Source organism: Lentzea sp. NPDC051838 (assembly GCF_040681245.1).
Lineage (GTDB): Bacteria > Actinomycetota > Actinomycetes > Mycobacteriales > Pseudonocardiaceae > Lentzea.
Genome location: NZ_JBFAYI010000008.1, coordinates 1 through 110377 on the forward strand (window position 1 = coordinate 1; position 110377 = coordinate 110377).

At 68.9% G+C, this 110377-nt stretch carries 115 protein-coding genes and 1 riboswitch (1 of these 116 cut by a window edge); of the genes, 67 read left to right on the forward strand and 48 right to left on the reverse strand.

Annotated elements, in window-relative coordinates; all coding sequences use genetic code 11:
* Positions 1-239 precede the first annotated feature (239 nt).
* The gene (locus AB0M24_RS19845; RefSeq protein WP_363770233.1) at positions 240-1274 is read left to right on the forward strand and encodes an aldo/keto reductase; all 1035 of its coding nucleotides are present in this window, start codon (positions 240-242) and stop codon (positions 1272-1274) included.
* A 1-nt stretch (position 1275) separates the two neighbouring features.
* Here AB0M24_RS19845 and AB0M24_RS19850 read toward each other — a convergent pair whose 3' ends face one another.
* From AB0M24_RS19850 to AB0M24_RS19860, 3 genes are read right to left on the reverse strand one after another with little or no spacing between them, the layout of a single operon-like run.
* Positions 1276-2397: a hypothetical protein gene (locus AB0M24_RS19850; RefSeq protein WP_363769347.1), complete on the reverse strand. Its 1122-nt coding sequence runs from the start codon at positions 2395-2397 to the stop codon at positions 1276-1278.
* The gene (locus tag AB0M24_RS19855) at positions 2394-3908 is read right to left on the reverse strand and encodes an alkaline phosphatase D family protein (RefSeq protein ID WP_363769350.1); all 1515 of its coding nucleotides are present in this window, start codon (positions 3906-3908) and stop codon (positions 2394-2396) included. The genes AB0M24_RS19850 and AB0M24_RS19855 overlap by 4 nt, the downstream gene beginning before the upstream one ends.
* A gap of 11 nt (positions 3909-3919) precedes the next feature.
* Complete coding sequence (locus tag AB0M24_RS19860) at positions 3920-4438, reverse strand: FAD-dependent oxidoreductase (RefSeq protein WP_363769354.1); 519 nt, start codon at positions 4436-4438, stop codon at positions 3920-3922.
* Positions 4439-4504: 66 nt separating this feature from the next.
* Here AB0M24_RS19860 and AB0M24_RS19865 point away from each other — a divergent pair, with 66 nt between their 5' ends.
* Positions 4505-4975: a MarR family transcriptional regulator gene (locus AB0M24_RS19865; protein ID WP_363769357.1), complete on the forward strand. Its 471-nt coding sequence runs from the start codon at positions 4505-4507 to the stop codon at positions 4973-4975.
* On the opposite strand, the gene AB0M24_RS19870 is transcribed toward AB0M24_RS19865, so the two are convergent.
* A complete protein-coding gene (locus AB0M24_RS19870; RefSeq protein ID WP_363769360.1) occupies positions 4923-5462 on the reverse strand; it encodes a helix-turn-helix domain-containing protein in 540 nt (179 codons plus the stop codon). The two genes, AB0M24_RS19865 and AB0M24_RS19870, sit on opposite strands and share 53 nt — an antisense overlap.
* Before the next feature lie 111 nt (positions 5463-5573).
* Between AB0M24_RS19870 and AB0M24_RS19875 the strand changes: the two genes are divergently transcribed.
* The 3 genes from AB0M24_RS19875 to AB0M24_RS19885 all read left to right on the forward strand — a co-directional run bounded on the left by AB0M24_RS19875 (position 5574) and on the right by AB0M24_RS19885 (position 9222).
* Positions 5574-6527, forward strand: coding sequence for an SDR family NAD(P)-dependent oxidoreductase (locus AB0M24_RS19875; RefSeq protein ID WP_363769363.1), 954 nt, complete (start codon positions 5574-5576; stop codon positions 6525-6527).
* Positions 6524-7456 (forward strand): SDR family NAD(P)-dependent oxidoreductase, encoded by a 933-nt coding sequence (locus tag AB0M24_RS19880; RefSeq protein ID WP_363769366.1) that lies wholly within the window; start codon positions 6524-6526, stop codon positions 7454-7456. The genes AB0M24_RS19875 and AB0M24_RS19880 overlap by 4 nt, the downstream gene beginning before the upstream one ends.
* 722 nt (positions 7457-8178) lie before the next feature.
* Positions 8179-9222, forward strand: a complete 1044-nt coding sequence (locus AB0M24_RS19885) for a chitinase (RefSeq protein ID WP_363769369.1) — start codon at positions 8179-8181, stop codon at positions 9220-9222.
* Here the strand turns inward: AB0M24_RS19885 and AB0M24_RS19890 are convergent.
* The gene (locus AB0M24_RS19890; protein WP_363769372.1) at positions 9219-9596 is read right to left on the reverse strand and encodes an SgcJ/EcaC family oxidoreductase; all 378 of its coding nucleotides are present in this window, start codon (positions 9594-9596) and stop codon (positions 9219-9221) included. The two genes, AB0M24_RS19885 and AB0M24_RS19890, sit on opposite strands and share 4 nt — an antisense overlap.
* Positions 9597-9701: 105 nt before the next feature.
* Positions 9702-10976, reverse strand: coding sequence for a hypothetical protein (locus tag AB0M24_RS19895; protein ID WP_363769375.1), 1275 nt, complete (start codon positions 10974-10976; stop codon positions 9702-9704).
* Positions 10977-11059: 83 nt separating this feature from the next.
* Here AB0M24_RS19895 and AB0M24_RS19900 point away from each other — a divergent pair, with 83 nt between their 5' ends.
* The gene (locus AB0M24_RS19900; RefSeq protein ID WP_363769378.1) at positions 11060-11641 is read left to right on the forward strand and encodes an acetoacetate decarboxylase family protein; all 582 of its coding nucleotides are present in this window, start codon (positions 11060-11062) and stop codon (positions 11639-11641) included.
* On the opposite strand, the gene AB0M24_RS19905 is transcribed toward AB0M24_RS19900, so the two are convergent.
* From AB0M24_RS19905 to adh, 4 genes are all read right to left on the reverse strand, one after another.
* On the reverse strand, positions 11629-12444 hold the full coding sequence (locus AB0M24_RS19905) for a hypothetical protein (RefSeq protein ID WP_363769381.1): 816 nt from the start codon (positions 12442-12444) through the stop codon (positions 11629-11631). The genes AB0M24_RS19900 and AB0M24_RS19905 overlap by 13 nt on opposite strands.
* Entirely contained in the window at positions 12441-13298 is an 858-nt protein-coding gene (locus AB0M24_RS19910) for a hypothetical protein (protein ID WP_363769384.1), read from the reverse strand. The genes AB0M24_RS19905 and AB0M24_RS19910 overlap by 4 nt, the downstream gene beginning before the upstream one ends.
* A 172-nt stretch (positions 13299-13470) precedes the next feature.
* On the reverse strand, positions 13471-13824 hold the full coding sequence (locus AB0M24_RS19915) for a DUF779 domain-containing protein (RefSeq protein ID WP_363770236.1): 354 nt from the start codon (positions 13822-13824) through the stop codon (positions 13471-13473).
* Entirely contained in the window at positions 13821-15344 is a 1524-nt protein-coding gene (gene adh, locus AB0M24_RS19920; protein WP_363769387.1) for an aldehyde dehydrogenase, read from the reverse strand. The genes AB0M24_RS19915 and adh overlap by 4 nt, the downstream gene beginning before the upstream one ends.
* An 88-nt stretch (positions 15345-15432) precedes the next feature.
* Here adh and AB0M24_RS19925 point away from each other — a divergent pair, with 88 nt between their 5' ends.
* Both AB0M24_RS19925 and AB0M24_RS19930 read left to right on the forward strand, forming a co-directional pair.
* Positions 15433-16587, forward strand: coding sequence for a GAF domain-containing protein (locus AB0M24_RS19925; protein ID WP_363769390.1), 1155 nt, complete (start codon positions 15433-15435; stop codon positions 16585-16587).
* Between the two features lie 24 nt (positions 16588-16611).
* Positions 16612-17370, forward strand: a complete 759-nt coding sequence (locus AB0M24_RS19930; RefSeq protein WP_363769393.1) for a hypothetical protein — start codon at positions 16612-16614, stop codon at positions 17368-17370.
* Here the strand turns inward: AB0M24_RS19930 and AB0M24_RS19935 are convergent.
* The gene (locus AB0M24_RS19935; protein WP_363769396.1) at positions 17336-20059 is read right to left on the reverse strand and encodes a BTAD domain-containing putative transcriptional regulator; all 2724 of its coding nucleotides are present in this window, start codon (positions 20057-20059) and stop codon (positions 17336-17338) included. The two genes, AB0M24_RS19930 and AB0M24_RS19935, sit on opposite strands and share 35 nt — an antisense overlap.
* Before the next feature lie 217 nt (positions 20060-20276).
* Here AB0M24_RS19935 and AB0M24_RS19940 point away from each other — a divergent pair, with 217 nt between their 5' ends.
* The 5 genes from AB0M24_RS19940 (at position 20277) to AB0M24_RS19960 (ending at position 23901) form a co-directional block, all read left to right on the forward strand.
* Entirely contained in the window at positions 20277-20639 is a 363-nt protein-coding gene (locus AB0M24_RS19940; protein WP_363769399.1) for an RlpA-like double-psi beta-barrel domain-containing protein, read from the forward strand.
* 78 nt (positions 20640-20717) lie between these two features.
* Entirely contained in the window at positions 20718-21452 is a 735-nt protein-coding gene (locus AB0M24_RS19945) for a DUF4397 domain-containing protein (RefSeq protein ID WP_363769402.1), read from the forward strand.
* Positions 21452-21973 (forward strand): class F sortase, encoded by a 522-nt coding sequence (locus tag AB0M24_RS19950; RefSeq protein WP_363769405.1) that lies wholly within the window; start codon positions 21452-21454, stop codon positions 21971-21973. Before AB0M24_RS19945 ends, AB0M24_RS19950 begins: the two co-directional genes overlap by 1 nt.
* Before the next feature lie 58 nt (positions 21974-22031).
* Positions 22032-22217, forward strand: a complete 186-nt coding sequence (locus tag AB0M24_RS19955) for a zinc transporter Slc39a7 (RefSeq protein ID WP_363769408.1) — start codon at positions 22032-22034, stop codon at positions 22215-22217.
* Positions 22218-22326: 109 nt separating this feature from the next.
* Positions 22327-23901, forward strand: coding sequence for a hypothetical protein (locus AB0M24_RS19960; RefSeq protein WP_363769411.1), 1575 nt, complete (start codon positions 22327-22329; stop codon positions 23899-23901).
* Here the strand turns inward: AB0M24_RS19960 and AB0M24_RS19965 are convergent.
* The 3 genes from AB0M24_RS19965 to AB0M24_RS19975 form a co-directional block, all read right to left on the reverse strand.
* A complete protein-coding gene (locus AB0M24_RS19965) occupies positions 23882-25585 on the reverse strand; it encodes a dihydroxy-acid dehydratase (RefSeq protein WP_363769414.1) in 1704 nt (567 codons plus the stop codon). The two genes, AB0M24_RS19960 and AB0M24_RS19965, sit on opposite strands and share 20 nt — an antisense overlap.
* 498 nt (positions 25586-26083) lie before the next feature.
* Positions 26084-26521, reverse strand: coding sequence for a Rieske (2Fe-2S) protein (locus AB0M24_RS19970; protein ID WP_363769417.1), 438 nt, complete (start codon positions 26519-26521; stop codon positions 26084-26086).
* 94 nt (positions 26522-26615) lie between these two features.
* Positions 26616-27011 carry a MerR family transcriptional regulator gene (locus AB0M24_RS19975; RefSeq protein WP_363769420.1) on the reverse strand — a complete coding sequence of 132 codons (396 nt, stop codon included), beginning with the start codon at positions 27009-27011 and terminating at the stop codon, positions 26616-26618.
* A 108-nt stretch (positions 27012-27119) separates the two neighbouring features.
* Here AB0M24_RS19975 and AB0M24_RS19980 point away from each other — a divergent pair, with 108 nt between their 5' ends.
* From AB0M24_RS19980 to AB0M24_RS19990, 3 genes are read left to right on the forward strand one after another with little or no spacing between them, the layout of a single operon-like run.
* Positions 27120-28361, forward strand: coding sequence for a hemolysin family protein (locus AB0M24_RS19980; protein WP_363769423.1), 1242 nt, complete (start codon positions 27120-27122; stop codon positions 28359-28361).
* Positions 28358-29386 (forward strand): hemolysin family protein, encoded by a 1029-nt coding sequence (locus tag AB0M24_RS19985; RefSeq protein WP_363769426.1) that lies wholly within the window; start codon positions 28358-28360, stop codon positions 29384-29386. Before AB0M24_RS19980 ends, AB0M24_RS19985 begins: the two co-directional genes overlap by 4 nt.
* Positions 29387-30328: a sporulation protein gene (locus AB0M24_RS19990; protein ID WP_363769429.1), complete on the forward strand. Its 942-nt coding sequence runs from the start codon at positions 29387-29389 to the stop codon at positions 30326-30328.
* A 51-nt stretch (positions 30329-30379) separates the two neighbouring features.
* Here the strand turns inward: AB0M24_RS19990 and AB0M24_RS19995 are convergent, their stop codons facing one another.
* Genes AB0M24_RS19995 through AB0M24_RS20005 form a run of 3 tightly spaced genes read right to left on the reverse strand, consistent with a single transcriptional unit; the run spans position 30380 to position 33796 of the window.
* A complete protein-coding gene (locus tag AB0M24_RS19995; RefSeq protein ID WP_363769432.1) occupies positions 30380-31042 on the reverse strand; it encodes a hypothetical protein in 663 nt (220 codons plus the stop codon).
* Positions 31043-31088: 46 nt separating this feature from the next.
* The gene (locus AB0M24_RS20000; RefSeq protein WP_363769434.1) at positions 31089-33239 is read right to left on the reverse strand and encodes an MMPL family transporter; all 2151 of its coding nucleotides are present in this window, start codon (positions 33237-33239) and stop codon (positions 31089-31091) included.
* A 5-nt stretch (positions 33240-33244) separates the two neighbouring features.
* On the reverse strand, positions 33245-33796 hold the full coding sequence (locus AB0M24_RS20005; protein ID WP_363769437.1) for a helix-turn-helix domain-containing protein: 552 nt from the start codon (positions 33794-33796) through the stop codon (positions 33245-33247).
* Between the two features lie 85 nt (positions 33797-33881).
* Between AB0M24_RS20005 and AB0M24_RS20010 the strand changes: the two genes are divergently transcribed.
* Together AB0M24_RS20010 and AB0M24_RS20015 are read left to right on the forward strand one after the other, a co-directional pair.
* Complete coding sequence (locus AB0M24_RS20010; RefSeq protein WP_363769439.1) at positions 33882-34469, forward strand: hypothetical protein; 588 nt, start codon at positions 33882-33884, stop codon at positions 34467-34469.
* Positions 34470-34483: 14 nt separating this feature from the next.
* Positions 34484-34774: a DUF1905 domain-containing protein gene (locus AB0M24_RS20015; RefSeq protein WP_363769442.1), complete on the forward strand. Its 291-nt coding sequence runs from the start codon at positions 34484-34486 to the stop codon at positions 34772-34774.
* Here the strand turns inward: AB0M24_RS20015 and AB0M24_RS20020 are convergent.
* Positions 34771-35904, reverse strand: coding sequence for an endonuclease/exonuclease/phosphatase family protein (locus AB0M24_RS20020; protein ID WP_363769445.1), 1134 nt, complete (start codon positions 35902-35904; stop codon positions 34771-34773). The genes AB0M24_RS20015 and AB0M24_RS20020 overlap by 4 nt on opposite strands.
* Before the next feature lie 130 nt (positions 35905-36034).
* Positions 36035-36406 carry a hypothetical protein gene (locus tag AB0M24_RS20025; protein ID WP_363769448.1) on the reverse strand — a complete coding sequence of 124 codons (372 nt, stop codon included), beginning with the start codon at positions 36404-36406 and terminating at the stop codon, positions 36035-36037.
* Positions 36407-36525: 119 nt separating this feature from the next.
* Between AB0M24_RS20025 and AB0M24_RS20030 the strand changes: the two genes are divergently transcribed.
* Positions 36526-39138, forward strand: coding sequence for a BTAD domain-containing putative transcriptional regulator (locus tag AB0M24_RS20030; RefSeq protein ID WP_363769451.1), 2613 nt, complete (start codon positions 36526-36528; stop codon positions 39136-39138).
* Here the strand turns inward: AB0M24_RS20030 and AB0M24_RS20035 are convergent.
* Complete coding sequence (locus AB0M24_RS20035; RefSeq protein ID WP_363770239.1) at positions 39135-41099, reverse strand: MDR family MFS transporter; 1965 nt, start codon at positions 41097-41099, stop codon at positions 39135-39137. The genes AB0M24_RS20030 and AB0M24_RS20035 overlap by 4 nt on opposite strands.
* Positions 41100-41158: 59 nt before the next feature.
* On the opposite strand from AB0M24_RS20035, the gene AB0M24_RS20040 reads away from it, so the two are divergent.
* Positions 41159-41728, forward strand: coding sequence for a hypothetical protein (locus tag AB0M24_RS20040; protein ID WP_363769454.1), 570 nt, complete (start codon positions 41159-41161; stop codon positions 41726-41728).
* On the opposite strand, the gene AB0M24_RS20045 is transcribed toward AB0M24_RS20040, so the two are convergent.
* Positions 41725-41889 carry a hypothetical protein gene (locus tag AB0M24_RS20045; protein ID WP_363769457.1) on the reverse strand — a complete coding sequence of 55 codons (165 nt, stop codon included), beginning with the start codon at positions 41887-41889 and terminating at the stop codon, positions 41725-41727. The two genes, AB0M24_RS20040 and AB0M24_RS20045, sit on opposite strands and share 4 nt — an antisense overlap.
* Between AB0M24_RS20045 and AB0M24_RS20050 the strand changes: the two genes are divergently transcribed.
* Genes AB0M24_RS20050 through AB0M24_RS20060 form a run of 3 tightly spaced genes read left to right on the forward strand, consistent with a single transcriptional unit; the run spans position 41879 to position 44221 of the window.
* The gene (locus AB0M24_RS20050) at positions 41879-42211 is read left to right on the forward strand and encodes a putative quinol monooxygenase (protein ID WP_363769460.1); all 333 of its coding nucleotides are present in this window, start codon (positions 41879-41881) and stop codon (positions 42209-42211) included. The genes AB0M24_RS20045 and AB0M24_RS20050 overlap by 11 nt on opposite strands.
* Positions 42212-42263: 52 nt before the next feature.
* Positions 42264-42539, forward strand: coding sequence for a hypothetical protein (locus tag AB0M24_RS20055; RefSeq protein WP_363769463.1), 276 nt, complete (start codon positions 42264-42266; stop codon positions 42537-42539).
* Positions 42539-44221, forward strand: coding sequence for a GMC family oxidoreductase (locus AB0M24_RS20060; protein WP_363769466.1), 1683 nt, complete (start codon positions 42539-42541; stop codon positions 44219-44221). Before AB0M24_RS20055 ends, AB0M24_RS20060 begins: the two co-directional genes overlap by 1 nt.
* Here the strand turns inward: AB0M24_RS20060 and AB0M24_RS20065 are convergent.
* The 3 genes from AB0M24_RS20065 to AB0M24_RS20075 are packed head-to-tail and all read right to left on the reverse strand — an operon-like array spanning position 44171 to position 46160.
* Positions 44171-45235 carry an MAB_1171c family putative transporter gene (locus tag AB0M24_RS20065; RefSeq protein WP_363769469.1) on the reverse strand — a complete coding sequence of 355 codons (1065 nt, stop codon included), beginning with the start codon at positions 45233-45235 and terminating at the stop codon, positions 44171-44173. The two genes, AB0M24_RS20060 and AB0M24_RS20065, sit on opposite strands and share 51 nt — an antisense overlap.
* On the reverse strand, positions 45232-45705 hold the full coding sequence (locus AB0M24_RS20070) for a hypothetical protein (protein WP_363769472.1): 474 nt from the start codon (positions 45703-45705) through the stop codon (positions 45232-45234). Before AB0M24_RS20070 ends, AB0M24_RS20065 begins: the two co-directional genes overlap by 4 nt.
* Entirely contained in the window at positions 45705-46160 is a 456-nt protein-coding gene (locus AB0M24_RS20075; RefSeq protein WP_363770242.1) for an XRE family transcriptional regulator, read from the reverse strand. The genes AB0M24_RS20070 and AB0M24_RS20075 overlap by 1 nt, the downstream gene beginning before the upstream one ends.
* Positions 46161-46249: 89 nt before the next feature.
* Between AB0M24_RS20075 and AB0M24_RS20080 the strand changes: the two genes are divergently transcribed.
* Positions 46250-46462, forward strand: a complete 213-nt coding sequence (locus AB0M24_RS20080; protein ID WP_363769475.1) for a hypothetical protein — start codon at positions 46250-46252, stop codon at positions 46460-46462.
* Here AB0M24_RS20080 and AB0M24_RS20085 read toward each other — a convergent pair.
* Complete coding sequence (locus AB0M24_RS20085; RefSeq protein ID WP_363769478.1) at positions 46426-46845, reverse strand: hypothetical protein; 420 nt, start codon at positions 46843-46845, stop codon at positions 46426-46428. The genes AB0M24_RS20080 and AB0M24_RS20085 overlap by 37 nt on opposite strands.
* Before the next feature lie 97 nt (positions 46846-46942).
* Between AB0M24_RS20085 and AB0M24_RS20090 the strand changes: the two genes are divergently transcribed.
* Positions 46943-47317: a YciI family protein gene (locus tag AB0M24_RS20090; protein ID WP_363769481.1), complete on the forward strand. Its 375-nt coding sequence runs from the start codon at positions 46943-46945 to the stop codon at positions 47315-47317.
* Here AB0M24_RS20090 and AB0M24_RS20095 read toward each other — a convergent pair.
* Positions 47302-47832: a hypothetical protein gene (locus tag AB0M24_RS20095; protein ID WP_363769484.1), complete on the reverse strand. Its 531-nt coding sequence runs from the start codon at positions 47830-47832 to the stop codon at positions 47302-47304. The two genes, AB0M24_RS20090 and AB0M24_RS20095, sit on opposite strands and share 16 nt — an antisense overlap.
* 67 nt (positions 47833-47899) lie before the next feature.
* On the opposite strand from AB0M24_RS20095, the gene AB0M24_RS20100 reads away from it, so the two are divergent.
* The 3 genes from AB0M24_RS20100 to AB0M24_RS20110 are packed head-to-tail and all read left to right on the forward strand — an operon-like array spanning position 47900 to position 50329.
* Complete coding sequence (locus AB0M24_RS20100; RefSeq protein ID WP_363769487.1) at positions 47900-48880, forward strand: ABC transporter substrate-binding protein; 981 nt, start codon at positions 47900-47902, stop codon at positions 48878-48880.
* Between the two features lie 7 nt (positions 48881-48887).
* On the forward strand, positions 48888-49601 hold the full coding sequence (locus AB0M24_RS20105) for an ABC transporter ATP-binding protein (protein WP_363769490.1): 714 nt from the start codon (positions 48888-48890) through the stop codon (positions 49599-49601).
* A 5-nt stretch (positions 49602-49606) separates the two neighbouring features.
* Entirely contained in the window at positions 49607-50329 is a 723-nt protein-coding gene (locus AB0M24_RS20110; RefSeq protein WP_363769493.1) for an ABC transporter permease, read from the forward strand.
* Here AB0M24_RS20110 and AB0M24_RS20115 read toward each other — a convergent pair.
* The gene (locus tag AB0M24_RS20115) at positions 50320-50976 is read right to left on the reverse strand and encodes a TetR/AcrR family transcriptional regulator (RefSeq protein WP_363769496.1); all 657 of its coding nucleotides are present in this window, start codon (positions 50974-50976) and stop codon (positions 50320-50322) included. The two genes, AB0M24_RS20110 and AB0M24_RS20115, sit on opposite strands and share 10 nt — an antisense overlap.
* Before the next feature lie 58 nt (positions 50977-51034).
* Here AB0M24_RS20115 and AB0M24_RS20120 point away from each other — a divergent pair, with 58 nt between their 5' ends.
* Complete coding sequence (locus tag AB0M24_RS20120; RefSeq protein ID WP_363769499.1) at positions 51035-51865, forward strand: SDR family NAD(P)-dependent oxidoreductase; 831 nt, start codon at positions 51035-51037, stop codon at positions 51863-51865.
* Here AB0M24_RS20120 and AB0M24_RS20125 read toward each other — a convergent pair.
* From AB0M24_RS20125 to AB0M24_RS20135, 3 genes are read right to left on the reverse strand one after another with little or no spacing between them, the layout of a single operon-like run.
* Entirely contained in the window at positions 51862-52527 is a 666-nt protein-coding gene (locus AB0M24_RS20125; RefSeq protein ID WP_363769502.1) for a CE1759 family FMN reductase, read from the reverse strand. The two genes, AB0M24_RS20120 and AB0M24_RS20125, sit on opposite strands and share 4 nt — an antisense overlap.
* Entirely contained in the window at positions 52524-52949 is a 426-nt protein-coding gene (locus tag AB0M24_RS20130; RefSeq protein WP_363769505.1) for a MarR family transcriptional regulator, read from the reverse strand. The genes AB0M24_RS20125 and AB0M24_RS20130 overlap by 4 nt, the downstream gene beginning before the upstream one ends.
* Positions 52946-54103, reverse strand: coding sequence for an LLM class flavin-dependent oxidoreductase (locus AB0M24_RS20135; RefSeq protein ID WP_363769508.1), 1158 nt, complete (start codon positions 54101-54103; stop codon positions 52946-52948). The genes AB0M24_RS20130 and AB0M24_RS20135 overlap by 4 nt, the downstream gene beginning before the upstream one ends.
* 88 nt (positions 54104-54191) lie before the next feature.
* Here AB0M24_RS20135 and AB0M24_RS20140 point away from each other — a divergent pair, with 88 nt between their 5' ends.
* Genes AB0M24_RS20140 through AB0M24_RS20150 form a run of 3 tightly spaced genes read left to right on the forward strand, consistent with a single transcriptional unit; the run spans position 54192 to position 57459 of the window.
* On the forward strand, positions 54192-54797 hold the full coding sequence (locus AB0M24_RS20140; RefSeq protein ID WP_363769511.1) for an ABC transporter ATP-binding protein: 606 nt from the start codon (positions 54192-54194) through the stop codon (positions 54795-54797).
* The gene (locus AB0M24_RS20145) at positions 54776-55921 is read left to right on the forward strand and encodes a DUF6297 family protein (RefSeq protein WP_363769514.1); all 1146 of its coding nucleotides are present in this window, start codon (positions 54776-54778) and stop codon (positions 55919-55921) included. Before AB0M24_RS20140 ends, AB0M24_RS20145 begins: the two co-directional genes overlap by 22 nt.
* Positions 55922-55932: 11 nt before the next feature.
* Positions 55933-57459 (forward strand): nucleotidyl transferase AbiEii/AbiGii toxin family protein, encoded by a 1527-nt coding sequence (locus AB0M24_RS20150; RefSeq protein WP_363769517.1) that lies wholly within the window; start codon positions 55933-55935, stop codon positions 57457-57459.
* Here the strand turns inward: AB0M24_RS20150 and AB0M24_RS20155 are convergent.
* On the reverse strand, positions 57456-58112 hold the full coding sequence (locus AB0M24_RS20155; RefSeq protein WP_363769520.1) for a type 1 glutamine amidotransferase domain-containing protein: 657 nt from the start codon (positions 58110-58112) through the stop codon (positions 57456-57458). The genes AB0M24_RS20150 and AB0M24_RS20155 overlap by 4 nt on opposite strands.
* 62 nt (positions 58113-58174) lie before the next feature.
* On the opposite strand from AB0M24_RS20155, the gene AB0M24_RS20160 reads away from it, so the two are divergent.
* Positions 58175-59062, forward strand: coding sequence for a LysR family transcriptional regulator (locus AB0M24_RS20160; RefSeq protein WP_363769523.1), 888 nt, complete (start codon positions 58175-58177; stop codon positions 59060-59062).
* 8 nt (positions 59063-59070) lie between these two features.
* Here the strand turns inward: AB0M24_RS20160 and AB0M24_RS20165 are convergent, their stop codons facing one another.
* Both AB0M24_RS20165 and AB0M24_RS20170 read right to left on the reverse strand, forming a co-directional pair.
* Entirely contained in the window at positions 59071-60555 is a 1485-nt protein-coding gene (locus AB0M24_RS20165; RefSeq protein WP_363769526.1) for a HAMP domain-containing sensor histidine kinase, read from the reverse strand.
* Complete coding sequence (locus tag AB0M24_RS20170; RefSeq protein ID WP_363769529.1) at positions 60552-61229, reverse strand: response regulator transcription factor; 678 nt, start codon at positions 61227-61229, stop codon at positions 60552-60554. The genes AB0M24_RS20165 and AB0M24_RS20170 overlap by 4 nt, the downstream gene beginning before the upstream one ends.
* 132 nt (positions 61230-61361) lie before the next feature.
* Here AB0M24_RS20170 and AB0M24_RS20175 point away from each other — a divergent pair, with 132 nt between their 5' ends.
* Positions 61362-62141 (forward strand): hypothetical protein, encoded by a 780-nt coding sequence (locus AB0M24_RS20175; RefSeq protein WP_363769532.1) that lies wholly within the window; start codon positions 61362-61364, stop codon positions 62139-62141.
* Here AB0M24_RS20175 and lexA read toward each other — a convergent pair.
* Positions 62121-62774, reverse strand: a complete 654-nt coding sequence (gene lexA / locus AB0M24_RS20180; protein ID WP_363769535.1) for a transcriptional repressor LexA — start codon at positions 62772-62774, stop codon at positions 62121-62123. The genes AB0M24_RS20175 and lexA overlap by 21 nt on opposite strands.
* 58 nt (positions 62775-62832) lie before the next feature.
* Between lexA and AB0M24_RS20185 the strand changes: the two genes are divergently transcribed.
* Both AB0M24_RS20185 and AB0M24_RS20190 read left to right on the forward strand, forming a co-directional pair.
* Positions 62833-63399: a GNAT family protein gene (locus AB0M24_RS20185; RefSeq protein ID WP_363769538.1), complete on the forward strand. Its 567-nt coding sequence runs from the start codon at positions 62833-62835 to the stop codon at positions 63397-63399.
* A 79-nt stretch (positions 63400-63478) separates the two neighbouring features.
* Positions 63479-63907 (forward strand): SRPBCC domain-containing protein, encoded by a 429-nt coding sequence (locus AB0M24_RS20190; RefSeq protein WP_363769541.1) that lies wholly within the window; start codon positions 63479-63481, stop codon positions 63905-63907.
* Here the strand turns inward: AB0M24_RS20190 and AB0M24_RS20195 are convergent.
* Entirely contained in the window at positions 63841-64800 is a 960-nt protein-coding gene (locus AB0M24_RS20195) for a hypothetical protein (RefSeq protein WP_363769544.1), read from the reverse strand. The genes AB0M24_RS20190 and AB0M24_RS20195 overlap by 67 nt on opposite strands.
* A gap of 17 nt (positions 64801-64817) precedes the next feature.
* On the opposite strand from AB0M24_RS20195, the gene AB0M24_RS20200 reads away from it, so the two are divergent.
* Complete coding sequence (locus tag AB0M24_RS20200; RefSeq protein WP_363769547.1) at positions 64818-65375, forward strand: TetR/AcrR family transcriptional regulator; 558 nt, start codon at positions 64818-64820, stop codon at positions 65373-65375.
* Here the strand turns inward: AB0M24_RS20200 and AB0M24_RS20205 are convergent.
* Positions 65322-65810, reverse strand: coding sequence for a MarR family transcriptional regulator (locus AB0M24_RS20205; RefSeq protein WP_363769551.1), 489 nt, complete (start codon positions 65808-65810; stop codon positions 65322-65324). The two genes, AB0M24_RS20200 and AB0M24_RS20205, sit on opposite strands and share 54 nt — an antisense overlap.
* Positions 65811-65863: 53 nt before the next feature.
* Between AB0M24_RS20205 and AB0M24_RS20210 the strand changes: the two genes are divergently transcribed.
* Together AB0M24_RS20210 and AB0M24_RS20215 are read left to right on the forward strand one after the other, a co-directional pair.
* Positions 65864-66670 (forward strand): DUF4142 domain-containing protein, encoded by an 807-nt coding sequence (locus tag AB0M24_RS20210; RefSeq protein WP_363769554.1) that lies wholly within the window; start codon positions 65864-65866, stop codon positions 66668-66670.
* Positions 66671-66685: 15 nt separating this feature from the next.
* On the forward strand, positions 66686-67807 hold the full coding sequence (locus AB0M24_RS20215; protein ID WP_363769557.1) for an FAD-dependent oxidoreductase: 1122 nt from the start codon (positions 66686-66688) through the stop codon (positions 67805-67807).
* Here AB0M24_RS20215 and AB0M24_RS20220 read toward each other — a convergent pair.
* Positions 67773-68318, reverse strand: coding sequence for a helix-turn-helix domain-containing protein (locus tag AB0M24_RS20220; protein ID WP_363769560.1), 546 nt, complete (start codon positions 68316-68318; stop codon positions 67773-67775). The genes AB0M24_RS20215 and AB0M24_RS20220 overlap by 35 nt on opposite strands.
* A 58-nt stretch (positions 68319-68376) precedes the next feature.
* Here AB0M24_RS20220 and AB0M24_RS20225 point away from each other — a divergent pair, with 58 nt between their 5' ends.
* On the forward strand, positions 68377-69282 hold the full coding sequence (locus AB0M24_RS20225) for an NAD-dependent epimerase/dehydratase family protein (RefSeq protein ID WP_363769563.1): 906 nt from the start codon (positions 68377-68379) through the stop codon (positions 69280-69282).
* Here AB0M24_RS20225 and AB0M24_RS20230 read toward each other — a convergent pair.
* Complete coding sequence (locus AB0M24_RS20230; RefSeq protein WP_363769566.1) at positions 69279-69647, reverse strand: helix-turn-helix domain-containing protein; 369 nt, start codon at positions 69645-69647, stop codon at positions 69279-69281. The genes AB0M24_RS20225 and AB0M24_RS20230 overlap by 4 nt on opposite strands.
* 83 nt (positions 69648-69730) lie before the next feature.
* On the opposite strand from AB0M24_RS20230, the gene AB0M24_RS20235 reads away from it, so the two are divergent.
* Genes AB0M24_RS20235 through AB0M24_RS20260 form a run of 6 tightly spaced genes read left to right on the forward strand, consistent with a single transcriptional unit; the run spans position 69731 to position 75125 of the window.
* The gene (locus AB0M24_RS20235) at positions 69731-70126 is read left to right on the forward strand and encodes a nuclear transport factor 2 family protein (RefSeq protein WP_363769569.1); all 396 of its coding nucleotides are present in this window, start codon (positions 69731-69733) and stop codon (positions 70124-70126) included.
* 35 nt (positions 70127-70161) lie between these two features.
* Positions 70162-72264, forward strand: a complete 2103-nt coding sequence (locus AB0M24_RS20240) for a P-loop NTPase fold protein (protein ID WP_363769572.1) — start codon at positions 70162-70164, stop codon at positions 72262-72264.
* 20 nt (positions 72265-72284) lie between these two features.
* On the forward strand, positions 72285-73424 hold the full coding sequence (locus AB0M24_RS20245) for an AI-2E family transporter (RefSeq protein WP_363769575.1): 1140 nt from the start codon (positions 72285-72287) through the stop codon (positions 73422-73424).
* A gap of 23 nt (positions 73425-73447) precedes the next feature.
* Positions 73448-73945: a peptide-methionine (S)-S-oxide reductase MsrA gene (gene msrA / locus AB0M24_RS20250; RefSeq protein ID WP_363769578.1), complete on the forward strand. Its 498-nt coding sequence runs from the start codon at positions 73448-73450 to the stop codon at positions 73943-73945.
* Positions 73924-74409, forward strand: coding sequence for an MOSC domain-containing protein (locus tag AB0M24_RS20255; RefSeq protein WP_363769581.1), 486 nt, complete (start codon positions 73924-73926; stop codon positions 74407-74409). Before msrA ends, AB0M24_RS20255 begins: the two co-directional genes overlap by 22 nt.
* Complete coding sequence (locus tag AB0M24_RS20260; protein ID WP_363769584.1) at positions 74406-75125, forward strand: polysaccharide deacetylase family protein; 720 nt, start codon at positions 74406-74408, stop codon at positions 75123-75125. Before AB0M24_RS20255 ends, AB0M24_RS20260 begins: the two co-directional genes overlap by 4 nt.
* A 3-nt stretch (positions 75126-75128) precedes the next feature.
* Here AB0M24_RS20260 and AB0M24_RS20265 read toward each other — a convergent pair whose 3' ends face one another.
* Together AB0M24_RS20265 and AB0M24_RS20270 are read right to left on the reverse strand one after the other, a co-directional pair.
* Positions 75129-76001 carry an SDR family NAD(P)-dependent oxidoreductase gene (locus AB0M24_RS20265; RefSeq protein ID WP_363769587.1) on the reverse strand — a complete coding sequence of 291 codons (873 nt, stop codon included), beginning with the start codon at positions 75999-76001 and terminating at the stop codon, positions 75129-75131.
* A complete protein-coding gene (locus AB0M24_RS20270) occupies positions 76001-76726 on the reverse strand; it encodes an SDR family oxidoreductase (RefSeq protein ID WP_363769590.1) in 726 nt (241 codons plus the stop codon). Before AB0M24_RS20270 ends, AB0M24_RS20265 begins: the two co-directional genes overlap by 1 nt.
* A 94-nt stretch (positions 76727-76820) precedes the next feature.
* Here AB0M24_RS20270 and AB0M24_RS20275 point away from each other — a divergent pair, with 94 nt between their 5' ends.
* From AB0M24_RS20275 to AB0M24_RS20285, 3 genes are all read left to right on the forward strand, one after another.
* Positions 76821-77492, forward strand: coding sequence for a helix-turn-helix domain-containing protein (locus tag AB0M24_RS20275; protein WP_363769593.1), 672 nt, complete (start codon positions 76821-76823; stop codon positions 77490-77492).
* A 329-nt stretch (positions 77493-77821) separates the two neighbouring features.
* On the forward strand, positions 77822-78805 hold the full coding sequence (locus AB0M24_RS20280) for a hypothetical protein (protein WP_363769596.1): 984 nt from the start codon (positions 77822-77824) through the stop codon (positions 78803-78805).
* Positions 78783-78980 carry a hypothetical protein gene (locus AB0M24_RS20285; RefSeq protein WP_363769599.1) on the forward strand — a complete coding sequence of 66 codons (198 nt, stop codon included), beginning with the start codon at positions 78783-78785 and terminating at the stop codon, positions 78978-78980. Before AB0M24_RS20280 ends, AB0M24_RS20285 begins: the two co-directional genes overlap by 23 nt.
* Before the next feature lie 66 nt (positions 78981-79046).
* On the opposite strand, the gene AB0M24_RS20290 is transcribed toward AB0M24_RS20285, so the two are convergent.
* The 3 genes from AB0M24_RS20290 to AB0M24_RS20300 all read right to left on the reverse strand — a co-directional run bounded on the left by AB0M24_RS20290 (position 79047) and on the right by AB0M24_RS20300 (position 83042).
* Complete coding sequence (locus AB0M24_RS20290) at positions 79047-79733, reverse strand: NPP1 family protein (protein ID WP_363770245.1); 687 nt, start codon at positions 79731-79733, stop codon at positions 79047-79049.
* A gap of 225 nt (positions 79734-79958) precedes the next feature.
* Positions 79959-82181 carry a 5-methyltetrahydropteroyltriglutamate--homocysteine S-methyltransferase gene (gene metE / locus AB0M24_RS20295; RefSeq protein ID WP_363769601.1) on the reverse strand — a complete coding sequence of 741 codons (2223 nt, stop codon included), beginning with the start codon at positions 82179-82181 and terminating at the stop codon, positions 79959-79961.
* 102 nt (positions 82182-82283) lie between these two features.
* Positions 82284-82483: riboswitch (cobalamin riboswitch) on the reverse strand.
* Complete coding sequence (locus AB0M24_RS20300; protein ID WP_363769604.1) at positions 82482-83042, reverse strand: TetR/AcrR family transcriptional regulator; 561 nt, start codon at positions 83040-83042, stop codon at positions 82482-82484. It overlaps the preceding riboswitch by 2 nt.
* A gap of 76 nt (positions 83043-83118) precedes the next feature.
* Here AB0M24_RS20300 and AB0M24_RS20305 point away from each other — a divergent pair, with 76 nt between their 5' ends.
* From AB0M24_RS20305 to AB0M24_RS20325, 5 genes are read left to right on the forward strand one after another with little or no spacing between them, the layout of a single operon-like run.
* Positions 83119-83853 (forward strand): enoyl-CoA hydratase/isomerase family protein, encoded by a 735-nt coding sequence (locus AB0M24_RS20305; protein ID WP_363769607.1) that lies wholly within the window; start codon positions 83119-83121, stop codon positions 83851-83853.
* Between the two features lie 5 nt (positions 83854-83858).
* Positions 83859-85217 carry an AMP-binding protein gene (locus AB0M24_RS20310; protein ID WP_363770248.1) on the forward strand — a complete coding sequence of 453 codons (1359 nt, stop codon included), beginning with the start codon at positions 83859-83861 and terminating at the stop codon, positions 85215-85217.
* Positions 85214-85603, forward strand: coding sequence for a hypothetical protein (locus AB0M24_RS20315; RefSeq protein WP_363769609.1), 390 nt, complete (start codon positions 85214-85216; stop codon positions 85601-85603). Before AB0M24_RS20310 ends, AB0M24_RS20315 begins: the two co-directional genes overlap by 4 nt.
* A complete protein-coding gene (locus AB0M24_RS20320; protein ID WP_363769612.1) occupies positions 85600-87156 on the forward strand; it encodes an amidohydrolase in 1557 nt (518 codons plus the stop codon). The genes AB0M24_RS20315 and AB0M24_RS20320 overlap by 4 nt, the downstream gene beginning before the upstream one ends.
* On the forward strand, positions 87153-87755 hold the full coding sequence (locus AB0M24_RS20325; protein ID WP_363769615.1) for a GNAT family N-acetyltransferase: 603 nt from the start codon (positions 87153-87155) through the stop codon (positions 87753-87755). The genes AB0M24_RS20320 and AB0M24_RS20325 overlap by 4 nt, the downstream gene beginning before the upstream one ends.
* Here the strand turns inward: AB0M24_RS20325 and AB0M24_RS20330 are convergent.
* Complete coding sequence (locus tag AB0M24_RS20330) at positions 87741-88562, reverse strand: siderophore-interacting protein (RefSeq protein ID WP_363769618.1); 822 nt, start codon at positions 88560-88562, stop codon at positions 87741-87743. The two genes, AB0M24_RS20325 and AB0M24_RS20330, sit on opposite strands and share 15 nt — an antisense overlap.
* Before the next feature lie 79 nt (positions 88563-88641).
* Here AB0M24_RS20330 and AB0M24_RS20335 point away from each other — a divergent pair, with 79 nt between their 5' ends.
* Positions 88642-89136: a hypothetical protein gene (locus tag AB0M24_RS20335; protein WP_363769621.1), complete on the forward strand. Its 495-nt coding sequence runs from the start codon at positions 88642-88644 to the stop codon at positions 89134-89136.
* Here the strand turns inward: AB0M24_RS20335 and AB0M24_RS20340 are convergent.
* Positions 89125-90081 (reverse strand): hypothetical protein, encoded by a 957-nt coding sequence (locus tag AB0M24_RS20340; RefSeq protein WP_363769624.1) that lies wholly within the window; start codon positions 90079-90081, stop codon positions 89125-89127. The genes AB0M24_RS20335 and AB0M24_RS20340 overlap by 12 nt on opposite strands.
* Positions 90082-90388: 307 nt before the next feature.
* Here AB0M24_RS20340 and AB0M24_RS20345 point away from each other — a divergent pair, with 307 nt between their 5' ends.
* Complete coding sequence (locus AB0M24_RS20345; protein ID WP_363769627.1) at positions 90389-92575, forward strand: tetratricopeptide repeat protein; 2187 nt, start codon at positions 90389-90391, stop codon at positions 92573-92575.
* 17 nt (positions 92576-92592) lie between these two features.
* Here AB0M24_RS20345 and AB0M24_RS20350 read toward each other — a convergent pair whose 3' ends face one another.
* Positions 92593-93516: a helix-turn-helix transcriptional regulator gene (locus AB0M24_RS20350; RefSeq protein WP_363769630.1), complete on the reverse strand. Its 924-nt coding sequence runs from the start codon at positions 93514-93516 to the stop codon at positions 92593-92595.
* 570 nt (positions 93517-94086) lie between these two features.
* On the opposite strand from AB0M24_RS20350, the gene grpE reads away from it, so the two are divergent.
* The 11 genes from grpE to AB0M24_RS20405 are packed head-to-tail and all read left to right on the forward strand — an operon-like array spanning position 94087 to position 107572.
* Positions 94087-94707 (forward strand): nucleotide exchange factor GrpE, encoded by a 621-nt coding sequence (gene grpE / locus AB0M24_RS20355; protein WP_363769632.1) that lies wholly within the window; start codon positions 94087-94089, stop codon positions 94705-94707.
* Positions 94697-96334: an Hsp70 family protein gene (locus tag AB0M24_RS20360; protein WP_363769635.1), complete on the forward strand. Its 1638-nt coding sequence runs from the start codon at positions 94697-94699 to the stop codon at positions 96332-96334. The genes grpE and AB0M24_RS20360 overlap by 11 nt, the downstream gene beginning before the upstream one ends.
* On the forward strand, positions 96334-98991 hold the full coding sequence (locus tag AB0M24_RS20365) for a hypothetical protein (RefSeq protein WP_363769638.1): 2658 nt from the start codon (positions 96334-96336) through the stop codon (positions 98989-98991). Before AB0M24_RS20360 ends, AB0M24_RS20365 begins: the two co-directional genes overlap by 1 nt.
* Positions 98991-100190 carry a zinc ribbon domain-containing protein gene (locus AB0M24_RS20370; RefSeq protein ID WP_363769641.1) on the forward strand — a complete coding sequence of 400 codons (1200 nt, stop codon included), beginning with the start codon at positions 98991-98993 and terminating at the stop codon, positions 100188-100190. Before AB0M24_RS20365 ends, AB0M24_RS20370 begins: the two co-directional genes overlap by 1 nt.
* The gene (locus tag AB0M24_RS20375) at positions 100187-102580 is read left to right on the forward strand and encodes a hypothetical protein (RefSeq protein ID WP_363769644.1); all 2394 of its coding nucleotides are present in this window, start codon (positions 100187-100189) and stop codon (positions 102578-102580) included. Before AB0M24_RS20370 ends, AB0M24_RS20375 begins: the two co-directional genes overlap by 4 nt.
* 3 nt (positions 102581-102583) lie before the next feature.
* The gene (locus AB0M24_RS20380) at positions 102584-104185 is read left to right on the forward strand and encodes a hypothetical protein (protein WP_363769647.1); all 1602 of its coding nucleotides are present in this window, start codon (positions 102584-102586) and stop codon (positions 104183-104185) included.
* Positions 104182-104352, forward strand: a complete 171-nt coding sequence (locus AB0M24_RS20385) for a hypothetical protein (protein WP_363769650.1) — start codon at positions 104182-104184, stop codon at positions 104350-104352. Before AB0M24_RS20380 ends, AB0M24_RS20385 begins: the two co-directional genes overlap by 4 nt.
* Entirely contained in the window at positions 104337-105878 is a 1542-nt protein-coding gene (locus AB0M24_RS20390; RefSeq protein WP_363769653.1) for an Hsp70 family protein, read from the forward strand. Before AB0M24_RS20385 ends, AB0M24_RS20390 begins: the two co-directional genes overlap by 16 nt.
* The gene (locus tag AB0M24_RS20395; RefSeq protein WP_363769656.1) at positions 105875-106498 is read left to right on the forward strand and encodes a vWA domain-containing protein; all 624 of its coding nucleotides are present in this window, start codon (positions 105875-105877) and stop codon (positions 106496-106498) included. Before AB0M24_RS20390 ends, AB0M24_RS20395 begins: the two co-directional genes overlap by 4 nt.
* Before the next feature lie 2 nt (positions 106499-106500).
* Positions 106501-106674: a hypothetical protein gene (locus tag AB0M24_RS20400; RefSeq protein WP_363769659.1), complete on the forward strand. Its 174-nt coding sequence runs from the start codon at positions 106501-106503 to the stop codon at positions 106672-106674.
* 4 nt (positions 106675-106678) lie between these two features.
* A complete protein-coding gene (locus AB0M24_RS20405) occupies positions 106679-107572 on the forward strand; it encodes a hypothetical protein (protein WP_363769662.1) in 894 nt (297 codons plus the stop codon).
* Between the two features lie 3 nt (positions 107573-107575).
* Here the strand turns inward: AB0M24_RS20405 and AB0M24_RS20410 are convergent, their stop codons facing one another.
* Positions 107576-109156, reverse strand: a complete 1581-nt coding sequence (locus AB0M24_RS20410; RefSeq protein ID WP_363769665.1) for an Hsp70 family protein — start codon at positions 109154-109156, stop codon at positions 107576-107578.
* 1 nt (position 109157) lies between these two features.
* Positions 109158-110377, reverse strand: the 3' end of a protein-coding gene (locus AB0M24_RS20415) for a CHAT domain-containing protein (RefSeq protein WP_363769668.1). The gene runs 2146 nt beyond the window's last position; only the last 1220 of its 3366 coding nucleotides appear in the window; its start codon lies off the right edge, out of view — the gene reads right to left on this strand; its stop codon occupies positions 109158-109160.

The following is a 110377-nucleotide window of genomic DNA, read 5'->3' on the forward strand; positions in this document are numbered from 1 at the left end:
GGGGTGTCAACTCGACGAAAAGCGTGTCGAGTTGACACCCCGGCTCTGGCGCGGCCAACGATCAGGCACGACTCGTGACGGGGCCCGCCGGAGCGCACGGAAAAGCAAGCTCGCCTTCGGCATCGCCCAAGCAGCCTCGGCTTCGCCTTCGGGTCGCCTCGCCTTCGGACTCGGGCTTGATCTTGCCGTGGCGGGGTTGACCTAGAGCTGGGTCTAGTTCATAGGTTGCTGCTATGACGATGCGTTATCGCGTACTTGGGGGAACCGGTATCGAGGTCAGTCACCACTGCCTCGGCGCCATGATGTTCGGCGATGTCGCCAACAAAGACCACGACGAAGGGGTGCGGATCATCCACCGCGCGCTCGACGCGGGTATCAACTTCGTCGACACCGCCGACATGTACTCGGCGGGAGAGTCGGAAGAGATCGTCGGCAAGGCGTTGAAGGATCGTCGTGACGACGTCGTGCTGGCTACGAAGGTGCACTTCCCGCTTACAGAAGGTCGTAACCGCAGCGGTAACTCGCGGCGGTACGTCGTGCGTGCTGTCGAGGACAGCCTGCGCCGTCTGCAGACCAACTGGATCGACGTTTACCAGGTGCACCGGCCGGATTACTCGACGGACGTCGAGGAAACGCTCTCGGTGCTCACGGATCTGGTGCGGGAAGGGAAGATCCGCGCGTTCGGGTGTTCGACCTACCCGGCCGAGGAGATCAACGAGGCCTACCACGTGGCGATGAACCGTGGCCTGATGCGGTTCCGCACTGAGCAGCCGCCCTACTCGTTGCTGGCGCGCGGGATTGAGCGGGCGGTGCTGCCGACGGCACAACGGCTTGGCATGGGCGTGCTGGTCTGGAGTCCGTTGGCCAGCGGGTTCCTGTCGGGCAAGCATCGGCGGGGTGCGGCGGTCGAGGCGTTCCGGGCGACGTTGACGCCGGACCGGTTCGACGAGTCGTTGGCCAAGAACGCGGCGAAGTTCGACGCGGTGGAGGAGTTCGCGAAGCTCGCCGATGAGATGGGGGTGTCGTTGCCCGCGTTGGCGATCGCGTTCGTGACTACGCATCCGGCGGTGACGTCCGCGATCACCGGGCCGCGCACTATGGAGCAGCTGGAGTCGTTGCTCGAGGGCGCTGACCTGGTGCTGACCGATGACGTGCTGGACCGGATCGACGAGATCGTGCCGCCTGGTACGGATACCTACGACGTGCACGGGTTCTGGAAGCCCGCGTCGCTGCTGGACGTCCACCAGCGACGCAGGCCCGTCGATCAGCGGTAGTTCACCAGGCTTGGGTCGACAACCCCGTGCCCAGGTAGATCTGGTCGAAGCCGTTGCCGTCGTTGTCGTCCGTGTAGACGACGGTGATCTGGCCCCACGGGTCCACGCCGACGGTGGGTTCGTCCTGCCTGCCGTCGGCGTTGGAGACCGTGAGCTGGCGGGGCGGGCGGCCCGTTGTGGTGCCGTCCGGGTTGTAGACGCTGGTGTAGATGTCCTGGGCTTCTGCGGTGGTGACGGCGACGCCCAGTTGGTCGTCTATGCCGATTTGCGGGTCGGTGCCGGTGGTGCTGGCTACGGCGCCGCGTGAGGTGCCGGTGGCGGTGAAGGACTGGGTCTTCACGCCGGACTGTTCCCAGGTGATCGCGAAGTCGCCGTTGAAGTTGGCTGCCACGGCGGGGTGTTTTCCTTGCCCCGTCGTGGTTTGCGCCTGCTTCACGCCGCCGGACGGGGTGAGGATCTTGCGGGCTACGTTGGCGTCCGCCTCCCAGGCCACGATCGCGTTGCCTGCCGCGCCCATCGCTACCTGGGGCTTGGCGTGGGTGCCGCCCGCGTTGTTGACCTGGGCCTCGTAGGTCTTGGACGAGATGGAGGCGAACCCGCTGACGCGCACGGTGGGTGCGGCGGTGCCCTGTTGGTCTTCCCAGGCGACCGCGAAGCCGCCGGTGTCCGGATCCGCTGCGACGCTGGGGAAGTGCTGCTGGCCGTCGGCGCTCGCGTTGGCCGTGCCGGAGCCGGAGACCGTGCCTGCTGTGCTCACGGAACGGACCGCGATGTTGTAGAAGCCGTTGCCGTCCGGATCTTCCGACCAGACGACCACGGCGGTGCCGTTCTCGTGCAGGGCGACGTCGGGCTGCCAGTGGCGCCAGTTGCCGGTGCCGCCGGTGCTCAGCTTCTTTTCGTAGACGGAGGTGCCGTCGCGGTAGAGGCGGATCCAGACGTCGGAGTGGATCGGGTCCGTCGGGGCTGTGGTGTCGCGGTCGTCCTCCCACACGACGGCCGTGTAGCCGTTGCGGGTGGTGGAGACGGACGCGTTGTCCTGGTCGCCGGTCGAGTCTGTGTTGACCGTGGACCACGTCATCGGGGCGGGGGCGAGGAGGAGGCTCGCGATCAGGAGGGTCTTCACGGCGCCTGCAATCCGGGGTTGGTGGACTCGACGACGTAGCTGCCGACGGTTTTCACCGGGTAGTCGCGGACGGTGACCTTGTCGACGGCGCGGAAGTCGACGCGCATCTCGGTGGCGTTGGTGCGGGTTCTGACGTAGCCGCGCAGGTTCTTGAAGTACTTGACGTGCGGGTTCAGCGTCGGGTTGAGGCTGTTGTCGGCCGCGTTGCCGTCGCCGCCGGACGTGATCGACGTGGTGACGAGCTCGGTGCCGATGATGCGGTTCTGGGTGCCGTAGTTCTGCATGAGGTTCGCGGCCCAGCTGCGGTGCACGTCGCCGGTGAGCACGACGGTGCCCTTGTTGCCGCTGGTGTCCCAGGCGTTCTGGATGCGGGTGCGGTTGGCGGTGTAGCCGTCCCAGGCATCCATGCTCTTCGAGCCGTCCGCGGCGGCGAGGCGCTGGGCGAAGAACACCTGCTGGCCGAGGAAGTCCCAGGTGCCGAGCTTCTGCCTGAGCCCGTCGATCAGCCAGGTTTCCTGGGAGGTGCCGGTGAGCGTGCGGGCCGCGTCGTCGGCGGCCGGGCAGACCTTCGTGCCGTCGCCGCACGCCTGGTCGTCGCGGTACTGGCGGGTGTCGAGCATGTGGAACGTGGCGAGGCTGCCCCAGCGGATCCGGCGGTGCAGCAACATGTTCTCGGCGGTCGGGGCTTGGGCTGACCGCAGTGGCATGTGCTCGTAGTACGCCTTGTACGCGGCGGCGCGGCGGGCCTTGAAGTCACCGGCCGGGCTGCTGTCGTTGCGCACGAGGTCGGCGTAGTTGTTCTCCACCTCGTGGTCGTCCCAGACGACGAGCCAGGGCGCGGTGGCGTGCGCGGCCTGCAGGTCCGGGTCGGTCTTGTACTGGGCGTGGCGGACGCGGTAGTTGGCGAGCGTGCTGATCTCGGTGGAGGGCGCGAACGTGCGGACCTTCGTGGTGGTCGCGGCGCCTTCGTAGATGTAGTCGCCGAGGTGCAGGATCAGGTCCGGGTGTTCCTCGGCCATCCGGCGGTAGGCCGTGAAGTAGCCCTCCTCGAAGTGCGAGCACGAGGCGAAGAGCATGGAGAGCTCGGGTTGCGTGCCGACGGCCGGTGCGGTCAGGGCGCGGCCGGCGGGGGAGATGTGGCCGCCGGTGCGGAAGCGGTACCAGTACTCGCGGCCCGGTTCGAGGCCGGTGAGTGTGACGTGCACGGAGTGAGCGCTTGCCTGCTGCGTCGTGAAGGTGCCGGTGCGGGCGAGGGACGTGAAGCGCTCGTCGGTGGCGACCTGCCACTCGACGGCCTGGTTGGTGTTCGGCATGCCGCCGAGGCCGTCGGCGCCTAGGGGGTTGGGGGCGAGGCGGGTCCAGATCACGAATCCGTCGGCCGCCGGTTCGCCGGACGCGACGCCGAGGGTGAACGGGTAGCCGATCGCGTTGGCCAGCTTGGGGATCGCCAGTCCGGCGCTCGCTCCCGCGAGGCCGCCCACGATGAAGGTGCGTCTCCGTAACGTGGTCATGACCAGCAGGCTTACCGAACGCGGGTAAAGGCCCGCCTAACGCTGTGCGGCTTCAACGTGGTTTCCCACCAAGAGAATGCCGCGTAGTCGTCCGAGTGGATGTCGAACGCGTCCGCGAGGAGCTCGGCGGCGCACAGTGGGATCTCGGTGTCCTGCACGGCTTTGTAGAGCAGGGCGATGTGGTCGCGGGACCAGGATTCGAGCCGGAGACCGGGTAATCGGTCGGCCTCGCAGCAGGGCTGGGCGCACACGACGATGTCGAACCACTCGTCCTCGTGGTCGTTGAAGGCGACCGTGACGCCGAAGCGGTCGGGCTGGAGCGCTGTGACGGTGCTGTGGCGGGTCTCGTAGTGGAGCGGGTAGGGGAGGGCTTCGAGGCGCTTGGCGGCGTGCAGGTCAGGGCCTCTGAGCGGTACCGGGTCGTGGTGTTTGCCGTGGTCGAGCACGACGACGTCCCACGCGCTGCGGGTCAGTCTGAGCGCGGTCGCGAGTCCGGCGATCCCCGTGCCTACGACGAGTGCTGTGGCCATGTCCAGCCCCTTCCCCCTAGGATAGAGGCTAGCGAATGTTCAGAAATTTCTGAAGACAGGGTTGCTGTGACGGGCGAGACAGCACGCAGAGAGGCTGCCGAGCAGTTGGCGCTGACGCTGGTCGGCGCCGGGATGCAGCGGATGGGGGCGCGCGCGTTGGCGGCGTTCCTGTTCTCCGACAAGGAGTCGCTGACCGCGGGGGATCTCGCCGACGAGCTGGGTGTGAGTGCCGGATCGGTGTCCGGTGCGGTCAAGATGGTCGCGCAGATGGGGCTGATCGAGCGGATCTACGTGGCGGGCAGCCGGCGTGAGCACTTCCGGATGCGCGACAACGCCTGGACCACGCTGTACTCGCGGCAGCACACCGTCGTCGACGAAATCCTGGTCGCTGTGCAGAACGGCGTCGAGGTGGTCGGGTCCGGGCCTGCTTTTGAACGGCTCGCCTACATGCGCGACTTCTACACGTTCCTGCTCGACGAGGCTCCTATGCTGGTGGAGCGCTTCGAGCAGCAGCGCCGTGACGGATCCCGTCCATGATCAGGTCGAGCATGCGTTTGGCCTGAGCCGGGTCGCCGTTCTGGGCGACGCCGATCAGGAGCGTCATCACGTCCATCGGCTCGGCCTGTGCGCCCATGGCGTGGAGCAGCGTTTCCACCGCGGCCGTCATCTTGGCGCGGCTGTGCTCGAACGGGTTGATGCCCAGCGCGATCACGGCCTGGAGCGCGTCCTTGAGGTCCTGCTTCGTCGCGATGTACGCGATGAAGAGGTCCATCCACTCTCGTAGCGCGGCTTCCGGCTCGTTGGTCTCCAGGAGCTCGGGGGCGGCGGCGCAGAGCTTGTCCAGCTCGGTGCGGTAGACGGCCTCGATCAGGGCCTCGCGGGTGGGGAAGTGCCGGTAGAGCGTGCCGATGCCGACGCCCGCCTTCTTGGCGATGGCGCCCAGCGTCACGTCCTTCTCGTGGGTGAACGCGTCGAGCGCCACCTCGAGCAGCAACCCGCGGTTGCGGACAGCGTCAGCACGCACTTCTTCATCACTCCATCAGGTCACTTGCTAAACGGAGGACCCTCCGGTTACTGTGGAACCCGAACCGGAGGAACCTCCGTTTCAGTGTACGACACAGGTTGGGGATTTCAGATGAGTGAGCGCATCACCACCCCGTTCGGCTTCGAGACGACTGCTCTCGAGGTCGTCGAGGGCGTCGACCTCTCGGGCCGTCGCGCCGTGGTCACCGGTGGAGCGTCGGGCATCGGCGTCGAGACCGTGCGGGCGCTGGCCGCCGCGGGCGCCGAGGTCACCATCGCGGCGCGGAACGTCGAGGCGGGCCAGAAGGTGGCCGCTGAGCTGTCCGCCGCCACGGGCAACAAGCAGATCTTCGTCGCTCCGCTGGAGCTGACCTCGCAGGACTCGGTGAAGGCCTTCGTCGCCTCGTGGGACGGCCCGCTGCACCTGCTGATCAACAACGCGGGCGTCATGGCCACGCCGCTGACCCGCACGCCGGAGGGCTGGGAGCTCCAGTTCGCCACGAACCACTTCGGCCACTTCACGCTGACCGTCGGCCTCTTCGGCTCGTTGCGCGCCGAGGGTGCCCGCGTGGTCAACGTCAGCTCGGCCGGCCACCTCTCGAGCCCCGTGGTGTTCGAGGACATCCACTTCGAGCGCCGCGAGTACGACCGCTGGCAGGCTTACGGCCAGTCCAAGACGGCGAACGTCCTGTTCGGCGTCGAGGCGGGTCAGCGCTGGGCGTCCGAGGGCATCACGATGAACGCCCTGATGCCCGGCGGCATCCTCACGGCGCTGCAGCGCCACATCACGCCCGAGGAGCTGCAGGAGCGCATCAAGCTGCGCGGTGGCGACGCGGGCCCGTTGCGGCTCAAGACCCCGGAACAGGGCGCCTCGACCACCCTGGTGCTCGCCGTCTCGCCGCTCGTCGAAGGCCGCTCGGGCTTGTACTTCGAAGACTGCGACGAGGCCCTGCCGCACGAGCCCGGCATGACCAACGGCCTCGCCGCCTACGCACACGACCCGGAAGCCGCCGCCCAGCTGTGGAAGGTCTCCGAGGAAACCCTCAAGATCGGGGAACAGGCATGATCACCACCGGCTACGGCTTCGACACCACCGCGATGGAGGTGGCCCAGGTCGCCGACCTGGCCGGCCGCCGAGCCATCGTCACCGGCGGCGCCTCGGGCATCGGCGTGGAAACCGTCCGCGCCCTCGCCACCGCAGGCGCCGAGGTCACCATCGCGGCCCGCGACGTCGACGCGGCCCAACGCGTCGCCACCTCCCTCATCAAGGCCACCGGCAACAAGCGGATCTCGGTCGGCAAGCTCGACCTGTCCTCCCAGACCTCGGTGAAAGCCTTCGCGCGCAACTGGGACGGCCCCCTCCACCTGCTCATCAACAACGCAGGCGTCATGGCCACCCCGCTCACCCGCACCCCGGAGGGCTGGGAGCTCCAGTTCGCCACCAACCACTTCGGCCACTTCACCCTGACCCTGGGCCTCTTCAACTCCCTGCGAGCCGAAGGCGCCCGCGTGGTCAACGTCAGCTCCTCGGCCCACCTCATGGGCGCCGTCGAGTTCGACGACATCCACTACGACCACCGCCCCTACGACCGCTGGCAGGCCTACGGCCAATCCAAAACGGCCAACATCCTCTTCGGCCTGGAAGCCGGCACCCGCTGGGCCTCCGAAGGCATCACGATGAACGCCCTGATGCCAGGCAGCATCGCCACCAACCTCCAACGCCACCTGACCCAAGCCGAACTCCAAGAGCGCATCCGCCAAAGCGGCGCCGCCACCACCCGCCGAGTCAAAACCCCAGAACAAGGCGCAGCCACCACCCTCGTAGTAGCCACCACCCCGCTCCTCGCAGGCATCTCCGGCAAGTACTTCGAAGACTGCAACGAAGCCGCCCCCGCTACAGGCGACACCCACCTCCGAGGCGTAGCCCCCTACGCCCAAGACCCAGAAGCGGCCGCCCAACTCTGGAAAGTCTCAGAAGCAACCCTGGGCTTCTAACCCCCCGCCGCGGAAGCGCCGCGGGGCCACCACGAAGGCCCCGCGGCAACCTGACCCGCCCCGGCCCAGCCCACCTCAGCCGTGGCGCGCTCCCCAGAGCCTCCGCCTGTCCAACCCGCCGAACGTGGCCCCGCCACACCTGCGCCTAAGTTGCTCCACCTCCCTGTCTCCGCGCTGCCCGAGCACGCCTAGCTGCACCCATCTGCGCAAGCCCGACCACCTATGCGAGCCCGCACTTACCTGCCCACGCGAGCCCGCGCCCACCTCTCAAGCCCGCGCTCGTCTGCGCACGCCCGCACCTACTCCCGCAAACCCACATCGGCACGCGTGAGCCCACATCCGCCCGCGCGAGCCCGGAGTCACCTGCGCAAGCCCGTCCGCCCGCGCGAGCCCGCACTTACCTGCCCACGCAAGCCCGCGCTCCACCCCTCAAGCCCGCGCTCACCCCCTCAAGCCCGCGCTCGTCTGCGCGCGCCCGCACTCACCCGCGCAAGCCCGCACCTGCCGTCCTCTCACCCCACCCGCGCCGCACTTCCGTCCACTTCACACGCCCCGGAACCCCCTCCGGCCATGCCCCACCTCCGAGCCGGACCTCACCCCAGCCACCGTCTCCCACCCCCAACCCCGCGCCACCACCTCCACCCCCACTCCACCCGTAGAGGTCTGGACCATTTCGTGCTTCAATGACAAAGGGTCGCCGCCTGCATGCGAAAGGTGAGCGAATGTCTGCCCGCTTGGTAATGAAGGCGCTGACAGCCCTGCTTCTGCTCATGAGCGCCGTGCTGGTCCCGTCCACCGCGCAGGCGGCCGACACCTGTGCGCTCAAACCCCGCCCGGCCGGCAAGGTTCTGCACGGCTACTGGGAGAACTGGGACGGCGCGTCGAACGGGGTGCATCCGCCGTTCGGCTGGACGCCCATCACCGACGCCCGCATCAAGCAGCACGGCTACAACGTCATCAACGCGGCGTTCCCCGTGATCCGCTCCGACGGCACGGTGCTGTGGGAGGACGGGATGGACGCGGGCGTCAAGGTTGCGACGCCTGCCGAGATGTGTGCGGCCAAAGCAGCCGGGGCGACGATTCTGCTGTCGATCGGTGGTGCGGCGGCGGGCATCGACCTGAGTTCTACCGCGGTGGCCAACCGGTTCGTCGCCACGGTGGTGCCGATTCTCAAGAAGTTCAACTTCGACGGCATCGACATCGACATCGAGACCGGGCTGGTCGGCAGCGGCAACATCAACCAGCTCTCGCCCTCGCAGGCCAACCTCATCCGCATCATCGACGGCGTGCTCGCGGCGATGCCGAGTGGCTTCGGCCTGACGATGGCTCCCGAGACGGCATACGTGACGGGTGGCAGCATCGTCTACGGGTCGATCTGGGGTGCGTACCTGCCGATCATCAAGAAGTACGCGGACAACGGGCGTCTGTGGTGGCTGAACATGCAGTACTACAACGGGTCGATGTACGGGTGCTCCGGTGACAGCTACCAGGCTGGGACGGTGCAAGGGTTCGTGGCGCAGACCCAGTGCCTCAACAAGGGGCTGGTCGTGCAGGGCACCACGATCAAGGTGCCGTACGACAAGCAGGTGCCGGGCCTGCCCGCTCAGCCGGGTGCCGGTGGCGGCTACATGAGCCCGAGTCTGGTCGGGCAGGCGTGGAACAGCTTCAACGGTCAGCTCAAGGGCCTCATGACCTGGTCGATCAACTGGGACGGCTCGAAGAACTGGACGTTCGGCGACAAGGTGAAGTCGCTGCAGAACCGCTAGAGCACGATGGTGTTCTGGCCGGCGGCGATCTTCCACGAGCCGTCCTCTTTGGACAGGACGTACAAGGGTGAGCCCTCGGCCACGTCCAGGTACGTGCCGTCCGGTGAGACTCGGCGCTGACGGATCTTCACGGCGGCCACGTCGGGCCGGATGAACAGCACGTGCGACACCTCGTAGGTCGCGAGCGCCTCCTTTCCCGCGCCGGGTAGCACCTGGCGGGTGAAGGAGGCGATCTCGTCACGGCCCAGCAACCGCTTGCCGTGCGCGGTCGTCCAGATCGCGTCGTCGCGGAAGAGCTCGATGAACTCTTCCGGCAGCTCGTTCTGCTGGGCGTGCTGGACGGTGGCGACGAGGTTCTCGATCTCAGTGGTCATGCCCAAGATCGTCGTACCTCGACCATGGTAGAGGTCAAGAGCGCGAAGCCCGGCGGCACAGCGTGTCCTGGAGGCACTGTGCGGCCGGGCTTCGCTTTCAGCGGGTCACTTGCGGGGCGCGACCCGAGACTCGTAGGAGTTCGGCTTGTAGCTCGGGTTGAAGAAGCAGCCCGTGCCGTACTTCTTGTCGTGGCTGGGGCAGCTGTACGCGATCAGGTAGGGGTTGGACCGCACCCCGAACTTCTCCCACGCCGCCAGCGACTGCATGGCCGCCGCGTACTCGGAGTCGCTGAACGCGCTGTGCGTCGCCTCGGTGGTGAAGGTCTGCACGAGGTTGTACCAGCGGCCGGCCTTCAGGACCTGGTCCCGGTAGGCCGACTCGTGCTCCACGAACGCCGTGGGGTCGCCGATCGCGTGCACCGACAGCACCGGGATGTCGATCTTGCCGGTGAGGTCGCTGTCGTAGGCCAGGTCGGCGCGGGCGGCGGGGTCCGCGGAGAAGCGCTCGACGCCTGCGTTCAGGGCCTTGTCGTCGTGCGAGCCCTTGTAGACGACACCCGCGTTGCTCCACGGGTTCCGGTCACCCAGGCGGTTGTGCACGATGTCGCGGAACGTGAACGTCGCGAAGTTCAGGTGCGACTGCAGCGTCTCCTCGGGGATCTTGGTCACGGCGAGGATGTCGGTGAGCTTCTGCTGCTGCTCGGGCGTGCGACTTCCTGCCACGCCAAGACATTCCTCGACGCGGGACCGCAGACCGGCCGTCGTCATCGTGGAACCGGGACGCAGACCCTGCCACAGCGGGTACTGCACCTCGGACGGGCGCGGGTGGTTGCCGCAGTAGTACTGGTAGACCACGCGCAGGTCGACGCGGTAGTCGTAGCCGCGCGAGCCGCCGGCCATCACGCCGCTGGTGAGCAGCGCCGCGTCGTAGCCCTTGTACAGCTCGATGGTCTTGGCCGCGACGTTGCCGCCCCACGACTGGCCGTGGATGTACACCTTGTGCGGCTTGAGCATGGCGCTGACCATCTTGCGCAGGTTGTCCGTGTCCTCCGCGGCCATGCGCGTGCCGTAGCCGCCACGCCGGTACGAGGTGCCGGCCCAGGCGTAGCCCTCCTTGACCATGACCGCCCAGCGGTTCAGGTCGTCACGGGTGCGGTCGGGCGTGGGGTCGCCCAGGTCCGGGCCGCCGTGCGAGTGGACGACCAGCGTCTTGTTCCACTTCTTCGGCACGGCGATCGTGTAGTACGCGCCGTTGGGGTCCCGGCCCTCGTAGCAAGTGGCGTCGGCGGGGACGTTCTCCGGGCACGGTGCCGTGGGCGGCAGCGGCGGCGCGGGCGTCACGACGCTCGCGGCGAGTGCGAATGCCAGCAGGACGTTCATGGCGGGAATCGTGAGCCCGCCTCTACAAGTGGTCCAGCTCACGCGGGCAAACTTGGGATTTCCCTGACGTTACGATCGTGGGCGTGCGTTATCCAGCCGAGCCGTGGCACATGCGGGGCTCCTTCGTGATCTCCGTCTTCCGGGTGCCGCGCGACCAGGTGCCGCACGCCGACCTCCCCGCTGGCGCGCGAATGATCACGCTGGCGGGCAACGCTTTCGTGGCCGTCGCGTTCGTGAAGTACGAGGAAGGCAGCGAGCTCACCTACGACGAGCTGCTCGCCGCCACGCCGGTACTCGACCAAGGCCGGATAGCCGTGTCCGTGCCGCAGATCTGGGTCGACAGCGAGGCGTCGCGAGACGGCGGCCGCGAGATGTGGGCGATCCCGAAGCAGCTCGCGAAGTTCGGCGAAGGCTCGTCGATCGCGGGCGTGGCGGTCAGCCCAGGCGTCGGGCTGCCCGGCGAGTGGGTCACGACGGGCTGGACCGCGCAACGACTGGACGGCCGCGACGTCCGCACGAAACTGCGCCTGTCCGGACGGTTCCGGCTCATCAAGGCAGCCTGGCTGTTCCCGCTCGACGGCCCGCTGGGCTACCTCACCGGCCGCACACCACTGGTCAGCCTCGCCGGCAAGAACATGCGGCTCACGTTCGGTCAGGCCCCGTAACGCACGCTGTTCAGCACGTGGCGCGCCCACGCGTGGTCGGCGGGGTCGTCGTGGATGCACGTCACGATGAGCATGTCACCCGGTCGGGCGACGTGCCCGAAGAACTCGTGCTGCGGCACGCCTTCAGGGCTGGTCGTGAGCCACAGGGCGTGGCGCGCCTCGATTCCGTTGGACGTGCGGAGCGTCTGTTCCGCGGGCACGGACGGCGCACCCGCGAGCGCCATGTCGAGGAACAGGTCCGCTGCCACACCGGGCGCGCGGCGGATGTCGAGGATCACCGTGCGGCCGGGCCCGACGAACCGCAGCCCGTCAGGATCGAGGAGTGGTGTCAGGCCGGCCGTGCGCTCGATGCTCCACTTGCCGAGCAGCTTCTGCTGGACCGACACCGGCAGCTCCGCGAAGAACGCGCTCAGCACCTCGTCCCGGTCCCACACCGTGCCCAGCAACGGGTGCTCGACGTAGAACGGCAGGTGGTCCGGTTCGACGGGCTCGCAGCCGACCTCGGCGTCCAGCAGTCCCTGCCAGGGCTTGATGTCGTGCGCGAACGTGCCGCGCAGCCCCACGACGGGCCACACCTCGGCAGCACGCCGGGCGTCCTCCACGCTCACCCGGATCCACGCGCCCAGCCACAGCTCCAGGTCGCCGGTCAGCTCCAGCCGCAGCACAGCGCGCACGTACCCGAAGCCGTCCGCGAGCACGATGTCGTCCGCCAACGACATCTCTGGCTCGACCGGCAGGCCCATGTCCACCGTGACGATGCCGGTCTCGTCGATCTCGGCACCACAGCACGAGCACGAAGTCATGACTCCCCGATGTACTGGACGCTGTTCAGCACGTGCTGCGCCCACGCCCTGTCAGCGGGGAAGCGGTGCACCACGCGCACGGACAGCATGGTGCCAGGGCGCACGACGTGCCCGTGGAACACCTGCTCCTCGTTGCCGTCGATGACCTCGCTGAGCCAGAACGCGTGCCGCAGCTCCGGTCCGATGTGCTCGACGGAGTGATCCTCCGACGGGTAGCCGTCGATCACGGCCGCGAGGAAGTCGCTGGGCGTGCGTTGCGCCTTGTCGTTGTAGACGTCGAGCCCCACCCAGCGGCCGGGGCTCGAGAACCACACCGTGCGGTCCTCCACCACGCAGCGCATGCCCGCGGTCCGCTCGACGCTCCAGACCTCGCCCAGCGTCTCCCGGATCGAGATCGGCAACGGGTGCCGGATGCAGCTGAGCACCTCGTCGCGGTCCCATTCCCGGTCCAGCAACGGGTGCGAGGTGTAGTACGGCAGCTCGTCGGCGTTCAGCACGGCCGCCTCGACCGGGACGCCGAGCAGGTCCCACGGCAGGATGAAGTTCGCGAACGTGCCGGACACGCGGAAGTTCGCGTACTCGGAGTCGTTGTCCCAGACCGCATGGGCGTACATCGCGTCGACCTTGCTGATCTTCATCCACGCGCCGAAGACCAGCTCCACTCCGCCGGTCAGCCGAACCGGCAGGAGACAACGGAGGTACGACTGGCCGTCCGGTCCGACGAGCAGGCCGCCTGTCGGGGCGCCGAGCTGCTCCGAGGGCAGGCCGATCAACGGCTCCGGGCGGTTCAGCCGGTAGTCGATGCGGTCCGTAGACGTGATCTCGGCTCCGCAGCATCCGCATTGGACGGTCATGGGCAGATGCTAGTGCCGCGACCATCGGCCTTCACCGCGTATCCGGCGCTCAGCAGGGCACCTCACGGTTCCGGCCCCACGCCCACAGCCAACCAGGATGAGGACGTGGGGCCGGAACCGTGATGCACCCGTCTGAGCACCGAATCCGGGGCAAAGGCCGACGGCCACGGCACTAGAGCTCCTCCTCGCTAAGCAAACGTGAACGCACCAGGAAACGCATTCCGAGTGGCGCTTCCAGCGAGAACCCGCTCCCACGGCCGGGCACCACGTCGATAGTCAGGTGCGTATGGCTCCAGTACTCGAACTGCGCCGCGGACATCCACACCGGGACCGAGAACGAGTCGACGGCGAGGTCGCCGAGGTGCACGTCGGACGCGCCGGTGCGGAACTCCCCGGCGGGGTAGCACATGGGCGCGGAGCCGTCGCAGCAGCCGCCGGACTGGTGGAACATCAGGTCGCCGTGGGACGCCCGGAGGCGGCGGAGCAGATCCGCCGCCTCCGGGGTGAGTGCGACGCGCGGCATCAGAAGAAGCCCAGCGCGTTCTGGGAGTAGCTGACGAGCAGGTTCTTGGTCTGCTGGTAGTGGTCGAGCATCACGCGGTGGTTCTCGCGGCCGATGCCGGACTGCTTGTAGCCGCCGAACGCCGCGTGCGCCGGGTAGGCGTGGTAGTTGTTCACCCACACGCGGCCCGCCTGGATGTCGCGGCCCGCGCGGTAGGCGACCGAGCCGTCGCGCGACCACACGCCGGCGCCCAGGCCGTACAGAGTGTCGTTGGCGGTCTTCATGGCGTCGTCGTAGGAGTCGAAGGACGTCACGGCGACGACCGGGCCGAAGATCTCCTCCTGGAAGATCCTCATCTTGTTGTCGCCCTCGAAGACGGTGGGCTGCACGTAGTAGCCACCGGACAGCTCGCCGCCGAGGTCCGCGCGCTCGCCGCCGGTGAGCACGCGGGCGCCCTCCTGCTTGCCGATGTCGATGTACGACAGGATTTTCTCGAGCTGGTCGTTGGACGCCTGCGCGCCGATCATCGTCTCGGTGTCGAGCGGGTGACTCTGTTTGACGGCCTGAGTGCGCGAGACCGCGTCGCCCAGGAAGTCCGAGTAGATCGACGACTGGATCAGGGCGCGCGACGGGCACGTGCAGACCTCGCCCTGGTTCAGCGCGAACATCGTGAAGCCTTCAAGAGCCTTGTCGTAGAAGGCATCCCGCTCCGACGCCACGTCGGCGAAGAACACGTTCGGCGACTTCCCGCCGAGCTCCAGGGTGACCGGGATGATGTTCTCGCTGGCGTACTGCATGATCAACCGGCCGGTGGTCGTCTCGCCCGTGAACGCCACCTTCGCCACCCGCCGCGACGACGCCAGCGGCTTGCCCGCCTCGACGCCGAAACCGTTGACCACGTTCACGACGCCCGGCGGCAGCAGGTCCGCGATGAGCTCCATCAGCACGTGGATCGACGCGGGCGTCTGCTCGGCCGGCTTCAGGACCACCGCGTTGCCCGCCGCCAGTGCCGGTGCGAGCTTCCAGACCGCCATCAGCAGAGGGAAGTTCCACGGGATGATCTGGCCGACGACGCCGAGCGGCTCCTGGAAGTGGTACGCGACCAGGTCCTCGTCGATCTGCGAGATGCCGCCTTCCTGCGCGCGGATCACGCCCGCGAAGTAGCGGAAGTGGTCGACCGCGAGCGGCAGGTCGGCGGCCAGCGTCTCGCGGATCGGCTTGCCGTTCTCCCACGTCTCCGCCACCGCGAGCATTTCCAGGTTGGCTTCGATGCGATCCGCGATCTTGTTGAGCACGTTCGCCCGGTCGGCCACCGACGTCTTGCCCCACGCGCGGGCGGCGCCGTGGGCCGCGTCCAGGGCGCGTTCGACGTCCTCGGCGGTGCCGCGGGCGATCTCGGTGAACTCCTCGCCGGTCACCGGGGTGGGGTTGGCGAAGTACTCACCCTTGGCGGGCGGCACGTACTCGCCTCCGATGAAGTGGTCGTACCGGTCGCGGTACGTGACCACGCTGTCCGGCTGTCCCGGAGACGCGTACTTCGTCATCGCCCTACCTCCCGCATCGTTGCGCTGCTGACGGCGACGCTAAGTAGTGCAACGTTTCACGCGCGTTGCATCCGAAAGGAGTAACGAAATGCGTCAGGAGGCCCTTCATCCTGGACAGGTGATGGACCTCGGCGAGGCAACACGGCCGGTGATCGCTGCGTCGTGGCAGCGGTCCCTCGCCGCGCGCGTCGACCCGGACCGGCACGAGGCGCCGGTCGTCTACGCCCCCGACGAGATCGCGGACCTGCGCGGCGCGCACCCGTTGGCGACCGCCGTGCCGCTGCTCAGGCACACGCTGTCGATGGACGACACGATCATGATCGTCACCGACACGTCCGGGCACATCCTGTGGTGCGAGGGCGACAACGGGGTGCGGCACAGCGCCGAACGCGTCCACCTCACCGAAGGCTCGCGCTGGAGCGAGGACGCCATCGGCACCAACGCGATGGGCACCGCGCTGGCGACCGGCAAACCCGTCACCGTCCACTCGCGCGAGCACCTCGTGCGGACTTATCACGGCTGGACGTGCGCGGCGAGCCCGATTCACGACCCCCACAGCGGGCTGCTGCTGGGCGTGGTCGACGTGAGCGGGCCGTTGAAGACCATGCACCCGGCCGTCGCGCAGCTCGTGTCGGCCGCAGCTCAGCTCGCCGAACACCATCTGCAGCAGCATTTCGTGCCACGAGGTCACGTGCTGACGTTGAACTTCCTCGGCGGTCCGCACGCGGATCTCGACGGCCGGTCGCTCGCGCTGACGTTGCGCAACGCGGAGGTGCTGACCGCGCTCGCGTTGCACCCCAAGGGCCTCACCGCCGAACAGCTTGCATTGCTGCTCTATGGTGATCGAGGGAACCCGACCACGGTCCGGGCTGAGCTGCACAGGTTGCGGGCTCAGCTCGGTGGAGTGCTGCTCACCAGGCCGTATCGACTGGATGCGGTGGTGCAGGGCGACTTCCTGGACGTGCGCACGGCGCTGCGGACGGGGGACGCCCGCCGAGCCACCCGCCACTACAGCGGCGAGCTCTTACCCCGTTCGGACGCACCCGTTGTGCGGGAAGAACGAGCGGACCTCGCCGCCGCGGTGCGCAGGCGGGTGCTCGACACCGGAGACGTCGACTCGCTGCTGGAGTTCGCGGACAGCGGGGAGGACGCCGAGGTGCTCGAACGGCTGCACCTGCTGCTTCCGGCCACAGATCCTCGTCACGCTCTTGTCTCCTCGCGCCTGCGAAGGGCGCTGGAATAGGCTTCCCCGCCGGGGAGGGCGAAAGTGAAGCAGTGCATCAACTGCATGACCCGGTTGCCGCGCAAAGAGGTCACCGAGGTCGCGTGGTGTGCCTTGTGCACGCCGTGCCTGCAGGTCGTGTCCGATCAGATGAAGCTCCTGCACGACCGGCCGGGAGGCGCGGACGTGCAGATCTACCAGTGCGGCTGGTGCGGTGTCGCGCGCTCTTGTGGCGTCGGCGCGCGCACGAGGTGCCTGGTGTGCCTGGACGACAGGTCGGTTCCGGACCCGGCCGTGCAGAAGATCGCACGGCAGCTGGAGCTGGACGGCACCTGGCGCGAGAACTCGGAGCTGATCGCCGCGACGACCGTGAAGATCCGGCTGGCGAAGTACTTCCAGCCGGGCTGGACCGTGCTCGCGACCGACCTGCACGGGTTGCCGTGGACGGCTTTCCGGTGGCTGACGAAGTCGCACGGGACGTGGGGCCGCAACGCCGAGACCGGTGAGGTGGCGCCGCTCAAGCACTCCCGCGGCGAGGAGAACCTGCTTTACCTGGTGCGGTACGGGAAAGTGCTGAAGTTCGGGCGCGGCAACGTGCACCGCGTGGGCGGGCACATCGCGCTGGGCGCTGTTCCGGTACTGGTGCTGCGGGCGTCCAGCCAGGAGGTCTCCGTGGCTCGGGACAAGCTGAAACGCTTGCACCGCACGGAGATGGTGTCGTCCCGCACGCCGGTCGACCTGTTCGCGGTGCTGCCGGACGGGCAGGACGTCACGGATCACACCGGCGACACCGCCGCCCCGTGAGCACTCCCGCCGGTGCATGGCCCGGATCCCCGGTGAACCGCGCGAAGATCGCTCCTGCCTCCTCGTCCTCGCCCAACGCGAGCAGCGCCTCCGCCTGGCCGAGCAGGTAGCCCGATTCCTGTTGCAGCTCAAGCGCTTGAGCCGCGAGCTGCCGTGAACCCAGGTGCGCGAGGGTGACGAGGGCGCGGCCCTGCTGGGCGAGGAGGTCGTGGTCTGACGCGAGGTCCAGGGCACGGGTGGCGTGGTCGTGGGCGGTGTCGAGCGCGCCGAGACCGAGGTGGGCGTGGGCCAGGTCGACCAGGATTCCCGGTGTCAGATGGGAGTACTGCTGGGAGTCGGCGTGCTCGCGCGCTTTCTGGAGCGTGGCGAGGGCGAGCGAGTGCCGGCCGGTGTGGGACTGAAGCCGTCCCGAGGCCGTGTAGGCGGCGGGAGTGAACGGCAGTGCGAAAGGACCGGCCTCGGCACTCAGGAGGTCGTCGAGCAGCGCCCTGGCGGAGGCGGTTTCGCCGGTGTCGCACGCCAGGGCGGCGCGGATGGCCAGGACGTGCAGGCGCCACGCCGGCGCACCGGTGCCGGACACGAGGTCCTCCAGGCGGGCGAGCGTGGTGAAGGTCCGGTCCAGTCGTCCCAGCTGACGGGTCACGAAGCAGATCGACACCATCGTCGCCGGGGGAAGGGCGGTGTTGGCGCGGTAGTGCAGCTCTTCCTCGTGATAGCGGAACGCTTCGCGCAGCCTGCCCGCGTTCCCGAGGGCGATCGCCATGCCGCCACGCAGATCGGCGTGCTGGTCCGCGGTCGTGGCCAGGGACACGGCCGAGCGCAACACGGCCAGCGTCTCCTGGACGCGCCCGCACAGGCTGGTGCAGCGGGCGACGTTCTGCAGTGCGTAGAGGCGGCTCACCGAGTCGCCCGCCTCGCCGAAGAGATCGGCCGCCGTCCTGAACTCGGTGGCCGCGCGGGACGCGTCGTCGGCCATGTGCGCGGTGCCGATGGCGGAGTGCATGGTGGCCTGGCCGAGCACGTCCTGCTCGGAGATCGCGGCTGTCAGGCCCACGTCGAACAGCCGCAGGGCCTGCGTGGAGCGCGCCATCAGCCAGAGGTGGCGGCGCAGGGCGTCGGCCAGTTGCCACGTGCGTCCCGGCGGGCTCGCCAGGGCGGCGGCCAGCACGTTCGGGTACTCGTCGTCCAGCCACTCGGCGGCGTCGGTGACTGACTCGAACGTAACGGAGGTCGGCCGCGCTTGACGTTTCATCTGCGGTGCCACCAGATCGCTCGCGGCGTCCGTGCTCTGCAGGTAGTGGTCGAGCAACCGGGCGAGGGCTTCTTCGTCCGTCACGAGGTCGCGCGCGTAGGCGTGCAGCAGGTCGTGCATGCGGTAGCGATGACGGCGGTGGCGTTCGACGAGGCTGGCGCGTTCGAGCTCGTTCAGGGCTGGGCGGGCGTCGTCGCCGAGCAGTGCCGTGGCCGCCTGGAGGGTGAACGACGGCCGCGGCACCAGGCCGAGCAGCCGGAACAGCCGGGCGGCCTCGTCGGGCAACGCGCGGTAGGAGAAGTCGAACGCGGCGGTCACGAGCGGCGCGTGGGCCAGCGCGGTCACGGCGTCGCTGACCGAGGCCCGGCTCGTCGCCGCCACCCGCAGCGCCAGCGGCAGGTAGCCGCACAACTTCGCGAGCTCCGCTGCGTTGTCCGCGCTGCCCGTCAGCGACTCCACCAGCGTGCGGGCGTCGTCGGGGCACAGCACGTCGAGCGCCAGCCGGTGCGCGTCGTCCAGCGCGACGAGGCCGCGCAGGTCGGTGCGGCTGGTCACCAGCGCGGCACAACCGGGATCGGCGGGCAGCAGCGGCCGGACCTGCTCCTCGTTGGAAGCGTTGTCCAGCAGCACGAGGATCTTCTTGCCCGCCAGCAGACTGCGGTACAGCGCGACCTGGTCGTCGAGCGATCGCGGTGCCTGCTGCACGCCGAGAGCCCGCAGCAAGGTGCGCAGGGCGTCGTCCGGCGACACCGGGGCCCTGGTGTCGAAGCCGTGCAGGTTCACGTAGAGCTTGCCGTCCGGGAAGTCCGCGCTGTGTGCCCACCTCAGCGCCAGCGCCGTCTTCCCGACCCCGGGCGGGCCGGTGATCAGCGACAACCGTGCCGTCAGCTCCGCCAGCTCGTCAGTGCGCCCGACGAACGCGCGCGGGTCGGGCGGCAGGGCGGTCCGGCTCGGGACGGCGAGCTCCTGGTGTTCGGACGTCGCCTGCCCGCGCAGGTCGTCGAGCCGCGCGGCCAGCTCGGGCAGCCGCTTCAGCCCGTCCAGCGCGGGTCCGCGCCACAGCGTGAGAGCCGAGCGGTAGGCGTCGGCGGCCTCGGCGTGGTCCTGGTCGGCTCGCAGCGCGCGGGCGTGGGCGAGCAGGTGGGTGAACTCGTGCAGGTCGGTCGGGCAGGCCAGCCGATAGCCGTCGTCGCTGGTCAGCACCGTCTGGGCGCCTAACAGGGACCGGAGCAGGTGCACCCGTTTCTGCACCTGCTGGCGATGTCGCGACGGCAGCCGCGTGCCCCACAGGGCGGAGGCGATCTCGTCGGTCGACGTGGGCGTTTCGGTGCACGCGAGAATCGCCAGAAGTGCCTGTTGCGTCGGGCCGCAGACATCGACGGTGGTGTCGCCGATCCGGACTTCCAACGCGCCCAGGACGCGAATGCAGACGCGCACCCGGCGAAGCCTAGTCGACGCCGCCAGATGAGACGTGCGCGCATTTCTTGGCGTCAATTGTGCGGTTCTTATTCGATCGTGGTTATGGCTGGTAGATGGCCTATGTATCTTTGTGAGCAACACTCGTGAGCATTCCTCGAATAGCGCTCTGCTTGGAACTGATGCAGGATATTTCGCCCTCACCGAATGTATAGATCTCCGATCGAGGAGGTACCTCATGCGTGGGAAGAAAATTCTGGGTGCGGCCCTGGCGGCGGTTTTCACCGTGTCCGTCGCGTCGCCGGCGTCCGCCGTCACCATCGGCACGGCCGGGCTCTTCCTCCCGGTGCTGACCACCTGCAACCTGCTGCCGCCGCTGTTCCAGGAGACCGCCAGGGTGCCCGCCGAGGCGTTCGACGAGCACGGGTGCGGCGCCGAGATCGAAGTGGAGGCGGCGGGCGGCCAGAAGGTGACCGCGAAGGTCACCGACCGATGCGGCGTCTGCGCTCGCGGCGACATCGACCTCAGCCCGGCCGCGTTCGACAGGATCGGCAGGCGGGACGAGGGGCGCGTCAAGGTGACGTGGAACTTCATCGACTGATCGTCCGCTGATGCAAGACCCTCACCGGACGCTGATCAGGCGAGTTATCGTTGTCGCGTCCGGTGAGGGGAGGTCCGCGTGCGCGTGCTGGCTGTCGTGTTGCTCTTGTTGCTCTCGGCTGCGCCCGCACAAGCGGCGACCGGCACGTACCTGCGCCTCGGACACTTCTCGATGGACCAGGCCCGCGTCGAGGCCACCCTCGACGGCGTCAAGCTCGGCACCCTCGACTACGCCCAGCTCTACGACTACCGCCGCGTCGACCCTGGCGACCACGTCGTCGAGTTCCGCACCGATCCGGCCGCGCCCGTGCTGAGGTCCGTGCTGGTGAAAGCGGGCGAGGGCAAGGCGTACACGGTCGTCGACATGGCGTCGTCGATGAAGGTGATCGACGACGACGTCAGCCTGCCGCCCAACGGCCAGGCGCGGCTGCGCGTGCTCAACGCCGGTGACGCCGAGATGGACCTCCTGCGCGGCAGCGTGTTCGTGCACCGCAACGTCCCGGCGAACTCCACGACCGGCTACGCGGTGATGCTGCCCAGCTCGGACGCCCTGCAGATCGCCCAGCGCGGCAAGGACTCCACCCGGCTGGAGGCCACGCTCGAGTCCGGCGCCGTCTACACGTTGCTCGTGAGCGCGCGCCGCATCGAGCTGCGCACGGACGCGAAGGGCGCGCAGGTCGTGCCCGGCGGCGGCACGGAGACCGGCTTCGGCGGCATGGCCGGCGGCTGGGACTGGCTCACCGCGCTGGTCATCGCCCTGATCGTGGGCGTCGCGATGTTCGCCGTGCGCGGCAGGCTCTTCCGGTTCGGCTGATGAAGGGCAAGCTCGTGATGGGCGCGGCGATCCTGGTCGCGCTGATCTACATCGTGAAGGATCCGGACGCGGAGCAGGTGCCCGAGCCCGTGACCGTGCGGATCCCGTCGATCGGCGTGGAGTCCTCGCTCGAAGCCCTGAAGGTGGACTCCGCGGGCGTGCTGGAACCGCCGACCCGCGCGGACAAGGCCGGCTGGTACGCCAAGGGGATCGCGCCGGGCGACGCCGGACCCGCCGTGATCGCGGGCCACGTCGACTCGAAGACCGGGCCTGGCGTGTTCTACCGGCTGCCCGAACTGCAGCCCGGTGCCGAGGTCCAGGTGGAGCGCAAGGACGGCAGCAAGCTCACGTTCGTCGTGAACCACACCTACAAGACCGAGAAGACCGCGTTCCCGACCGCCATCGTCTACGGGCCGACACCGCTGTCCGAGCTGCGGCTGGTGACGTGCGGCGGCGAGTTCGACCGGGTGGCGGGCAGCTACCGCGACAACGTGATCGTCGAAGCGGTCCTGAAGGCCTGAAACGGCAAGAAGGTTGCAACAACTGCAGGTCGTCGCGCCTCGTGCCAGCATCCGTCGCATGACCAACGGAGTTCACTCCCACGAGCACAGCCACGGCGGTATCACTCACTCGCATCCGCACGAGTCGCACGCGCACGACCACGTCGAACACTCGCACGCCCACTCCCACGGCGGCGAAACGCACTCGCACGCCCACGTGCACGACGCGGCGCACACGGACGAACACGAGCACTCCCACGCCTGAGGAGCGGAACGGGAACGTTCTGGGCCGCTGAACGGGAGCACTGACCCGCTACGCTTGCGCCACCTGCCGCCATCCACGTTGAGGCGGCAGGAGCAGTGCAGTGTCTCGAATGGCGAAAGTCCTTGCCACACTGGTGGTTCTGGGCGGCTTGGCACCGGCGGCGCACGCGGCACCGGCGTGCTGGCAGGAGTTCTGCGGCAAGTACCCACCCGCGTCCCAGCCCGGCCAGTGGTCGTCGGCGCACGTCTCGTACGGAACCGACGGCAAGCTGAAGTACGCGTCCGACAAGGACCGCAACCGCGTGCCGGACTTCAGCTACGTCGGCTACCACTACGGCGAGAAGCCGCTGCCTTCGGTGCCGGACGTCGTCACGATCAGTCCGGTCTCCGGCGACAACACCGCGCACATCCAGCAGGCCCTCGACCAGGTCGGTGCGCGCACGCCCGACTTGAACGGGCATCGCGGCGCGGTGAAGCTCGCGGCCGGCAAGTACGAGATCCGCGGCACCGTGCGGATCAAACAGAGCGGCGTGGTGCTGCGCGGATCCGGCGACGCCACCACGTTGTTCGGCCGCGGCGACACACCGCACCAGCGCACGGTCGTCGTGCTCGGCAGCGACGCCAAGACGCCGTGGACGGTCGGCGCGGCCACCGAGGTCACGACGCCGTTCGTGCAGGTCGGGTCGGTGAGCCTGGAGGTCGCCGACGCCACGCGGTTCAAGGTCGGCACCGAGGTGATGGTCAAGCACCCGTCGTCGCAGAAGTGGATCGACGCGGTCGGCGGCGGTGGCACCGTGAACTCTCCCAAGTGGACCGCGGGGTCGATGGATCTCAACTGGGTGCGCCGGATCAAGGCGATCGACGGGCGGAAGCTCACGTTCGACGCGCCGATCTACAACCACCTCGACCGGTCGTTGACGGTCTCCACGGTCGCGCCGGTCACCGCGCGGAACCTCGTCAGCGAGTCCGGTGTGGAGAGTCTGCGGGTCGACGTCGAGACTCGCGGCGGTGAAGACGAGAACCACGCCTGGAACGCCATCGGGGTGTTCGGCGCGGACAACAGCTGGGTGCGCGGCGTCAAGACCCGCTACTTCGGTTATGCGGGCGTCGTCACCGAACGGTCGGTGCGCATCACGGTGAAGGACTCGCAGGCCACTGACCCGGTCGCGATCCGCACCGGCGGCCGCATGTACAACTTCGCCGCGAACACCAACTCCCACCTGATCCTGTTCACCGGCTTGCACGCGTCGAAGGCCCGGCACGCGTTCGTGAGCAACGGTGCGAACTCCGTCGCGGGCGTGGTGTGGACGCGCTCCACTGTGGACGGTGGTGACGCCGAAGCGCACCGGCGGTGGAGCCAGGGTCTGCTGTTCGACAACATCCGCGAGGTCAGTGGCAGCAACCAGGCCAAGCTGATGAACCGCGGCGACTACGGCACGTCGCACGGCTGGGGTGCCGCGCACTCGGTGGTCTGGGACTACAACAAGGAGATGGTGATCCAGAAGCCGCCGACCGCGCAGAACTACGCCGTGTCCAACGAGGGCACGCGGCGCTCGCAGCCGTACTTCCCCGGGCCGTGGGGGAGCATCGAGATCAAGACCGGGCCGCTCGTGCCCGAGTCGCTGTACGAGGCCCAGGTCGTCGACAGGCTCGGTTCCGGCAGGCTCAGTGGGACTCGCGGGTGACCTCGCTGCCGCTGGAGCCGACCAGGAAATCCAGGTCGGCTCCGGTGTCGGCGCCCAGGACGTGGTCGATGTAGAGCCGTTCCCAGCCTCGTTTCGGTGACGCGAACGCCTTCGACATCGCCTCGCTCGGCGTACGGCTGGCGAAATCTGGTGCCTCGACGTCGATCCGGCGGTTCTCCACGTCCAGCACGACGACGTCGCCGGTGCGCACGAGCCCGAGCGGCCCGCCCGCCGCGGCTTCCGGTGCCACGTGCAGGACGACCGTGCCGTACGCGGTGCCGCTCATGCGTCCGTCGCAGATCCGGACCATGTCGCGCACGCCCTGCTCCAGGAGCTTCTTGGGCAGCGGCATGTTCGACACCTCCGGCATGCCCGGATAACCGCGCGGACCGCACCCGCGCAGCACGAGTACCGAGTCCGCGTCGACGTCGAGATCGGGGTCGTCGATGCGGGCGTGGAAGTCCTCGATGCTGTCGAACACCACTGCTTTTCCGCGGTGCTGCAACAGGTTCGGCGACGCGGCGGCGGGTTTGATCAGGGCGCCGTTCGGCGCGAGGTTGCCGCGCAGCACCGCGATCCCGCCCTCGGCGATGATCGGCTCGGTGCGGCTGCGGATCACCTCGGGGTCCCAGATCGGCGCGTCGTCGAGGTAGTCGACGAGCGGGTTTCCCGTGACGCTCAACGCTTTCGGGTCGAGCAGGTCGCGGACTTCCCTTAATACGGCCAGGAGCCCGCCCGCGCGGTGGAAGTCCTCCATCAGGAACCGGCCCGCCGGCTGGAGGTCGACCAGCAGCGGCACGCCCGACCCGATGTGGTCGAAGTCGTCCAGCGTCAGGTCGATGCCGAGCCGTCCGGCGATCGCGAGCAGGTGCACCACGGCGTTCGTCGAGCCACCGATCGCGGCGAGCGCCACGATCGCGTTGTGGAAGTTGGCCTTCGTGAGGAACGTGCTGGGCCTGCGGTCCTTCTCGATCAGCTCGACGATGAGCCTCCCGGTGCCGTGCGAGGCTTCCAGCAGCCTGCTGTCCGGCGCCGGAGTGCCCGCGACGCCGGGAACGACGGTGCCGAGCGCTTCAGCCACGAGGGCCATCGTCGAGGCCGTGCCCATGGTGTTGCAGTGGCCGCGGCTGCGGATCATCGCCGACTCGGAGCGTACGAACGCCTCCTGACTGAGCGTTCCGGCGCGCACCTCCTCAGACAGCCGCCACACGTCCGTGCCGCAGCCCAGGGGAGTGCCGCGGAACGTGCCGGTCAGCATCGGCCCGCCCGGCATCACGACCGCCGGGACGTCGACGGACGCGGCGGCCATCAGCAGCGCGGGAATGGTCTTGTCGCAGCCGCCGAGCAGCACCACGCCATCAACGGGGTTGGCGCGCAACATCTCCTCGGCGGCCATCGCGGCCATGTTGCGCCACAGCATCGCGGTCGGGCGCACGTTCGTCTCGCCCAGCGACACCACGGGCAGGTTCAGCGGAACCCCGCCCGCCTCGTGCACCCCGTTCGACACCGACGCGGCGACCTCGTTCAGGTGCGCGTTGCACGGCGTGAGGTCCGAGGCGGTGTTGGCGATCGCGATCTGCGGTCTGGAGAAGGCGTCGGAGGGGGCGCCGCGCCGCATCCAGGCGCGGTGGATGTAGGCGTTGCGGTCGTCGCCGGCGTACCACTGCTCGCTGCGTAGTCCCACGGCATCTCCCTGCCCGACGATCCCGACGGTGTCCGAGGTGATCCCGACGGTGTCCGAGCTGCGTGCCCACCGCCCCCCGCGCGCTTCCTCCTGGCGCAACGCGCGGACCCCGGTTTTGGTTCCCGCTCTGTCCACAGACTAGCCGAGATCGCATCACCGCAGGTCAGCCGCGTTGACTCACAGAAAATGCCCGCGTAGCGGCTTCGTTGCCTCATGAAGAAATGCCCGCGAAGCCATGTCGGCGCATCGTTGGCGATGGGGTTGAGCATGGGTGAGCGCAAGGCGGTGACCTGTCAGCTCGCCCGCCGCCATCCGCCGCGAGATCCACGCCCTCACCGACGCCCTCGCCACTGAAGTGACCAGGAGATACTTCCCCGGTCAAGCCCTACCGAGGCCTGTCCGTCACGGGCATTTCCCATGAGGCCACGAAGCCACCTACGCGGGCATCTTGACGTGAGGCAACGGGCAGAGCTCAGCCAACCTGTGGACAACTCGCGATCATGCCACGACGATGTCGTCCCCCTTGGTCTTCGTCTTGATCAGCGGCAACGGCTTCTTGGCCGGGCCGGACTTGCGCTTGCCGTCCACCGAGCTGAACCGGCTGTCGTGGCACCAGCAGATGATCAGGTTCTTGTCGACCTCGCTGCACATGCAGCCCTGGTGCGTGCACTTGGCGTCGAACGCCGTGTACGTGCCCTTCTTCGGCTGCGCGACCACGACGGACGTCTCGTCGTCGAAGTAGACGACCACGCCGCCGTTGAGTGGCACGTCGGCCTTCTTGGCGAGGACGGTGCCGGGCGGGAGCTTGCCGCACGGCTGGACGTCCGGGGTGGCCGCGGCGGTGCCGGTGGTGATCACGGTTGCCGCAGCGGCGCAGCCACCGATGAAGCAGCGGCGGGTGACCTGGGGCGTGGTGGGGGTGTTCGGGAACTCCATGCGCTCACTTCCTGCCGGACGTCGGGCGCGGCGGAGGCGGCTTTCTCACCTTGGCGTGCGAACGGAGTGCGGGCGAGCCCCGAATTTTCGCGGACTAAAGCGGCAGATCGGGCGGTAGCTGCAGGGCGATGGTGATCAGCGAATGCACTCGGTTCGCGATCACGGTCAGCAGGCCGTGCATCGCGGGAGACGCGGCGTCGCAGGCTTCCTGCAGCGTGCGCAGGTCGGTGTCGATCTGGCCGAGCACGGCGGCGGTGTCGGCGGGCGCCGCGGTGAACGCCCGCGCGATGTCCTCCAGCGGCAGGCCGTGGACCTCCAGGCGCTGCACGAGGTGGATGCGGTCCACGTCGTCGGCGCGGTAGAGGCGGTAGTTGCTCGCGGTGCGCTGGGCGGGGGAGATCAGGCCGAGCGTCGTGTAGTAGTCGACTGTGCGGATGCTGACTCCGGCACGGGCGGCGAGCTCGCCGATCTTCAACAGTGATTCGGACAAAACCGGCGACCTCCGCTCTCTCAAACCGTACAGTGCTACGTGCTACTGTTGAAGTATGCCTGATGAAGCCGACATAGACGGCTGTAGTACGTGGCCGGGTGCGTCTTGTTGATCGCATCCGGCTTGCTCGCCATCGTGGTGCTCACTGTCGCCACGGGGTATTTCGTCGCTCAGGAGTTCGCGTACATGGCGGTCGATCGCGGCCGTCTGCAGCAGCTGGCCGAGGCCGGATCCCAGCCCGCCGAGCGTGCGCTGCGCGTGACTTCGAAGCTCTCGTTCATGCTGTCCGGTGCCCAGTTCGGCATCACGGTGACGGCGCTGCTCGTCGGTTACGTGGCCGAGCCGTTGCTCGGCCAGGGCCTGGGCGTGCCGGGCTCGATGGTGATCGCGCTGGTGTTCGCGACGTTCGTGCAGATGGTGCTCGGTGAGCTGCTGCCGAAGAACCTCGCGATCGCGCGTCCCGAACGGCTGGCACTCGCGTTGAGCGCGTCGACCTTGGTGTACCTCAAGATCGCGGGACCGGTGATCCGGCTGTTCGACGCGGCCGCGAACCGGCTGCTGCGCGCGGTCGGCATCGAGCCGGTCGAGGAGCTGCCGCAGGGCGCGACGCCGGAGGACCTCAAGCAGATCGTGGAGGACGCGGGGGAGCAGGGGCACCTGGATCCCGAGCTCACGCGGTTGCTGGAGCACGGCATCGGGTTCCGCGAGCTCGTCGCGGAACAGGCGATGACTCCGCGCGTGAACGTCCACACCGTACGGTTCGACGAGCCCGCCGCGCGCGTGGTCTCGTTGCTGGACACCGGAAACTCGCGTTTCCCGGTCGTCGGTGAGGATCTCGACGACCTGCGCGGCGTCGTCGGGCTCGCTGAGGTGCTGACGTTGACGCCGGAAGAGCGTTCGTCGGTCGCCATCGAGAAGATCGCGTCGCCTGCTCTGGTGGTGCCCACGACGTTGCCGCTGCCTGCGGTTCTGGAGAGGCTGCGGACCGAACGCCGTCAGCTCGCGTGCGTGGTCGACGAGTTCGGCGGGTTCGCGGGCGTGGTCTCGCTGGAGGACCTGGCCGAGGAGCTCGTCGGCGAGATCCACGACGAGGACGACCTGGTCGCGGAGCTGGTCGAGAAGGTCGGCGACGACTGGCGCGTGTCCGGGCGGATGAGGCTGGACGAGGTCGAGGACGCCACCGGCGTGGAGCTGCCGGAGGACGACGCCTACGACACGGTCTCCGGGCTCGTGCTGCACCAACTGGGGCGCGTGCCCGAGGCCGGCGACGAGGTGGTGCTGGACGGCGTGACGCTGCGGGTGGCCGCGGTCGCGCGCAACGTGCCGGACACGGTGGTGCTGTCGCGATGAGCATCGTGATCTCGGTAGTTCTGCTGGCGTTGAACGGCTTCTTCGTGGCCGCCGAGTTCGCGTTGATCGCGGCGAAGCGGCACCGGCTGGAGCAGGCGGCCTCGACCTCACGGGCGGCGCGGGCTGCCGTGGCGGGCGTTCGGGAGCTGTCGTTGATGCTCGCGGGTGCCCAGCTCGGCATCACGCTGTGCACGTTGGGCCTCGGCGCTCTGGCGAAGCCTGCTGTCGCCGACCTGCTTTCGCCCTCGCTGGCGTGGACCGGTCTGCCGGATGCCGTCGCCTACGGTGTGGCGTTCGCGATCAGCCTGGTGCTGGTGGTGTTCCTGCACATGGTCGTGGGCGAGATGGCGCCGAAGTCGTGGGCCATCGCGCATCCCGAGCGGTCCGCGCTGATCCTGGCGCTGCCGTTTCGCGCGTTCGCCCGGTCGGTTCGCTGGATCCTCAGTGGACTGAACTCGACGACGAACTCGGTGCTGCGCTTGATGAAGGTCGAGCCGCAGGACGAGTTGGCGCAGGCCCACCGGCCGGACGACCTGCGGATGCTGCTGCGCCAGTCCGCCGAGCACGGTCTGATTCCCGAGGGCCAGCAACGGCTGCTGACCCGGATGCTCCAGGTGCAGCGAACGACCGTGCGCGAGGTGATGGTGCCGATCGCGCAGACGTCGTCGGTCACGGAACACACCACGGCGCGGGCGATCGAGCGTCGCAGCCTCCAGTGTGGACGGTCGCGCTTCCCGGTCACCGACCTGCGCGGTCACTACGTCGGCCTGGTGCACATCCGCGAGGCCATGCGGGCCACGGCGCGCGGCGAGGACCTGCCGGCCCGCGCGTTGATGGGGCCGGTGCTGACCCTGCCCGCGTCGATGCCGGTCGCGCAGGCCGTGACGGCGATGCGCGCCGAGCGGTCGCAGCTGGCGTTGGTCGACGACGGCGAAACCGTTGGCATCGCCGCACTTGAAGACCTCCTCGAAGAGCTGATCGGCGACTTCGAGGACGAAACCGACACCCGCGAGAGGAAACGGTAAATGTTCAAGCGGATGCTCAGCGCCTTCGGCGTCGGTGGCCCGTCGGTCGACACAGTGCTGGACTCACCGCACGCCGCGCCCGGCCAGCTCGTCACCGGCCAGGTGCGCATCCAGGGTGGCAGCGCGGACGCCGAGATCGGCCAGGTCGTGCTGTCGCTCGTCACCCGTGTCGAGGTCGAGCACGGCGACCACGAGTACGGCGGCGTGTCCGAGTTCCTGCGAGTGGTCGTCGCGCAGAGCGTGCGGGTCGCCGCCGGGCAGCCGGTGTCGATCCCGTTCCAGCTCCCGATCCCGTGGGAAACCCCGATCACGGCGGTCGGCGGCGCCCAGCTGCCCGGCATGACAGTGGGCGTGCGGACCGAGCTCGTGATCGCGGGCGCGCCGGACAAGGGCGACCTCGACCCCGTGCTGATCCACCCGCTGCCCTCGCAGGACGCGGTGCTGAACGCGTTCGGGCAGCTCGGTTTCGCCTTCCGCAGCGCCGACGTCGAGGCAGGCCGCCTGCACGGCGTGCCGCAGGAGCTCGGCTTCTACCAGGAGATCGAGTTCTTCCCGCCCGCCCAGTTCGCTGGACGCGTGTCGCAGGTGGAGCTGACGTTCGTGGCCTCGCCGCACGAGCTGTTCGTGATCCTCGAAGCCGACAAGCGCGGCGGCATGTTCTCGTCGGGCGGTGACGCGTTCGGCCACTTCCGCCTGTCGCACCAGGAAGCGCAGGTCGCGGACTGGGCGTCGTCGATCAACGGCTGGCTGGCGCAGGTGGCGGAGCGCGGCGGTGCTCACCACGGCTACGCGCAGCACGGCCACCACGGTGGACATCACGGTGGCGGGATGGGCATGGGCACCGTCATCGCCGCCGGTGCCGCCGGTGTCGTGGGCGGCATGGTGGTCGGAGAGATGATGGATGACGCCTTCGAGGACTTCGGCGACTTCGGCGGCGAGTGATCTTCAGAGCACGTGGTCGGGCGACGCTGAATCTCGCGTCGTCCGACCCGCTCACGCGACGTGCTCGGAGACCGTGAGATCGGCTTCGCAAGCCGGGCAGGTCGCGTGACCGAAGAGACGCCGCACCACTTCGGCGACGTTCTCCTTGCCGTGGCTCACCGAGATGGAGTGGAGCCGGCCGCCCACGCCGTCGAGCGTGACGGCACCGGCGGGCCGCAGCGGGCGGTCGTCGCAGTCGTCGGCGCGGCTGACCTCCTCGGCGAGCAGGATCTGGATCGCGGTACCGCACTCCGGGCACTCGATCTCGAACTCCTGGTCGGCTACGCCCCACGCCAGGGTGTCGATGGTGTCCCAGAAGCCTTCGAACGCCAGCACGCATCCGAGCAGGTACGCGTAGGTGTCCTCGTCGGCGGCAGGCAGCAGGTCGTTGGCCCTGGCCAGCAGTTGGGCGATGGACGCGGCGTGCTCGACGCGCACCTCGTCGCCACCGTCCGCGACGATCCCTCCCGCGAGCACGACGGCCTGGACGTCGTCGATGCGCGCGAGGTGCGGCAGAGCGGCGTAGCTGGCGGGGTAGGAGGTGCCCTGATGGCACAGCGCGCTCCAGAGCTCGCTCCACGCCTCCTCGTCGTTCGCCTTCGCCACCCGGTCCAACAGGCCGGGGATGTCCTCGGCCGTCCCGTACGCGTGGGTGAGCACAGACCAGTCCGCCATGCCCGCGATCAGATCACGGGCATGGCGGACCGGGGAGCGGAACCGGCTAAACGGTGACCGGCTCCCGCTTGTCGTCCTCCAGCTCGTCGAGCGCGGTGCCCTCGACGTCGAGCTCCGGCAGCCAGCGCAGGAACTTCGGCAGCCACCAGGCGCGCTCACCGATCAGGGCCAGCGCGGCGGGCACGAGCACCATGCGGACCACGAAAGCGTCCACGAAGATGCCCACCGCCAAGGCGAACGCGATCGACTTCACGGTCGCCTCGCCCGCCGGGACGAAGCCCGCGAACACCGAGAACATGATCAGCGCGGCGGCCACGACGACCGGTGCCGCCTGGCGGAAGCCCGTGGTGATGGCCTCGATCGGCTTGGCGCCGCGGTGGTGCGCCTCGTGCATCCGGGACACCAGGAAGATCTGGTAGTCCATGGCCAGGCCGAACAGGATGCCGATCACCAGGATCGGGGTGAGGCTGATCAGCGGGCCGGTGCTGTCGAGGTTCACCGCGTCGGCGAGCCAGCCCCACTGGAACACCGCCACCGTGGCGCCGAGCGACGCGCCGATGGTCAGCAGGAAGCCGAGCACACCGACGAGCGGCACGAGCAGCGAGCGGAACACCAGGATCAGCAGCACGAGCGCGAGACCCACGACCACGGCCAGGTAGATCGGCAGCGCGCGGTCCAGTGACGTCGCCACGTCGACGCTCACCGCGGTGGCGCCGCTGACGTAGGCCTTGCCGCCGTCCAGAGTGGACAGTTCGGCGCGCAGGTCGGCGACGAGCTGTTCGGTCTCGGCGCTGTCCGGCCCGGACTTCGGGATGACGGTGACGAGCGCGGCCTGGCCGTCCGGGCTCGGCTGGGCGGGCGTCACCAGTGCGACGTCGCCGAGCTTGGCGATCGGTTCGGCGGCCTTGGTGGCGGTCGCGGCGGCGCCGTTGCCCTCGACGAGCACGAGGATCGGTCCGTTGAAGCCCTCGCCGAAGCCCTGCGCGAGGATCTGGTCGGCGCGCTCCTGCGTGGAACCGGCCGGCGGCTTCTGGATGAGCGTGGTGTCCATGGACGCCACTGGGATCGCGACGACGCCGAGAGCGACGACGGACAGCAGCAGCGCGACGACGCGGTTGCGGGTGACGGCCTTCGACCAGCCGCGGATGACGCCGCGATCCTTGGGCTCCTGCGTGACCGCGGCGCGTTCCTTGCGGGTCAGCACGCGGCGGCCGAGCATGCCCAGCACCGCGGGCACCAGCGTGATGGCGATCAGCACCGCGACGACGATCGTGGCCGCGGCCGAGACACCCATCTGCGTCAGGAACGGGATGCCCGCGATCGCGAGACCCACGAGCGCGATGACAACGGTCAGACCTGCCGTGACGACAGCGCTGCCCGCCGTGCCGACCGCGGTGGCGACGGCGTGCCCGACGTCGGAGCCGCGGCGCAGTTCCTGGCGGTAGCGGTTGATGATGAACAACGCGTAGTCGATGCCGACCGCGAGACCCAGCATCGACGCGAGGATCGGCGTGGTCGACTGCAGGTCCATGAACCCGGACGCGATGGTGATGCCGAGCGTGCCGATGCCGACGCCGATGCCGGCGCTCAGCAGGTTCATGCCCGCGGTGACGAGCGAGCCGTAGGTCAGCGCGAGGATGACCAGCGCCAGCACGACACCGACGGCCTCGGTGGGCCCGCCGACGTGCGGCGTCTCCTGCATGGCGGTGCCGGTGACCTCGACGGTCAGGCCCGCGGCGCGCGCCTTGTCGATGACCTTGGTGAGCTCGGCCCGCTGGTCGGCGGTGACCTCGCCCGGCTTCACGTCGTAGGTGACGGTGCTGTAGCCGACGTTGACGTCCTTGTTGACCGTCGGCGCGGCGGGGTCGAGCGGGTTGGTCGCCTGCTTGACGCCCTTGAGCGCCTGCTCGTCGCTGATGAGCTCGGTGATCGCCTTGACGTGCTGCGGCAGCTTCTCGTCGCCAGGCGCCTTCAGCACGACCTTCGCCTGAGCGGTCTCGCCCTGGCCGAACTTCTCCTGGATGCGCTCGAGCGCGGTGGTCGACTCCTGGCCGGGGATCGACATCGAGTTGGACGTCTCACCGCCGAGCGTGAACGCGCCCGCACCGGCACCGATGAGCACGAGCAGCCAGATCAGGACGACCGCGAGCCGGTGCTGGTGCGCACCTCTGCCGAGTCGGTAGAGCAGTTTCGCCATGGTGGTCAGGCCTCCCGGTGCCCGAGTGCGTCGTAACAGGTAGCGAGGATCAAGGGGCGCCACGTCGTCTTGTCGCCCTCCTGGTTGGCCAGGATGGTGAGCACGGCCATGGCGCTGAGCGCGCCGACGATCCGGATCGCGCGCGGCAGTTCTTGCTGGGGGTCGATGACGAACATCTCGTTGATCATCAGTTCGTCCTGGGCCTGCTGGGGGTCTTCGCCCGGCGCGGTCATCGAGCGGAACAGCAGTGCGACCAACCCCGGCCGGTCCAGTGCGATGTCGGTGAGCAGCTCCAGCGCTCGCCTCTCGCGCGCGGGCCCCGGCGGCATCGGCGCGACGAGCTCGGCCACGTGCCTGCTCAGCACGCGGCTCTGCTCCCACGCCGCTTCGAACAGAGCGTCTTTGCTCGGGAAGTGGTGCAGCAGACCGGCTTTGGACAGGCCGACGGCATCGGCGAGCGACTTCAGGCTCGTCTGTTCGAAGCCGTGCCGCGCGAAGAGTGCGGCGGCGGCGTCGAGGATCTTCTCGTCGACTCCGGTCCTCGGCTGTCGTGGCATGTCGACGACTTTACGGCGTTTACCGACCGGTTCGGTAGGTAAACCGACCGATTTGGTCGGTGGCCTTCGTCACCATAATGGGTGAGTGATCGAGATGTCCGCCGTCGTCGCCGCCCACCACCTCGTCAGGTTCCCGGACTGGCCGACCGGCCCGTACTCCGACGGTGACGTGGTGCTGTCCGGCCGGATGTCCCGGGAGGACCTCGGCACGGCGCTCGCCTCCACGGCCCAGTACAACAACCAGCAGCAGGTCGCCGAGACCGGACCCGCGATGCTCCGGGTGCTGCTGGAGGGTGACGGCCTCGTGATGTCCGGCGGCCTGTTGGTACGGGACACCGCGACCGGGGTGGAGATCGAACCCGGCTGCTGCGTCGGGCTGGAGACGTGGCGCGACTGGCAGTACCTCCTGGACGGCCGCGTGCCCTGGCTGGGCCACGACCCCGAGCCGGGTCTGGAGTTCGGGGACGGTGTCGCGCGGCTGTGGCCGGACGGTCGTCGCGTCGACGGGCCTGCCTGCGTGCTCCCGATCGCCGATCTCCCTCGGCAGCTGGAGGCCGTGCGCCAGGACCTGCTGGGGTTCCTGGCACTGGTGCGGAAGTGGGCGCCGTACGGGATGGGGGAGGCGCTGGCCGAGCGGTTCGACGAGCACTTCCACATCAGCGCGCCGCTCTGACGCACAATCAGCGGATGTTCGTCTTCGATGCGGAGTTGTGGGTCTGGGACGCCAGGCGCATGGACACGTGGACCTTCGTCACCTTGCCCGAGGACGTCTCGGACCAGATCCGCGACATCGCCACGCCCGGTGCGGGCTTCGGCAGCGTGAAGGTCAGGGTGGGCGTGGGTGCGAGCAACTGGTCGACGAGCGTGTTCCCGGACAAGCAGTCCGGGTGTTACGTGTTGCCGATCAAGGCTGCCGTGCGCAAGAAGAACGGCGTGGGGCCGGGCGATGTCGTCGAGGTGACGGTCGAGGTGGTCTAGCGGGACCAGTCGATGTCGGCGTAGATCGCGGCGTGGTCGGACGCCGCGTGCACCTCGGCCGTCATGGTTTCGTAGACGTCCCAACGGTTCTGCGTGCGGGGCCCGCGCCACACGCCCTTGCGGAACACTCCGCCGCCGACAGCTTTCCCGTACAGCTCAGGGGTCAGCAGCACGTAGTCGATCTTGCCCTTCGCGTTGACACCGCGGTAGGTGCCCAGCCGGTGGTCCCACTCGAAGTCCGGGTGCTCGCTGATGTCGCGCAGGCCCGTGCGTTGGAAGAGAGGCCTCAACGCTTCGCTGTCCGCGGTGTCGTTGAGGTCGCCCACGACGGCGATGTACTCGTGGCCCTCGTCGCGCAGGCGGTTCACGATGCGGGCGATGCGGACGGCTTGGCGGAAGCGGCGGCGTGCGCCGATCGGGTCGCCGGGGGCGCCGTAGCCCTTGGACTTCAGGTGGTTCACCAGGACGACGACCTCGGGGCCGAACGGGGTGCGGACGTGGTACTCGGCGCAGTCGCGGGAGAAGATCGTGCCTGAGGTGTCGCGCGCGTAGACGTGCGTGCGGATGGTGATGACCTCGTGGGCGTCGCGGGTCAGCAGGCCGACGTTGATGCCGCGCTCGTCGTTGCCGTCGATGAGGTGGACCTCGTCGTACGGGGTCCAGCCGACGTGCTTGAGCATCGACGCGGAGAACATGTGCAGGAGTTCGCGGGACTCGGCCTCGACCACGCCGAGGACGTGGGCGCCGACGTCGCGCATCACCTGGGCGGTGTGGCGGGTCGCGAGCTCGCTGATGGGTTCGGTGGTCAGCTCGACCCAGCCGACCCAGGACTCGCGACCGCTTGCCACGACTGTGGTTTCGCCGGTGCGGTGCCGGGCCAGGAACCGGCCGCGGATGCGGCGCAGGATCGCGTACTTGCTGCGGTCACTTCGCAGCAACTCCAGCGTCGCCAGGTTTTCGAGAAGTTCTTCCTTGACCGCGGGCGTGTAGCTCTCGGAAGCGATCAGTTCGTTGAACCGGGCGTGGGCGGCCAGCACCGGGGCCGCGTGCTTTACAGCGTTGCGGCCCATCACTTTGGGGCGCTCGAACATGTTCTCCACGTTGAACGACCCGATTCGCGTGTGGCTCATCCACTCCAGGGTCGCATGTGGAGGAACGCAAGCGCCCTGGTCCGCTCGGGTGATCTTTCAAGGCGATGGTGGAGGGCCCCGGTGGCTGGGCTGCCGGATGGTGACGAGACTGGGGCCCTCCGAGCATCGGTTACGGGCAGGTGCTGCGCTTCAGGATCGACACCTTGTTCGGGTTGCTGTTGTCGATCTCCTTGTTGTCCTTCTTCTTCGCCGGTGCCACGAAGCACTTGGTGAAGATGGTGCCGTTCTCGCGCACGAACTCCAGCTCGATCGCGCGAGCCTGGTTGCAGTGGTTGTTGTAGTAGACCGTGGTCGTGACGTTGCCGTCGCCCCAGGAGATGTTGATCTTCTGGCCGTCGGGCGAGGCGCAGGCAGCCGACTTGCGGTGCACTGCCTGGACGGACACGTCACCGGAGGTCTCCGCGCTGGCGGCGACGGGCATCAGCCCGCTCAGGCCGAGCCCGAGACCCAGAGCCGCCAGGACGACGTTGCGAGACTTCACGAAATACCCCTCGAATCCGGGAGATGTCCCGCGAGCCGTTCGGCCCGCCCTGGCAACGTTGCCCGTTTGATCAAGGACGAACCTAGGATGAACCTTGAATCAGCTGCTGAGGGGTGATCGTGGAGTTCGGGCTGCTCGGTGCCGTCGAGGTGCGCGACCGCGGTGCGGTGGTCGAGATCGGCCACGTCCGGCAACGATCCGTGCTGGTAGCGCTGCTGGTCGAGGGCGGAAAGCCGGTCCCGGTCGACCGGTTGCTCGACCGCGTGTGGGGTGAGCGGGCACCGGTCAGGGCCCGCGACACGCTCTACGGGTACGTGTCCAAACTGCGCAAGCTGCTCGGACTGGACATCGAACGCTCCCCGGCCGGATACCGGCTCACGGTAGATCCATCGCGAGTCGATTTGTTCCGTTTCAGGCAACTCGTGCGGGAGGGCGTCCTCGACGAGGCGCTGGAGCTCTGGCGCGGGCAGGCGCTGGACGGCCTGGAGTCGCCGTGGTTCGACGCACTGCGCGAAAGCCTGCACGCCGAACGCGTCGCCGCCGAGCTCGACCGCAACGACCAAGCGCTCGCTCAGAACCGGCACACCGAACTGCTGCCCGCGCTGAGGCAGGCCGCCGACGAACGACCGCACGACGAACGCCTTGCCGCACAACTGATGCAGGCCCTGCACGCGTCGGGCAACGACGCGGAAGCGTTGCGCCACTACGACACCGTGCGGCGCAGGCTCGCCGACGAGCTCGGCGCGGACCCGAGCAAGCCGCTGCAGGACGTGCACCAGCGGATCCTGGCCGGCGAGACGGAACCCGAAGGCCCACGACAGCTCCCCGCGCCGCACCCGTGGTTCACCGGCCGCACCGACGAGCTCAAGGCGCTCGAACCGTCCGGAACCGTTGTCATCACGGCGATCGGTGGCACCGGCGGCATCGGCAAGACCGCGCTCGCGGTGCACTGGGCGCACCGGAACCTGAGCACTTTCCCGGACGGTCAGCTGTACGTGAACCTGCGCGGCTTCGACCCGAGCGCCGAGCCGACACCGCCGGAGAACGTGCTGCGGGAGTTTCTGGAAGCGTTGGGGGAGCAGACGATTCCCGCCGGCCTGGACGCGCGGGCCGCCCGCTACCGCAGTCTCGTCAGCGGGAAGCGGATGCTGGTGCTGCTCGACAACGCCCGCTCCACCGAGCAGGTCGTGCCGCTGCTGCCCGGTTCGAACGCCACCGTGCTGGTCACGAGCCGTCTGAAACTCACCGGGCTGGTGGCCGCGCACGGCGCCAGGTCGGTGTCGCTGGACGTGCTGCACCCGGCCGACGCCCGCGAGTTCCTCGAGGCACGTCTCGGCGCCGAACGGGTCGCGGCCGAGCCGGACGTCGTGCAGGACCTGGTGAGCTGGTGCGGCGGGCTACCGCTGGCGTTGTCGATCGTCGCCGCACGCGCCGCGACGGACCCGGACTTCCCGCTGGCCGTGTTCGCCGACGAACTGCGCGAACAGCCCCTCGACGCCCTGGACGCGGGGGAGATCGGCACGAACCTGCGCGCGGTGTTCTCGTGGTCCGTGGCGGCGCTGTCGGACGAGGCGGCCAGGACGTTCGCGCTGCTCGGCACGGTCACCACAGCGGACATCAGCCTCGCGGCGGTGGCGGCGCTCGTCGACCGGCCCACCGCCAGGACGCGGATGGTGCTGCGGGAGCTGGAGAACGCGCACCTCGTGCAGCAGCACGTCCCCGGCCGGTACCGGATGCACGACCTCGTCGGGCTCTACGCGGCCGACCTGGAAGCCGACGCCGGTTCGCGGCTGGCTGACTTCTACGCGGCCACCGCGAGGGCTGCCGCGACGACACTGGAACCTCACAAGGTGTTGCCGGAGCACGAAAGCGGCTACGTCCTGACGTTCGTGGACAACGCGGCCGCGATGGCGTGGTTCGACACCGAGCACGCCTGTCTGATGACTGAACAGCGCACCGCGTTGCAGCGCGGGGCTTTCGCCGTCGCCTGGATGCTCGGCCGCACGCTGAACAACTACCACCTGCGGCGCGGGCGCACGCACGACGACGTCGAGGCCTGGCTGGGAGCGCTCGAAGCCGCCGAGGCGCTGGGGGACGAGAGCAAGCAGGCGACCGCGCACATGTGTCTCGGCGCGAACTACGTCGAGCTGGGGCAGTCGCCGTTGGGGCACAAGCACTTCGAACGCAGTCTGGCGTTGTTCGCCCGCAGCGACGACCACGCGGCCCACGGCGCGGCGCACCGGGCGATGGCGTGGGCGGCGGAGTTCGAGGGCGACCTGGAGAAGGCGCTCGCCCACTCGGTGCAGGGCTTGGAGAAGTTCCGCGCGGCCGGGTCCGAGATCCGCGAGGCCGAGTCGTTGAACGAGGTCGGCTGGCGCTACGCGTGCCTGGGCCGGTACGCCGAGGCACGCACGTACTGCGAGGAAGCCATGCTGCTCAACAACAAGCTCGGCCACGCGGAGGGTTCAGCGGCCACTTTGGACAGTCTCGCGCACATCGCCCACCACGACGGCAGGCACGCCGACGCCGTCGCGCACTACCAGGAAGCCGTGGCGCTGTACCGGGAGCTGGACAACTCGGCCGAGCAGGCGACGGTGCTGGAGCACCTCGGCGACGTGCTCAACGCGGCGGGAGACACTGCAGCGGCACGTGAGCAATGGGCGCGAGCGTTGGCGATGTACGAGGAACAGGGCCGCGCCTCGGAAGCCGCGGCCCTGCGAGCCCGGAGCTAGACCCTGCTCATCTGGCGGCCGCTCTCGATCAGCTCGTCGGTGAACGAGTCGAGCGCCTGCGCGAAGTCGCGCTGGTCCGGCTCGTGCCAGTCCTCGAGCTGGTCGAGCAGCCACCGCCGCCACGCGTGCACAAGCTGCGTGAACACGTCCGCGCCGCGATCGGTGAACCGGTAGCCGTCGTCGTGGTACGCCAGGTGCCCGGACTCGACCAGCGCCCGCGCGGTCGGTTCGAAGATGCCGCCGGGAACCTTGGTCATCTCGGCGATCTCGTCGAGCGTCGCGATGCCGTCGTCCGTCGACGCCCGGTAGACGCGCCCGAGCAGCCACGCCTGTTCCAGCGGTAGGTCCACGCCGGAGCGGCGCAACACCGCGAGCCCCGGATCGTCCTTGGACTTCGAGACGACCGTGGAGACGAGTTTGCGCAGCTCGTCGTAGGAGTTCGACGGCGGCGCGGCGAAGCTCTCGCCGACACCGCTGTTGCCGGTCGCGGCCGCGCGAGACGTGTCCCGCAGCTGCACCTGGGGCAGGAAGAACGCGACGAGCAGCGCTATCAGCCCGATCGGCGCGGCGATCAGGAACATCGTCGACACCGTCTCGGCGTACCCGGCGACGATCGGCGCCTTCACGATCTCGGGCAACGCGTGCACGGCGGCCGGGCTGGCGATCGCGCGCGGATCGACTCCGGGTGGCACGACGAGGTGCTTCGGCAGCTGGTTGGCGTAGATCGTGCCGAAGATCGCGACGCCGAACGAGCTGCCCATCGTGCGCAGGAAGCTGATGCCGGACGTGGCGACGCCGAGGTCGGAGTAGTTGGTGGTGCTCTGCACGACGATCACCGGCACCTGCATCACCAGGCCGATGCCCGCGCCGAGCACGACCATGAACGCGCCCATGACCCAGTAGCTGGTGTCGGCGTCCAAATAGGACAGCAGGAAGATGCCGACGGTCAGGCCGACCGAGCCGATGATCGGAAAGGCCCGGTACTTGCCGGTGCGGCTGATGGTGTTGCCGGTGAGCAGCGCCGTGGCCATCAGCCCGGCGATCAGCGGCAGCATCCACAGCCCGGACGCCGTGGCGGACTCGCCGCGCACGTACTGCAGGTAGATCGGCAGGTACGTGATGCCGCCGAGCATCGCGAACCCGACGACGAAGCTCAGGATGCCCGACACCGTGAACACCCGGCTGCGGAACAACCTCATCGGCAGCATCGGTTCCGCGGCTCGTTGCTCGACGAACACGAACGCGACGAGGAGAACGATCGAGCCCGCTGCCATCCACAGGATCGTCGGCGACGTCCACGGGTACTCGGTGCCGCCCCAGCTCGTGACCAGCGTCAACCCGGTCGCCGCCAGAGCGATCAGCGCGATGCCGGCGTAGTCGATCTTCGGGTGCCCGTCGGCCTTGATCGTGGGCAGAGCGCTGAGGGCGACCGCGATGACGATCACGCCGAGCGGGATGTTGACGTAGAACGCCCACCGCCAGCTCAGGTGGTCGACGAACAGCCCGCCGAGCAAGGGACCCGCGACCGTCGCGATGCCGAACACCGCGCCCGCGAACCCCTGGAACTTGCCGCGTTCCCGCAGCGGCACGACGTCCGCGATGATCGCCGTCGAGGTGACCATGAGCCCGCCCGCGCCGAGGCCCTGGACCGCGCGGAACGCGATGAGCATGCCCATCGACTCCGACCAGCCCGCGAAGAACGAGCCGACGAGGAACAGCACCACGCTGACCAGGAACGTCTTCTTGCGCCCGTAGAGGTCGCCGAACTTGCCGATCAGCACGGTCATGATCGTCTCGGCGAGCAGGTACGACGTCACCACCCACGACAGGTGCGCGCCGCCACCCAGGTCGGCCACCATCGTCGGCAGCGCGGTGGACACGATCGTCTGGTCGAGGGCGGCCAGCAGCATGGCGAGCAGAACGGCCGCGACGACCAGGTTCCGCCGGCGGGTGTCGATCATCTCGGGCACGGGCCGATGATGGCGCAGGAATGTCAGACCCGCAGGTTAAGGTCCCACGCATGGGTGTGAAGGCTTCTGTGGTGGTGTTCGGCGACCTCAAGACGGCGTTGCGGAACGGTGGCGAGCCGGACAAGGCCGCGGCGGAAGCGGTGATCCGGGCGGTGCGGCCGGGCTGTGCGGTCGAAGCGGCCGAGGACAGCGACTTGGCCGACGACATCTATCCCGCAGACGGGTTCGCCTACGTCGCGGTCCTGCCGGAAGCCACGATCGTGTGCGACAGGGAGATCGACGTCGACGCCGTGCTGGAGTTCGCCGCCGGACGGCCGGTGGTCGTCTTCCAGCAGCACTCGGGCGACGGGTCGTTCGGCTTCACCGAGTGGTCCGCGGACGGTGCTGAGGTGCGCTCGGAGGACGACTACGAGGCCGCTGACGCGATCGCGCGGGAGGTCTTCGGGTTCACCGCCGAGACCGTGTCGTCCGACCTCGTGGTGCACGGGTTCCGCATCACTCGCCCGGACCAGGCCGAACGGGACGCCGCGATGGCCGCCGCCGTGGCCGCGATGGTCGCCCAGGGCCCGACTCGGATGCGGATGGCGCCGGACGGATCGCTGGTCCCGATCGAGGACTAGGCGTACTCAGCAAGCTCGATAGCTTCAGTGCTGACCAAAACAAATGCCGTGCGGTCAGACGCCGGGATTTCGCGCTCAGCCAGATTCACCGCGCCTCGACGCTCCACGACCCCATAGGGTTGGAGGGCGATCATGCCGAAGGAGGCCGTTTTGATCTTCATCACCGCCAAGTTCCGCATCCTGCCCGAGCACGCCGACGCCTGGCCCGACATCGCGAGGACCTTCACCGAGGCCACGCGGGCCGAGCCCGGTTGCCTGTGGTTCGACTGGTCGCGCAGCCTCGACGACGCGAACGAGTACGTGCTGGTCGAAGCGTTCCGCGACGGCGACGCGGGTGGGGCGCACGTGCAGTCGGAGCACTTCAAGAACGCGCGGAAGGAACTGCCGCAGTACCTCGCCGAGACGCCGCGGATCGTCAACGCGGTGCTGGAGCAGGACGACTGGTCGCTGCTCGGCGAGATGGAGGTTGGGCCACGCGGGTGAGCATTGCTCAGATCGTTTGGCGCAGGACAGTGCCTCCGCCCAGGATGGCGCCATGGACGCCTTCGTGGAGTTGTCCGCCGAGCTGACCGGGTTCTCGGCGGAAGAGCTGAGGTCGACCGGACTGGTCGAGCAGTACCGCGTTCTTGCGCAGGGTGCGACGGACGCCGAGTTGATCCAGCTCTGGTACACGGGTGTGTGGCGCGGGGTGATCCCGAGCTCCCGCGCCTACGCCGAGGGTCTGGCGTGGAAGGCGGTCGGGGTGCCGGCGCCGGGCACAGCGGGGCCCGGGTTCGGCAGCTGGGAGCGCAGACCCAGAAGAAGCGCCTGATGAGGGCCGTGGTGGTCGGGGCAGGGTTCGCCGGCTCGTTGATGGCGAAAGTGCTGGGGGACAACGGGTTTCGCGTCACGGTGCTGGAAGCCGGCGCGGAGACCGAGCACGACGAGGCCGTCAGAAGATTCCAGACCGCACTGATCAAGTCACCGCTCGCGCCCTACCGGACCACGGTTGCCGCGCCGTCGAGCGACTACCTGATCAACACCGGGCCTTACGACTACTGCAGCCCGTACCTGCGGATGAACGGTGGCACCGGCACCGTCTGGACCGGCATCACGCCCCGCATGCACCCCGAGGACTTCCACACCGGAGACCTGGGTCGCGGGCGCAACTGGCCCATCGAGTACGACGACCTGGAGCCCTACTACCGCGCCGCGGAGTGGGAGATCGGCATCTCTGCCGACGCGGACGAGCAACGGCAGCACGTTCCGGTTGCTGACGGGTACGCGTATCCCATGCACGCCTTGCCTCGCACGTATCTCGACCACGCGGTCGCGTCCGTTGTGGACGGACAGAGCATCGACGGGCACGAGCTGCTGATCACCGGCACACCCCAGGCGCGCAACGGAATCCCGACGGACGGTTACCGACTTGGCGGGCACCTGTGCTCGGGATTCGCGAGTTGTGTGCCGGTGTGCCCGGAGAACGCCAAGTACACGCCGCGTCGCACTCAGCAGCGCTGGTCCCTGAACGTCGAACTGCGCACGAGATGCGTCGTGAACCGGCTCCACGCGGACGAGTTCGGCCGGATCACCAAGGTCGGCTACCAGCGCTACGAGGACGACACGACCTCAAGGCACACCGAATGCGAGATCGAAGCGGACGTGGTCGTGCTCGCCGCGCACGCCATCGAGAACGCCAAGCTGCTGCTCATGTCCGGACTCGCGAACAGCAGCGACCAGGTCGGCCGCAACCTCATGGACCACCCCGCACTGCTCACGTGGGCGCTGATGCCCCACCCGATCGGCCCGTTCCGCGGACCAGGGTCGACCACGAGCATCGAGGCGTTCAGGGCAGGAGGCGAACGCAGGAACAGAGCGCCGTTCCGCGTCGAGATCGGCAACTGGGGCTGGGGCTGGTCAGCGGGCAGCCCGGACTCCGACACCGCCGAGTTCGTCGCGGCAGGTCTCAGGGGCAACGCGCTGAGAAAGGCGGTCGCGGAACGCGTCGGGCGGCAGTTCACGCTGCAGTTCGAGATCGAGCAGGAAGCCGACCCGCTCAACCGCGTCACGCTGGCATCAGAGGTAGACGCACTGGGCAACCCGCGCCCGAGCGTCCACTACGGACTGTCGGACTACGTGAAAGACGGCCTGCTGGCGGCGAAACGCGTGTCGGACAGGCTGTTCGAGATGCTCAAAGCCGACGACTACACCTCGTACAAGCCGGACGAGGAACACTACTTCGAGCACAACGGCGAGCCCCTGCGCTACTGGGGTGCGGGCCACGGCGGCGGTACGCACATCATGGGCACGCACAGGGAAACCTCGGTCGTGGACCAGTGGCAACGGTGCTGGGACCACCCCAACCTGTACGCGGTGGGCTGCGGCAGCATGCCGTCGCTCGGCACGTCCAACCCGTCGCTCACGATGGCCGCGCTGGCCCTGAGAACGGCCGACCACCTGATCTCACGCCGCGTCGAGCTGAGCCAGCCGGCGCACCTCGCGCACGACCGGTGACCGGGTGAAAGCCGAGGACACGGCGCCCAGCCAGGCGGTTTCGGCCTCCACGCTGGGCGTCCCCGCGGACTGCCCGGGCTGTGCGGGCCAGCTCCTCCCCGCGTCGCGCATGACCAACGCCGCCGCGAGCTCGGCCGCCACGAGAGTCGGCCCGTCGACGGGAGTCCGCAGCCAGGAGGCGAGATCCGGCGGCACGTGGGTGCGCAACGCCAGCAGCCCGTCTCGGATCTCGATCACCCGCCGGTACAGCGTGAACTCCAGGTCGTGCCGCGCCGGCAACGCGATCTGCGGTTGCGCCAGCACCAAAGTCCGCCACAACGGCGTCACCGCGCGAATCCCGCGCCAGGTCCGGAACAGCTTCACCGCGCCGTCCCACGTGGTCAGCAGCGCGCCTGTCACCCACAGCGTCATCGCGACCATCCCGATCGCCCGGGACGTCGGCACGAACCCGGCGAGCCCGGTGACCATGATCGACAACGAGGGAAGCCCGGAGAACACTCCCCACGCGATGGTCGCCGCGGCCGCCGCCATGATCACCCGCAGGCCGGTGCGGAACGCCCCTGGTGGCCGGGAGACCTGCAGGAGCGTCCGGATGAACACCACCAGGCAGCCGACCGCGTAGCCGGTGAGCACCACCTGGTACAGCACGACGCTCGGCCGCCATTGCAGCGTGTGCAGCACGGCGTGGTGCGGCGCGAAGTCCAGGTAGCACAGGAAGAGCACGGCCCAGGTCAGCGGCAGCGGCCAGAACGCGGTGCGCGGCTCGGGGGAGCGGATGCTGCGCGCCAGCTTGAGCAGCGACCACACCGACAGCAGCTGCAGCACGTTCGTGACGAGCCGGCACAGCAGCTGGTTCTCCACCCCGACCAGGCGGATCGTCGGGTCGCCCGAGATCACCAGCGACAGCGCCATGCTCAGGAAGAACGTCACCAGGTGGCGTGGCGCGCTGCGGGCCGTCCCGAGCAGCGTGAGCCCGATCAGCGTGAGCAGCGCCGCCGTGGCGTAACTGCTCAAGACCCGAACGCCGATCGCAGCGGGTCCGCGCCTCCCTCGATCCGGCGCACGATCAGCGACGCCACCAGCTCGGCCTCCTGCTCGTGCTCCCACAGGTAGGTCGTGCGGCCCAGCACCCTGCGCACCAGCTCAATCGGCAGGTTCGGCGTGAGCATAGCGGCCACCTTGTCCGACAGCTCCTGGCCCTCGGCGTGCCCGCACAGCAGATGACCCAGCTCGTGCAACAGGATGTGCTGCTGGTGCAACGGAGACGTGTCCCGCGTGTAGAACACGTAGTCCGCGCGGTCGGTCGCCGCCAGCACCCCGCACGGCGCACCGGGCTTGGCGGCCAGCGGGATCAGCTCGATCGGCCTGCCGCGGTGAACGGCCAGCCCTTCGAACACCGCGTGCACGTCGAACGGATCCGGTAGGTCCACAGTGGACGCGATCCGCTCACATCGCCGCCACAGCGCGCTCTTCCTGCCGAGCACTATTCCCCCTTGGACCGCTGTGACTCTCTCTGCGACTCTCTCTGTGACTCTCTCTGGGCCTCTCGCCGCCCGATGGCCTCCACGATGTCGGCCACGGTGCCGAGCCCCTCCTCGGACAGCGTCACCGCCCGCAGCGCCAGGTCCCGCACCGCGCTGTTGCGCAACGCCCCCAGCAGTTCCAGTTCCTCGGCGATGATTCTCCCCTGTTCATCGTCGAAGAAGTAGGCCGGCGGCACCTGGAAGAACGCCGCCAGCGCCTCCAGATGACGCTTGGTCGGGTTGTCGCGCCGCCCGGTCCGCAGCTGCCACAGGTAGGCGGCCGAGAACGTCTCCCCGGTGCTCTCCCGGCACGCCCGCGCCACCTCCTCGTGGCTGTGCGGCTCGCCGTTCGGCCTGCGCACCACCTGGAACAGGCGGTCGATGCGGTCGGCGAGGCTCGCCCGTTCCTCGGTCATCATCGCCTTCCATCTCATTGACACAGCGGATCGCGTCAACCTACCTTCACATTAGCTGAGATGAATGACCGTGGGGAGGCGGTCCGAACATGACGACTGAGGTGAATGAGGCGCAAGCCTTCACGGGGTGGTCCTACGAGCACACCCCTGAGGAAGCGGTGCGGGAAGCACTGGACATGGCACGCAGGAGGGCACTGATCGCGGGGTTCGCGAGTGACGAGTGCGTGCTGCTGTTCGTGAACGCGACAAGGCTCGGACCAGGGTGTTACGCGGGAGACGCCGGGCTGCGCTGCGCACGCTGAACCAGCAGGATCGCGGCCGCCACCGCGATGACCACGACACCGTTGCCGAACGCCCACAGGACCGCGTGGGTGTGCACGGTCTCGCGGGTGGCGGCCGGGTCGCGGAACACCGGGTTGACCTGGGTGACCAGCAGGATCTTCATCGCGACGGACAGCGCGAGGCACGCCAGCGCCGGCCGTGGCGCACGTGTGACGACCGCCAGCACCACGGCGAGCGGGCCCCAAGGCAGGTAGTAGTAGACCGGGCTGCCCGCCGCGAACACTCCGACCAACGACCCCGGCCGCGGGTCGGCCAGCAGCTGCGGGTTCCACACGACCTGCTCGTAGAGGTTGCCGAAGAACCACATGCTCAGCAGCGGAACGACCAGTCTGGAAAAGTTCACCGGGTCATGATGTCGAAAATGTCGAAAGCTTCGTGACGTCGATCGACGCAGGGGTGGCAGCTGCCCAACGCTGCCAGTCGACAACGAGGAGAACACCATGCGGTTCATGCTCATTCACCGAGTCCTGGAGGACGACCCGGCCTCGTGGGAGCCGAACCCGGAGCTCATCGAGCGGATGAACGGCTTCATCGAGAAGCTGGTCGCGAACGGCGCCCTGCTCACCGCTGACGGCGTGCAGAAGGCCGGTTCGGTGGTGCGCAGGCGCGGTGCCGCGGTCAAGTCCACGGACGGGCCGTTCGCCGAGGCCAAGGAGGTCGTCGGCGGGTTCCTGCTGATCAACGCGAAGGACCTCGCCGAGGCCACGGCCGTCGGGGAGGAGTACATCACCTGCTTCGCGGGCGTCGAGGAGATGTCGATCGAGGTCCGTCAGGTCGTCGAGGCCGAGGACATCGAGCCCTACCTGAACAAGTAGGCCAGCTCGACGACGAACCACTCGCCGTCGAGCGAGCACGGTCCGCCGGGATGCAGCCGCACGTCCTCGCCGTCCAGCGCGACGAGGACGTGCGGCACGTCCAGCTCCACCGAACAATCCGCGACCGTGCGCACGCTGACGTCGTTCGGATGGATGTCCAAAGGAGCGGACTGGTGCTCGCCGAGATCTTTCAGTTCGACGAGGCGGTTGCGGTAGAACGACGTCCCGATGTTCGTCAGCCGGTGCACGGGTGACACGGGCCGGTAGACCCAGCCGCCGCGGTGCTCCGAGATGAACCGGGGCTCGCTGCCGTCGAGCCAGTCCATCCTGCCGTCCGAGCCGTCGATGCTCAGCACGACGTACGGGTTGTGGTGCAGGTGCCACGGGTGGGTCTCGCCCGGTTCGAGCTGGACCTCCCACACCCTGACCACCGGGTCGTCGTAGAGGACGCGCTGACCCACGTCGACCAGCACGATCTCTTCACCGGACGGCGCCACCACGACGTCACCCCTCACCGCACACCTCCCGCAGTCGTCCCCGGACCTCTATGTTCGACCAGAGGGCGCCTTCGGGGGAGGGATCATGCGGAAAGCGGTTTCAGTCCTGCTCGCGATCTTGCTGGCCGTCACGGGCTGTGCGGGTCCGGCGGAGCGGCAGGATCTGGCACACGTCAGCTATCTGACGTCGTTCAACACCTTCGGCAGGGACGCGTACGTGTACGTGGCGCAGGAGAAGGGTTTCTTCGCGAGTCGCGGGATCGACGTCGAGATCACGCCGGGCACGGGCAGCGTCGACGTGCTGAAGCTGGTCGCGGCCGGTCGGGCCGACTTCGGTGTCGCCGACTTCACCGCCACCGCGATCACCCTGGCGAAGGAGAGGCTGCCGGTGACCACGATCGCGGCCATCCACCAGAAGTCGCTGGCGGCGATCGTCACGCTTGAGGGCAGCGGTATCAGCAAGCCCGCGGACATGGTGGGCCGCAAGATCGGCGATCAGCCGGGCTCCACGAACCAGGTGATGTTCCCGGTCTACGCCAAGGCGGCCGGGATCGACGCGGGCAAGGTCGAGTTCGTGCCGTCCGCACCGCCCGCGCTGCCGCAGCTGCTGGCGGCGGGCCAGGTCGACGGGATCGGTCAGTTCGTCGTCGGCACGCCGCTGATCGAGGCCGCGGCCAAGGGCAGGAAGGCGGTCGTGCTGCCTTACGGAGACCTCGTCCCGGACCTGTACGGGAACGCGCTGGTGGTGTCGAAGGAGTTCCAGGGCAAGGCGCCCGACAAGGTGCGGAGTTTCACGGACGCGCTGCTCGAAGGCCTGGAGTACGCGATCACACATCCGGACGAGGTCGGTCCGATCCTCAAGAAGTACCAGCCGACGCAGGACGCGACCGTGGCGAGCGCCGAAGTCGCGTTGATGGCGCCGTACGTCCGGCCGTCCGGGTACAGCGGCAGGGTCGGCGGGATGACGGAGGAACGGGTCGAGAAGATCATCCGCACGCTCGTGGAGGCCCGCGCGATTCCCGACGGGGTGGTGCTGCGGCCCGGCGACCTGGCGACGTTCGGCTGACCCCGGGGTGATCACGGTCGGGCAGCTCTCGCACTCCTTCGGCGCGGTCGACGCCTTGGCGGGTATCGACCTGGAGGTCGGGGAGTACGAGTTCGTGGCGGTGATCGGGCGGTCGGGCTGCGGCAAGTCCACTTTGCTGCGCCTGATCGCCGGTCTGCTGGCGCCGTCGGAAGGCCGTGTCTTCGTGGCAGGTTCCGAGGTCACGAAGCCACGGCGGGACGTCTCCGTGATGTTCCAGCGGCCGGCTTTGCTGCCGTGGCGGTCGGTGCTGGCCAACGTGCTGCTGCCGATCGAGATCTTCGGCCTCGGCGATCACCGCGACCGAGCGCACGAGCTGCTCGCGCTCGTCGGGCTGGAGGGGTTCGAGAAACGGTTGCCGCACGAGCTGTCCGGCGGCATGCAGCAACGGGTGGCGTTGTGCCGGTCGCTGATCCAGAGCCCGAAGGTGATGCTGATGGACGAGCCGTTCTCCGCGCTGGACGCCATCACCCGCGCCGAGCTTTCCGAGGAGCTGCAACGGGTTCAGCTCGAACTGCCGCGCACGGTCGTGTTCGTGACGCACTCGATCGACGAGGCCGTGCTGCTCGCCGACCGGATCGTGGTGCTCAGTCCGCGCCCCGGCCGGATCCACAAGATCGTCGAGGTCGGCCTGCCGCGGCCGCGTGCGTTGGGGCAGCCCGAACTGGACGACGTGAGCCGTGAGTTGCGAGGCCTGCTGTGAAAGCGGTGTTGCCGGTAGTGGGTCTGGTCGCGATCATCGGACTCTGGTGGCTCGCGACGATCGTCTTCGGCATCGACTCGTTCCTCGTGCCGTCACCTGCTGACGTCGTGGCGTCCTTCGTCGAGCTGCCTGGCTATCTGCTCGAACAGACTCTCGTCACGTTGTGGGAGGCCGTGTTCGGCTTCGTCGTGTCCATTGTGGTCGGTGTGCCGATCGCGCTGCTGATCGTCGGCTCCACGATCATGGAGCGGATGTTCTACCCGCTGCTGGTCGCTCTGAACGCCGTCCCGAAGGTCGCCATCGCGCCGATCGTGGTGGTGTGGTTCGGGTTCGGCATCTCCTCGAAGGTGCTGCTGGTCGTGCTGGTGTGCGTCTTCCCGATCGTGATCTCGACCGCGTCCGGGATGAAGTCGACACCGGACGAGCTGACCGAGCTGTTCCGGTCGCTCGACGCCAGCCGCGGTCAGGAGTTCTTCAAGCTGCGACTGCGGCACGCCCTGCCGCAGATCTTCGTCGGGCTGAAGGTGTCGATCTCGCTGGCCGTGATCGGCGCGGTGATCTCCGAGTTCGTCGGCGCCCGCGCCGGGCTCGGCTACGTGATCAACACGTCCGGTGCGAGCGCCGACACCTCCTTGGCCTTCGCGGCGATGACGCTGCTCGCGATCATCAGCGTCGGGTTGTTCTACGGCTTGAGCTACGTGGAGAAGAAGGTGCTGCCCTACGCCTGACCCAGCCTGTCGAGCAGTTCGCCGAGCAACGCGCGTTCGCCGGGGGACAGGCCGGCCGGATCCGCGTCGACCAGGGCTCGGAGGGTGAGGGCGGCGTTCGAGCGCGTAGGTGCTTTGCTCTTCGTGCCGCGCACCACGCCGGCGAGCGCGGCTTCGCGGACGCGTTCGGACAGGCCGAAGTCCGGCTCCGGCTGGGAGATCAGGGTCAGCGTGACGCCGACGTTCGCGGCGAGCAGCTGTTCCGCGGCGTCGTCCGCGGGCACCGTCAGCAGGCCGTCGCGGGCCGCCTCCGTGAACCGGTCGCGCAGTGCGGCGTGCGCGGGAGCCGTGACGGCACAAGGTTTTCCGGGTTCGACCCGGCCGTAGAGGAGCCCGTAGAACGAGGGGTGCTCCAGGCCGAACCGCACGTGCCGGTCCCAGCCCTCGCGCAGGTCGCCGAGCGGGTCGCCGGAGCTCTCCACCGCGACGTACTGCGTGAAGCCGTGGTTGAGCACGGCGTCGATCAGCCCCTGTTTGCTGCCGAAGTGGTGGTACAGCGTCGGTGCCTGCACCCCGGCGCGTTCGCACACGGCCCTCGTCGACACCGTGCCGCCGCCGTCCAGCAGCTCGGCCGCCGCGAGCAGCAGCCGGTCCCGTGCGTTCTGCATGTCGCTATAGTAGCCCATGTAGCGCTACACAGACTGCTATAGCGATAGGGGAAGTCTGATGAAGACCTGGTTCATCACCGGAGGGACGCCCGGCGGGTTCGGGATGGCCTACGCCGAGGCCGCGCTGGAACGCGGAGATCAGGTGGTGCTGACCGCACGCAGGCCCGATGAGCTGCGGGAGTGGGCTTCCGTGCACGGCGAACGCGTGCTGGTGCTGCCGCTCGACGTCACCGACGCCGAGCAGGTTCGCGGGGCGGTCCAGGCCGCGGAGGAGCGGTTCGGCGGGATCGACGTGCTCGTCAACAACGCGGGCCGCGGCTGGTACGGATCGGTCGAGGGCACCGTCGACGAGACGATCCGCCGCACTTTCGACCTCAACCTGTTCGCCGTGGTCGAGGTGGTGCGCGCGGTCCTGCCGGGCATGCGGTCACGCGGCAGCGGCTGGATCGTAAACATGTCCTCGTTGGCCGGACTCGTCGGCGTGCAGGGATTCGGCTACTACTCGGCCGCGAAGTTCGCTCTCGAAGGGCTGTCGGAGACGTTGCGCCAGGAGGTCGAGCCGTTCGGGGTGAAGGTGCTGGTCGTGGAGCCGGGATCGTTCCGCACCAAGGCTTACGCGGGGTTCCAGGACGAGCCGGTGGACGAGCGGGTCGACGCCTATCTCGGTCTGGTGGAAGGCATTCGCGCGGCCTTCGTCGACCAGGACGGCAAGCAGCCGGGTGATCCCGAGCGCGGAGTGCGGGCCGTGATCAGCGCGATGGAGGCATCCGAGCCGCCGCACCGGATCGTGCTCGGCGGCGCCGCGTACGACGCCGCCGTTGCCCTGCACGAGAACGCGCTGGTGGAGCTGCGCCGGCACGAGAAGCTCTCGCGCGGCGCGGACTTCTAGGCCTGACCGCCCGCGGCCAGCCTCATCAGGTCCGAGTCGAGGTCGATCGACAGCTCGGTGCCGCCCGCGCTGCCGAACTCGTGCTGGTAGCGGCCCCACGACTCGTCGCGCACGGTCTTCTCGAACCCGGCGGCGACCAAAGCCACCAGTTCCAGCGCCGCGCGGTCGATCCGCTTGTTCAGGCCGGGGTCGGTCCAGTCCTCGGTCGCGGCGAACAGCGACGTCGGCACCACGACCGTGCGCAGGTATGCGAACAGGCCGCGCATCTGGTCGTCGACCACGAGAGCGTGGCGAGCCGTGCCGGCGGTCGCCGCGAGCACGACCGGCTTCGCGATCAGCAGGTCGTTGTCCAGGATCTGGAAGAACGACGTGAACAGGCCGCTCGCGCCCGCCTTGTAGACGGGGGTGCTGGCGACGATGCCGTCCGCGTGCTGCAGGGCGTCGATCGCCTGCTGCAGCTTCGGGCCGATGTGGTTGGACACCAACGCGTTCGCGATGTCGCCCGCCAGCTCGCGCAGCTCGATCGTCTTGATGCCGATGGTGAGCTGCTTCTGGAGGCCGAGCGTCGCCACGCGCTGGGCGACGCGGTCGGCGAGCAGCCGCGTCGACGACGGGTCGCTCGTACCTGCCGAGACGATGACGAGCTGCTTCTGGGTGGTCATTTCTCCTCGTTCCCTGCCAGTTTCGCGGTGATCGCGGCGAGCTGTTCGAGTTCTTGCGGGGTAAGGACGTTCAACGCGCGGGTGACGCTGCGGGCGTGCGGGAGGCCTATCTCCCGCTGGACCTTCCGGCCGTCCGGGGTGAGCGACAGGCGCACACCCCGGCGGTCACCGGGATCCGGGCACCGCACCACCAGCCCGCGGTCGACCAGGCGGTCGACCATGCGGGACAGGGCGGGCTGGCTGAGCAGCACGTGGCGGTTCAGCTCGCTCATCCGAAGTGGACCGTCGCACTTGGACAACGTGTAGAGGACGTCGTACTCCCGCATCGTCAGGTCGCCCCAGACGTCCTCCGCGTTGAACCGCTTCATCAGCACGGCGTAGGCCCGCATGAGCGACTCCCACGCCTCGTTCGCTCGCGTCATTCCGAATCCTGGTAAGGCGAGCCGCCCGTGACGTTGTCACCCCGGTTGGCGTTCGGCTTCGGCTGACGGGCGGGCTGGTCGCCGTACTTCTCCTCGAGGCGCACCGCGTGCGTCGGCGGCTTGGCGGTCTCCGGGTCCTGGCGCGACTCGATCTCCTTGCGCAGTACCGGAACCACCTCCTCGCCCAGCAGGTCCAGCTGGTTCAGCACCGTCTTCAGCGGCAGGCCGGCGTGGTCCATCAGGAACATCTGGCGCTGGTAGTCGCCGAAGTGCTCGCGGAAGGTCAGCGTCTTGTCGATGACCTCCTGCGGGCTGCCGACCGACAGCGGCGTCTGCTCCATGAAGTCCTCCATCCGCGGGCCGTGGCCGTAGACGGGAGCCTCGTTGAAGTACGGACGGAACTCGTTCAGCGCGTCCTGTGACCGCTTCGCGATGTAGGCCTGCCCGCCGAGACCGACGATGGCCTGCTTCTCAGTGCCGTGGCCGTAGTGCGCGTACCGCTGGCGGTAGAACTTGATCAGCCGCATGTAGTGCTCTTTCGGCCAGAAGATGTTGTTGGCGAAGAAGCCGTCACCGTAGAAGGCCGCCTGCTCCGCGATCTCCGGCGTGCGGATCGAGCCGTGCCACACGAACGGCGGCAGGTCGTCCAACGGCCGCGGCGTGCTGGTGAAGCCCTGCAGCGGCGTGCGGAACTTGCCCTCCCAGTCGACGACGTCCTCGCGCCACAACCGGTGCAGGAGGTTGTAGTTCTCCAGCGCCAGCGGCAGGCTCTGCCGGATGTCCTGACCGAACCACGGGTAGACCGGCGCGGTGTTGCCGCGGCCCAGCATCAGGTCCATGCGACCCTTCGCCAGGTGCTGCAGCATCGCGTACTCCTCGGCGATGCGCACCGGGTCGTTCGTGGTGATCAGCGTCGTCGCGGTGCTGACGATCAGCTTCTTGGTCTTCGCCGCGATGTGGCTCAGCAGCGTGGTGGGAGCGGACGAGAAGAACGGCGGGTTGTGGTGCTCGCCGATCGCGAACACGTCGAGCCCGACCTCCTCGGCCTTCTCGGCGATCTGCACGATCGCGTCGATGCGCTCGGCCTCGCTGGGGGTCTCGCCGCTCACCGGGTCCCTGGTGATGTCGCTCACCGAGAAGATTCCGAACTGCACGGCAGCCGCCTCCTTCTATCTCAAGTTCTATGCGTTTGCATCTACTCTAACGCACGGGGCCGCGAGCTATTCCCACTACGCTGATCACATGTCTTTGGCCGTGCGGGATGCGGGCTTCGGCTACGGGGGAGTGCCTGTTTTCGCAGGTCTGACGTTCGAGGCGGCTCCTGGCGAGGCCGTTGCCGTGGTGGGGGCGAACGGATCGGGCAAGTCGACGCTGCTGCGTTGCCTCGTCGGCGCCGAGGTGCTGGACTCCGGTTCGGTGCTGTTCGACGGCGCCGTGCTGGACGAGTCGTCGGCTTCGGTGCGCGCTCGTCTCGCCTCGCTGCTCGACGACGCCGACTACTTCCCGGACGTGTCCGTGGTGGAGCACCTGCGGTTGCTGGCGTGGCTGCACTCGTCCTCGGTCGACGTGTCTGTCGTCGTCGACGAGCTCGGGTTGTCGGCGGTGGCCGATCAGTTGCCGCCGACGTTGTCCTCGGGGCAGCGGCACCGGCTCGGGCTGGCGTCTTGTTTTGTGCGGCCGCGGTCCGTGCTGGTGCTCGACGAGCCCGAGCAACGGCTGGACGTCGCCGGGCGGGCATGGCTGCGCGATCGGTTGCTGGCGGAGAAAGCCGCCGGGGTGGCCATCGTGTTCGCCTCGCACGACGCGAGGTTGGTGGAGGCGGTGGCGTGCCGGACCGTCACTCTGTAGCCGCTGTCCGCCGCCGGTTGCGGACGCCGGTGCCGTGGCGGTTCCGGGTCGCGCGGTGGTACGCGCAGATCGTCAACTTCTCGATCGTCGGCGCGGTCGCGTACGGGCTGGTGTCGGCCGGGCTGACTCGCTCTGCCGGGAACGTGTGGGCCGCGCTGGGGTTGTCGGTGCTGGGCGCCGCGGTGCTGTTGAGGGTGTCGCTGGCGTTCGGGCCGGTGTTCGTCGGGGCTGACCGGATGTTCTGGGTGCTGAGTGCGCCGGTGTCGCGGGCGGAGTTCCTGCGGCCGCGGGTGTTCGGGTTGCTGGGGCTCGGGGCGGGCGTCGGGGCGTTGTGGCCCGCGGTGGTGTTCGGGCTCGTGGGTGCGGTGGCCTCGCCGGTGGTAGCGATGGGAAGCGGGGCCGCGGCTGGGGTGGCGGTGGTCGCCCTGGCTTTGGTGGTGCAACGGCTTCGCCATGGCTGGCGGCGAGCCGGTCTCGCCGCAGGTGCTGCGCTCGCTGGTGTGGTGCGGGTGTCGGTGAGCTGGTTCGACCTCGCGCTGCTGGGCGCGATTCTCGCCGAACGCCGTGCGCGTGCACTCGGACGTGTGAGATCAGCCGAGCTTCGAGGTTCTCGCCTGGTGGTCCTGGTGTGGACCGATGTCCTCAGGCTTCGGCGCACTCCCTACGCTCTGATCGTCTGGGCAGCGCTCCTGCCTGTGCCCGCTCTCGTCGCGGTGTGCGCGGACGCCGTTCCCGCCGTCCACCTCCTGGCCGCGTTCCTCGCCACCGACCGCCTGGCCGCAGGACTCCGGTTCGTCTGCCGCTCACCGGCCATGCGCCGCGCCCTAGGACTGTCGGACCGCTACCTCCGCGCCGCACACCTGGTGTTTCCAGCCGCAGGTGCCGCTATCTGGTGCGCGATCACGACGGCGTTCACTCCACACGTGTCTGTGCTCAACGGACTGATCTCCGCCGTCGGGGCTGTGGCGGTGGTATATCGGATCGCCACGCGGCCACCGGTGGATTACGGTGCCGCGATCGTCGACTTCGGATTGTTCGGGCCGACGCCGCTCGGGTTGATCGTGCAGCTCAGTCGGGGACCTGCGCTGCTGGCGGCGCTCGCGTTCGTGCAACTGGCTGTGTAAGAGGGGAAGCGGTGTTCTCGGGAGAGTTCGAGTTACATCTGACCGGCTCGGAGTGGCAGGCCGACGAGCTCAAGGAGTTCGCGGAGCGGCACCAGGTCAAGTTCAGCCACATCGAGCTGCACAAGGGTGAGACGCCGGTGCAGCCGATGCTGACGATCGGCGTCAAGGGCACGATCGACGAGGTGCGGGCGACGGCCGAGGGCTGGCGGCGCGAGATGCTGGCGGCCGAGCTGTACGTGCTCCGGGTCAAGATCGAGGCGCCGCCGTGGAACGAGGGCGTGCCGCAGAGCGACACCGAGGCTGATCCCCAGCTGTACTTCGAGCACCACGTGAAGCTGTTGATGTCCGGGAAGTGGCACGACTGGTACGCGGACCTGCTGCGCGCGGTCGACGGTCACGAGGCGCACATCTCCCGCAACGCGCGCCGCATCAGGGAGGACTACCGGGACGAGCGGTTCGTCACGCAGCGGTGCTTCGGGGTGGGTCGCGACACGGCGAAGGCGCGGCTGGCGGCGCTGATGAAGGCGCTGAAACCGTTCGAGGTGCTGGAGGTCGAGGAGGAGTACGTCGTCGACGACGACGCGCTGCACGTCGACAAGGGCTGGTTCGAGGCGCGCTACGACTACGGCAGTCACGACGAGCGGTTGCGGCGGGCACCGGCCGGGGTGGACGGCTTTCCGGACACCTTCCGCCCGCTCGCGATCAAGCCGAGCCACGACATCGAGCAGCGCGCGGTGTTCGACCCCGCGCTCAAGCACCTCCGCCACGCGTTCCGGGCCGGCGACCCGCGGTTCGGCGACCAGGAGCAGGGTGCGCGGTGGATGGGGCAGCGGCGCCAGGCGATGGCGCACCTGCTGCACCTCATCGGCGAGTCGGAGTGGCAGCCGCACCTCGTCCTGCGCGGCAGCGCCGTGATGAAGGAGTGGTTCGGCGACGCCGCGCGAGAGCCGGGTGACCTCGACTTCGTGGTGGTCCCGCGCAGCATCGCGGTGGACGGCCGGGAGGCAGACCGGCTGTTCGACGAGCTCGAGGTGCTCGTCGAGGACAACCCCGGTCCCGGCCTGCGCGGCTACCAGGCCAGGACCGAGCACATCTGGACCTACGAACGGGTGCCGGGACGGCGGATCGTGTTCCCGTTCGACGTCGAAGGTCTGCCGCAGGGCGCGATCCAACTGGACTTCGTGTTCAACGAGCACCTGCCGATCGAGCCCGAGCCGTTGCGGATCGCCGGCACGACGCTGCTCGCCGCGAACCAGGAGCTCTCCCTCGCGTGGAAGCTCCAGTGGCTCGTGACGGACAGCTATCCGCAGGCCAAGGACCTCTACGACGCCGCGTTGCTCGCCGAGCGCACCACCGTGAACACCGGGCTCGTCATGGACCTGCTGGAACCGGAGCTGGGTGCCCGTGCGCTCGACTTCGACCGCAAGACCCTGCTGGAGCTGGACCACGTCGACTGGGACAACGCGCCGTCCGATCTTCCGGTCACGAAGGCCGACGAACCCGTTCTGCTGCAACGGATCGCGGCCGCCCTGGCCTAGAGCATCGAGGCAACGCGCGTCGCGGTGGCCACGGTGGACTGCGGGTTCTGACCCGTCACGAGCCCGCCGTCCACGACCACCGTGCTCGACCACGGCTCACCCGCCACGAGTTTCGCGCCCAGTTCGGTGAGCCGGACGGCGACCGAGTAGGGGACGTCCAGGCCGCCCTGGCGCTCCTCCTCGTCGCTGAACACCGCCATCTCCTTGCCCGCGAACACGAACGTGCCGTCCGGGCGCACCGCCGACAGCAGCCCGGCCGGCCCGTGGCACAGCGCCGCGACCAGCTTGCCGTTGTCCGCGAAGTCCGCCAGCAGCGCGCCCAGCGTCTTGTCGAACGCCAGATCCGCCATCGGACCGTGGCCGCCGGGCAGGTAGATCGCGTCGAAGTTCTCGGCCTTCATCGACGTCAGGTCAGCCGGAGCGCGCAGATCCTCGAGCGAGGCGACAACCTCGTCGAACCGGCCGTCCAGGCTCGCCTTGTCGACGGTCGGCACGACACCGCCCGGCGTCGCGACGGTGACCTCGACACCCGCCTCGCGCAGCACCCGCACCGACTCGACGACCTCCTCGGCCCAGAACCCGGTGGGGTGGCTCGTGCCGTCCGCCAGCGTCAGTGCGGAGGCACCGGAAACAACCATCAGCAGCTTCTTCATGACAACCATGCCATCACAGATTCAGCGGGCACGTCGGCGGAGCTATAAGCTGTCTTATGGCCGTGAAGTTGACAGACCTCGATCTGCTGGCGACGTTCCTGGAGATCTACCGGGGCGGCTCGCTCACGGCAGCGGCGACGAGGCGCGGCCTGACTCAGCCCGCGGTCAGCGGTCAGCTCGCCAAGCTGGAGAAAGAGCTCGCCGAACCGTTGTTCATCAGGGGCGGCCGAGGTGTCACGCCCACACCGCGTGCCGACGAACTGGCGCGCCGCGTCGGGCCGCACGTCGACCAGCTGCGCACCGCGCTCGACCCCGCGCCCGCCCTCGAAGGCACCGTGCGGGTCGGGGGAGCAGCCGAGTTCATGGCAGTCCGGGGCCTGCCCGTGCTCACCCCGTTGATCCGGCGCGGCATCCGTTTCGAGATCACGCTCGGCCTCGCGGACGACCTCCTCGACGCCCTGAAGTCCGGACAGCTCGACGTCGTCCTGTCCGCGGTCCGGCCGGGCGGGGGACTCACCGCGACACCGCTCACCGACGAGGAGTTCCTGCTCGTCGGGCCACCGATCCTGGCCAGGACGATCGACCGCGAGCTGCTGGCGGACGACCCCGCGCGAGCTCTCGAACACCTGCCGCTCGTCGCCTACTCGGAAGAGCTGCCGATCATCCGGAGGTATTGGCGCAGCGAGTTCGGCAAACGCCCGAAGAACCCCACCGCGGTGATCATCGGAGACCTGCGAGGGGTGCTGGCCGCGGTGATCGCCGGTGCGGGGGTGTCCGCACTGCCGCGCTACCTCGTCGAACCCGCGCTGACCGCCGGATCGGTCGAGCAGCTGCACCACCCGGAGATCCCGCCGCTGAACACCCTCTACCTGGTGACGCGCGGAGGATCAGCCGCGGCGGTCCAGGCAGTGGTCGACCACCTGCGAGAGCGCGACTGGGGTGTCCTCTGAGCCGTCGTCTAGCGGGGCAATCTCACCGTGAAAGTGGTGCCGACACCCACCTCGCTCGCCACCGAGATCGTCCCGCCGTGCGCGGTGATGATCTCCCGGGCGATCGCCAGCCCGAGCCCACGTCCGCCCGTGTCCCGGCCACGGGCCGTGTCCGCGCGCCAGAACCGGTCGAACACGAGCGGCAGGTGCTCGGGCGCGATGCCGTGGCCGTTGTCGGCGACCTCGATCACCGCCCACTCCCCGTCGAGCCTGCCGCGCGCCGTGACCACGTCGGCGCCGGCACGTCTCGCGTTGGTGGCGAGGTTGCGGATGACCTGCCGCAGCCGATCCCGGTCCGCCCGCACGACAACGGGTTCCGAGGTCACGACGAGCTCCGACAGGTCCACTGTGGACATGTGGTAGACCAGCGAGCCCGACTCGGCGAGCGCCAGCTCCTGCAGGTCGTCGATCAGTCGTTGCTGCAGAAGGGCTTCCTCGTGCAACGACTGGTAGAGCTCGTCGTCCGCCGGCAGCACCCCGTCGCGCACGCCCTCGATGTACCCGCGGATGTTCGCCAGGGGAGTTCGCAGCTCGTGCGCGATGTCCGCGATCATGGTGTGCTGTTGTTCCTTGATGCGCTGCAACGAGTCCGCCATCGTGTTGAACGCTCGCGTCAGCTCGGCGAGATCGCCACTGTCCTTCTCCGGCACCCGTCCGGACAGGTCACCTGCTCCCACCCGGCGCGTCGACGCCACCAGCGCGTTGATCGGGCGCAACACCTGCCGGCTGATCAGCAACGCCGCGACCAGCGCCAGCAACGCCACCAGCCCGGCGCCGAGCAGGATCGGGGTCAGTGAGATGCGCGGCTGCTGCGGCTGGTCCATCGTCCCGACCTGCACCAGCACGGGCGGTGGCGTGAGCTGCGCGAGCCGGGTCGCGAACTCCCGGTTGACGCACGCCACGTCCTCGCCGCACGCCGGCACGGTCTCGTTGATCTGGAGGTAGGCGTTGTCCTTGGCGCACGTGCCCGAGATCGCCACGGGTTCGAAGCCGGGTACGCCGCCCTCGCGCGTCACGACCCGCACCTTGCCGCCGGTCTTGTACGCGCACCGGGCGAGGTCCAGTTCGCGCTGGAGGTCGACGAGGATCTTGGTCGCGAAGTCCGAGTTGCCGAAGTCCGTCTCCGGCCGGGTCCGCACCGGAACCGTCTGCCGCGGCTCGGTACCGGGCCGCGTGTCGGCCAGCACCGTGCCGTCGGTCAGCGCGACCCGGACCCGTTGCCCCAGCCGCGCGGCGAGCGGCGGCAGCACCTGGTCGATGCCGTCCCACTGGCCCGCCACCAGGCCTCGGATGGTGATCTCCTGCACCACGCCTTCCAGCTCCTGGTAGGCGATCTCGGCGGACTTCTCGACCTGCCGGGTCGCCTCGCGCACCGTCACGAACGCCGTCGCCGCCACCGCGATCACGACGGTCGCCACGACCAGCGCGGCGACCTTCAGCGCGAACCGGCTCATCCGGCGAACTTGTAACCGCGGCCGGGCACGGTCAGCACGTACCGGGGCACCGCCGGGTCCGGTTCGATCTTGCGGCGCAGGTTCATCACGTGCGCGTCGACGGTCCGTTCCTGCACGTTGTGGTCGAACCCGAACGTCTCCTGCAGCAGCTGGCCGCGCGTGAACGCCTTGCCCGGCGCGGACGCGAGCACCCGCAGCAGCTCGAACTCCTTCGCCGTCAACGGCACCAGCTCGCCGCCGATCCGCGCCTCGAACCGTTCGGGATCGACCTCGACGTCGAGCACGCGAATCGGGCCGTCCGCCTCCTCGACCCCGGAGCGCCGCAGCAACGCCCGCACGCGCGCCACCAGCTCGCGCGGGCTGTAGGGCTTGACCACGTAGTCGTCGGCGCCGAGGTCCAGGCCGAGCAGCAGGTCGGCCTCGGTCGACCGCGCGGTCAGCATCAGGATCGGCACCCGCGACTCGGCCCGCAGCACGCGGCACACGTCCAGCCCGTCGACCTCGGGCATCATCACGTCCAGCACCACCAGGTCCGGCGTGCGCGACCGCGCGAGGTCCAGCGCCACCCGCCCGTCGCGCGCCACCAGCACGCTGTGGCCCTCGTGCTCCAGGTACGCCTTGATCAGGTGCGACTGCTTCGGGTCGTCCTCGGCCACCAGGATGCGCGCGCTCACCGCTCAATCTTGCGGGAAGCCTGTGAAAGTTCGATGAAGACGCCGTCCGCACGCCGTGAAATCGTCCAGCCGAACTGGGCCGCGACCGCCTTTTCGTCGTTCTTTCACCGCGGTCGGCCTTGCATCGCCGCCATGAAGCGACTGATCGTTCTCGCCTTGCTGCTGCTGACCGCGTGCGAGGTGCCGGCACCGCCGCCGCGCCCGATCGACCCGCCACCGTCCAAACTGGTCGAACGCAGATGGCACCCGAACCCTGCGCACGTCACCGTCCAGCTCGACGGCGAGTTCGCGTGGGCGTTGCGCGGCAACGGGGTCGAGCTCAGCGGCGGCAGCATCCACACCAACACGGAGTCGATGATCAAGGTGTGGCTCGCCCTCGACTGGGTTGCCTCGCAGAACTCGAACGTGACAGCTGCGGACGAAGCCGCGATCGCGCGGATGATCCACGTCAGTGACGACAAAGTCGCCCAGCGCCTCTACCTGAACCTGGGCAGCGAGGCGAGCATCCGTCGCATGATCACCACGTGTGCCCTGACCCGGACAACGATCACGCCGAACTGGTGGTCCAAGACGCAGGTCACCGCGATGGACGCGGTGAAGCTGGGCGAATGCATCGTGTCCGGGCCAGGCATCAGTCCGGTGTGGAGGGACAAGCTCCTGGAGATGATGCGCACCGTCGCCCCGGACAACCGGTTCGGCATCGCGGAGGCCCCGGCGTTGCAGGGCAAACCGCTCGCCGTCAAGAACGGCTGGACCCTGCACACCACCACCTGGACGGTGACGTGCCTCGCCGTCTGGGAAGGCTGGTCGCTCGCCGTGCTGACGCGCTACGTCGGCAAGACGCACCTGCAGGGCGCCGCCGTCTGCAAGTCGGTCGCCCAGCAGCTGTTCTCAGACGCTCCTCAGCACTGAGACGACGATGCCGAGGATCACGGCGTTGTCGCCGTCGATCACCGGGTAGTCGGGGTTGCGCGGCTCGAGGTACACGTGGCCGTTGCGGCGCTGGTACACCTTGACCGTCGCCTCCTCGTCGATCATCGCGGCGACGATCTGCCCGCTGTACGCCTCCTGCGCCTGCTGGATCACGACCGTGTCGCCGTCGCAGATCGCGGCGTCGATCATCGAGTCACCGCGCACGCGCAGCGCGAACACGTTGCTGCCGCGCCCGACCAGGCCGCGCGGCAGGCTCAGCACCTCGTCCACGTGCTCGATGGCCGAGATCGGCGTACCGGCTGCGATGTCACCGACGACGGGCACCGAGATCGAGTCGTCCGAGAGCCGCGCCGTCGCCGTCTCGTGCAGGAACACCCGCACGTCCATCGGCCGCGTCACGCTCGACCCGCGCTTGAGGAAACCCTTGTCCTCCAACGCCGACAGGTGCTTCGAGACGCTCGACGAGGACTTCAGGCCGACCGCGTCGCCGATCTCGCGGGTGCTGGGGGAGTAGCCGTGCTCGACCACCCAGTCGCGGATGGCGACCAGGATCCTCTGCTGGCGTTCCGGCAGCACCGTCGTGTCTAGCTCAAGATCGTCGTAGGCGGTCACCCGGCAGATAGTAGTAATCCGGTTGCCGGACACGAACGGGTGGCCCTTTGATCAGCGGATGAGCTCATCCTGGGTGGGGAACGTCGTCCGTCTGCGCGCTGTCGAACCGGAGGACTGGGAGTCGTTGCGGAAGTTCGACCAGAACACACTGGACATGCGGAGGGCGGACAAGGTCCGGCAGCCGTTCTCGGACGCGCGGCAACGCGAGTGGGCCGAGAAGGCCTCGCTCGAGAAGCCGGACGACGATGCGTTCCAGCTCGCGATCGAGTCGCTGGCCGACGGCGTCTTCGTGGGCACGGTGGCGACGTTCCTGACAGACCACCGCGCCGGCCGGTTCGGCTACGGCATCTTCATCGGCGGTGACCACAAAGGACGCGGCTACGGCTCAGAAGCGGTGACGCTGCTGCTGAGCTTCATGTTCGCCGAGCGGCGGTTCCACAAGTGCGAGTCGAGCGTGTGGGCGTTCAACGAGCCCTCTCTCGCGTTCCATCGCAAACTCGGGTTCAGGGAGGAGGGCAGGCTGCGCGACCACGAGTTCTTCGCCGGACGTCACCACGACGCGGTGATGTTCGGGATGACCGCTCCCGAGTTCGTCGACCTGCACCCGTTTCCGATCGAGGTTTGATGCAACCTCGGGGTTGCACATCGCTTCGGTGATGTGCAACTCTGGGGTTGCACATGTTGGCGGACGTTGGGAGTGTGTCGTGACTGTGGACCGGATCGAACGCGAGACCGTGATCGAGGCTTCTCTCGACCGCGTCTGGCAGCTGGTGACCGAGCCGGGGTGGTGGGTCGCCTCCACGCCGTCGGGCAGCGCCGTCGAGGGTGAGACGACGCTGTGCAAGAACGACACGTACGGCGACTTCCCGGTGCGGGTCGAGACCGTGACGCCGCAGACGTTCGTGTCGTACCGCTGGGCCAGCGCTTTCGGTGGCGCCGACCTGACCGCGGACAACACGACGCTGGTCGAGTTCACGCTGACGCCCGAGGGCTCCGGCACGCGGCTGCGCGTCGTGGAGAGCGGGTTCGCGGCGCTGGCCGGCTCGGAGGAGCTGCGGGCGAAGGCTCACGAGGACAACTCGGGTGGCTGGGTCGAGGTGCTGGAGGCGTTCCAGAAGCGGGCCGAGAGCTGAGGGTTCTCCTGGAACCTCCGGATGAACTCACCCATGACCTCGGCTGCCGGGCCGTGGCGTTCGAGGATTCCCTGTGGAACCTCTCCGAGGGCGTGCCGGAGCCAGCGCACCAGGTAGGTCGACGTGTAGAGGCGGTCGTAGTCCTGGTGCTCGGCGAAGAAGCGGACTTCGTCCTTGGACAGGTCGAACCCATCGGAGATCGCGAGGCCGTAGTCGGCGAAGTAGAGCTGTTCGCCGTCGGTGAGGATGTTCTGGAAGTGGCCGTCGAAGTGCAGGAGGCCGCGGGCGTTCATGAAGGACGTCCCGGCCTCCAGCTGCTTCTCGACCATGGCGAGGGCGCTCTCGTCGCTCGGGTCGAGCCAGTCGTGCAGGTTGTGCGGGAAGTGCTCCAGGAACAGGGCGATGCTCGCTTCGGCGTCTCGCACGGCCTCGATGCGGTCGCGGATCTTCTGGCCGCCGCCCCAGTAGCCGACGGCCTTGTCCACGTCGGCGAGTTCCTCTGGCAGTTCCTGGCCGGGATGCGGCAGCACTCGCCAGTGGTACATCAACGGGAAGCCGTCGTGGTCGCCGGCGAGCACCCAGTCGGTCGTCATCGTGTGCGCGGCCAGCTCGCGCCAGGCGCCGAAGCCCGGTGCTCCGATGAGGCCTACGCCGTAGTGGCAGAAGGCCGGCAGGTCGAAGAGGTTCGCGGTGGAGCCGGCGTTGCGCAGCTCCAGATCGGTGAGCGGGAGTCGTTTGACGAAGACCTTCGTGTCGTTGATCCGGAGAAGCGCCGACGTGCCGCCGATGCCGGATCCGAGCGGCTCGGCGGCTGCTATGAGGTCGCGCAGCTCGTGATCGCTGTACTGGGACAGAGCGGTGGACGTGGTGTGGAAAGCCCCCAGGCGTGACATACCTCTAAGTTAGTCAGGTGCCCAAGTCTGTCGATCGCGGTCGCCGCACCCGCGAACAGTTGCTCGACGCCGCCGCCCAGCTCGTGGGCGAGGTCGGCTGGGGCGCGGTGACGACGCGTCTGGTGGCCGAACGCGCGGGCGTCAACGCGGCGTTGGTGCACTACCACTTCTCGTCGGTGCCGGATCTGCTGTCGACGGCCGCGCTGCAGTTCGCGGAGAGGGTGCTCACGGAGTCCGCGGACGTGTTGCGGGCGTCTGAGCCGTCAGTGGGTATCGAGCAGATGCTCGAAGACCTCTCTCGCTACACCGGTACGGATCCGCAGTCGCTGCTGTTGTCGGAGGCGTTGCTCGCCTCGCACCGGCTTCCTGAGCTGCGGACCTCGCTGGCCGCGCTGGTCGCGGACTTCCGCGGTCGCGTGGCCGAGTGGCTGCGTGCGGCCGAGGTGAAGGACGCCGACGCCGTCGCGTTGTTGTTGGGGGCGGCCATCGACGGGTTGGTGCTGCACCGCGCGTTGGACGAGTCAGTCGACTTTCGCGCGGTCGCGGGTCCGCTCCGGCGTCTCGTCACGGGCTGACCAGCGGGGTTCGCCGCCGGCGTCGGTGAACGCGGTCAACGCCTCGACCAGACCGTGCCGCAGGTGCTCCGGCATGCGCGCGACGATCGTGCTGATCTCGGCCCGCCTGCGCGCCATCACCTGGGTCACCACCTGGCGGCCCTCGATGCTCGGCACGACCACGACCTCGCGTTTGGTGGCGGGGTTCTGCTCGCGCTCGACCATGCCGGACGTGATCAGGCGGTCGATCATGCGCTTCGCCGTGGACGGGTTGACCTCCAGGAGGTCCGCGAGCGCGGTGAGCTTCATCGGGCCGCGGCTCTCCAGCAGCACGAGCATCCGGAACTGCGGCAGCGTGAGCGTCTCCTCGACCGCGGCCAGCGAGCGCGCCGACACGGCGACCAGCAGGCGGGACGCGGTGAGGACCGCGTCGGTCAGGTCGTCGACATCGCTCACTCGCCTAGTTCTACAGGGTCCGACTTTGGTAACGAACAGATAACCATTGCACTGTGCAACGGACGACGGGTGCCGGTCTGTCCGTACCTCCCGGCATGCGGATACTGCTCATCACCTTGCTCGTCCTTCTGGTCGGTGCGCCTCCCGCGTTCGCGCAGGATCTGGGGCCCGACTACACGCCGACCGCGTTCGGCCCGATGGGGCCCGCCGGTCGTGACCTCCTGCAGAAGGTGGCGCTCGCCGGGTTGTGGGAGGGGCCGTCCGGGCGGATGGCGCTGGAGAAGTCGGCCAACCCGAAGGTGCAGGAGGCCGGGCGCCACCTGATCGAGGGGCACGCCGACCTGGACCGCCGGACCGTCGAGCTCGCGCGGACGTTCAACGTGCAGCTGCCGACGCAGCCGAACGAGTCGCAGCAGGGCTGGCTGAACGAGATGACGGCCGCGCCCGCTCGCAGTGCCGAGTTCGACAAGGTCTTCGCGAACCGGCTTCGCGCCGCGCACGGTGTGGTCTACAAGTTCCTCGCCACCGTGCGGACCGGTACGCGCAACACCGCGATTCGCGACTACGCCAAGGTCTGCATGGAGACCGTGCTCGACCACATGACGGTGCTCGAGGCGACCGGGCAGGTCGACTTCAACGACACGGAGGCGATCCCGTTGGCGCTGGTCGCGCAGCCTTCGACCGCCCCCTCGGTGTCGCTGCCGCCTCGCGTCGCGGTACCCGAGGTTGCGACCTCGGCGCAGCGGCAGCCGGACGACGGCATCCCGGACGGGCTGCTCGGGCTGGGTGTGGTCGCGGCCGTGGTGGCCGGGCTCTGGTTCTGGACCGGTGGGCGGAGCAGTCGAAAGATGCACCCGTAGTGCTAAGTTGGGCATATGCCTAAGTCGAGTGCCCAAAGAGCGTTGGTGGTGGGAGCGGGGATCGCCGGGTTGACGACGGCGTGGTGGCTCGAGCGCGCGGGGTGGGAGGTGCAGGTCGTCGAGAAGGCGCCGTCTTTCCGCGCGGGCGGCTACATGATCGATTTCTTCGGGCCGGGTCACGAGGTGGCGCGGCGGATGGGGTTGCTGCCCGCGCTGGAGGCACGTCGTGCGCCCATTTCCTCGGTGACGAGCGTGGATTCGCGGGGACGGAAGCGGGCGGAGATCTCCACCTCTGCTTACGAAGCGGTGGCGGACGGGGTGATCAGCCTGCTGCGCGGGGATCTCGCCGCGGCGATCCGGGATGATCTTCGGTCGCCGATTCGTTATGGTGCAACGGTTTCTGCTAGCGACTTCGACGACTTCGATCTGGTGGTGGGTGCGGATGGCGTGCACTCGCGGGTTCGAGAGCTCGTGTTCGGGCCGTCGTCGCAGTTCGTGCGGTATCTCGGGCATCACACGGCCGCGTTCTCGTTCCGGGACGCGGAGTTGAGCGCCCGGATCGGCTACCGGTACCAGATGCTGACCGTGCCGCACCGGATGATCGGCTGCTACGCCGTGCGGGACGGGGCGATGGCGGCGTTGATGTTGTACCGGTCCGAGTCCTCGGCCCTGCCCGCGGATCCGGCCGCTGAGCTGCGATCGCGTTTCGGTGACCTCGGCTGGGTCGCGCCCGAGCTGCTTTCCGTTGTGCCCGAAGAGATCTACTACGACGAGGTGTCCCAAGTGGACATGCCGGTCTGGCATCGCGGCAAGGTCGTCCTGGTCGGCGACGCGTGCGGGGCGGTCTCCCTGTTCGCGGGCCACGGGGCGTCGCTCGCGATGACCGGCGCGTTCGTGCTGGCAGAGGAGCTTGCGGCCGGCGTGGACGGCGCCTTCGAGCGTTATCAGGCGCGGATGAAGCCTGTCGTGGCGGAAACGCAGGCGTTCGGGCGGAAGTTCATCGGGTGGATGGCGCCGACGTCGGCGTGGCGGATCTCGGTGCGCGACATGGCTTTCCGGCTGTCCGGGCTGCCGGTCGTGCGGCGGTTGATCCGCGGTTCGGTCACACCCGCAGTACCCGCAGACATAGTCGCGTGAGGACATCGCGCAGCTCGTCGTCGGTCAGGTGACGCAACCCCGCGATCACCGGGCCGACGTCGCTCGCGAGGAACCACGCCGCCTTCTGGTCGTCGGTCGGTTCATCGCCGTAGAGCAGCCGCATCGCCTTCTGCGCCAGCGCGTCGAGGTCCGCGTTGATCCGCTCGTTGCGGCGCACGCTCGGATCGGTCTGGCCGAGTGGTGACAGCGCCCGGTTCTGGACGACCTGGTCGACGAACCCGGCGACCAGGTGCTCCAGTCGCGCCCGCTTGCCCTTGATCTTCGCGGTCTCGTCGATGAGCTGCTCGAAGAACGTGATGCTGTTGTCCAGCAACGCTTCCAGGATCGCCGACTTGGTGCGGAAGTAGTAGTAGACGTTCGCCTTCGTCACGTCCATCTCGTCCGCGATCGTCTGCAGCGACGTCGCGTCGTACCCGTGGGTCGCGAACAACCGGCGCGCTGTGACGAGGATCTGGGCGCGGGTGCGTTCGGCTTGGGCGGCACGGGTCATGCGGCGATGCTACAGTGAGTTTCGTTAGCCGTCTGGCTAATGAAACGGAGGGTGTGTGATGACTGTTCTGGTGACCGGCGGCACCGGGTTCGTGGCCGGCTGGACGATCGAGCAGCTGCTGAGCCAGGGCTACGACGTGCGCACGACGGTGCGCTCGCGGCGTCCGGTGGTGCCGGGTTCGTACGAGGTGGTGCGGGCGGATCTGATGTCCGACGCAGGCTGGGCCGAGGCGATGTCCGGCGTGAAGTACGTGCTGCACGTGGCCTCGCCGATGGGCGGCGACGACTTGGTGGGACCAGCGCGCGACGGCACGCTGCGAGTGCTGCGGCACGCGGTCGAAGCCGGTGTTTCGCGCGTGGTGATGACCTCGTCGTGCGCCGCGGCGACTCCTCCCGCGGGCTCGACGGGTTCGTTCGACGAGACAGTGTGGACGGACGCCTCCACCGTGAAGCTCGACGAGTACCGCCGCTCGAAGGTGCTGGCCGAACGGGCCGCGTGGGACTTCATGCGCGACAAGGACACCTCACTGGTGACGGTGCTGCCAGGCGCCGTGTTCGGTCCGGTGAAGTCCCGGGAGGGCATGGGCTCGGTCCAGGTGATCGGCCGGATGCTCGACGGCATGCCGGGCGTGCCGCGCGTCGGCCTCAACATCGTCGACGTGCGGGACGTGGCCGACCTGCACATCCGGGCGATGACCTCGGCCGACGCCGCGGGGGAGCGGTTCATCGCGGTCAGCGAGTTCATGTGGATGGCGGACGTGGCGCGGGTCTTGGACGTGCCGGGACGGGAGCTGCCGAACTTCGTGGTGCGCGCGGCTTCGTTGGTGGCGCGCGATCTTCGGCCTCTGGTGCCGATGCTCGGCCGCTCGTACACGCACTCGCACGCGAAGGCTTCTTCGGTGCTGGGCTGGGAGCCTCGTAGCGCGCGGACCACCGTCCTCGAGTGCGCCGCGAGCCTCCGCTAGCGAGCGTCGTACTGCTCGCGGTTGATGAGCACCTGCGCGATGTGCTGCTCGGCCCACCGGCACAACACCAGCAACGGCTCGTGCAGGCTCAGCCCGAGCTCTGTCAGCTCGTACTCGACCCGCGGCGGCACCTCGGCGAACACGTGCCGCGTGACCAGCCCGTCGCGCTCGAGGTCCCTCAGCGTCTCCGTGAGCACCTTGCCGCTGATGCCGTCGATGTTGGTCTTGAGGTCACCGAACCGCATCCGCCCGTCACCCAGCACCGTCACCACCATCGCCGTCCACTTGTTGGCAATGCGCGCGAGGCTGGTCCGCGACGGGCACGTGGCCGCCAGCACGCTCCAGTCCGGCACGATCTGTGACATGGCGCACACCCGTCCATTAGTTACGTTGAGGTAATTGGTTACTTTTGGTGAGCATAGGGCAACACCAGCCCAAAGGAGAACCGATGACCACGCCTTTGTCTGTCATCACCCGCTACTTCGACGCCCTGGAATCAGGCGACTTCGCCACGGTCGCGGCCCAGTTCGCCGAAGACGTCGTGTGGCACCAGCCGGGTTCCAACCGCTTCTCCGGCAGCCACCGCGGCGCCGACGCCGTGGGCGCGCTGATCGGCGGCATGATGTCGGTCTCCGAGGGCACGTTCTCGCTTCGCCGCAACGCTCCGCTGATGCTCAACGGCGACGTCGTGGCCGCGCCGGTTGCTTGGACGGCTCGGCGTTCCGGCGCCTCGATGGACGGCGTCGGGGTGGACGTGATGCGCGTGGCCGACGGCAAGGTGGCCGAGGTCTGGCTCTACACCGCGGACCCGGCCTCGGAAGACGCCTTCTGGGGCCAGGCGTGACGTAACGAGCTACGGCTGTGGCGCGACATTTGAGCATGTCAGCGCCACAGCAGTACCCCGCTGTGATGGTCTCGAGCACGATGGCGGACCTCTCAGAACATCGGGCTGTCCTGCTGCGGATCCTGCGAGAGCACCAGCTCCGCGCCGTGGCGATGGAGACCGAATCGGCGATCACTGTCACCCCGATCGAGTCGTCCTTGGACAGGCTGCGGGATGTTGCCGCCTATATCGTGATCATCGGCTACCGGTACGGCTTCGTCCCGGAGTCCCCGGCGAATCCGGACGGCCTTTCCCTGCTGCATCTGGAGTTCCGCGAGGCTGTGCGGCTGGGGTTGCCGATCCTCTGCCTCGTCATGGGGCCGAGGCACCTGATCCCGTTGGACGAGTTGGAGCTGGCCGACGACCCACGCACGCGGCTGGATGGCTTTCGCCAAGAGGTCACGCGCGCCAGCCAAGGGTTGCGGCCTGGCTACTACGAGTTCAACGACCTGACGGAGTTCGCCGCGGTCGCCAACGAGGGTGTGACTCGGCTGCGCGAGCTGTTGGCAGGTGAGTCCGTCCAGCCTGCGAGCGTGCCCGAAGTCGTGGACAACACTCCGCCGGACGGTGTGGAGGTCGGGTGGTCGACGGACGCCGCCACCTCCCACGACCTCCTGCGGCGCAAGTCGTTGGCGCGCGTTCTCGACGCGAGGCTGCGTGAAGCGAAGAAGGAACATCCGCACACCTCGTTGCTGATGCATCTCGACGGCAGCTGGGGTTCCGGGAAGAGCAGCGTTCTTCTGCTTCTCGCCAAGGAGCTGAAGGAGAAACCCCCGTTCCTGGTCGTGTGGTTCGACGCCTGGCAGCAGTCGCGCGTGTCACCGCCGTGGTGGGCCCTCCTGACGACGTTGAGGCGGCACGTTCTGGCAGATCGGAACCTGTGGAGCCAGTTCTGGCTCCGCCTCCGCGAGATGTGGGCGCGGATCCGCGTGTCCGGCGCTCCTTATGCGCTGGCGGTGATCCTGCTCGTCGTGCTGTCCGCCGGTATCGGCTACGGGGCCTGGTGGCTCTCGGCCAAGCTGCCTTCCGCGTTCGGGGATCCGGCCAAGTGGGTCACCCCGATCATCGCGATCCTGTCGTTGCTGTGGGCGGGGAGCAGGGTCGCCGCGCGAGCGCTCCTCTGGGCGTCGGCGGGTGGCGCGAGGCTGTTCGAGCAGTCCAACTCCAACCCGATGACGCGGATCGCACTGCACTTCGAATGGTTGCTCAAGCGGTCGAAGAAGCCGGTGGTGTTCTTCGTGGACGACCTCGATCGCTGCCGCGAGGACTACGTCGTGGAGTTCCTCGACTCCGTGCACACCCTCGTGCGTGACGCACCGCGCAGCCACTATGCGGTCCAGTCCACGCCAGCGGCCTACTTCGTGGTCGCGGCGGACGGCGCGTGGATCCGGCAGAGCTACGAGCACGCTTACAAGACCTTCGACGGGGCGGTGGAGGGCGCGCTCGGATACCTGTTCCTGGACAAGCTGTTCCAGCTGAACGTGCCGATGCCCGCGCTGGGTGGCAGCGCGCAGAAGGCGTTCATGGGCAGCCTGCTGGGGCTTGAGGCGACCGAGGAGAACCCTCAGGTCGCGTCCGCGAGTGCCGCGATCAAGGAAGCCGGGAGCGAGGCGGCGATCATCGAGACTCTGGAGAGTCTCAGCCCGGCCGAACGGGAGGCGGTGGCGGGCGAGGCGGCGCTGGCGTTGGCGTCGAGCGAGACCCGCAAGCACACCGAGCACACGCTGCGGAAGTTCTCGCCGTTGCTGCACGGCAACCCGAGGAGCATCAAGCTGTTCCTCAACACTTACAGCATGCTGCGGTCGGTGCGGACGCTCGAAGGCAGCACGCTCGCCCCCGACACGCTGGCGTTGTGGGCGCTGATCCGGGTGCGGTGGCCGAGCATCGCGGAGGTGCTGGCGCGCAACCCCGAGGCGGTCGAGGGCATCAAGGACGACCTGTGGTGCGCCGACCACTTCCCGGAGGGGCTTCGCGCGCTGGCGAGGACCAAGGACCTCAAGCGCGTCGTGCTGCACGACGAGGGCGGGCCGCTGACGGCCGCGCTGGTTCGGGAGTGTTGTGGGAGCGAAAACGGCGGGTCTGCCACCCGTTCGGGCTAGATCACGACAGACTGTGCGGCGTGGAACGGGATCGCAGGTGGGCGGACAAGGGTGAGGCCATCGGGCACGGCGTGAGCTGGCTCGCGCGGTGGAGTCTGCGGACGGCGCTGGCCGCGCTCGGCTTCTGGATGGTCTTCTGGTTGGTCGGGCAGCTCTGGGTGGTGGTGATGCCTGTGCTGCTGGGCCTCCTCATCACCACGGTGTTGTGGCCGCCGGCGCGGTGGCTGATGGCGAAGGGGCTCAACTCGGCCCTGTCGGCGACGATCGTGCTGGTCGTCGGGCTGGCGGTGCTGGGTGGGGTGATCGCGGCGATTTCGGCATCGATCGCTTCTGGTGTGCCGGAGATCGCGACCAGTGCCACGAAGGCCGTGCAGCAGTTGCAGGACTGGGTGGCCGGGCCGCCGTTCAACCTGCGCGGCAGCGACCTCGACCGGTTGATCCAGCAGGGTGTGGAACAGGTCAAGTCGAGCATCGGGTCGATCGCGAACGGGTTGCTGACCGGTGCGGGTGCGGTGACGTCCGGTGTGGTCACGGGCCTCGTCGCACTCCTCCTGGCCTTCTTCTTCGTCAAGGACGGCATGCGGTTCACGCCGTGGCTGCGCGGGCTGATCGGTGAGCGCGCGGGCGGGCACGTCACGACGGTGCTGGAGCGGGTGTGGGTGACGCTCGGCTCGTTCATCCGCAGCCAGGCGATCGTGTCGCTGATCGACGCGGTGTTCATCGGGCTGGGCCTGGTGATCCTGGGCGTGCCGCTGGCGGTGCCGCTGGCCGCGCTGACGTTCCTCGGCGGCTTCATCCCGATCATCGGTGCGTTCATCGCCGGTGCGCTCGCGGTGCTGGTGGCGCTGGTCAGCAACGGGCTGACGACGGCGATCATCATGCTGGTCATCGTCATCGTGGTGCAGCAGGTCGAGGGCAACGTGCTCCAACCGATCCTGCAGTCGCGGAGCTTGCGGTTGCACGCGGCGGTCGTACTGTTGGTGGTCACGGCCGGGACGAGCCTGTACGGCATCGCGGGCGCGTTCTTCTCCGTTCCGGTCGCCGCCGCTGTGGCCGTCGTCATGCGCTATCTGGGCGAGGTCATCGAGGCGCGGTCCGTAATAGTTACGTCACAACCTGACGGGGATGAAGAGGCCGAGACCGAACGTTCTCCTGAGTGAACACCGAGCAGAGGAGAAGCACAGTGACGGAGAAGGCTGTTCTCGCGGGCGGCTGTTTCTGGGGCATGCAGGACCTGTTCCGCCGCCACCCCGGCGTCGTCTCCACCCGCGTCGGCTACACCGGCGACCCCAGCACGCCCAACGCCACCTACCGCCGCCACGGCAACCACGCCGAGGCCATCGAGATCGTGTTCGACCCCGAGCAGCTGAGCTACCGGCAGATCCTGGGATTCTTCTTCCAGATCCACGACCCGTCGACCCGCAACCGCCAGGGCAACGACATCGGTGCCAGCTACCGGTCGGCGATCTTCTACACCGATGACGCGCAGAAGCAGGTGGCGGAGGAGACCATCGCCGACGTCGACGCCTCGGGCAAGTGGCCGGGCAAGGTCGTCACCGAGGTCACCCAGGCGACCGACTTCTGGGAGGCCGAGCCGGAGCACCAGGACTACCTGGAGCGCTACCCCAACGGGTACACGTGCCACTACGTGAGGCCGGAATGGCAGCTCGGCGAGAGGTAGAGATCGTCGCGCTGCACGTCTCACCCGTGCACGCCTACGAGGGCCGTCCGTCGGACGGCCCTCGTCCCGATCCCGGGCCTGTATCGCGAGACGAAGTCGAGATCCGGAAAGGCCTCGGCATCGTCGGCGACCGCTACTTCAACCACCCGGCGCACCGCAACGCCGCCGTCACGGTGATCGCCGCGGAGTCGCTGGACCAGTGGCCGGTGGACCCACTGCTGGCACGGCGGAACATCGTGGTGCGAGGGTTCGACGTGGACTCACTGCCGCGCGGCACCGTCTTCCGCCTCGGCGACATCAGGTTCGAGGTCCACCGGCCCGCGAACCCGTGTGCCTGGATGGACGTGGCGATCGCGCCCGGCGCCTTCAAAGCGTTGCGGGGCAAGGGCGGTATCCGGTGCGTGCCGCTCGACGACGGGGTGCTGAAAGTCGGGAAAGCCGCGTTGGCGATCATGGACGCATGAAGTGGTTGCGTCGCAAGCCAACGATCATCACCGCTGTCAGCCTCGTCGTCGTGCTGGCGGCGGCCGCGACGCTGTGGAACGTCAGCAGTTCCCGGACGTTCCAGTTCTTCGGTGAGCTGGTCGACCGCGTCGAGACGAACGAGAAGGTCGTGGCGCTCACGTTCGACGACGGCCCGGACCCGGCAGGCGCTCAGCAGGTCTTGGACGTCCTCCAAGAAGAACAGGTGAAAGCCACGTTCTTCCTCATGGGCCGCGACCTCGCGAGCCATCCGGAACTCGGCAGGAAGATCGCCGAATCAGGCCACGAGATCGGCAACCACACGTACAACCACAAGCGCATGGTCGGTGTTTTGCCGAGCACGGTGGCCAAGGAGATCGAGGACACCGACGCGGAGATCCGCAAGACCGGCTACACCGGTGAGATCCACTTCCGCCCGCCCAACGGCAAGAAGCTCTTCGCGTTGCCGCACTACCTCAGCGAGCACCACCGCAAGACGATCATGTGGGACGTGGAGCCGGACTCCGAGGGAACGCCGTCCGCCCAACAGATCGAGACCGACGTCCTGAACCAGACGAAGCCGGGCTCGATCATCCTGCTCCACCCGATGTACCAGAGCCGCGATGAAACCCGTAAGGCGCTCAAGCCGGTCATCGAAAAGCTAAAGGAGCGCGGTTTCCGGTTCGTCACCGTCTCCGCGCTCCTCAACCAAGCTTGACCTCTAGATCAGGTCGACCAGATCCACCCGGCGCAGCAGCTCGGCGCGCACCCGGTCAGCCACCCCGTTGACGATCTCGGCGCCGTCCGACGACGGGTCGACGTGCATGCGGAACGGCGGCTTCGGAGCGTCCACCACGGACACGATCGCGTCGGCGACCGCACCGACGTCCGCCCACGACGGCTCCAGCTCGGCCAGCTTGCCGGCCACCTGCTCCATCAGGCCGGGGTAGAACTCCTCGTAGGCCTTCGCGGTGTCGGCGTCAGCGGGCGTGCCGCTGTGCGCGAAGTGGTTGGTGCCGTGGGTGAACGCGCCCGGCACGACGATCGTGGTCTCGATGCCGAACCGCAGCAGCTCGGCGCGGTAGGAGACCGCGACGGCGTCCATCGCCGCCTTGGCCGCGAAGTACGGCGCCAGGTACGGGGGAGTGCCGCCACGCGTGGACGAGGAGCCCACCCACACGACGTGACCGGCGTGCTGCGAGCGTAGGTGCGGCAGCGCGGCGCGGTTGACCCGTTGTGTGCCAAGGACGTTCACGTCGTAGAGAGCCGCGTACTGCTCCGGAGTGAAGGCCTCGGCCGGACCGGTGACCATGTGTCCGGCGTTGTGCACGACCACGTCCAAGCGGCCTTGCTCGGCCACGATCAGGGCGATGGCAGCGTCCGCGGACTCCTGCGACTGCACGTCGAGCTCGACGGCGTGGACGTCGACCGAGTTCTCCGTGCCGTACGCGCCGAGCTCGGCGACGGCCTTCGCGTTGCGGCCGGTGGTCTCCCGCATGCCCGCGTAGACCGTGTGGCCGGCGCGAGCCAGCGCACGCACAGCCAGTGCTCCGAAACCGCTGGACGCCCCAGTGACAACGATGACCTTGCCCATCAGATGATGCCTCCGTTCGCACGAACAACCTGACCGTTGACCCAGCGGGCGGGACCCGCGAGGAAGGAGATGACCTCGGCGATGTCCTCGGGCGACCCGATGCGCTCCAGAGGTGCCTGCTTCGCGAGGTTGTCGATCGTCGCCTGGTCCTTGCCCTCCATGAAGAGAGCCGTGGCGGTGGGGCCGGGAGCGATGGCGTTGACGGTGATGTCGCGGCCGCGCAGCTCGCGGGCCAGGACCAGGGTCAGCGCCTCGACGCCGCCCTTCGACATCGCGTAGGCGCCGTACTGCGGGAAACGCAGGCCCACGACCGACGACGAGACGTTGATGATGGCGCCGCCGTTGCGCAGCTTCTTCGCGGCCTGCTGCGAGACGACGAACGTGCCGCGGGTGTTGGTGCGGATGATCCGGTCGAACACGTCGAGGTCCATGTCCGCGACGGTGCCGAGCGGCATGATGCCCGCCGAGTTCACGACGACGTCCACGCCGCCGAACGTCTCGGCGGCCAGGTCGAAGGCCGCGCCGAGCGCCACCTCGTCGGCGACGTCGGCCTGGGCGGCGATGGCCTGGCCGCCGTTCGCCTTGATCTCCTCGACCGCCTTGTCGGCTTCGACCTTGTTGCCGGCGTAGACGATGACGACGGCCATGCCGTCCGCGGCGAGACGCTCGGCGGCTGCCCGCCCGATGCCCCTCGATCCGCCGGTGACGATCGCAACGCGAGTCATTTCGATGCTCCCTAGCTGGTGTTTCCGGCGCTAACACCAATAACGTAGCACCGATATCGAATCGCCGCTACCCCTCATCTGTTATCGTCGTTACATGGACACGAGAGAGCGGTTGGTGAAGGCCGCGGCCGAGCTGCTGATCGAGGGCGGCAAGGAGGCTGTCTCCACGCGCGCGGTCGCGACGGCGGCGGGAGTGCAGGCGCCGACGCTGTACCGGCTGTTCGGCGACAAGGACGGCCTGCTGGACGCCGTCGCGGCCTACGGGTTCGCCGACTACCTCGCGACCAAGCACGCGATGGGCGCCAGTGACAACCCGGTCGACGACCTGCGTCGCGGGTGGGAGCTGCACATCGGGTTCGGCCTGGCGCGGCCCGCGTTCTACCTGCTGATGTACGGCGAGCCGCGCAAGCGCGAGGCGCGGCTGGAGGCGGACGCGATGCTCCGCGAGATCATCAGCCGCATCGCGGCGGTGGGCCGGTTGACCGTCCCGATCGACCAGGCCGCGCAGTTCGTGCACGCGGCGGGCATGGGGGTCGTGCTGTCGCTCATCGCGACGCCCGAAGAGGAACGCGATCTGGAGCTGATCACGTTCTCCAGGGAACAGGTGATCAGGGCGATCACGACGGACGCCTCACCGGACGAGCCGACGGACATCCCGAGCCGCGCGATCGCGTTGAGGGTGGCACTGGAGGAGGACCCGCCCCTGATGCTGTCTCCAGCGGAACGGGCCCTCCTGGCCGAGTGGCTTGATCGCGTGGCTAAGTAGAGGCGCGGTGACGTGACACCCGGCCCCAAGTAGGTTGGTCGCGGCTGTCGCGTTACGAAACGTGAGCTCGTCATCGCGTCCGTGGTCCGAAACTCTTGCGGCGCCGGGGTTTCTGACCTGCAGACTTTTGCGCGCGATGCATTTGATGTACAGTCCGACTCGTCGGGCACCGCTGTGCCCTCAACCGCAACCCACCTCGCAGAGGTGGGTTTTCGCGTTTCAGACGACTTTCAGCGCCCTCGGTGTCACACCGGGGGCGTTTTGTCGTCTCCGGGAACATTGGGAGGGGTCGATGGTCGAGGTCGGGCGTTGCCGGTGGGAGGTGAGCGATGCGAGTCAGAAGGCGCACACATGCCTTCGATGACCCCACGGCGAGATATGCCGGGCGCGACGCACTCGACAACGCGCTGCGCAGGCTGCCGCCGGATCTGGTCGAGATCCTCGCCGCCTACGTCTACGGCGTATCGGTGGCGAGCCTGCAACGGCGTCTGGGCGAGCAGAAGTACCCGGTCATGGATCTGCTCGGATTCGCGGTCCAAGAGATCCGGAGTTCTCCTGGTGGCGAGGCGCTGGTGGAGGAGCTGCTCACGGGGCACGGTCCCAGCCACTCTCGAGTCCTGCGAGAAGCCGGACAGCGGATCGGGGTTGCTGCGGCTCCGCAGTGTCAGCGATGTGCTACGCCGTTTTCGCAGGCTGCTGTCGGCCGTCCGCGCCGGTACTGCGGGAACGCTTGTAGACAGGCTGCCTATCGGCAGCGTGACCGGGCGAGGGCGAACGACGGCGCGCAGCCGTTGAAGTTCTCGCCGCTTCCTGCTGGTCTGCGACCCAAGTTGGACGAACTCCGTTGGTACTCCGGCAACTTCAGCTCCGAGCAACGTCGGAAGCAGTTGCTGGACCGGTGGGCAGGTCGGACGACCGCAGCGGTGTACAGGCGCTGGGTCGTGTATCGCCCGACTTCCGACGGGAGGTCCCTTGCCGGCCTCGTCGACGCGATCTTGGCGTCCACGGTGGAACAGCCGTCCGGATCGGTACGGCCGACCCAGTCGGCGTGGCAGGTGCGGCAGGCGTGGCTGGCCGGGCAGCAGCAGCCGGCCGAGTTGGCGAGGCTGGCCGCGTCGGAGCGGCTGGCGGGGTCGGCGCTGATGACCGCACCGGTACTTCCGCTCTCGCAGCCGACGCCGATCTGGTCAGCGCGGAACCGCCCGCCCAAGTCGCTGGGGCAGCGCTCGGCAACTCAGGGTTTCCGTGCACCCGGCCGGTCCTATTCCCATCGCAGAAAGCAGAGAAGCCGTGTTCAAGATCTGGCGACGTGACCCGGTCCCGGAACCGGCGAAGGAAACGCAGCCGGAGCGCCTCCCGGTGCGGTGGGCGGTGATCGGAGCGGTGTCGATCGCCGCGGGCATTGCCGGGAACGCCGGCGCTGGTCCGGTCGCGGGCGTCGCCGTGGGGCTCGGCGTGGCGGTCGCGCTGCACAAGATGATCGCCTGAACCGCAAGGCGAGCGGAGCCCGGCACCTACCCGCCGTAACGGGAAGATGCCGGGCTCAGCTGGTAGCTACGCGTTCGGGTCGAACGGGATCCCGGCCGGCTTCGCGATGCCCAGGTTGTAGTTGAACGCGCTGTCCTTGATCGCCAGCGAGGCGCTGCCGAAGTTCGCGTTCACCAGGATGTCGCGCACCCCGGCCGGGAAGCGGTCCCAGCTCACCAGGTCGGGGTACTGGTAGACGCCGTAGTGGTTCTCCGCCTGCTCGTTGAAGCCCGCGAGCCGGAAGCAGTGCGTGCTGGCGCCGTCCTTGTGGTAGATGATCTTCGCGTGGGTGCCTTCCCATGCCACCTTGTCACGCGAGTAGGTGCTGTACTTGCCGTGCGCCGACGTCGAGACGTACTGGGCCACGTCGTTCTGCACCCAGATGATCACGTGCTCGATGTCGTGCCGGTGGCCGCAGCAGTCCCAGCCCGGCACGGCCTGGTCCTTCTCGAAGTACAGGTCGTACAGGTAGGCGCACCAGCCGTTGTTGCACTTGGACCGGCTGTAGGAGTTCGTGTTGTCCAGGTCGGACCTGTCGTGGCAGTTGCCGTTCAGGGCGCCCGAGTTCTTCAGGCCCGGCGCCACCTGCCCGGTCGGCGAGATCGCCGGGGTGGGGTAGCAGCCGTCACCGTCGTAGTCGAACGCCGGCTGCCACTTGCCGTCCTCCGCCGCGTAGTTGGCGGGGATGGCCTGGGGCGGGTCGGCGAGCGCGATCCCGGGGAACAGCGCGGTGATCAGCAGTGCGCCGGCCAGCGCGGGTAGGAGCTTCTTCCTCAACAGTGGCCTCGATTCCGGGGAGCAGGGGGAGCGGAGAGGCTTGCGAGGCAGAAGGTGGTACATGAACCACCTTCACGTCTAGGTAGTTCGCCAAATCTTTGCAGTACCGGGAATTTAACAACCCCGGAACGGAATCGATCACGTTCCGGGGTCGCGCTCTCATTACCCCAGGTGGGTGCGCATCCGTTGGGCCGCAGCGACGAGGTTTCGCAACGCCTGCTCCACCTCGGCGTAACCGCGAGTTTTGAGCCCGCAGTCGGGGTTGATCCACAACCGTTCACCTGGCACCGCGCGCACCGCTTCGGTGATCAGCGAAACGATCTGATCTTCGTTTTGCACCAACGGGGAATGGATGTCGTAGACGCCAGGACCTATGCCACGCGGGAAGTCCAGCCCCTCCAGAATCTCCATCTTGGACCGTGCCGCCTCGATCGTCGTCACGTCGGCGTCGAGGTCGGAGATCGCGCCGATCACCTCGTTGAACTCCGAGTAGCACAGGTGCGTGTGGATCTGGGTGGCCGCCGTGGCACCGGTGGTGGCGAGCCGGAACGCGCCGACCGACCACGCCAGGTACGCCGACTGGTCCTTCTGGCGCAACGGAAGCAGCTCCCGCAACGCCGGTTCGTCCACCTGGATCACCCGGATCCCGGCACCCTCCAGGTCACGGATCTCGTCTCGCAGCGCCAGCGCCACCTGGGCCGCGGTGTCGGCGAGCGGCTGGTCGTCGCGGACGAACGACCACGCCAGGATCGTCACCGGGCCGGTCAGCATTCCCTTGACCGGCTTGGAGGTCAGCGACTGCGCGTAGGTGCTCCACGGCACCGTGATCGGGCGAGGCCGTGACACGTCACCGTGGATGATCGGCGGCCGCACGCACCGCGACCCGTAGGACTGCACCCAGCCGAACTCGGTGCTGGCGAAGCCTTCGAGGTGCTCGGCGAAGTATTGGACCATGTCGTTGCGCTCGGGTTCGCCGTGCACGAGCACGTCCAGGCCGATGTCCTCCTGCAGGTCGATCACCCGCGAGATCTCGTCCCGCATGCGCTGGTCGTAGTCAGCCGGGGTGATCTCGCCGCTCCTGACCGCCGCGCGGGCCTTGCGGATGTCGCCGGTCTGCGGGAACGAGCCGATCGTCGTGGTCGCGAGCGGCGGCAGGCCGAGCCGTGCCTGCTGGGCCGCCGCCCGGTCCTCGTACGGCGCCCGAACCTGGTTCTCCGGCCGCAACGACTGGATGCGAGCCCGCACATGATCATCGCGACGGGGACTGGGAACCTGACGCTGAGCCTCGTCCGCCCACGCGCCGTCCGCTCCGTCGCGCAAAGCCCTGCCCAGCACGACGACCTCGCGCACCTTCTGCCGTGCGAACGCCAGCCGTGCCCGCACGTCAGCGTCGAGCTGCTCGAACTCCAGGTCGTACGGCACGTGCAGCAACGTGGACGACGACACTACGACCTCGCGCGCGGAACCCAGCAGCGACGCGGCCTTGGACAGCGCGGCGTGCAGGTCGGTGCGCCACACGTTGCGCCCGTCGACCAGGCCGGCGACCAATGTCTTGTCGCGCAACGCCGGAATGGCGAACGAGGTGTCCGGTGCGCTGACCAGGTCGACCCCGATCGCCTCGACCTGCGACTCGGCCAGGATCGGCAGCGCGGGCCCCAGGTCGCCGTAGTAGCCGGTGACGAGCAGCTTCGGCCGTCCTGGCAGGCCGCTCAACGTCCGGTACGTGCGCCGCAACGCGTTGAGCTCGGCGGGTGTGCGGTCGGCGGCGAACGCCGGTTCGTCCAGCTGCACCCACTCGACGCCCTCGACCCGCAGCCGGCCGAGCAGCTCGACGTAGGCCTCCAGCAGGCGGTCCAGCAGAGTCAGTGGCTCGAAGCCCGGGACCGTGCTCTTGGCCAGCAGCAGGAACGTCACCGGGCCGAGCAGCACCGGCCGGGTCGTGAAGCCGAGCTCCAGCGCCTCGCGGTACTCCGCGATCGGCTTGTCGCCGGCGAGCCGGAACTCGGTGTCAGGGCCCAGTTCCGGCACCAGGTAGTGGTAGTTGGTGTCGAACCACTTCGTGAGTTCCAGAGCAGCGGCACCGTCGCGGCCTCGTGCCGCGGCGAAGTAGGTGTCCAGTTCGGACAGACCCAGGTCGCGGTGCCGTTGCGGCACGGCGTCGAACAGGAACGCCGTGTCGAGCACGTGGTCGTAGAACGAGAACGTGCCGGACGGAATCGAGTCCAGTTCGGACAGTTCGGCCCAGGTCTCGGCGCGCAGCCCACGTGCGGTGGCCTGCAGGGTGGCTTCGTCGATCTTGCCGGACCAGTACTGCTCCACGGCGCGCTTCAGCTGGCGCATCGGTCCGATGCGGGGATAGCCGAAAACGGTGCTGCCGATGGTCACAAGCTCTCTCCTCGCGAGCGTGCGGAACGCACCGGAAACCCACGAGGCAGCCCAGAGGTCGCCCGTCAGCCCGCCCGAGAGGCTCCGGTGCACCGCGCACCGGTCGGTGCGCGGACCGGCGGCAGGTCTTCGGACTCGTGGGCGTACATCGCGCTCCTACCGGCCGTCGCTTCCCGGATTTCTCCAGTGCGTATGACGGCTTTCGTTCCCACTCACCGCTGCGGGGCAGTCCCGGACTCGCACCGGGTTCCCTTTTGCTCCACTCAAGCGAACCTGAGTGAACCGCTGGCGTGATCGAGACTAGCGGGACGCGCCGAGCATGCCCAGCGCCATGTCCGCGTACTGGACGGTGAGATCGCTCAACTTGACCGGTCCTTCAGGGGAGTACCACCGCGACACCCCGCTGCACATCTCCAGCAACGCCAGACGAGCGATGCTCGGATCCGCTGTTGACAGCTGACGAGCCTTCAGGCTGTCGACGATCGCGTTCTGCCAGAACCGCTCGTACCGGTCGCGCAACGCCACGATCTCCGCGCGCCTTTCGCCGGTCAGCGCGCGCATCTCGCCGTCCACGACCGTGGTCTCGCGCGGCTTCTCGGCGTGAGCCTGGACGTGCATCTTGACCAATGCGACGAGCCGTTCCCTCGGGTCACCGGTGATCTTCTCGGCCTCGGCGATCAACGCGGTCAGGCTCGTGCGCATGATCTCGGCGAGCAGATCTTCCTTGGTGCCCATGTAGTGGTAGAGCGTCGCCGACGACAGCCCGGCGGCCTGTGCGAGGTCGCGGATGCCGGTGCCGTGGAACCCGCGTTCGGCGAACAACGCCACCGCCGCCTCGCGGACCCGCTCCTCAGTCGACATGTGACGCCTCCCTTGACCGACCTGACTCGCTCACTCTAGCGTCGGACTCAATCGATCGATCGATCGAAGGGGAGAGATGACCGTCGACTACTCCTGTGCCGAGGGCGTCGCGCAGGTGCACCTGAACCGTCCGGAACGGCTGAACGCCGTGGTCCCGGCCCTGGTCGAGGACTTGCTGGCAGCCTTCGGCCGTGCCCGCGAGGACGGGGCGCGCGTGGTCGTGCTGGCGGGGCGGGGCAAGTCGTTCTGCGCCGGCCACGACCTCAAGGAACCGGTGCCGGTCGAGACCGAGGACGAGACGCGGGCCCGGCTGGAACGCATCCAGGACGTGACGCGGGCGATCCGCGACTACCCCGGCATCGTGATCGCGGCGGTGCACGGGTACGCGCTCGGTGCGGGCGCGGAGTTCGCGCTGGGATGCGACCTCATCGTGACGGCTGACGCGAAGTTCGGGTTTCCCGAAGTGGGGGTCGGTCTCAGCGTGACGGGAGGTATCTCCAGTCTGCTGCCGAAGCTGGTGGGGCCGCACCAGGCCAAGGAATGGCTGCTGCTGGGTGAACAGATCACCGGCAACAGGCTGTTGCAGCTCGGGGTGGTCTACCGGGACGTCTACGACCACGAGAAGCACGCGATGAAGCTCGCGCGGCGCATCATCGCTCAGCCTCCGGTCGCCGCATTGCTCGCGAAACGTGCCATCGACCAGGGTTACGACTCGACGCTCGACCAGGCCCTCGCCACGGAGGTTGAGCACGCCCTGCAGACGAGCCTGTCCGGGGAGAACGAGGCGCCGCGGAAAGACTTCAACCAGTGATCGCGATGCTGCGGACGGCCGCTGTGAGATGGCCGGACAGAACGGCGTGGACGTTCGATCCCGGTGGCTCGTTCACGTTCGCCGAGATCGACAGGCTGTCCAGCGGGTACGCGCAGGCGTTGCGGGACAAGGGGATCCGCGCGGGTGACCGGGTCGCGATCATGCTGCGGAACGTGCCGGAGTTCCCGCTGGTCTGGTTCGCGCTGATCAAGCTCGGTGCCACCGCGGTGCCGATCAACGTCAAGTACCGGTCGGTCGACGCTGACCATGTGCTCCGGACGTCGGAAGCGGTCGCGGTGGTCAGCACCGCGGAGTTCCAGCCGCTGCTCGACGGCCGTGCAGTGCATCTCGTCGAGGAGTTGGAGCCGGTCGAGGGCTTTGTGCAAGGGGTGGTCGGCGGGCCGGTCAGCCTGCAGTTCACCTCGGGCACGACGGGCAAGCCCAAGGCGTGCGTGCTGTCGCAGGAGTACTGGCTCACGCTGGGTCGCAGCCTCGTGGACGAGTTTCCTCATCTCAGCAGCAACGACGTGATGCTTACGGCACAACCGTTCCACTACATCGATCCACAGTGGAACGTCGTTGCGGCGCTGCTCGCCGGAGCGCATCTCGTGGTGCTCGACGGCTTTCACCCGTCCACGTTCTGGGCGAAGGTCCGCGAGCACCGCGTCACGTACTTCTACTGCCTCGGCGCGATGCCGGCGTTGTTGCTGCGCATGCCGCCCGACCGTGCCGACCGTGATCATCGCGTCCGGGCCGTGCAGGCTTCGGCGATTCCGCCCGCCCTGCACGCGGAACTGGAAGAGCGGTGGGGTGTCGGCTGGTACGAGGCGTTCGGCATGACGGAGACAGGCGCCGACCTGAGGATCACGGCCGAGGATCACGACAGGTTCGTCGGTACCGGTTGTCTCGGGAAGCCTGCGGGGCATCGCGAGGCCAAGATCGTCGACGGCGAGCTGTGGCTGCGCGGTCCCGGCATGATGGACGGCTATCTCGGGCTGCCGTCGCCTTTCGCGGACGGCTGGTTTCGCACCGGAGATCTCGCGAGGGTCGAGGACGGGCGCTTCTACCACCTCGGCCGGACCAAGGACATGATCCGGCGCAGCGGCGAGAACGTGGCGGCGCACGAGGTCGAGGAAGTGCTGATGAGCCACCCGGCCGTGCGGCTCGCGGCGGTGCTCGGGGTGCCGGACGAGATCCGCGGCGAGGAGGTCAAGGCGTTCGTCGTGGGCACTGTGTCGTCGGACGAGTTGGCGGACTGGTGTGCGGAACGGTTGGCGGCTTTCAAGGTTCCGCGTTTCTGGGAGTTCCGCGAAGATCTACCGCGCACCCCGTCCGAGCGTGTCGCCAAGGAGCTGCTGCGGTGAGCTTTCACTGGGAAAGCCCGGTCTTCTTCGACGAACTTGATCTCAACGGAACCCTGCACAACTCGCGTTTTCCCGTTCACGTGGAACGCGCCCAGTCCGCGTTGTTCGAGGATCTGGGCTTCGGCTGGTCGTCCTACGCCGACCGCGACCCGGACCTGAACTACGTGGTGAAGGAGCTGCACGTCGAGTTCCACTGCGCCTTCACCTCGCCGGGCTCGTTACCGGTGGAGATCACCGCCGACCGCATCGGCACGACCAGCGCTCGCTACGGCTTCCGGTGCGGTCATTACGCGTCCGGCTACCGGGTGATCGTGAAGATCGACTCGGACGGTCGGCCGACGCCGTGGAGCGACTGGTACCGCGTGGCTTTCGAGGGGCTGCAATGATCAAGGCCGACCTGCTGCTGACCAACGCCGAGTTCGTGACGCTGGACGGCCCGGCGTCCGCTCTCGCGGTGCTCGGTGATCGGATCGTGGCGCTGGAGGAGGTTCCGGCGCGCGAGGTCGTGGACCTGGGCGGTGCTGTCGTCACGCCCGGCTTCCACGACGCCCACAACCACATGGCGATGTTCGGCCTCGCTCTGTCCGAAGTGGACTGCCGCGTGCCGTCGCTGGACGCGCTGTACGCGGCCGTCGAGGCAGCTCCGGACGGCGAGTGGGTGGTGGGCTTCGGCTACGACCAGAACAAGTGCGGCGGCCATCCGACCCGGGACGCGCTGGATCGCGTCGCCCGCGGCCGCAAGGTGTGGATCAAGCACACGTCCGGTCACATGTGCGTGGTCAACACCCCGGTGCTGGAAGAGCTGGGGATTTCAGAGCACGCCGTCGAGATCTCCGGCGGTGTCGTGGTGACGGACGCGGACGGCCGCCCGACCGGGTTGCTGCAGGAACAGGCCCAGCAGCTGGTCAACCGCCTGGTGCTGCCGTACCCGGTGGACACGCTGGTCGACGCGATCGACCGCGCGGGCCGGGTGTACCTGAGCGAAGGCATCACGAGCTGCGTCGAGGCGGGCATCGGCGGCGGCTGGATCGGCAAGTCGCCGGTCGAGCTGGAGGCCTACCACCGCGCTCGCGAGCAGGGAAAGCTGCACGTCCGCGTCGAGCTGATGATCGCCGCCGACGCGTTGCACGAGGTGACAGAGCTGGGCCTCGGCCTGGATCTGGGCATCCGCACGGGATTCGGCGACGACTGGCTGCGCATCGGTCCGACCAAGATCTTCTCGGACGGCTCGCTGATCGGCCGTTCCGCCGCGATGTGCCACGACTTCGCGGACAGCCCGGGCAACCACGGCTATCTGCAGGGCGACGAGTCCGTGCTGCGTGACCAGATCATCGCTGCCCATCGCGGTGGCTGGCGGGTCGCCACGCACGCGATCGGCGACGCGGCCATCGACCTCGTCCTGGATGCCTACGAAGAAGCACAACGCCTCGATCCACGGCCGGATGTCCGGCACCGCATCGAACACTTCGGCGTGTCCCGGCCCGACCAGGTCACGCGCGCGGCGTCGTTGGGCGTGATCGCCGTGCCACAGGGCCGTTTCGTGAACGAGATCGGCGACGGCATGCTGGCAGCGCTGGGACCGGAGCGTTCCGCGTGGGCCTACCGCCAGCGCTCGCTGCTCGACGCGGGCATGATCGTCCCGGGCAGCTCGGACCGCCCGGTCGTGCGCGGCACCCCGTTGCTCGGCATGCACGACCTGGTCAACCAGCTGACGTCGTCCGGCGTGCCGTTCAACCGCGCCGAAGCGCTGACCGGTCTGGAAGCGTTGCGCGCCTACACTTTCGGCTCGGCCTACGCGTGCAAGCAGGAGCACCTCAAAGGCACGCTGACCGTGGGCAAGCTGGCCGACCTGGTCGTGCTGTCGGGCAATCCCGCCACCACCGACCGGATCAAGGACATCGAAGTGCTGCGAACGATGGTGGGGGGAGAGTTCCGGTGAGGCTGGTTGCCGCGTCGACGTTGACCTCGGACGAGCTGGCGCAGGTCCAGCAGATCTACTTCGACGGCTTCGCACCACACCTGCGGGCGTCGTTCGAGAACCTGCTGGCCGACACCGCGCTCGTCCTGGTCGACGAGAAACCGCTGGGTTTCGCCGTGCTGCGCGTGCTCGGCGACACCGGCTGGGTCTACCTGCGCTACTTCACCGTGGGCGAGAAGGGGCGCGGGCTCGGCGAGCAACTCTGGAAGCACCTGCAGGTGGCGATGACGGCCGCCGGCCACACCCGCATCATCTACGACGTCGAAGACCCGGCGCAGCACGGCATCGAGCCGGCCGAGGAGACGATCAGGCGCCGCCGCATCGAGTTCTACCGGCGCCTGGGCGCGGTGTTGTTGCCCGTCAACGGCTATCTGCCACCGCAGGGATCCGCCGGCTACCCGATGCTGCTGATGGCCGCCGACTACGTGGACAACGACCCGGCCGCGCTCGACGACCTACGACGGATCGTGCTCGCTGTGTACGAGCACCGGTACGGCATGGCGGCGACCGATCCGGTGGTCTCGAAGACGTTGCGGCTCAGCGGCCTACATCCGGGCTGAGCCCGCCTTCCAGTAGCCGCTGAACATCACCGCTTTCCGGTCCACCCCGCGCTCCTTCACCAGGTGCCGCCGCACCCCGGTCGCGAGCCCGGACTCCCCGCACGCCCACCCGTACTCCACAGTGGACAGAGCCTTGTCCCGCAACACCTTCAGCACGGCGGAACCGGGCTTGCCGGAGAAGCGGTACACCCACTCCACGTCGAGGTCGACCCGGTAGGACTCGTCGGGCACCTCGGCGAACACCTGCGCGGGCCGCGTCTCCACCTCCAGAATCGCGGCCAGCGCGGGCAACGCCGTCTCGTCCGCCACCAGCAGCACCGGCCCCTCCGACGGTGGCCGGTACGCCGAACCGCCCGCGCGGAACCCGGCCTGGTCGCCCGCGATGGCCCGGCGTGCCCAGCGCGTGCCCGGCCCGGCGTCCCCGTGCACCACGAAGTCCACGTCGATCTCGGCCACCGAAGGGCGATGCGCGCGGATCGTGTACCAGCGCAGATCCGGCCGCACGTCCTCCGGCATGGCGCGCAACGACGTGCGCACGTTGATCCGGTCGTCGGCGGGCATCACGAGCTCGCGGCCGGTCGCCATCAGCAGGCCGAAGTACTCGTCGGGGCCTGTCACCGAGAACGACGCGAGCTCCGGTGCGTGGAAGGTGATCCGGCGCATGTGCTCGCTCAGGTCGGTCACCGCCGTGACGGTCAGGACGAACTGCTCGAAGACCTCGCGGCGGTTCGCGGGAGCCATCACCAGCTCGGCGGCCTTCACGGCGGCCTTGATCGTGAACCTGTCGAACGCGGAGTAGCGCGGCATGTCCAGAAACCTAACACCTTTGGTTAGGCTTGCCTAACTCAAGGCGCGGAATCGGCCGACCGGCGGCACACTGCGTGACATGTTTCCCAGGACCGCGCAGCAGCAGTGGTGGTTCCTCGAACCCGAGGAGAAGGACCGCAGTCAGGCGCTCGGGCTGCGGCTCGCCATCGCGTACCACGAGCGCGACGCCGACGAGGTCGCCCGGCTGCTGCCCGCGGACGACGACGAGATCCGGCTGGTCATGGGCGCGTTGGAGAACGGCCTGCTCGCGCTCAACCAGTTCGAGCCGCCCGGCACGCCCGACCAGGTGTGGGAACGCGTCACGCCGATCATCGACGCCTCCGCTCCCAAGGTGCTGGTGCCGCGCATGCGGGCGATGCTCGCGGCCATGTCGCACGCCCTGTACACCGCTACGCTCGGTGAGGTCTACGAGCGCAAAGAGCAGGACCCGTACACCGGCGCGCACCTGTTCGCGGCCATCACGGCGATGCGCGCTGACGACCACGGGGGCAGCCTCGAGCGCATGAAGCAGAAGGCGGACGAGCTGGAGGCCCCGCGCGACTCAACTGCCTGACGCCCATCCGATGCCGTAGGACAGGTGCGCTTCCAGGTTCTTGAACGTCGCCCGCACGTCGCCGAACTGGTCCGCGCCGACCGGCAGCCGGCCGTGGGGGTCGTCGAGTTGCAACGGCGAGAGGCCGGGCACGCGCCACAACCGGCTGGGCGGTGCGTCCGACGGGAACCGGATGTGCAGGTCGAACCACTCGCACGGGTGGCGCGGGGTGCACATGTAGAGCGGTTGCAGCGCGCGCTCCGCCGGGAGCGAGATCCTGATCGCGTACTCGTGCCGCTCGCCTCGGCTCAGCGGCCTGGGCAGCAGCAGCCGGAACGCGACCCTGTTCTGGCCCTTGAGGGTGCTCCCGGCGAGCTTGCCGCCGTGGAACAGATCGACGCCCATGTGCTCCAGCGGTGTGCCGGCCCGCCATCCGTCGAGCGGAGTCAGCGTCATTTCCAGATCGAGCTCGGTCAATTCGTCGCTCAGCGCTTCGATCTGACGGATTTCCACGACTTCGGGGACGCTGAGATCGAAGTTGAGGAACACCTGCAAACGGGTGATGCGCCAGAGCGACGGCGATCTGGACGGCCGGCGTGGTTCCCATTGGGCCGCCATCACGGCGAGGGATTCCATCGCTATGTCGACGTGGCGCATGACTGTGCGGTTCGCGAGCCCGGCCTGTTGTGAGAAGGCGGTGACCCGGGCCTGCAGGCGGCCGGTATTCCCTTTCAAAGCGAATGTCGTGTGCATCATCGGGCGCACGCGGTCCGGCAGTTGGTCAATCAGTTCCCGCAACGTCGCGGTGAGCTTGTTGCGCACCTCGTCCGCGCTGTCGCCCGCCACCGCGCCGCAGAGGGTCAGCAGTCCGGGTCCGACCTGGTCAGCGAGGTTCGTCGTGCTCAGTCCGTAGCCCTTGCGGAGTGCCTTCAGCTCCTCCAGGAGCTGCTCGGCGGGCGCGCTCACGGATCCTCCCCATTCGTCGCCCGCAGAGTGTAACCACCCGTTTCCCTGTTTCCAACTTGACGTGAAACGGGAAAACCGTTCCCCGCGGCACGGGTCCGGCCGCATCGTGGAGAAGTCGGAGAGCGCGCCCCGATTTCGATTCGGTGAGAGGACGTTCCGCAGGAGGAGGTGGATTTGATGCACACCCACGTCGTGATTCTTTTCCCCGGCACGCTGCTGGGCTGATCCAGGCCGGTTCCGGGCCCGCGTGGTGAATCCGCGGGCTCGGGCCCTACCTCGGGCGTGTCCTGTGTCGGACGATGTGCGGATGGAAGGAAAAGCGGCCGAGTTCGGACCGGAACTGCGCGGGCGCCGTGAGGCGGCCGGCTTGTCGCTGGTGAAGATGGCGGCGTTGATGCACTACAGCAAGTCGCAGGTGAGCAAGGTCGAGAGCGGCAAGGTGCCGCCGACGCCCGAGTTCGCGCTCGCGGCCGACAGGGTGCTCGGCGCGGGCGGCGAACTGGCGGGGCTGGCGGCGGAACAGCCGCGGCGCAGCACGTCGGCGGTGCTCGGCCTGCCCGCGACCACCAGGCACTTCACCGGACGACGGGACGAGGTCGAGCGGCTGGGACGGCTGTTGTGCGGCGACGACGGCGACACGGTCGCGGTGGTCACCGGGATGGCGGGTGTCGGCAAGACCGCGCTGGTGTTGCGGGCCGCCTGGGAGACGCAGTCGGTGTTCTCCGACGGGTGCCTCTTCCTCGACCTGCGCGGCCACACCCCGCGTTCGTCCGCGATGGCGAGCGAGGACGCGCTGGACGCACTGCTGCGCATGCTCGGGGTCAGCGGTGCGGACATCCCGCACGGTGTCGACGGGCGGGCGAACCTGTACCGGAGCCGGCTGCGCGGGCGGCGGATGTTGCTGGTGCTGGACAACGCTTCCACGGCCGCGCAGGTGCGTCCCCTGCTACCGGCGGAGGCGCGCTGCCGGGTGCTGGTCACCAGCCGCAACCGCCTGCACGCGCTCGACGACGCCGAGCACCTGGTGCTGGACGAGCTGCCCGCCGTGGAGGCGGTGCGGTTGTTCCGGAGCCTGGCCGGACCGGACGACGAGGAGGCGGCGGTGCGGCGGGTGGTCGACCTGTGCGGGCGTCTGCCGCTCGCGGTGCGGATCGCCGCGGCACGGCGCCGGGGCAGTGCCGTGCTGTCCGTCGCCGAGCTCGAACGCGCGCTGACGAGGCTCGTCGCGCTGGACGACGGAGAACGAAGTGTGGTGTCGGCGTTCGCCGTGTCGGTGCAGGGCTTGACCGGCGCGGAACGGGGAACGCTCGCGCTGCTCGGCCTGCATCCCGGCACCGACGTCGGGTTGCCCGCGATCGGCGCACTGGCGGGGCGCGACCCCGCGACGACGGAGGAGGTCGTGAGACGGCTCGACTACGCCGGCCTCGTGACCTTCTTGCTGGACAACAGGGTGCGGCTGCACGACCTCGTGCGGCAGTACCTCGTCGAACACCTGCTACCGGAGGTACCCGTGACTGATCAGGACGCTGCGCTGCTGCGGTTGCTCACCCGTTGCGTGGACCGCGCGCGAGCCGGAAACGAGCTCATCGCGCCGTCCCGCTACCACCCCGACGACCTGGGTGGAGGTGCCGCGGAGTTCGCGAGCCGGGAGGACGCGGTGCGCTGGCTCGACACCGAATGGCGTTCTCTCACGTCGCTGTGCCGGACCGCGGCCACCCGCTTCCCCGACCAGTGCTGGCGGCTCGCCTACTACCTGCGCGACTACTTCTTCCTCGCGAAGCTGTGGGACCCGTGGATCTCCACGCACGAGTACGTGCTCGCCGCCGTGCGCGCCAGCGGAGACCGCCGTGCCGAGGCGATCACGTTGAACAACCTCGGCATGGCGCACTCCGACCGCGGAGACCTGCAGCCCGCCAGGAGCTGTTACGAGGCCGCGCTGGAGCTCTTCCGGCAGATCGGCGACCAGCACGGCGCCGTGAGCACGGGCTCGAACCTCGCGTGGGTCGACATCTACCTCGGCTCGCCGGACAAGGCGGTGCGGGGGCTGGAGGACGCACTCGAGCGGTACCGGGCCGGCGGCGAGCAGCGGAACGTGGCGATCACCTTGCGCGGCATGGCGTTGGCCGAGGTCGAGCTCGGCCAGGAGACCCTGGCGCTCGCTCACCTGCGGGAGGCGGAGGAGATCTTCGGAGAGCTGGGACTGGATCTCGACGTGGCGATGACGTTGAACGCCAAGGGCTGGGTGTGCTTCCGCGCCGCGAGCCACGCCGAGGCCGAGCGGCACTACCTGGACGCGGTGGCGGTGAGCGAGGCGGTCGCCAGCGAGTACGAGGCGGCACGGGCCCGGCTCGGCCTCGGCAACGTGGCCGCGGCACTGGGCGACTTCGTTCGGGCGCGGGCCGCGTGGGAGGAGGCGGACCGCTTCGACGGCATCCTCAAACCGCTGATGGTCGGCGAGGCACGGGCACGGCTGGCGCTGGACGTGACCGGATGAGCGTCCGAAGAGGACGGTCAGAGCCAGCCGCGCTTGGCCGCGGCGACCCCGGCCGCGAACCTGCTGTTGACCCCGAGCACCTGGTAGATCGTCTTGACGTGCCGGCGCACGGTCGTGGTGCTCAGGGCGAGCTTGCGGGCGATCGCGGCGTCGTCGCCGGTGCACATGAGCCGCAGGACGGTGTGCTGCGCCGGGGTCAGGCCGGGATCGTCGGCGGGGGCGATCGTCGCCGCGTCCGTCCACAGCAGGTCGAACCACTCGGCGAGCACGGTCACGATCGGCGGTGTCTGCACCAGGAACCCGCCGGAGCGCCCGCCGGAGATCAGCGCGACCTCGTCGTCGACGTGCAGCATCTTCATCGGGATGTCGCGGCGCAGCCGGACCTGGCGGCCGCACGCGGCGGAGTCCTCCACCATCCGCACGCCGGCCGGTGTCGCCACCGAGGTGACCGGGTAGATCATCCGGAACCGCGCGGCTCGCGCCTGTCCGCGCGTCCCGGCGATGATCGGGGGACCGTCACCGGTCTCCGTGCCGCGCACGTGCTGCTTGGCCGACGGGTAGAGCTCGGCGGTGCGGGCGGCCACCTCGTCGAAGTTCGCGAGTGCCACCACGCCGTCGCCGTCGTGGTGGCCGCCACCGAGATCGCGGGGCAGCAGCGTGGTGAGCCTGGTCCAGCCGTCGAGGATCCGCCGCTGCTGCTCGACCATCTCGTGTTGCCTGCGCTCCAGCAACAACCGCAGCGCGGCGGCCTGGTCGACCGGCCGCACCGTCGTTCCCGCGGCGGAGTGCACCGCGATGCCGAGGTCGAGCAGTTCGGTCACGGCGGGCGAACCGGGGTCGTCGGGCACGGGCCCGCTGGCGAGCATGCGCAGGAACAGCGCTTCCGCGTCGGCGCCCACCAGACCGGCGAGCGGGCGGCTGCGATCCGGCGCGTCCGTCACTGAGCATCCCTCTCGGCGCGGGTTCCGAACCGCACGCGACGGCCACCCTATGTGACCGGACTGGCGCACGGTGTCGAAACCGAGAAGTTCGTTGGTCGTCAATCCCGCCGTTGCTTCGCGACTCGGCGGTAAATCGTTACCAGCTTGGCTGAACTCGCTGCGGAGAACTTGTCGCCGTCTTGTACTTGTCATGCTTTTGTCTAGTTTTCCTGCGCACTGTCAATCTGTCGCTGATGTATCCGGCGTGGACGAAGCGGATGGCGCGGGTGGTGGAGCGCGCGCTGCTCCTCCGGTGCGGCCGCAGGGCCGTCACCCTCCTGCACGCACGCGTGATACCACGCCTGAAATGGTGTCTCCAGGACAACTTGTCGTCATTGGTGACAAGTTGCCGGAGCACTCGTTGGTTCCCTCGATCGGACTAAGAATTGACGCCTAAATCCAGGTAACGCGCCGCGCTGCGGATGCGAAGAAAGCGGTGCCTGATGGGTGCGAAATCAAGGAGTTGGTGGTGTGCGGGACACGGCCGAAGGACTCGATTCCGTTCGGGTTGACGAGTCCGGAGAGGAGGCGGTGAACACGAATGCGCAGGCCGGGGAATTGATCGGCGACCCTGGTGGTGCGGCGTCAAACGATGACGCTGCGGAGTCGGAGGCCGAGCCCGATCGGCTGGCGGAGCTCCTCGCCCTCACCGGAGACCTCGTCGAGCAGACGCGTGCTCACCACACCAGGGCGGCCGCCAGGGAGAAGGTGATCGACAACCTCCACGAGGAGGTCCAGCGGCTGCGGGTCGGTGAGCAGGCACTGCTGCTGCGCCCGGTGGTCGTGGACCTGCAGACCCTGCGCAACGACCTGCTCCGGCAGGCGCGCACCGTGCCGGCCGAGCTGTCCGCGCGGCAGGTCGCGGATCTGCTGGAGTCCTTCGCCCTGAGCGTGGAGCAGGCGCTCGAACGCTGCGGGTGCACACCGGTCCGGCCGGAGCCCGGCACGCCGTTCTCCGCTCGCGACCACCGCGCCGTGAAGGTCGTGGCGGCGGCGAGCAGCGACGAGGACCAGACGATCGCCGAGGTCGTGGCCGACGGCTATTTCGACGCGAACCTCGACCGGGTCACCACCCCGGCGCGCGTGCACGTGCGCAAGTGGTCAGACGCCGAAGACGGCGCACGACAGGAGAAGGGCGAAGATGGTGTCTGACGACGGCTTCCGGGTGTACGGCATCGACCTGGGCACGACCTACTCGGCGATCGCGTACGTCGACGAGATCGGCAAGCCCGCGGTCTGCCGCAACACCGACAGCATGGAGACCACGCCGTCGGTGGTCTTCTTCGAGAACTCCGACAACGTCGTGGTCGGTTCGGTGGCCAAGAACTCCGTGGTGACGCACGGAGACAGGGTCGTCTCGCTGATCAAACGGCAGATGGGCACCAAGGCCACCTACGAGTTCGACGGCAAGACCCACACGCCGGAGTCCATCTCGTCGCTGATCCTGAAACAGCTCGCGCAGGACGCCGAGGACTCGCACGGCGCGCCCGCGTCCAGGGCGGTGATCACCGTGCCCGCCTACTTCGGCATGCTCGAGCGCGACGCGACCAGGACCGCGGGCGTGCTCGCCGGCCTCGACGTGATCGGGATCGTGCCCGAGCCGGTGGCCGCGGCGCTGCACTACGAGTCCACCACGGGCGCTGCGAACAAGACGATTCTGGTGTACGACCTGGGCGGCGGCACGTTCGACACCACCGTGATCTCGGTGTCGGAGGACGAGATCGTCGTGCTGTGCACCGACGGCGACGACCACCTCGGAGGTGCCGACTGGGACGCGCGGCTGCACCGCCACCTGCTGGACGCGTTCCGCGAGCACGTCCCGCCGGACGTCGACCCCGAGGACGACGAGGAGTTCCTGCAGACGCTCGCCAAGACCGCGGAGGACACGAAGAAGCAGCTGTCCAAAGTGGAGTCACGGCCGGTGCCGCTGCGCGGGGCAGGGGTGAGCGCACGCGTCGAGGTCACCCGCGCGGAGTTCGAACGGCTCACCGAGGACCTGCTCGCCAAGACCGTGGAGATCGTGCGCAGGACGCTGGACACGTTGCAGCAGAAGGCACCCGGCCGCACGATCGACGAGGTGCTGCTGGTCGGCGGCTCGACGAAGATGCCCGCGGTCGCCGAGCGGCTGAAGGCGGAGTTCGGCTGGGAGCCGAAGCTGCACGACCCGGACCTCGCCGTCGCCAAGGGCGCCGCGCTGTACGCCCTCGGGCGCGTGGTGCACAAGGAGGCGGAGGAGAAGGGCGTCGACGCGGCCGTCGAGACGATCGCGAACCAGACCGGCATCTCGACGCAGAAGCTGCGCACCATCGCCAACAAGGAGACCCGCAACGTCCTGCCGAAGGCGTTCGGCGTGAAGCTCGTCGACACCGATGACGACGACTGGCAGCGCAAGCCGACCCGCTACTACGTCGAACATCTGGTGCACGCCAACGACGCGCTGCCCGCGGCGGGCGAGCTGCAGGCCGCGACGCTCTACGACGGCCAGACCTCGGTGGAGATCGAGCTCTACGAGCAGTCCGGTGTGGTCGCCGGCCGCGAGATGGGCGAGAACAAGCACCTCAACGACGGCGCGGGCACCATCGACGGCCTGCCGTCGCTCCCGGCCGGGGCGCCCATCGAGATCAAGATGCTGGTCGACAACGAGGGCATGCTCGAGGTCGTCGCCACCGAGGCTTCCACCCGCAAGCAACTGGTGATCAAGGTTCGGGTGAGCGTCCTCAGCACGGAGGAGGTCGAGGAGGCGGCGAAGGTCGTCGCGGGTCTGCGGGTGTCGAGCTGATGGCGGCTCTGGACCCGAAGGCCTACGAGGAGGCGGTGGTCAAGCCTCTCAAGCGGCGGTCAGCCGGTGCGTTGCCGGACGACCTCGTCACCCGGTACGCCGTCGATCTCTCGATGGCGGACCCCGACGTCGTCCGGCGGCTCGCCGAGATCCGGTCGCACTGGAACAAGTCCGCGCTGGCGCAGAACAAGCCGTTGTCGGTGAAGAGCGTCTACAAGGCGTTCCTGCGCGCGGACGAGGCGTTGCAACGTGAACACGGCGCCGACCTGAACCGGATCGACTGGTGGCGGCAGTACGACACGTCGCGGCAGGGCTCGCGGGCGGGCCAGATCGCCGAGCTCGCGCAGACGCTGCGGACCGGGTTCGGCGATCTGGGCCTGGTGTCGAAGGGACAGCTCAAAGCGTTGCTGGACGCGGAGTTCGCCTCGCTCGCGCCGGCAGAGGTCGCCAAGGCGCTCACCGCGGCGTCGGTGAGCGAGGCCGACCCGGTCGGGCTGCCGCAGTCGAGCGGCCTGCCCGACGTCCAGTACCGCGAGCTCGAACGGGGCCTGGTCGACGCCGACCTGGGCAGCGTCCCGGAGCTGGTGCACGGGCAGCTGAAGTCGTTCACGGTGCTGAAGTCCTTCACCAGCGACCCGCCGAGCCGGTCCGGCCTCACCGCGGCCGCGATCACCGAGGCCGTCGACAGGGAGAACCGCCGATCCGGCAACCAACCCGCCCGGCAGGCGCTCAACATCCTGTCCTCGGCGGCGCGCAACAAGGTCGACCTGCGCGAGCTCGCGTTGTTCCACCTGCTGGAGGACGTGCGGTCGAACCACCGCAGCGGCGTGCCGACCGTCGCCCTCCTCAAGCGGCTCACCGCGCGCGGCCTGGCACCCGACGAGGCGCGCCAGGCGCTCTTCAGCGTGCTCAACGAGTCCGCGCGCGCTCCGGTCACCGGTCTGGCCGCGGTGCAGGCGCTCCTGGAGGAGGGCAGGCTCGTCGCCGCGCAGCAGATGCTCGCGACGATCACCGGCTCCGACGACGCGACCGCCGCCCGCGCGCTGGTGGACCAGCAGGTCGCCAACGTGCGCAAGATGCGCGACGCCGCGTCGCAGGCGTTGCGCCGCGGGGACGAGGACGAGGCGCGGCAGCTGTACCGCCAGGCGGTCGCGCTCGCGTCCGACGACGCGGAGCTCAGCGCCGAGCTCGGCCGCATCCCGCTGCCGCCACCGCTCGAGCTCACCGCCCACCCGGACGGGCTGGGCGTGCGGTTGTCCTGGCGGCGCGCGGTCAGCCACGACGACCAGACCCGGTACCGGGTCGTGCGCCAGGACGGCCGCGCGCCGGGCGATCCCGGTGACGGCGCGGTGGTGCACGAAGGTCCTGGCTCGGTCGCGCTGGACCGCAAGGCCTCTGCGGGACGGCTGGTCGGCTACGCGGTGTTCGCCGCGGGCGAGGGCGGTGACACGTGGTCGCGGTCCGTCGGCACGACCATCGAGGTGCTGCCGCCGGTGCACGACGTCGCGGTGTCCGTCGAGGACGGTGCGGTGGGCGTGCAGTGGCAGGTGCATCCCGACGCGTTCACGGTGGAGGTGACGCGCCCGGACGGCGGTGCGGTGCGGGCGAGCGGCAAGACCTCGTTCACGGATCGCTTGGAGGGCAAGGGAGAACGGGCTTACACGCTCGTCGCCTGCTACCGCCGTCCGGACGGTGCCGTCGCGCGGGCGGCCGCGGTGCAGGTGCGTGCTTCCGACCGCGGCAAGGCGTCGGCGGTCACGGCGCTGCGGCTCGCCGCGGTGCCCGGTGGCGCGCCAAGGGTGGCGGTGACGTGGCGGCAGCAGGAACCGGACGCCGAGGTCGTGCTGCGTCGTGCGGACGTGGCGTGCCGCTGGGAGTTCGGCGCGGTGGTGCCGGTGTCCGATATGAAGGCGTACGGCACGGAGCTGACCGGGACGCTCACCACCGACGGCGAGTGGCGCACGCTCACCACCGACGTGCCGACCGGCCTGTTCTGGTACGTGCCGTTCACGATCGGCCAGAAGGGCGCCCTGCGCGGGCAGGACGGCTCGCTCGGCATCGCGTTGCCGCTCACCGACGTCCGGCATCAGCGGCTCGGCGAGGAGCACGTGCTGTCGTGGGTGTGGCCGGAGGACGCGGGCACCGCCGAGGTCCGGTGGGAGTGCGGCGGCGAGAAGGGCAAGTCGCGGCTCACCCGGCAGCAGTACCAGCTGGGCGGTGGCTTCCGGTTGCGGTGCGGCAAGGGAGATCTGCGGGTCCGCGTGCGCAGCGTGGTCGCGGCCTCCGGTGGTGAGTGCGCGTCGGCCGATGTGGAACTGAACGTGCCCTCCGCACCGCCCCGGCTGCGTTACTCGGTGCAGCTCGCGCGCCGCCCGCTGCTGGGCGGAGGCACCGTGCGCGTCCGGCTGCAGGCAGAGGAACCGGTGCAGCGCTGCACGGTTCTCGTCGTCGTCGCGCCCGGCACCGTGATGCCGCGCCGCCCGGACGACGGCGTGGTCGTGCTGCGCAGCCCCCAGGACGTGCTGCCGGACGCGGAGGTCGAGCTGAGCGCCGAGCTGCCGAAGATGCGCAAGCCGTACTGGATCAGGTGCTTCATCGAAGAGGACGGCGTCGCCGTGCTCCTGGACCCGCCGACCAAGCAACTGAAGGTGTCGTGATGGCCAAGGCTTCCTGCCCCTACTGCTACCACCGGATCGACCTGGCGAAGCTGCGGTTCCAGTGCACCGGTCGCGCCACACCGGGACGGGACCGGTGCAAGCGCGAGGTGGACACCGACCGGCAGCGGCTCACCGGGTTCTCCGGCGCGGTCTACCCGACGTTCACCGCGCCGGAGACGCGCAACCCGTTGCCGCAACGGCTGGTGCCCTGCCCGTCGTGCGGCGGGTCGTCGGGCATCCGCGCCTGCCAGGTGTGCCACACCCCGCTGCCGGCGAACTTCGCCGACAGCCGCAGCCCGCTGATCGCCATGGTGGGCGGGAAGAACTCGGGCAAGACGGTGTTCACGACGGTCCTCGTGCACGAGCTGAGGCACAACATCCGGCGCCGGTTCGCCGCGGACATCTCGTTCGCGGGCGACCGCCAGGGTGGCGACGTCTCGATCGCGGGATGGCTGGAGGACTACGAGAACGCGCTGTTCGGCGAGAGCCGGTTGTTCGAGCAGACCAGGGCCGCGGTGGACGGCGTGAAGGTGCCGCTGGTCCTGCAGTGGCGGCAGGCGCGGCGCAGCTTCGGGCGCGAGGTGCACAACACCAGCACGTTGTCGTTCTACGACGCCGCCGGCGAGGACATGACGACGCAGGAGTTCGTCAACGCGCAGTCGTACCTGTCCGCGGCGGACGGGCTGATCGTGCTGCTGGACCCGTTCCAGCTCAAGGGAGCGCGCGACCGCATCTCGATCCCGAAGATGGCCCAGCGCGACTCCGAGCCGCCGTACAACGTGCTCAGCCGCATCACGGAACTGCTGCGCACCAGCCACGGCATCGGGATGCGCCGCAAGATCAAGATTCCGGTCGCGGTGGTGTTCTCGAAGATCGACGCGTTCTTCCAGGTGCTCGGCGAGGGGCATCCGCTGCTCACCCAACCGGCCACCGGGCCGTTCTACGACGAGAGCAACGGCGACGACACCACCGAGCACATGCGGGCCTTGCTCACGGAGCTCGACGCGGACGACATCGACGCGCATCTGCGGGCGCACTACAAGAAGTTCCGCTACTTCGGGGTGTCCTCGCTCGGCGCCGAACCGGACTACGAGCACGCGAAGGTCAGCTCGGGCGGCGTGCGTCCGTTCCGGGTGGACGAACCGCTGCTGTGGCTGCTGTCGCTGGACAAGATCATCGAGAGCAGGAAGACCGCATGAGCGCCGGGTTCTCCTCGCTCTACTACACCGACTGCCTGCCGGGGCAGGGACTGCGCGGGGGCGCGGGGTTCCAGTTCCAGGCGGTGTCGGCCGACGTGGGGCACGACGAGATGGCGCTGGTGCAGCGTTCCTCGCTGTACGAGGCGCCGTCGTCGTGGATGCGCGAACGACGCCCGGCGGGGGAGTACCCGCCCTCGCTGACGCACGTCGTCGACGGTGTGTACGCCACGGCGCGAGGGATCTACCTGGGTGCGGAGGTGAACGGTGCCCGTGAGGGCAACCAGTTCACGCACGCGGTGACCACGGCCGACCCGGACTCCTACGGCGAGGTGCGGCCGGCGCAGCTGTGGAACGCGCCGTGGTGGGTGGAGGCGCCCGCACCAAGCACGCGGTGCGAAGCTTTGCCCGCCGCGCCGGAGCACGGTCCCTGGGGTCGTGACGCGGTGCGCGAGTGGGTGCTCGGCAAACCGGACGGGCAGGAGTGGCTCACCGCCGTGCTGTCCACATTGGACCGGATCGGGGGGCCCGACGGGAAGCGGATCGCCTTCGTCGCGAACGACGCGGCCGACGTGCTCGGCTGGCTCGCGGCGGGAACGTTGCTGCTGCCGCAGGCCCGTGCGCTGCGCATCAGCTTCCGGGTGTTCGCGACGAATCCCCAGTACAGCAGGCACGACGTGATCGCGTTGCACCCGGACTGGGCGGGCGCCTACGCCGATGTGCGGCGCACGGACGAGTTCGTGGTGTTCAACCTCGCGACGGGGGAGCACGCGGAGGTCGCGCCGACCGAGGCCGCGTCGTTCTGGGTGCCGCGGTTCCTGCGCGACGACCCGTACGACGTCGTCGACGCCGTCGAGCTGGCGGACGGGAGCGCGAGGACGCGGGGAGAGCCGGAGAACGCCGGCGACCGGGTGGCCAGCTGCGTGGTGACGCTCGGCGAGTCCCTGGAGGATCCCGCTGCCGGTGCCTGTCTGGCCGAATGGCTTGCCGTGCAACCACTCGAGTCCGTCGAGGAGTACCGCGCCGAGCTGGTGACCGCCGCGCTCGGGGCGGTGCGGGACGCGAAGTCGTTGCGGTTGCTCGACAACGCCGCGCACCGGCACGGAGCAACGCCCGAGGTCGTCACCGCGGTGCGGCAGGCGTTGCTGGTGGCGGAGGTCGAGGCGGTGCTTGCAGGTGCCGCGGACGTCGTCGGCCCGCGCTCGCCGGTGAAGGCGACGCGCGAGATGACCGCCGTGGTCGAGCGCGCCGCGAACGAGGTGCGGCCCGAGTCGATGAACGCGTTGCTGGTGCTGGCCGGCGAGTTCGGGGTGCGTGCGGACGCCGCGGCGTTCCGCGACGGCGCGCACCGGTTCGTGACGTGGTGGGCGGCGAACCCCGCCGCGTCGGTCGATCCCGGCCGGTGGCCGGACACCGAACAGTTGCTGCACCTGCTGCGGGACGAGCTCGGTGCCCGCCAGCGCCCCGGCACCGGTGCGGCGTGGTGGCCGTTGCTGTGGCGCACGATCGCCGATCCGACGGCGCCGCTGGACATGGCGCTCGCGTCGGCGGCCGTCGCACTCGGCGGCGCTCCGATCCGGTCGTCGGTCATCTCGCGGGTAGCGGGGCTGACCGACCGCGACGACGTGGCGTGGCGGGCTCTGTTCGGTGACGCGTCCCCGGAGACCGCGGAGATCCTCGCCTTCGTCACCCGCTACGAGCGGACCTCGGCCGAGGTCGCCACCGCCGTGTTCCGCGCGCTGAACTCGTTGGGCAGGGCGGAGCTCGACGTGCTGGCGGTGCTCGCGGACCGGGGGCACGTGCCGTCGCAGGCCGGGTGGCGCCGGGTCGTCGAGGACGACGTGGTGCTGCGCAAGTGGCTCGCCAATCCGTCCGGCCGTGCGGCGCGTGAGCTCGCGAAGCTGCACGACACCGCGATGTCGGCCCGTTCGCACCAGATCCTGCACGTCCTGCTGGAGAAGGCGAGGCCGGAGGACGCCGCGACCGCCGTCCGCTACGCGGGTGCGGCCATGGTCGCCGTGCTGTGCCGGGAGCTGCCGGGCCGGTGGATGCCCTGGGGTGCCAACAGTGCCCGCGCGGTCGGTCTCACCTACCTCACGGCGATGTCGCCCAACTGCTCGGAGGCGCTGATCGAGCAGCTGGAGCATCAGCTGGCACGCTTCGCCGGCACCACGACCGAGGAGCGGGTCGCCGAGGTGGCCAGCTCGCCCAACCTGATGGCGAGCCACGAGATCACCGAATGGCGCCGGTTCGCCGCCGCGTCCAGGAGCAGCTACGCGGAGTCGCGCAAGCGGCCGGCGAAGTCGTCGGCGAAGAAGAAACCCGAGAAGCCGGAGAAGGCGTCCTCGCCGCGGTCGAGCCGCTGGCCGTTCAGCCGCAAGGGAGGGGAGTGAACCGTGCAGTACCTTCTTCTGCTCGGCGTCATCGTGGTGGCCGCCGGGCTCGCGTTGTGGGCACTGGCGTGGGTGTTCGTGTTCGTCCTGATGCCGGTGCTGTACGTCGCGGTACCCGTGCTGGCGGCGGTCGGCGGGCTGGTCGCGTTCTCCCTGTTCGGCATGACGCTGCTGGGTCGCGGTCCGGAGCGGCCGCGGCTCGTCACACCGGACGACGTGGTGTCGGGCCAGGCGCTGCCGAAGGTGAAGGGACCGTTCAGCCGCGACCGGGCCTGGCCCGTCTACACCACCTCGCAGGCGTGGGTGGACCTCGTCGCGGCGTACCACTCGGTCGGCGTGGTGATCAAGAAGGTGTGGACCGCCGTCACCGACCGCACGAAGGCGGTCGGCCACTGGTGGGTGTGGATTCCCGTCGTCGGCCTGGTGTTCCCGGTCGTGGGGGCGTTCACCACCGGCGCCTTCGGCATCTCCGTGTTCCTGCTGGCGCTGTGCTCGGCCGCGCTGGGTGTCGCGCATCTCGTGTGGGGGGCGGTGTCGCTGACCTTGCGCTGGCTGGACGCCTTGGTGCGCAAGCTCCGCAGGGCAACGGCGAGCTGTCCGACCTGCTACCACGTCACGACGTTGCCCGCCTTCCCGTGCGCCGGGTGCGGTGAGATCCACCGCGACCTGCGTCCCGGCCGGCTGGGCGGGGTGTCGCGCCGCTGCGGATGCGGTGCGTCCCTGCCCACGACCGTGCTGCGGGCCGCGCACCGGGTCGAGCCGCAGTGTCCGCGCTGCTCCACGACGTTGCGCAAGGGCGGCGGGGTCACCACGGACATCCGGCTGCCCGTCTTCGGCCCCGTCTCGGCGGGCAAGACGCGTCTCGTCTACGCCGGTCTGGTGGCGTTGCGCGACGAGCTGGCCTCCGCGGGCGGCGAGCTGTCCTTTGTGGACAACGACAGCCGCGGGATCTTCGAGAACGCCGCCGCGGTGATCTCCTCGGGTCAGGACACGGCGAAGACGGTGGCGGCCTCGTTGCCGCACGCGCTGACCGCACGGCTCACCCGAGGCCGCAAGCGCGCGCTGCTGCACCTGTTCGACGCGGCCGGCGAGTTCTACGCGGACCGCGAGGACAACAGCGACCTGGAGTTCCTCGACCACGCCCAGGGTCTGGTGTTCGTGGTCGACCCGTTCTCCGTGCCGTGGGTGCGCGACCAGCTGGGCGCGCAGAGCGCGGCGCAGGTGGCGAAGGCGAACCCGGCGACCGCGCATCCCGACGCCGTCTACCAGGTCACCGCGCGGCGGCTGGCCGACTACGGCGTCGAGACCCGCCGGCGCAGCCTCGCCATGACGGTGGTGAAGGCCGACCTGCTCGCCGGTCTGTCGCCGGGTGACGGACTGCGCCAGGGGAGCGTCCGCGAGTGGCTCTGCGAAGCGGGACTGGACAACCTGGTGCTGTCGGCCGAACGCGACTTCGGCGACGTGCGCTACTTCGTCGCGGCCTCGGTGCCGGGACACACCGCGGGCGAGGGCATGCGGCCGTCCGCGCCGTTCGAGTGGCTGATCGGCAAGAGCGGGGCCGGCGACCTGCTGCCCGCCGCCCGCGCACAGGAGGAGAAGGTATGAGCTACGACCCGCCGCTGTCCTACCGGGTGCACCGGGTCGCGTTGGTGGTCCTGTGCACCGTGGTGGCGCTTCTGTTCGGCCTGGGCGTCGTGCTGGCCGCCGAGCCCGTCTGGCACCAGGTCCTGGACATGGCGGCGGCCGCCAGAGCCGCGTGGCGGTCCTCATGATCCTCGGCATCGACCTCGGCACGACCTACACGGTGACCGCGGGCATCGACGCCACCGGCCGTCCCGTCACGCTGCCCAACTCGCTGGGCGACCACACCACCCCGTCCGTCGTGCACTTCGACTCGCCGGACCGGGTGCTGGTCGGCGTGGCGGCGAAGAACGCGTCCACTGTGGACCCGGACAACACGGTGGCGTTGATCAAACGGCGGATGGGCACCGAGCTCGACCTGTTCTTCCACGGCGTGCGGCACACGCCGGAGTCGGTCTCGGCGCTGATCCTGCGCGGTGCGGTCGGGAACGCCACCGGCGTGCGCGCGGTGATCACCGTGCCCGCCTACTTCGGGATCAGGGAACGGGAAGCGACGTTCCAGGCCGCCGCGCTCGCCGGGATCGAGGTGCTCGAACTGCTCAGCGAACCCGTGGCCGCCGCGTTGCACTACAGCACCGCGGTGCCGGACTCCGCGACCACCACGCTCGTGTACGACCTCGGCGGCGGCACGTTCGACACGACCGTGCTGAAGGCGGGCGACCACGGCGTCGACGTCGTCGCCACGGACGGCGACAGCCACCTCGGCGGCGCGGACTGGGACGCGCGGATCGCGAGCTACCTGCTGGAGAACTTCGCCCGCGCCGTGCCGGACGTCGACCCGTACGAGGACGAGACGTTCCTCAACGAGATGACTTCCCTCGCGGAGAAGGTGAAACGCGACCTCAGCAGGGTGGCGTCCCGCAAGGTCGCGTTGCGCTGCGGAGGCGCGACGGCGTCGGTCGAGATCGACCGCACGACGATCGAGGCGATGGGTGTGGACCTGGTCGACCGGACGCTGGAGATCACCCGTCGCGTGCTGGCCAGCGCACGTGATCGCGGTGTGCTGCGCGTGGGCGCCGTGATCCTCGTCGGCGGGTCGTCGCGGATGCCCGCGATCGCACGGGCGCTGCACGCCGAACTGGGCGTGGAGCCGCGGCTGGTGGAGCCCGATCTCGCGGTCGCGTACGGCGCGGCGATCCGTGCGCACCAGTTGGCGGGACAGAGCGAGCTGCGCAAGGCGGGAGGTCGGTTGTCCGCGATCGCGCAGGGGTCCACGCGGTCGGTGGTCCCGCGCAGCTTCGGCGTGCTGGTCGAGGACAGCCACGACCCGTCCGGACAGGGCAGGCTCGTCGTCCACACCGTGCACCGCAACGATCCGTTGCCGGCCAGCGCGACCACCCGCTTCAGCACGATCGTCGACGGACAGGACCGCGTGCGCGTGCAGATCTACGAACAGGCCGGCGATCTGCCGTCCAGCGACGTCGCGCACAACCGGCGCGTGCTCGACGGCGAGCTCAGCGGCCTGCCACCGCTGGCGGCCGGCTCGCACGTCGAGGTGACGCTCAGCGTGAGCGCGGACGGCCTGCTCTCGGTCTCGGCCCGCGAGCCGCGCAGTGGTGTGACGTTGGATCTTCAATCCTATGTGGACGGTGTGGTGGACGGCAGTGCGCACGTGGAGCTGGCGGCCTCGCTCGCCGGGGTGACGGTGAGCCAGTGAGCACCTGGATCCGCAAGCGCTTCGACGGCATCGGCCTCACCCAGTCGCCGCCGGGACCGCACCTGCCCGCGCTGCAGAACCGCTACCGGGGAACCGTTCTGTTGTGCATCGACGTGAGCTATTCGATGGACGGCGAGCGGCTGGCGCAGGCGATCGAGGGCGGGGTGGCGTTCCTCGCCGAGGCCGACGAGGAGCGGTACGACTGCGGCCTGATCCTGTGGAGCTCGCAGATCGTCCGCTACCTCCCGCCCGACCTGCCGCACGCCGAGATCGTGGCGGGCCTGCGCGCCGCGTCCGCCGACGGTGGAACCGATGTGGTGCCGGCGTTGTTGCAGTGCAAGGACCTGTACGGGCCGATGACCGGTGACCGCGTGGTCTGCATCTTCAGCGACGGCGAGATCCCGCGCGTCGACGAGGCCGAACGGGTCGCGCGCGAACTGTGCGCGATGGGCGTGCGCATCGTCGTGCGCGGCCTCGGCCCTCGGGCTGCGGGAACGTTGTCGCGCCTCACCTGTCCCGGCAGCGACTCCGACGACCGGCAGGTGATCGTCGACGTGGCGGACATCCGCGCGGGCATCGCGTCGATGGCGGGTGGCCTCGCCAAGAAGGGACGTGGCTGATCGTGTACCAGCCTCCGCCGCCTCCGCCCAGGCACACGACGATGTGGGCCTGCCCGGTGGACGGCTGCGACTACGTGGAGCCGGGGCCGTACGAACGCGCTTACGGCGACGGCGTGTGCGAGAAGGTGCCGGAGCACCGGGTTCCACTGGTGCGCCGGCGCGGATCCGGCGGGTGAGCTCGTGGACAAGATCGTCGGCGAGCTGCTCGGCCCGTTCGCGCGCAGGCTCGCCACGTCCGCGTCGCTGGCGACGGTGGGCTTCTGGGCGGCCGGGGTCGTGCTCTTCTACTGGCTGCACCCGCAACCGCTGCCCGGCTGCCCGTCCGGTGGCAGTGACCTCTGCGGCGCGCTGACGGGCTGGACCCGTGCCGTGCCGCCGATCGCGTGCCTGCTCGGCGCGATGGTGCTGTCGTACTGGGCGTTGTTCGGGCAGGCGACCGCGGTGACCTCGATGCTGACGGGCGCCGAGTGGCCGCGCCTCGTCCGGCACGCGGGCGCGTGGCTCGAGAGCGAGCGCCGCCGGCGGACCAAGCGCCAGGCGAACCTGAGCCCACCGCTGCGCCGGGCCGTCGTCGGCATGCGGAGGTTCCCGCACGGCCGCCCGTGGCGCAGGATGCGGGACTGCGGGCGCGACGACCCGGCGTTGGAGCCGACCAGGCTCGGCAACGTGTTCGCGGCGGCGGCGGAACACGTGCGCGACCGCAACGGGATGGAGCTGCACGAGTGCCTGCCCCGCCTGCTCACGGTGGCGAGCGCCACCGAGATCACCAACCTGGAGTTCGCCTCCAGGGTCCTGCTCGGCCACACCCAGGCGATGATGTGGCTGCTCGCGTCACTGGCCTGGGTGGGGTTCCTGCCCGGCCTCACCGCGAAGCTCGTCGTCGCGACGCTGCTGCTGATCTTCGCCAGGACGTGCTACCGGCGCATGTGCCAGGCCGCCGCGCACTACTGCGACAGCGTGGAAACCGTGATCCAGGCGCACGAAACGGAGCTCGGCGAGGGCGCGGGCCGCAGAACGGCGACGCCGTCGCAACGCTCGCTTCGGTTGCGGCATCCGGGTTCCGCCACCACGTGAGGCTCAGCCCTGCACGCGGTGGCGCGCGATCCAGGCGCGCGACTGCTCGACGTCCGGCTCGCTGAGTCCCTCGATCCGCAGCTCGAACTGCACCTGCGCCTGGGAGTCCGGGTCGGACGCGTGCACGGACAGCTCGCCGGTCTCCGACATCGCGAACCAGATCAGGATGTGCGCGCCCTTGGGCTTGGGCGGCATGTCGCGCAGGAAACCCTTGCCCACGAGCCTGTTCGCCGACAGCTCCATCGAGTCCTCGACGCCCTTCTGCTCCCACACCTCGATCTCGGCCATCCGGGAGTTGGCGTACACGATGCCGAACGGGTACGGCTCGCTGCGGGTGGGCAGCGTCTCGCCGGAGAGCAGGATGTGCTGCACCACCTTGCGCGCGTTCATCGGGTTGATCTCGACCATGGGGTCGCTGGGGTCGATCGCCTTCACGCCGATGCCGCGCGACACGACGGTGGCGGTCGGTATGCCGATGCCGTTCTCGCTGTCGGGCTTGACGTTCTCGCTGATCCGCACCTGCTGCCGGGAGGCGAAGATGGCCGCGCCCTTGGCGACCGCGAGATGGGGCTCGTGCAGCTTGGGCTCGATGCCGAGCAACCCGTGGATGGCGGCGCCGATCGCGGGTGACTTGCTCATGCCGCCGACGAGCAGGACGTCGTCGAGCTCGCGCACGCCCTTGCGTTCGGCCTCCTGCACCGTCAACCGGGTCAGGTCCGTGACGCGGGAGACGAGGTCGGCGGTGAGCTCCTCCAGCTTCTCCCTGGTGAGCTCGACGCGGACGACCTCGCCGCGGAACCGGAGGTCGGTGCTGCGGGTCTGGGCAGTGCTGAGCTCCTTCTTGAGTTTTTCGGCCCGTTGCGTGACGTCGTGCAGGAACACCTCGTCGGCGGTCGGGTCGGTGCGCGGGTGCTTGCGGATGAACTCGTCGACGAGGAAGTCGCGCACGCGTGCGTCCCAGTCCGCGCCGCCGAGGTTGCCCTCTCCCTTGGTGCACAGGACCTGGATGTGGTCGCCTTCGATGCGGATCACCGTGGTGTCGTAGGTTCCGCCGCCGAGGTCGCACACGAGCACGTGCCGCACCCCGTCGGCAGCGCCCTTGCCGAAGCCGTAGTGCAACGCGGCGGCGACCGGTTCGACGATCACGTCGCGCACCTTGAACCCGGCGATCTCGCCCGCGGCCCTGGTCGCTTTCCGTTCCGCCACACCGAAATGCGCGGGCACCGTGATCACGACGTCCTCCACGACGACGCCGGTCGCCTTCCTGCCGCACTCCGCGAGGTACTTGAGCACCAGCGCGGAGATCTCCATCGGGGTGTAGTCGTGGCCGTGGTGCGGGTAGCGCACGCCCGGCGATCCCAGGTGCCGCTTGACGAGCTGGCTGAAGTTGCGCGGTTCCACGACCGCCGAGTTCTTCGCGGTCGTCCCGACGGTGACCTCCAGCGGCGCCTCGAAGTACACGGTGGACGGAGTGATCTCCTCGCCGATGGTGTTGGGGATGACGCCGGCTCTGCCCGAGTAGTCGATGTGGGCGAGCACCGAGTGCGTGGTGCCGAGGTCGATGCCGAAGGCCTTGGTGTTCATCTCATCGCCCCTGGTAGGTGAAGGCGGCCCAGTTGCCGGCGTCGTCGAGTCGGGAGGAACGCAGGCGCCGGGCCAGTGCCCGCGGGAGTCCCGGCGGCAGTCTCCGGCCGGGGTCGAGCATCCACAGCTGGGCGGCGCGCAGGGCCACCGCGGGATCTTCGTAGCCGCGCGTCAGGTAGTGGTGGAACATGATCACGAAGAACGTGGTCGTGATGTCCACGATCGGCCAGCGCGCGCCGACCACGCCGGTGGCCCCCGCGGCGAGGAACGCGGTCGCCAGCGTCAGGGCCTCGTCCTGGGTGGAGTCGGTGAGGTCGCTGGCGCACGAGGCGAGCACCACCAGCCCGCCCTCCGCGTCCGCAGGCCGGTGCCTCGCCTGCCGCAGCACGTCCCGCACGGGCAGCACCTGCCCGTTGTCCAGCACGAGGTGCGAGTCGACCGCCGGGGTGGCGTGACAGGCGTGGCAGGTCAGGTGCAGCACGGACGCACCCGGTCGCAGATCGCTCGGCAGGTGGCTCAGCACGGCGGCGGGCAGCACGTCGTCCTCGACGCACGTCGCGTCCGGGTAGCAGTGGTCGCGGATGGTCGCGGTCTCGGTCGGCGCCCAGTACAGCGACTGGTCGCTCACTCGCACGAGTGCCGCCGCGGCGTCGGCCTGCCTGACGCCGCGCCTCGCCGCGTCGGCGAACTGGCGCGCCGACGCGGCGTAGGTGAGCACCGCGTCCTGGCACGCATAACGCAGTTCGCCGCCGACGCGCCGCCTGGCCGCGTGCCACGCCACCGCTCCCAGCTCGCCCACGGGCACCAGCACGAGCCGGGGCAGGCCGCGGAAGTGGTCGAGCAACGGCCCCATCACCGCGACCCACGACCAGTCGCACATCGAGGCGACCGCGTCGTCCCACTGCTTCTCGTCCGCGGCTGACGGGTCGACGAGCGCACGCCGTGCCGCCTCGAACTGCCGCACCGGCCCGGAACGCAGCTTCGGCAGAGGGATGTGCCGCACCTCGCCGTCCGCGGTCACCACCAGCGCGAAACCGGGCTGCGTCGACTGGGCAGGCAGCAGGTACACCAGCGCCTGACTTCCCGTGCTCCGCAACGCAGTGCTGATGTGGTCCAGCGAAGGCGGGCGCAGCAGCTGCGACTCCGCCTTGGTGCCTTCGAGGGCGGTGAGCACCTGGAACCGCAGATCCGAGGGCACCGGCCCGGGATCGTCGTCGGTGG

Bases quoted from the DNA above. Each gene is read 5' to 3' on its own strand.
- AB0M24_RS20055 (WP_363769463.1), top strand. From the start codon at position 42,264: ATGGACGCCTTCGTGGAGTTGTCCGCCGAGCTGACCGGGTTCTCGGCG.
- AB0M24_RS20080 (WP_363769475.1), top strand. From the start codon at position 46,250: ATGACGACTGAGGTGAATGAGGCGCAAGCCTTCACGGGGTGGTCCTAC.
- AB0M24_RS19890 (WP_363769372.1), bottom strand. From the start codon at position 9,596: ATGACCACTGAGATCGAGAACCTCGTCGCCACCGTCCAGCACGCCCAG.
- AB0M24_RS20045 (WP_363769457.1), bottom strand. From the start codon at position 41,889: ATGAAGATCAAAACGGCCTCCTTCGGCATGATCGCCCTCCAACCCTAT.
- adh (WP_363769387.1), bottom strand. From the start codon at position 15,344: ATGACGAAGTACGCGTCTCCGGGACAGCCGGACAGCGTGGTCACGTAC.
- AB0M24_RS19860 (WP_363769354.1), bottom strand. From the start codon at position 4,438: ATGGCCACAGCACTCGTCGTAGGCACGGGGATCGCCGGACTCGCGACC.
- AB0M24_RS20225 (WP_363769563.1), top strand. From the start codon at position 68,377: ATGACTGTTCTGGTGACCGGCGGCACCGGGTTCGTGGCCGGCTGGACG.
- AB0M24_RS20255 (WP_363769581.1), top strand. From the start codon at position 73,924: ATGGCAGCTCGGCGAGAGGTAGAGATCGTCGCGCTGCACGTCTCACCC.
- AB0M24_RS20125 (WP_363769502.1), bottom strand. From the start codon at position 52,527: ATGACCACCCAGAAGCAGCTCGTCATCGTCTCGGCAGGTACGAGCGAC.
- AB0M24_RS19940 (WP_363769399.1), top strand. From the start codon at position 20,277: ATGCGTGGGAAGAAAATTCTGGGTGCGGCCCTGGCGGCGGTTTTCACC.
- AB0M24_RS19990 (WP_363769429.1), top strand. From the start codon at position 29,387: ATGTTCAAGCGGATGCTCAGCGCCTTCGGCGTCGGTGGCCCGTCGGTC.
- AB0M24_RS20060 (WP_363769466.1), top strand. From the start codon at position 42,539: ATGAGGGCCGTGGTGGTCGGGGCAGGGTTCGCCGGCTCGTTGATGGCG.
- AB0M24_RS20020 (WP_363769445.1), bottom strand. From the start codon at position 35,904: ATGAGCCACACGCGAATCGGGTCGTTCAACGTGGAGAACATGTTCGAG.
- AB0M24_RS20410 (WP_363769665.1), bottom strand. From the start codon at position 109,156: ATGAACACCAAGGCCTTCGGCATCGACCTCGGCACCACGCACTCGGTG.
- AB0M24_RS20265 (WP_363769587.1), bottom strand. From the start codon at position 76,001: ATGGGCAAGGTCATCGTTGTCACTGGGGCGTCCAGCGGTTTCGGAGCA.
- AB0M24_RS19950 (WP_363769405.1), top strand. From the start codon at position 21,452: ATGAAGGGCAAGCTCGTGATGGGCGCGGCGATCCTGGTCGCGCTGATC.
- AB0M24_RS20320 (WP_363769612.1), top strand. From the start codon at position 85,600: ATGATCAAGGCCGACCTGCTGCTGACCAACGCCGAGTTCGTGACGCTG.
- AB0M24_RS19905 (WP_363769381.1), bottom strand. From the start codon at position 12,444: ATGACTTCGTGCTCGTGCTGTGGTGCCGAGATCGACGAGACCGGCATC.
- AB0M24_RS20260 (WP_363769584.1), top strand. From the start codon at position 74,406: ATGAAGTGGTTGCGTCGCAAGCCAACGATCATCACCGCTGTCAGCCTC.
- AB0M24_RS20240 (WP_363769572.1), top strand. From the start codon at position 70,162: ATGTCAGCGCCACAGCAGTACCCCGCTGTGATGGTCTCGAGCACGATG.
- AB0M24_RS19885 (WP_363769369.1), top strand. From the start codon at position 8,179: ATGTCTGCCCGCTTGGTAATGAAGGCGCTGACAGCCCTGCTTCTGCTC.
- AB0M24_RS20175 (WP_363769532.1), top strand. From the start codon at position 61,362: ATGAAGCGACTGATCGTTCTCGCCTTGCTGCTGCTGACCGCGTGCGAG.
- AB0M24_RS20120 (WP_363769499.1), top strand. From the start codon at position 51,035: ATGAAGACCTGGTTCATCACCGGAGGGACGCCCGGCGGGTTCGGGATG.
- AB0M24_RS20090 (WP_363769481.1), top strand. From the start codon at position 46,943: ATGCGGTTCATGCTCATTCACCGAGTCCTGGAGGACGACCCGGCCTCG.
- AB0M24_RS19995 (WP_363769432.1), bottom strand. From the start codon at position 31,042: ATGGCGGACTGGTCTGTGCTCACCCACGCGTACGGGACGGCCGAGGAC.
- AB0M24_RS20035 (WP_363770239.1), bottom strand. From the start codon at position 41,099: ATGATCGACACCCGCCGGCGGAACCTGGTCGTCGCGGCCGTTCTGCTC.
- AB0M24_RS20165 (WP_363769526.1), bottom strand. From the start codon at position 60,555: ATGAGCCGGTTCGCGCTGAAGGTCGCCGCGCTGGTCGTGGCGACCGTC.
- AB0M24_RS20280 (WP_363769596.1), top strand. From the start codon at position 77,822: ATGCGAGTCAGAAGGCGCACACATGCCTTCGATGACCCCACGGCGAGA.
- AB0M24_RS20310 (WP_363770248.1), top strand. From the start codon at position 83,859: ATGCTGCGGACGGCCGCTGTGAGATGGCCGGACAGAACGGCGTGGACG.
- AB0M24_RS20040 (WP_363769454.1), top strand. From the start codon at position 41,159: ATGGGTGTGAAGGCTTCTGTGGTGGTGTTCGGCGACCTCAAGACGGCG.
- AB0M24_RS20335 (WP_363769621.1), top strand. From the start codon at position 88,642: ATGTTTCCCAGGACCGCGCAGCAGCAGTGGTGGTTCCTCGAACCCGAG.
- AB0M24_RS20345 (WP_363769627.1), top strand. From the start codon at position 90,389: ATGGAAGGAAAAGCGGCCGAGTTCGGACCGGAACTGCGCGGGCGCCGT.
- AB0M24_RS19880 (WP_363769366.1), top strand. From the start codon at position 6,524: ATGATCACCACCGGCTACGGCTTCGACACCACCGCGATGGAGGTGGCC.
- AB0M24_RS20100 (WP_363769487.1), top strand. From the start codon at position 47,900: ATGCGGAAAGCGGTTTCAGTCCTGCTCGCGATCTTGCTGGCCGTCACG.
- AB0M24_RS19845 (WP_363770233.1), top strand. From the start codon at position 240: ATGCGTTATCGCGTACTTGGGGGAACCGGTATCGAGGTCAGTCACCAC.
- AB0M24_RS19925 (WP_363769390.1), top strand. From the start codon at position 15,433: ATGCGTCAGGAGGCCCTTCATCCTGGACAGGTGATGGACCTCGGCGAG.
- AB0M24_RS20195 (WP_363769544.1), bottom strand. From the start codon at position 64,800: ATGTCACGCCTGGGGGCTTTCCACACCACGTCCACCGCTCTGTCCCAG.
- AB0M24_RS20375 (WP_363769644.1), top strand. From the start codon at position 100,187: ATGAGCGCCGGGTTCTCCTCGCTCTACTACACCGACTGCCTGCCGGGG.
- AB0M24_RS20330 (WP_363769618.1), bottom strand. From the start codon at position 88,562: ATGCCGCGCTACTCCGCGTTCGACAGGTTCACGATCAAGGCCGCCGTG.
- AB0M24_RS19960 (WP_363769411.1), top strand. From the start codon at position 22,327: ATGGCGAAAGTCCTTGCCACACTGGTGGTTCTGGGCGGCTTGGCACCG.
- AB0M24_RS20155 (WP_363769520.1), bottom strand. From the start codon at position 58,112: ATGAAGAAGCTGCTGATGGTTGTTTCCGGTGCCTCCGCACTGACGCTG.
- AB0M24_RS20300 (WP_363769604.1), bottom strand. From the start codon at position 83,042: ATGTCGACTGAGGAGCGGGTCCGCGAGGCGGCGGTGGCGTTGTTCGCC.
- AB0M24_RS20185 (WP_363769538.1), top strand. From the start codon at position 62,833: ATGAGCTCATCCTGGGTGGGGAACGTCGTCCGTCTGCGCGCTGTCGAA.
- AB0M24_RS19985 (WP_363769426.1), top strand. From the start codon at position 28,358: ATGAGCATCGTGATCTCGGTAGTTCTGCTGGCGTTGAACGGCTTCTTC.
- AB0M24_RS19970 (WP_363769417.1), bottom strand. From the start codon at position 26,521: ATGGAGTTCCCGAACACCCCCACCACGCCCCAGGTCACCCGCCGCTGC.
- AB0M24_RS20370 (WP_363769641.1), top strand. From the start codon at position 98,991: ATGGCCAAGGCTTCCTGCCCCTACTGCTACCACCGGATCGACCTGGCG.
- AB0M24_RS20130 (WP_363769505.1), bottom strand. From the start codon at position 52,949: ATGACGCGAGCGAACGAGGCGTGGGAGTCGCTCATGCGGGCCTACGCC.
- AB0M24_RS20275 (WP_363769593.1), top strand. From the start codon at position 76,821: ATGGACACGAGAGAGCGGTTGGTGAAGGCCGCGGCCGAGCTGCTGATC.
- AB0M24_RS20075 (WP_363770242.1), bottom strand. From the start codon at position 46,160: ATGACCGAGGAACGGGCGAGCCTCGCCGACCGCATCGACCGCCTGTTC.
- AB0M24_RS19910 (WP_363769384.1), bottom strand. From the start codon at position 13,298: ATGACCGTCCAATGCGGATGCTGCGGAGCCGAGATCACGTCTACGGAC.
- AB0M24_RS20115 (WP_363769496.1), bottom strand. From the start codon at position 50,976: ATGCAGAACGCACGGGACCGGCTGCTGCTCGCGGCGGCCGAGCTGCTG.
- AB0M24_RS20005 (WP_363769437.1), bottom strand. From the start codon at position 33,796: ATGCCACGACAGCCGAGGACCGGAGTCGACGAGAAGATCCTCGACGCC.
- AB0M24_RS19855 (WP_363769350.1), bottom strand. From the start codon at position 3,908: ATGACCACGTTACGGAGACGCACCTTCATCGTGGGCGGCCTCGCGGGA.
- AB0M24_RS20215 (WP_363769557.1), top strand. From the start codon at position 66,686: ATGCCTAAGTCGAGTGCCCAAAGAGCGTTGGTGGTGGGAGCGGGGATC.
- AB0M24_RS20140 (WP_363769511.1), top strand. From the start codon at position 54,192: ATGTCTTTGGCCGTGCGGGATGCGGGCTTCGGCTACGGGGGAGTGCCT.
- AB0M24_RS20000 (WP_363769434.1), bottom strand. From the start codon at position 33,239: ATGGCGAAACTGCTCTACCGACTCGGCAGAGGTGCGCACCAGCACCGG.
- AB0M24_RS20360 (WP_363769635.1), top strand. From the start codon at position 94,697: ATGGTGTCTGACGACGGCTTCCGGGTGTACGGCATCGACCTGGGCACG.
- AB0M24_RS20015 (WP_363769442.1), top strand. From the start codon at position 34,484: ATGTTCGTCTTCGATGCGGAGTTGTGGGTCTGGGACGCCAGGCGCATG.
- AB0M24_RS20385 (WP_363769650.1), top strand. From the start codon at position 104,182: ATGAGCTACGACCCGCCGCTGTCCTACCGGGTGCACCGGGTCGCGTTG.
- AB0M24_RS19875 (WP_363769363.1), top strand. From the start codon at position 5,574: ATGAGTGAGCGCATCACCACCCCGTTCGGCTTCGAGACGACTGCTCTC.
- AB0M24_RS19955 (WP_363769408.1), top strand. From the start codon at position 22,032: ATGACCAACGGAGTTCACTCCCACGAGCACAGCCACGGCGGTATCACT.
- AB0M24_RS20305 (WP_363769607.1), top strand. From the start codon at position 83,119: ATGACCGTCGACTACTCCTGTGCCGAGGGCGTCGCGCAGGTGCACCTG.
- AB0M24_RS20230 (WP_363769566.1), bottom strand. From the start codon at position 69,647: ATGTCACAGATCGTGCCGGACTGGAGCGTGCTGGCGGCCACGTGCCCG.
- AB0M24_RS20220 (WP_363769560.1), bottom strand. From the start codon at position 68,318: ATGACCCGTGCCGCCCAAGCCGAACGCACCCGCGCCCAGATCCTCGTC.
- AB0M24_RS19895 (WP_363769375.1), bottom strand. From the start codon at position 10,976: ATGAACGTCCTGCTGGCATTCGCACTCGCCGCGAGCGTCGTGACGCCC.
- AB0M24_RS20270 (WP_363769590.1), bottom strand. From the start codon at position 76,726: ATGACTCGCGTTGCGATCGTCACCGGCGGATCGAGGGGCATCGGGCGG.
- AB0M24_RS20365 (WP_363769638.1), top strand. From the start codon at position 96,334: ATGGCGGCTCTGGACCCGAAGGCCTACGAGGAGGCGGTGGTCAAGCCT.
- AB0M24_RS20235 (WP_363769569.1), top strand. From the start codon at position 69,731: ATGACCACGCCTTTGTCTGTCATCACCCGCTACTTCGACGCCCTGGAA.